This window comes from Photorhabdus tasmaniensis (assembly GCF_011189505.1).
Taxonomy (GTDB): Bacteria; Pseudomonadota; Gammaproteobacteria; order Enterobacterales; family Enterobacteriaceae; genus Photorhabdus; species Photorhabdus tasmaniensis.
In genome coordinates this window covers 1-115,343 of sequence record NZ_PUJU01000003.1, presented here as the reverse complement: position 1 = coordinate 115,343, position 115,343 = coordinate 1, and the positions used below count along the sequence as shown (strand labels likewise).

Here is a 115,343-nt window from a genome sequence, read left to right as displayed (position 1 = left end):
ATGGCCGTCATAACGAGGCTTCTCACCCTTTGCCATTTGAGTTTCACGCAATTCTTCCAGATGTTCTTTAGAACAATAGCAATGATAAGCAGTCCCTTGTTCTAGCATTTGATCAATAGCCTGATTATAGCGATCAAAACGTTTAGTCTGATAATAAGGACCTTCATCCCAATTCAGATTTAACCAGTTCATACCGTCCATAATGGCATCAATGGCTTCCTGAGTTGAGCGTTCAAGGTCAGTATCTTCAATACGCAATACAAATTCGCCTTTGTTATGGCGGCTATATAACCAGGAATAAAGTGCGGTACGTGCACCGCCAACATGGAGATAGCCCGTTGGGCTTGGTGCAAAACGGGTTTTAATTTTACTCATTGGGGATTGCCTTAATTACGTTTCACTTTTCAATGAACGTTATTGGTGATTTAAAGTAATAAAAGTGGGGGTTATTTTATCACTGGACTTTAATTCCTCAATGCTGTTAGCGGGATGTTATTGAGAAAAGTCAGCATATCTGCTTAAACCGTACCCTGAGTGATGATAATTATCTCACCTTTGTTTAATTTTGAGACGAACGATATTTTTCCCTAGAAAAAGCGTTGACTCATCCTGAACTATCCCTATAATGCGACTCCATCACGACGGGGCGTTTAGCTCAGTTGGTAGAGCATCTCCCTTACAAGGAGGGGGTCATCAGTTCGAATCTGGTATCGCCCACCACTCGTTGTGATAAAAATGAATTTATGATTGGGCGATTAGCTCAGTTGGTAGAGCATCTCCCTTACAAGGAGGGGGTCATCAGTTCGAATCTGGTATCGCCCACCAATCATAAATTCAGTGGTATAGACGCAGTGATAGTCATTGAAGTGGGCGATTAGCTCAGTTGGTAGAGCATCTCCCTTACAAGGAGGGGGTCATCAGTTCGAATCTGGTATCGCCCACCACTTCATTAGATTATTTCAGCAGTATCACACCACTTTTGGAATGGGTCGTTAGCTCAGTCGGTAGAGCAGTTGACTTTTAATCAATTGGTCGCAGGTTCGAATCCTGCACGACCCACCATTCAAAAAGACGTAGTTAGAGTAGTTCTCCTATAGATGGGTCGTTAGCTCAGTCGGTAGAGCAGTTGACTTTTAATCAATTGGTCGCAGGTTCGAATCCTGCACGACCCACCATCTTAAAGCTTCATCCAAAAACGAATTTCTAGATATATTGTTAGCTCAGTCGGTAGAGCTGTAGACTTTTAGTCAATTAGTTGCAAGGTTCTAGCCTGGCAAATCATCTTTAGTATGTGATATCCCGATGGTACAAGCTATTCGTGCCCAAACTCCCTATACCAATAATGTCAGATGAGATAAGCTTTACATAATTATTGTACTGGCTAATTATTAGGATATAAAAATGAATCTCTACGGACTAGTGGCTGATATTGGTGGTACGAATGCCAGATTAGCACTTTGCAATTTGAAAGATGGGGCTCTTGACCAGATTAAAACATATAGTGCAAAACAATACGCTGGGTTGGAGTCTATTATCAGCGACTATTTGGCGGAGCAAAAAGTAATAATAACTTATGCTTGTATCGCTATTGCCTGCCCGATAAAAGGTGATTGGGTGGAAATGACTAACCACCAATGGGCATTTTCTATTAGCGAGCTTAAACAGGCATTTGGGCTAGAAAAATTAGAGATTATTAATGACTTCACTGCCGTATCTATGGCTATCCCTATGCTGACAGAAAAACACAAAGTTCAACTGGGAGGGGGAAAAGCAGTTAAAGATAAACCAATTGCTGTTTATGGGGCGGGAACTGGCCTTGGTGTGGCTCATTTAATAAAAGCAGGCAAGCAATGGATAAGTTTACCTGGTGAAGGTGGCCATGTAGATTTTGCAGCGAATAGTGAAGAACAAGATGCAATATTAGCTGTTTTACGTCGTAAACTGGGGCATGTTTCGGTAGAAAGAATCTTGTCCGGTAGTGGATTAGTGAATCTCTATCAAGCCATTGCAATTTTGGATCAGAGTCAGCCGGAAGAGTTAGAACCCGAAATAGTGACGCAACGGGCATTGGATGAAAGTTGTCAATATTGTTATCGTGCCCTGACACTATTTTGTGAAATTATGGGGCGATTTGGTGGGAATTTAGCTTTAAATATGGCAACTTTTGGCGGTGTATATATCGCTGGTGGTATAGTGCCGCGGTTTTTTGATTTCTTTAAGCAATCGAATTTCCTTTATGGATTTGAGGATAAAGGGCGCTTTAAAACATTAGTACAACAGATTCCTGTTTATCTGATTACTCATCCGCAACCTGGATTATTAGGCTCAGGGACATATTTACGGCAACAACTCTCATTGATTGATTAAGTTATAAAGACAGATATATACATATTGAAACTAGTGATTGTATATATCTGACTAAAATCCATGAAAATATAAATATATTTGATAGATTCACATTATAAATGCAACAGCGTTAATCCAAAAGGATATGAGATGATATCAAAACATGTAACAGGATTAACCGACTGCTCAAATAAACGATTTTACATGGCAGTAAAAAGTTTACGAAAAATCAAAGAAAACCATTATAACCCGGTATAAACAATATACACCGGGTTATTAAGCCAACATTAAATTATTCTACATTTCTTAATATATCAGTATTACAGTACCTCCCCATCACAATGCATTACCAACGCCCTATTCAAAGCCTGAGCTAAAACCGTTTTATTTTCATTATCTTCCAATAAACTAAAATGGTTACCTGGAACGGCAATCAACTGTAGTGAAGAATCCGATATTATCTGCGCCCAGCCTAGCGACGGTTCTATATTTAACGACTCTGGTTTTTCATCTGTAATAAAAGCAATAGCGGGAGAAGGCTCTACCGCATAAAACTGATGCAGCGTTACCGCTAATGCCTGCGGTTCATACTCTCTGACTATTTGCGCATAACACGCTATCTGCTCCCAACGTTTGGCAATTAAATCGGAACTCAGATTGGCGGGATATAACGCCAATTCCTGTGCCGCTTCAATAAATTGCACCAAATTCAGCTCATCAATTCGCCGGTACAACGCTGCAACTTCTTCTGAGCGTTCCTCCCCTGACTGCCTGACCAGCTCAGTTAAGAACTGATGTTTGGGGTGCTCAGGTTGCTCCCCGAAATAATGAGGAGCCGGAGTATCAATCAGCCCCAGGAAGTTCACCGTCTCACCGACATGCAAAAGCCGCTGGACAATGGCGTAAGCCAATATACCGCCGGAAGAGTAACCACTTATCCGGTATGGGCCTGTCGGTTGAACCGCTTTCATCAAGCCGATCATTCTGACCGCCTGCTCTTCCATCGTTGACATCGGTTCTTCACTGATGGACGGCCAGGGCAGCGCATAAATCGGATAACCTGACCGGATATGTTGAGCCAGCCCGAAGACATAGGAATAGTCACCCATCCCACTGGGCACAAAGAACAATGGCAGACCTGTTCCGGCAGGTCGCACTGTGATGGCAACACATTGCGGCTGAGACAGCAAATCTGAGGTGATTTTCGCTGCCAATTCGGCCAGCACCGGAAATTGGAACAAGGCATTCAATGTGCAAATCAACCCCCGGCCTACGGCAAGATTGGTCATTCGCATGGCGAGCAATGAGTGCCCTCCCAGCGCGAAGAAGTTATCATGCCGGCTGACCTGCTCAACCCCCAGCAATTCACACCAAATCGCCGCCAATACGGTTTCTGTTTCTCCTTGTGGCGCTGCGTAAGCCTGACGGACAAACGCTTCTTCGTCCGGTGCGGGTAAGGCCTGACGGTCCAGTTTGCCGTTTGGCGTCAATGGAAAGGCATCCAAACGCACAAAAGCCGACGGCACCATATAGTCAGGTAAAATAGCACTTAAGTGTTCACGCAAACGGGCTGCCAATCCATCACTCTTTTCTGCCTTTTCCACCACTACATAAGCGACCAGATGCTTGTCCTGCCCATCTTCCCGCACCAGTACTGCCGCCTCTTGTACCGCCGGGTGTTCCACCAGCCGGGTTTCAATTTCCCCCAGTTCAATACGGAAACCGCGGATTTTCACCTGATGGTCATTACGGCCGAGGAATTCCAGGTTACCGTCCGGTAGATAGCGGGCCAAATCCCCCGTGCGATACATCCGCGCACCAGATACCGGACTAAAAGGATCAGGTATAAAACGCTCTGCACTCAATTCCGGCTGGTTAAGATAACCGCGTGCTACACCGACACCACCAATATACATTTCACCAATACAGCCTAATGGCACGGGTTGACCGTCTCTGTCCAACAGGTAGACGCAGGTATTTTTAACCGGCCGGCCAATAGAACTATCATCTACAGGGGATAACACCGCCTTACAGGTTGCAGTCACAGTATTTTCCGTCGGGCCATAAGCATTCAATAATCGGGGTCGATGGGTTTCCTGCGTAAACCAGTCCTGAATAGCGCTCTTTTTCACCTCCTCACCACCAATGATGATGAGCCTGAGGCAATCCGGCAGCGGTGATGGATTGTCTCTGGCAATCAATTCGGACCAAAATAACGCAGGCAGAGATATCACCGTAATCTGGTTTTGCCAGGCTAAAGTAATAAACTCCTGTGCAGAGGCCAGCCAACTGTCATCACGCATCACCAGCGTGGCGCCATTACATAATGACGAGAACAGTTCTTCCACTGAAACATCAAAAGCAAAAGAGGCGAATTGCAGCACCCGGTCTTGCGCCGTGACAGCATAGAGATCATTAAAACCCAGATGACGTTGATATACCGACTGATGTTCTACCATCACCCCTTTCGGCTGCCCAGTTGAACCAGAGGTATAGATAACATAAATCAGATGCTGTGGCGTCAACGCAGGAACCTGCGGGTTGCTGTCCGGCTGGTCAGGCAGGGTATTTGGATCAAGTACCGTCAGCCCGGCCAGCGCTTCTTCGCCCAACGCCGCCCGTCCGGTTTCATCAACCAATACCACTGCCGGAGCCGTATCATTCAGAATATACGCCAGGCGTTCTTCCGGATAGGTTGGATCCAGTGGTACATAAGCCCCGCCAGCTTTCAGCACCGCCAGCAGCGCCACCACTATCGCCGGGGAGCGAGCGACGCAAATCGCCACCCGCTGATCCGGTACGACGCCCAGCGCAATCAATTGATGGGCCAGACGGTTGGCGCGGGCATTTAATTCAGCATAACTGAGGATCTGCTGCTGATACACCAGTGCCGTCGCCTGCGGGGTTTGCTCTGCCTGTTGTTCAAACAACTGATGAATGCATAACGCGTCAGGATACGGGGTTTCCGTGGCGTTCCAGGTTTCCAGCAATAATGTACGTTCCGTTTCCGGCAGGATATTCAGTGACCGTACCGGCGTTTCCGGAGCTTGTTCAAGCGCCTCGATCAAACTTTCCAGCGCCTGCTGCATATAACCGCATATCCGGTCCGGATCAAACGGTTGCACCACCAGAGCAGTCAGCCCCAAAGTAGAGCCGTCGTCTTCCACCGACAATCCTAATGGGTAGTTAGTCCGCTCCTGTGTGTCTAGGAATTCAATCCCCTCCATCGTTTCATCCGGAGTCGCTGGCTGATAATTATGTCGATAGTTGAACAAAGTACTAAAAAGTGACGTACCGCTGGCAACCCCACTGCACCGCTGGGCCAGCGCCAGTGAAGCATGCTCATGCCCCAATAATCCGGCCAGCCGGCTATGAGCTGCCTGTACACTGTCCCGTACCGGGGTATCATCGATATCCAAGCGTAATGGCAGCGTATTGATAAACAACCCCATACCATTGTCGGCACCTTCACCTGCCTGCATCCGCCCAAACAACACGGTACCGAACACCACTTTCTCCTGCCCACTGGTGTGCGACAACACCTGCGCCCAAGCCAGATGACACAACGCCGCCAAACTGATGCCCAAACGCCGGGCCTGACTACGCAAGCGATCATTTAACCCAGTGGTCAGCATCCGATGGGCTTCCGTCATCTGAGATCCATCACGATATACCTCCGTCAGCCCGAACGGCAACGTTGGCTCATCCACCTCCGTCAACATGTCAGTAAAGAAGCGGGTATGGGCGGCTTGACTCACTCCCAGCCGGGCCTCCGCCACCAGATTGCGGAACGGCACCGGGTCAGGCAGATGGTCCTCCTGCCCGGAAAAACAGGCCTGAACCTCACGGTTCATCACTTCCATCGTTTCATGGTCGCCGATCAAGTGATGCTGCAATTCCAGTAAAAACCAGCGACCATCCGTTTCCTGAGCGATAACAACATGCAGGAGCGGAGCCTGACTCAGGTCGAGACGATGGTGACCGGGATCAAAACGCCGGGTTAACTGGTCAATGACCGGACCGTCAGCCGGGTCTAGTGTCAGTTCAGTTACCGGCAAAGTCGCCTGACGCCAAACCACTTGAGCCGGCGCAGATAATCCTTCCCAGATGAAAGCCGTACGCAGGATATCATGGCGATCAATCGCCTGTTGCACCGCCGCCAGATAACGGTCCAGCAGAGCACGGTTAGCAAAGACTACCGGATAGAGCAACAGGTACGGATCGCCTTCTTTTTCCAACAGATGGTGGAACAGAATACCGTCCTGTAACGGCGACAGCGCATAGATATCCTGAATATTAGCGATCCCGCCCGGCACCTGCCCAACAATACGATCAATCTCAGGCTGAATCAGATCAATCAGCGGCAACATCGCTGGAGTAAGTTTCGTTGTCGCTGGCGTAATGATATTGGGCGGTACCTTCATGGCCTGATGCCGCCCCAACGTTTGGACCAATTCTGACAGCACCGGCGACTGAAACAGATCACGCGCCACCAATGTCAACCCCTGGAGACGCAGACGTTCAATCATCCGCACAGCGAGCAGTGAATGTCCACCCAACGCAAAGAAGCTGTCATGCCGACTTATCTGCTCAATGCCCAATAACTCACACCAGATGGCCGCCAGAGCGATCTCAACCTCCCCTTGTGGCGCTTGGTAAACCTGACGGGCAAAATCATCCTCCCCCGGTGCCGGTAATGCCCGGCGATCCAACTTGCCATTCGGGGTCTCCGGGAAAGTATCCAGACGTACAAAGACCGCCGGTACCATATAGTCAGGTAAAATTGCGCTCAAATGCTCGCGCAAATGTGCTGCCAATCCCTCCTTTTCCTCCGCTGCCACATAGGCCACCAGCCGTTTACTTTGCCCGTCATCCAATGCCAACACTGCCGCCTCTTGCACCTCTGGATGTTCCACCAACCGGGTTTCAATTTCCCCCAGCTCAACACGAAAACCGCGGATTTTAACCTGCTGGTCGTTGCGACCCAGGAATTCCAGGTCACCGTCCGGCAAGTAGCGAGCCAAATCCCCGGTACGATACATCCGTGCACCGGATACCGGACTAAAGGGATCCGGCATAAAACGTTCTGCGCTCAGTTCTGGCCGGTTCAGATAACCCCGCGCCACACCAACGCCGCCAATATACATCTCGCCAACACAGCCTAATGGCACAGGTTGGTTATATGAGTCCAACAAGTAAATACAGGAATTTTTAGCTGGCCGGCCGATAGAACGGTCATCCTCTGGGGATAACACCTCTTTATAGGTCACCGTCACGGTATTTTCCGTCGGGCCATAACCATTCAATAACCGGGGCTGGTGGGTTTCATGGGTAAACCAGTCCTGAATGGCGTTCTTTTTGACCGCCTCACCGCCAATGATGATGAGCCGGAGGCAATCCGGCAGCGGTAACCCCGTCTCTCTGGCCGCCAGTTCAGACCAGAATAAAGTTGGCAGCGATACCACTGTAATACGATATTGCTGGGTTAAGGCAATAAATTCCGGCATCGAAGCCAGCCAGCTATCATCGCGAAGAACTAACGTCGCGCCATTGCATAATGATGAGAAAAAATCTTCCACTGAAACATCAAACGCAAAAGCGGCAAATTGCAACACCCGGTCTTGCTCCGTGACGGCATAAGTCTCATTAAAACCCAGATACCGTTGATAAATCGCCTGATGCTCTACCATCACCCCTTTCGGCTGCCCGGTTGAGCCGGAGGTGTAAATCACATACGCCAGATGCTGAGGCGTCAACGCCGGGACCTGCGGGTTGCTGTCCGGCTGGTCAGGCAGAATATTCGGGTCAAGTACTGCCAATCCCGCCAACGCCTCCTCACCCAACACCGCCCATCCGACGGCATCAGCCAGGACCACTGCCGGAGCCGTATCATTCAGGATATACGCCAAGCGTTCCCCCGGGTAGGTTGAATCCAGCGGCACATAAGCGCCACCGGCTTTCAACACGGCTAATAACGCCACCACCATCGCTGGGGAGCGAGCCACGCAAATGGCTACCGGCTGGTCGGGTATGACACCCAACGCAATCAATTGATGGGCCAAACGGTTGGCACGGGCATTTAATTCGGCATAACTCAGCGTCTGCTCTTGATACATCAGCGCCGTCGCCTGCGGGGTTTGCTCTGCCTGTTGTTCAAACAACTGATGAATGCATAACGCCTCAGGATAGATGGATTCCGTGGTGTTCCAAGTTTCCAGCAACAGCGTGCGTTCCGTTTCCGGCAAGATGTTCAGCGCCCGTACTGGTGTTTCGGGAGCTTGTTCAAGTGTCTCCACCAAACTCTCCAACGCCTGCTGCATATAACCACATATCCTTTCCGGATCAAACGGTTGCACCACATTAACCGTCAGCCCTAACGTGGTGCCCCCATCCTCCACCGACAGTGCAAATGGATAGTTGGTCTGCTCCTGTTCACCCAGGAATTCAATCCCGGCCATCGTTTCATCCAGCGGATCCGGCTGATAATTATGCCGATAGTTCAGCAGGGCACTAAAGAGCGGCGTACCACTGGCAACCCCGCTGCACCGCTGGGCCAGCGCCAGTGACGCATGTTCATGCTCCAGCAACCCGGCCAGTCGCAGATGTACCGCCCGCACGCTGTCCCGTACTGGGGTTTCATCAATATCCAAGCGTAACGGCAGGGTATTAATAAACAGCCCCATGCCACTATCAGCCCCTTCCCCCACCGCCATACGGCCAAACAGCACGGTACCAAACACCACTTTCTCCTGTCCGCTGGTACGCGACAATACCTGCGCCCAGGCCAGATGACACAACGCTGCCAGACTGACACCCAAGCGCCGGGCCAAATTGCGCAGACGGTCATTCAACTCAGTCGTCAGCATCCGATAAGAACCTACCTCTTGAGATCCATCAAGATGCACATCCGCCAACCCAAACGGCAGCGTGGGTTCATCCACCTCCGCCAACATGTCGGTAAAGAAACGGGTATGCGCTTCCTGACTCACCCCCAGCCGGGCCTCCGCTACCAGATTGCGGAATGGAACCGGGTCAGGCAGACGATCCCCCTGTCCGGAAAAATGCGCCTGCACTTCGCGGTTCATCACTTCCATTGTTTCGTGGTCGCCGATTAAGTGATGCAGCAGCTCCAATAAGAACCAGCGTCCATCGGTTTCCTGGGCGATAACAAAACGCAATAGTGGGGCCTGACTCAGGTCAAAACGGTGCTGACTTGGGTCAAAACGCTGGGTTAACTGGTCAATAACCGGGCCGTCAGCCGAGTCCAGCGTCAGTTCAGTCACTGACAACTGAGCCCGACGCCAAACCACCTGCGCCGGTATTGACAATCCTTCCCAGAGAAAAGAAGTGCGCAGGATGTCATGGCGATCAACCGCCTGTTGCACCGCGTCCAGATAGCGGTCCAACAGAGCACGGTTAGCAAAGGCCACCGGATAGAGCAATAAGTATGGATCGCCTTCCTTTGTCAACAAATGATGGAACAGGATACCGTCCTGCAATGGCGACAACCCATAGATATCCTGAATATTTTCCATCCCGCCCGGTACCTGCCCGACAATATGATCAATATCAGCCTGAGTCAGATCAATCAGCGGCAACATCTCCGGCGTGAGTATCGTCGTCGCTGGCGTAATGACATTAGCAGGTACCATCATGGCCTGGTGTCGCCCCAACTTTTGCGCCAATTCTGACAACACCGGCGACTGGAACAGATCACGCGCTGCCAGTGTCAACCCCTGATGACGTAGACGTTCAATCATCTGCACGCCAAGCAGTGAATGGCCACCCAATGCAAAGAAGCTGTCATGCCGGCTGATCTGCTCAATGCCTAATAACTCACGCCAAAGGGCGGCAAGGGTGATCTCTGCTTCCCCTTGTGGCGCTTCGTAAATCTGACGAGCAAAATCGTCCTCTCCCGGTGCCGGTAATGCCCGGCGATCCAGCTTACCACTTGGAGTCTGCGGGAAGGACTCAAGGCGCACAAAAGCCGCCGGGACCATATAGTCAGGTAAAACGGCACTCAGATGTTCACGCAAACTGGCAGCCAACCCCTCCTGCGCTTGTGCTGCCACATAGGCGACCAACCGTTTATTCTGCCCGTCATCCAATGCCAATACCGCCGCCTCTTGCACTGCCGGGTGTTCCATTAGCCGGGTTTCAATCTCTCCCGGTTCAATCCGGAAGCCACGGATTTTAACCTGCTCGTCGTTACGGCCCAAAAATTCCAGATCACCGTCCGGCAAGTAACGGGCCAAATCCCCGGTGCGATACATCCGCGCACCGGAGACTGGACTAAAGGGATCCTCTATAAAACATTCCGCGCTCAATTCCGGACGGTTAAGATAACCCCGAGCCACCCCGACGCCGCCAATATACATTTCACCAATGCAGCCTAATGGGACCGGTTGACCATATCTGTCCAGCAGGTAGACGCAGGTATTTTTAACCGGCCGGCCGATAGAATTATCATCTGCCTGGGATAATATTTCCTTACAAGTCGCCGTCACGGTATTTTCCGTCGGGCCATAAGCGTTCAATAGTTGAGGTCGATGGATTACCCGCGTAAACCAATCCTGAATAGCGCTCTTTTTGACCGCCTCACCCCCAATGATGATAAGCCGGAGGCAATCCGGCAGCGATAATTCATGGCCTCTGGCGATCAGTTCTGACCAGAACAACGCAGGCAGAGACATCACCGTGATACGGCTTTGCCGGACTAAGGCAATAAATTCCGGCACCGAAGCCAGCCAGCTATCATCTCGCATGACCAGTGTGGCACCGTTGCATAATGACGAAAATAATTCTTCTATTGAAACATCAAAAGCAAAAGAGGCAAATTGCAACACCCGGTCTTGCTCTGTGACAGCAAAGAGATCATTAAAACTCATATGCCGCAGATACATTGCCTGATGCTCTACCATCACACCTTTCGGCTGCCCGGTTGAGCCGGAAGTGTAGATGACGTAAGCCAGATGCTGAGGTGTCAACGCCGGGACCTGCGGATTACTGTCCGGCTGGTCCGGCAGGGTATTCGGGTCAAGTACCGTCAATTTTGCCAGCGCCTCTTCACCCAGTGCCGCCCGGCCAGTCGCATCAGCCAGGACCACTGGCGGCGTTGTATCATTCAGGATATACGCCAGACGTTCCCCCGGGTAGGTTGGGTCCAGCGGCACATACGCGCCTCCCGCTTTCAACACCGCCAACAATCCCACCACCATCACCGGGGAGCGAGCCACACAAATCGCCACCCGCTGATCTGGTGTTACACCTAACATAATCAGTTGATGAGCTAACCGGTTGGCATGAGCATTCAGCTCCGCATAACTGAGGGAGTATTCTTGATACACTAGCGCCGTCGCCTGCGGGGTTTGCTCTGCCTGCTGCTCAAACAACTGATGAATACATAACGGGTCAGGATACGGGGTTTCCGTAATGTTCCAGGTTTCCAGCAACAATGTACGTTCAGCCTCAGGCAGTAAATTCAGTTGCCAAACAGGGATTTCATCACCCTGCTTTTTTGACGATACCAACATCCGTAAGTGCTCACCCATTCGCTGAACCACTTCCCCGCTCAGACGGTTTGCATCGTATATCCAGCGAAAACCGCCCTGCGCATTCACCTGGAGGGTCAGCAATTCGCCAAGCGCCTCCTGATCGCCATCCCTGTCATCCTGTATCACAGAGACGGCTATCTGCCACGGCCGGCGGGTCGCCAACTCCGGAATAGCCTGTAATGAAGGAACACGGGCGAGGAGATCACGACTAAATGTCCGGTGCTGCGCCAACCGGGTAAGCTCGTCATCAACCCAGTCAGCTATCGCCCCCCACGGCTTATCAAACACCACCTCGATGATCATAGGCACCACCAATGCCAAATCTGCTGATTTACCTTTGACCTCATCCACGCACCAACCGATTTGGAATTCAGTCTGCTGAGTCAAGCGCGCAAGATAGATCACAAATGCCTGCAACAGTGTCCGCAATGAGTCCTCTTCCCCATTTTTTGGTAACGGGAGCTGCCAAAGACTCATTGCCCATCTGGGTTCCGCTTGTTCTCCTGCGGTTTCGAAAGGTAACTGGAATGGTTGCAAAACAGTAAGACGCTCATACCAGAATAATTCACTGGGTGTGAGGGTCTGGAGGATATTCTTTGTATTTTGAGTCTGTGGTGACGCATAATTTGAGTCGATTATGTTTTCTGGCTTCTGAGAAAGTAATTCAGATTTAAGAACATTTCCCACTTTAGCAAAGTTATCTTTCATCTATCATATACCTCAACGAATCTGTTAGATTTTTGAAAACTGTCATTTCTGACAGTCATCACCAATGTTTTTGCCCCCAAGAAATAGAAGCCGATATTTCTGACATTAATTCAAAACTATCAGATGCGGTATGCCATAGCCCGGCTAATAACCCTATAATCAGCAATTCTTCGACGCTAATTCCCCTGATAACGGAATAAATAATTCATCTTATGAATCGGAATAAAACATCCCATTATTGCCCCTGTTTTTAGATAAATTTGATTAATTTTATGCAATTTTTATTGTCTGACACTGAACTCCATAATTTAAAATGGAACCATCAACTACATCAACTACATCAACTACATCAATTATGCATAAATACCAAATCAATGTTATATTTCATCCATTTCCTATTAATACCAAATTAAAATAATTTCAAAAAATTAAATGCTCACAAAAACAAATCATAAAATAAATTTAATATTATCAATTAGTTAAGCAAATATCCGCCTAAAAAGCAGCTCCTTCAATCTAATAATGAACGTATATTTCAACACCAAATTAGACTTATTCAATATTTACAAAAAAATTATTCATATTAAATTATACAAAAATATAACATCAAATTAAAATAATTTATAACACATTATTTTTCAATAGTAAAAAATGCCAATAACGTAAATACCAAAAAATAGGGAAAAAATCAAAAATAACTCGATTAAATATTACCTTGTAATAATCAGAATATGATAAAATATTAATATCATTATATCACATACCGCAGCAAAACAATTTTTAATTTAAATAACTTCATTATTGATTATTTTTAAACAATAAATAATGTGATTTATCCGATATTTATGGACATTTAATTATTCATAGTGTAAATAAGCGATTCATTTAACATTTATTAATTAAAAAATACCTAAAAATATATAAACGATTATATTAACCTGTTTTTCATACTTATTAACATTCATTATCCCAATGCAAATAAGATATTATTAAATCAAGATAAATTAAATATATTACTATCAATAAATACATTTCTATTATAGATTTTAATAACATTTTCAACCGGGGGAATAAACTTTTTCATAAACCATGTGGATTCATTTAATAAAATAATCCCTAATAAGAATGATATTAATTAAATGTATTTGTAATCTCCTCATAAAGTTATTTATTTACGCCTTCTATCATTCACATTTTTAAATATCAATGCTAAAGCAGCTAAAATAGCAGGAATGGATAAAATTGCAAAAATACTGCTATGATTTAATTCAAATCTGATCAATTCTGCTCCAAATAAAGCACCGCAAATTCCACCGAATCTTCCAAATCCTAACATCCAGGCAACCCCCGTTGCCCGACAATGAGTCGGATAAAATTGTGCGGAGATGGCCCCCATTGATGCTTGAGCGCCATTCATTGTTATTCCGGCAAGAAATATAAAAATACTCAGTAATAATACATTCTCTCCCTGACCAATAAAGAAAACAAAAATACCCGCTAATATATAATTAGTTGCTACCACTTTATGAGGATTAATTCGGTCCATTAACCAACCGGAAAAAACAGCGCTTATTACGCCCCCCAAAGGAAATAATGCTGTCAGTGTTGCCGCCATGCTAATACTGAAACCAACATCGTTCATTAAAAACGGCAACCAACTTGTCAGCACATAAAAAACCAACGCTCCCATGAAATAAGTTGTCCATAACATGCTAGTCCCAAGTAAGAATCGATTAGATAAAACCGCTTTAACTGACGACTTATGTATAATTTCTTCTTCATCAAAGATAAACTTATTTATATCATTTAAAGAATTACCGGTCATTTTAGACAAAATCCGCCTTATATTACCTTCGGCTCCCCCTTTCAAAGCCAGATACCTAAGTGATTCAGGTAATAAAGAGAGGAGAAATAGAGACAGAAATAATGGCAAAATCCCCCCTAAAATCAGAACGCCCCGCCAACCAAAATATGGAATAATCCATGCGGAGACTATTCCCCCTACTGCTGCGCCAAGAGGAAAACCACAAAAAACGATATTTATTAACAAAGATCTCCGATGCTCTGGCGCATATTCAGACATTAGAGTTACCGCATTTGACATTGCGGCACCAAGACCTAACCCAGTCAAAAAACGCAAAATAGTTAATGTCTGTATTGAACCGGCTAAAGCTGTGGCAAGACTAAATAGGCCAAAAACAGTGACTGATGTCATCAGCACTGACTTTCGACCAAACCGATCTGCAAGTGGCCCAGAAAAGATCGAACCCAACGATAACCCAAAAAGTGCAGCGCTCATAGTCGGCCCAAGAATAGCACCTTCTACTTTAAAATCATTTATTACTGCTGGTGCAATATATCCCATTAATACAGTGTCAAAACCATCAATTACAACAATTAAGAAACAGAGAATTAATACTTGCCATTGAACTTTCGAAAGTTTTTGATTATTAATAATATGTTGGACATTGACTGTTTTAGTGCTATTCATATTGAATCACCAATCGTAAAGAAAACTGTTTTAATGCTTTCTGTGTTAATTTTATTTATGTTTATATTATTACTATGAAAAATATAATTGACGTTATTATTTTCAAGTTATTACTGCATCAACTAACCCGAAATATGAAACTAAAGACATTAAGGCCAATCAGTAGAAGTCTTTCAGGGTAAATATTACCACAAGATTACCGGATATATCTCGAATAAAAAGATAAGAATTAAAGAATTGCAGATAAAAAAATCGCATTGATAATAATGAAAAAATGTGATTCTAAGAGCCTATCCCACCACAGGTTCACTCTTTATTACAAAGAAGAACAAATAAAATAGCCTTAATGGGATAGGTAGTAAAAAAGCATAACAAGAAAATGAAAATCAGGGGCAAGATTACACCTGAAATTTTTATAATCCCGGAGCCTTCCATAATGAAGTTGTCAAACCATGATCGACCAAAGTTAGCTGATCGGCATATATCGCCTGCCAATTCTTTTTAGCCTTTTGATACACTTCATAATGTTCAGGGTTTGGCTGATATTCATGTTGCCAACGTACCAGCTTTTCCCCCGTCGTGCTCATGGCATCATAAAGTCCAACCCCTACTCCAGCGGCGATTGCACATCCCAAGGCAGTAGATTCTTTAACCATTGGTACCCGAACCGGCAGCCCTGTCACATCAGATAAAATCTGGCTCCACAATTTTCCTTTCGAACCACCGCCAGCAAATACCAATGAATCCGGTTTAACAGCCGAAAATGCAGAAATCAGATCCAGATTACAAGCCGAGACAATCGCCGCATTTTCTTCCAATGCGCGGAATAATACGAAATCCCATCCTTGAGATTTCAGGAATTTCTAATTAATTGTCTTAATTGTTCTTTTATGATTTTTCCACTTGCGTTTCTGGGTAAGGTTAAAAAAGTATATCCCTTAGGACGCTTATACCGTGCTACTACCGTACAAATATAATCATTTAATTCATGCTCTGTAACTGATGAATTTTCTTCAAGTTCTATAAATGCATACGGTACTTCACCCCAATGTGGATCTGGCTTTGCTACAACGGCGGCAGCTAAAACACCGGGATAGTTTGACAGTGAATTTTCCAGTTCCAGACTAGAAATATTCTCACCACCAGAAATAATAATATCTTTCTTTCTATCTATAATTCTGATATAGCCATCATCTTCAACAACAGCAAGATCCCCCGTGAAAAGCCATTTACTTGCCGCATCAAGAGTCACATACCGATCTGGATCATAGGATGCAACCATATTTCCACGAATTACGAGTTCACCAACAGTTCTCCCATCAAAAGGCACCTGTAATCCCGTATTTTCCTCAAGAACACAAACTTGACCTTGCAAATTTGAAACAATGCCTTGGCGCATTCGCTTAGATATTCTTGCAGATTCGGGGAGCTTTTCCCAATCGACCTTTTCTTCACACACAACGACAGGCCCATATGTCTCAGTCATACCATATACTTGTGTTACTGTTATTCCAATGGAATCTAATAGAGAAAACATCATCTCTGTAGGCGGCGCACCTGCAACTAATCCATTAATTTTCTCCTCAAAATGCAGCCTTTGCTTCCGAGCAATATTACCTAATGCGCAATGGACAATAGGCGCGCCACAATAGTGCGTTACCTTATGCTTCTGCATTAATAATATCGCTTCTTCTGCGTCAAACTTGCGCATACAGATGTGTGTACCTCCTCGAGCAGCAATAGCCCACGGAAAACACCACCCATTACAGTGAAACATTGGTAACGTCCATAAGAACGTCGGTCGCTTTGGTATATCCCAATCCAAAACATTAGAAATGGCATTCAGAAACACGCCACGGTGAGAATAGACAATAAGTTTAGGTTGTCCACTTGTTCCTGAAGTTACATTTATGCTGATCGCTTTTTGTTCATCTCGCAGAGAAAAAGACAACTCTCCCAATTTGTGCGTAGTTATCAGCGATTCATATTGAATAAATTCCCGGTCAGAAATCGATTTTGAAATGACTACACCGTCCACATCAACAACAATGATCTTTACTTGCTTGTCCAGGGGAATATCATCCAACAGTGAAATAAAGGTTCTATCAATGAACAATACCTTAGGATTAAGTTTTTTGAATATAAAATTTAAAGTGTTTGAGTCTGTTCGGGTACTGAGCACATTCAAGATACCACCTGCCATTGGAACCGCAAAATGTAATTCAAGCAGTTCATGTATATTAGGTAGAAAAGCGGACACAACTGTTTCTTTGCAAACACCAATTTCTTTCAGCGATATTGCGAGCCTTTCACACCGAGATGCATATTGACTCCAAGTCCAACAACATTCTCCATCTATAACAGCAATATCATTTTTATTACTCAGTACTGCTCTTCTTAGAAATGAAATAGGTGAAAGTGCGACACCATCATATTCACTTAAGAAGGAATTAGAACAAATCATATTTCTCACTCCCTTTTTTATATATTCTAAAAGCGATTGATATCATGATAAGAAGCAATATAGCATCGATAATAATTGGGGTATCGATTCCGCCAAATTGTTGAGCATATGGTGTTACAGCTTGGCCGATTGCTTGAGCTAAAAATGTACTTGTGCCTAAGAATCCATAAATTGCAGGAATTTGCTCAACAGGATAAGTCTTCGACACAAACTGATGAAAGGATGTGAAATAAATGGTACTACCAAGTCCACCCAATAATAACATTATCCAAAGGCCCAAGTGAGTTGATATTAAAAGAGCACCACTCGGTTGCAAAAACAAAAGCATAAGGGAGATGACGAATCGTGCCTTTAAAGCTGTTTTTCGCAACAGCTTACGCAACGGTAACACTAAAAAACCTCCTGCAGCCGCAATAGCGAACGAATAACCAACCTCTATTGGACTAAATCCACAAGCATATATAGCAAAGATGGGCCATGAGGCTAACCATAAACCAAGACAAATAAATTCTAGATGGTGAACCAGGAGTAATCTCCAATTCCGCCTAAGGAGTTGAACATACGTTATTCGAATCTGTTCACGATTATGATTGGCAATAGACGTAATAGCAGTTTTTTGGGGCAATATTATCAGACACAAGGAATACAGAATTGCAGAAAATAAGAAAACACTATAAAGGTCAAATTTTGCAGCGATAATCCCTCCAGCCATTGGACCCACTAAACGTCCAGCATTTTGGGAAATAACGTAGCTATCATTCACCGATTCAAAATTCGGAGCTTGGGAGAATCTATTAAGCTGTGTTCGCCAGGAGATAATGAATCCTGAAAAAAAAGCCCCTTCAAGAAGCCTGGAGCACAACAGTAAACTAACAGAGTTGCTAAAAAGAAATAAACAAATGCTACAAGACATAAGTCCAATTAATGCACCAGCATATATCTGTAAACAGTTTTTAGGTGAGATAAATTGCCCCATAATGGGCTGAAATACCACTCTTCCAATAGCAGTTCCCGATAGGAAGATTGCTGCTTGTGTTGTGGAAAAATCAGTAGCTTCCACAAGCAAAGGTATATAACCTATGGCCGCAGTAGCTGCGGCCCAAAAAAGAAAACCTCGAAAAAATGTAATAAGAGGTAGTAGATCTAATTTTTCGCTCATAACTCGGCCTCTACTCTACTTGAGCTATTGAGGAACTGTGTTTGTCTTAGAGACCTGTTCATAAACTGCAGCAAGCAACGCAACTGAATTTTCGTGAGTTGATAACTCTGAGTTTGCATCTCCACCACTTAAAAAATCGCGAAGCTGCTCTTTTCTTGCGTGAACATTCAAGCCCGCGCATAAAGGGAGGCTTGGATTTAACTGTGATAGATCTTTGCGGTTGATACGTAACACAGCCTGTTCACCCCGCCGGGTAAACATTGGATGGGTAGCAATAGTTATGCTGAAATCTTCCGGTATAATGTTACCTTCCGTCAGTTTCCGGAAAGAATTCGATACGATACTAATTGAGCAGAAGTGCCCGAGATGAATATTTACGATTTCCTGTCGTATCCGTCCATCACTTGGAATACTATTCGGCATTATCCTTCCAGATAAGGTTGTTTCCATCAAGTCCATGCTGAAAGACATTCGATGTTGAATACCTTTGGAATAATTTCCTATTACTGAGAAGTCTAATTCACCATAGTCCGACAATTGATGTGCAATTTGATCTTGACTTTTATCCTCTTTCTTAAGGGCATGTGAATAAATCGTAAATGGTAGAGCTTCCGCCAGTGTGTTTGGGCGTACTACCATTGTTTTGACATGTGGTTTCAGGAGGTCTATATCCTGTATTGTTTTATTGTAAAGTGCAAAGCGAGCAACTAGATCTAAATAATGATAGCCAGAATAAAATAATACTCCATAACCGTATTTGAGTGGATGGTTTTCCAAATGGAGCATTTCCGATGGAATTACCCACCACCCGCCACCAAAATGAACATGCATTGATGTGATAGGTATTTGGAATGAGTTCATGAATTCAGTTAGAAACTTTTCCACATATCTATATCCGAATTGCATTCGGCGTTCACAACTGATTACAAATCTACTGTTGGTTTTTCTCGAAGCAGTCAATAGTTCTGCGAAATCTACCATTAAATTTTCTGCGTTTGATGAATAAGGGGCGGTTATTGGTTTATCCATGAACACGTTCAATCCATTTTTGGCTGCCCATAGAGCATATACTTTATGAGCTTTTGGTTCAGTACTCACTATGACAGCATCAGCTTGATGGGATTCTGGAATTGCAGAAAGTAACCTATGAATTTCGTCTGAATCCGGATAATTTCTGTATTGTTCATCAAGGAACAAGTATGCTCTGGGTTTTAATCCTTTTTCATCTAATGCACAGCGAATTTTCATTTCTCGGCATTTCAAATCAACTATAAGCATAACCTCAATAGTATCGCGGTACTCCAATAGAACATCTAAGTATCTATTTAGAAAGTGAGGACCACATCCAAATACAATTAGTTTCCGTACTGGTTTATGCTTTATTTTCATAAATACAGCTCCTGTGGTCGCAGAATTGGCGCTTTACTGTCGATACTGTCATAGTAATGGGCCAACCAACCAGCAGCACGGCTGAAGCAAAGGAGAGCAGTATTCATGTGCGACTTAAAACCAGCCCTACGAAGTAGTAACCCATTAAATAAATCCGGATTGGGGTATAATCCTCGTTGCGAGAAATACGGCCTTTTCGATACTTCTGATGCAAGTTCCTGTGAAATATTTACATAGGAAGAGATAACATCGAACTTTGCTTTCTGTTTGGCAAGAATGTCGCTCATGTAAGAAGCTCGTGGGTCTGGTTGCTTATAAATTCGATGTCCGAATCCCATAAGACGTTGCTTTGTTTCTACAAGTTCATCAATAAAGGTACTAATATTTTTAGAATTATCGTGCATATCATCTATCATTAAACCAACTTCCTCACTCGCTCCCCCATGGAGAGGGCCACTGAATGCACAAATACCCGCAGCTACAGCATTGAATGGATCTGCACCGGAACTTGCTACGGCCCTAACGGTTGCAGTTGAACAATTAAGCCCATGTTCTGCATGAAGAATTAAAAACTTGTTTAGCATTTCTTCTGCTACATCGTCACATGGTTGTCCAAAGCATGTTGCTAAAAAGTTTGCAAAGAAGCTACGCTTAGTATCGAAAAAAGTTTTAAATACAGGTTCGGATGTAGCATATTTTTGAACATATATAGCAATAGCAGCAGCTATTACTGCCAAAATAGATGCAGTAATTATCAATCGTTCGTCCTCTTCTCTTACAAAACGGCCGAAAAGCCATTTACTCTGCGAAGATAGAACTGCAATTGCGAGGAAATCAGTGGGTGTAGTTCCGAATATTACTGGTGTTAACTTTTCAATATGCTTGAGTGCTGATAGGTAATTGTTATGGAACATGTCCAAAAACTCTTCACTTCCTTCTGCATTTAGTTTTCCTGTCATCAGAAGATAAACAACATCATTAAAAGAATAGTTATTTGCTAAATCTCGGACATTATGGCCTCGGTACTCAAGCTTCAACTCTTTTTCATCGATTCGGCCTATATTACTTCTACAGATGGCTGTTTGCATTAAACCTTCATCGAGGATCTTCATCTTTACTTTTCGATTTGGCTTGAGAATAGTTTGGTCTGATAATTGTTGTACTTCAAAAAATTCGTTAATCGATCTTTCTAAGATTTTAGACGCCATGCTTTATTCCTCTTAATAATATATGTGCATTAAACTGACACATTGGTATAAATAGGATTACAATAATTAAATTATTGTACTAGCTAATGACTATGTTTAGAGACGAATTAATGCCTTACTCATCGTAATATTTATAGCTGAGAGAACTATGGTCATACCGTCTATGAAATTGACTTCTCGACTTGTACCATGTTTAGTCTCTCTGCCACTATTTCACATGCATCAAGTAATGAATAGAATAAATTTTCTAATTCAGTTCGACTTCCAATAAGCAATTTCTGCTTTAGCGTGTTCTCATATTCTTTTAGGTTTTGGGTATATTTAATAATGTCGGTGAGAATTTCGTTGTCTCTGTAGTGTTCCAAAACCTGAGTCTTCTTAGTTGGATAGAAGCCACTTTTTAGTGTTTGTAAAGGGCGTAAACAACCGTGATCAGTGAGCTTCATCATCAATCCAAGCATATAATGTGCCCGATGTCCATATGTGCCAGAAACCAGATAAGCACGAGCTATTTGCCTTATCGTAAATAGGTTGTTAATAATACCATATATATCGCTTTTCAATGATGGTTTCATTTCTAAAGCGAGATTGCCATAGACACGCTTAGTTCCATTAATGAGCGCATATGCTCTGAAACTAGGATATTGGTGAACATTTGATGCACTATATACGGAGATGGATAAATCCTTGAACCTAGATTGTGTGGAGCGGATTGCTTCAAGAACAACCGTATCGACTTCATCCACGATAGCGATAGAGTCTATATCTGAACCACTTCGCATATCACCTCGGGCAGCACTACCATGGAGATAAAAGGCTAATAATCTATCTCCAATAAACTGCCTTAAGAGAATAATCACTTGATCAATAAGAGGTTTTAATGAAATAAGATCGTCTACTTTACCATGTGCTGGAACAATACGCGTCTCTGGGTACAAGTACTGCAATAACGTTGAATAGTACTCAGCGATTCCACTTAACCGCGCCGCTGCATCACGAAAAACATTAATATTGGACAAAAATTCTTCTTCGAACTTTTGCCAGGATGTATTGCAAGTGATCAACCAATTAAGGTCTTCTGTTGGTGCTTTCAAAGCATACGCGCTATCTTTGCAAATACCGGATAGTTCCGTCGATTCGAGCAAACGATATAGCCCTAATTCAGCGTAACGCATTGCCCAACCAAGCTGGCGTACTCCCCAAACGTGAGTCTTTGGCGTCAAGTTTCTGAGGTAGTAAAGACGCGCAATATGAGCAACGCTAAAGACTGTTTGTCTATATATATCAAGATTCCCTTTGGTATTCGGGAGTATTACATCGTTGACTTGTTCCGACCGTAAGAGCCAAGGATTCTTAGTAAATTGCCACATACAATGAGGCGGATAATATGATAACTCGCTAATAGTAAGGTAATTTAAGGTAAACTCAAAAAACTCCGCCTGAAGGTATCTTAGTGATGTAATGCAACTTGTGACAAAATTATCAGGTACAATCACATAGAAATGCCTCACACACCGAGAAGAATAATCGGGTTGGCGGAGATATGAATCAGTTTCCACAATACCGAGGAGATTCTCTGCAAAAACCTCTAATGCGGACTGAATAAAATAGTCAGTTCTTGCGTTCATATAAATTTACTCTGTATAAGAATATCAAATCAATAAATCATGAATCAAATCAAGATACATGTTTTAATAGGTTATAGTCGTAAACAACAGGGATTTCAATTAAAAATGGTTCATTAAGAAGATATGCTTGTTGTGACTACACCCCGCCGTAAACGGCGAGGCTTCCCACTTCTCAGGCCGCAACCGTCTGTACGACGGATTTACGCTGGCCTCCATGGGCAGAGACGACGAGACCCGCCGCCTGTAATTCCTGTATGCCCTTGCGCTGTATATTGATTGCTGCGTTGATATCGCGGTCATGTTCAACTCCACATTCAGGGCATTGCCAGATGCGTTTATGTAACGGCATCTCCGGCATCTTGTGACCGCAGCAATGACAGGTTTTTGAACTGGCGAACCCTTGATCCAGCTTCACAATATGAACCCCGGCTTCTGCTGCTTTGTACTCCAGCTTTGTGATAAAACTATGCCAACCAGCATCTCCGATAGCCCGGGCGAGTCGATGGTTTTTCATCATATTTGCCGTTTTCAGCGTCTCCACTATTACCGCTTGGCTTTCGTCAATAATTGCACGGGAGAGTTTGTGCTGGAAATCGGCGCGGGTATTGGCTACCCGTTCGTGTACACCGGCAAGATGTCTACGCGCTTTTTGGCGGTTCGCACTGCCCTTTTTCTTACGCGACAGGGCTTTCTGTTTCCGTCGCAGGTTGCGACTGGCATTGATGAGATGGCGCGGATTGGCAATTTTGTCTCCGCCTGATTTGATTGCATAGTGCGACAGTCCCATATCCAGCCCCGTTACGTGGGTTATCCGGGTCGGCTTCGCGGGCGCTTCCGGGCCGTCATCACAGAGTATCGAAGCGTAGTATTTCCCTGTTGGTGTTCTGGACAGTGTGATGCTCTTTAATTCGCCTTTAATTTCACGATGTAAGCGGGCTTCAATGGGGGGTAGCTTCGGAATTTTGATGGCACTATCGAGAATTTTGACACCGACACAATGATAGCTGGATTGCCTGCCATGCTTACTCTTGAATGTTGGGAAACAGGCTTTCAGCTTCGGATTAAAGAAGTTAGAAAAAGCGACATCAAGGTTAATCACCGACTGCTGCAAGGCGATGGAGTCGGACTCTTTAAGCCAGGCATATTTACGGGACTTCTTCGCCATGGCCAGCAAAGGCTTGAGATCTTTACGCGGACTTAAACTCACGCCGTGACGGTGATACGCCTGTTTTTTGATATGCAGCGCTTTGTTGTACGCAAAACGAACCGCCCCAAACTGGGCATTGAGAAACGTTGCCTGTTCCGGTGTCGGATAGATGCGGACTTTTGTGGCTCTTAACATCATCAGCGCTCATTGATATAGTTAAATAATTCTAGCATGCTACAGAAAGATATCAATTGAGTCATCAGCATGATTTACTGGCGGGTTTTCTCCGTAAAAGGCACAGCATGAGTAAGAGGGTTGTGCATCTCATTTTTACGCCAAAATACCGTCGCAGGCTCTTTGACGGACGTATGATAGAATACGACGGGAAGCTTTCGGTTCTGCGGCTGCGAAGCTTGAGTGCGAAATTTTTGATTATTGTCACAATAACCAGCAGAAATCAGAAAATCTTTTTTATAGATGTGCATTCAGCCAGTATCCATATATCTATTTAATCTTCGACCAACATCACACATTTTCAGGCATAAGAGAATACTTGGTGCACAAAGCGCATATCGACGCAAGCGCACCCAATAATACGGTAGATCAACTCATTGCAAGTTATAATCCCGGAGCCTTCCATAATGAAGTTGTCAAACCATGATCGACCAAAGTTAGCTGATCGGCATATATCGCCTGCCAATTCTTTTTAGCCTTTTGATACACTTCATAATGTTCAGGGTTTGGCTGATATTCATGTTGCCAACGTACCAGCTTTTCCCCCGTCGTGCTCATGGCATCATAAAGCCCAACCCCCACTCCAGCGGCGATTGCACATCCCAAGGCAGTAGATTCTTTAACCATTGGTACCCGAACCGGTAGCCCTGTCACATCAGATAAAATCTGGCTCCACAATTTTCCTTTCGAACCACCGCCAGCAAATACCAATGAATCCGGTTTAACAGCCGAAAATGCAGAAATCAGATCCAGATTACAAGCCGAGACAATCGCCGCATTTTCTTCCAATGCGCGGAATAATGTCGCTTTATTGCATTTCTCAGGATCTATCGACAGGTTAATAAAAGAAGGTGCCGCGTGATACCAGGCTTTAAACCGCATTACATCAGAAAAAATCGGCATGATGCCATAAGCGCCGGCGGGTACTCTAGCGGCCATATCTTCCAGTAAGTTATAAGTATCAACACCAAGACGCTCCGCCAATAATTTCTCTTCCGCGCAAAATGCATCCCTGAACCAACGCATTGTCAAACCGGTAAAGAAACTGATGGATTCCGCCTGAACCATACCGGGAATAACATGTGGGTTTATCCGTGTATTCATATTCGGGTCCGTAACCGGCTCTGGCAAATTGACAACCTGCTGCCAAAAAGTACCACCCAGAACCGCAGTTTGTGCCGGCTTGACAACCCCTAAGCCAAGACAACCGAGCTGTACATCACCTCCCCCCATAATGACCGGTGTTCCAATATTAAGTCCGCATTGAGACGCGGCTTTTTCAGTGATGTAACCTAACAGGGTTCCTGTCTCTTTTACCGGAGAAAGAATATCAGAACGTAAACCGGCCATCTCAAGCAGGTTGGGACGCCAGTCACGGCTTACCAAATCCAGCATTCCGGTTGTACCGGCATTAGAGGGATCGACGGCCAATTCACCACTGAGCATATTTGCCAGCCAGTCACTGATCATCGTTAGGGCGGCTGCCTGACGGTAAATATCCGGACGGTGATGCGCAAGCCATAACAGACGGGGCATCGCCCCCAGTGCTAACGTTTGCCCTGAACACTGATAAACATCATATTCAAAGGTGTTGTTATACAGCGCTTTCAATTCACTCACTTCACGGCTGGAACGCGCATCCACATTGGCACAGGCCCAAATTGGCTCACCGTTGCTGTTATAAAGCACGATCCCTTCCCGCATGGAGCAGGACGCCACCCCCTGGATAGCACTGGCGGGCAATTCCGCTTTTTTCAGTGCCTGGCGGATACACTGGCAAGCCAGTTGCCAGTTCTTCACTAAATCAAACTCCATTGAGCCCGGTACATCAGGTACAGGCTGATGTATCCATTCAGCCTGCCCTGCGGCTATCTGATTCCCTTCAAGATCAAATATTACTGCACGAACACTCCCTGTTCCTGCATCAAGCGCCATCAGATATTTTCCCGATGGATTAACACTACGGCGTTGATTCATGATGCTATCCTCAGTTTAATGACTTTTTGAACTTATAGCCTTACCTCAAATTTTTTCTGTTTATTTGCGGATAGATGGAATGCGAGTTCAGCGCAACAAATTCAGCATCGCTCTGGCGGTCTGCTCTTCCGTTACCAGCGCATTGATATATTGACCATTAAGTGCAGCAACAATGGCTTCCGCTTTATCCTCTCCTCCCGCAACCCCAATAACCGTTGGAATCGTTTTCAGTTCCAGCATAGAGATGCCAATAAGTTCTTGATGAATCTGCATATTGTCCACCAATTGACCATCCGCTTGCATAAAATAACCAAGGATATCGCCCACCGCGCCTTTCCGGCTAAACATCAGTTGTTCACCACCGCTGATATAGCCAGAACGCATAATGGTCGCCTGCTGTTTCTGATTAACCGCGCCGATACCAACGATAGCCGCATCAGCCGCGCAAGCCGCCAACAGCACATCACGGACGCTGCTCTCCTGACGGAATGTTTCGGCGACCTGAGCAGTCGAAGCACGCAGTGGTGTGGGGATAATACTGATTGGACAGGCGGCATCCAGTTGGCCGATGCCGGTCATATAAGGACCAACACCACCAGATAACGTCACTAGCCTGATTTGTTGTGATGAGATAAAACCACTGAGGTGCTGCAATGTGCACATGGTGGTTTCACCAAACCCGACTGCCAGTAATTGCTGTGGTTCAATCAACGCCATCAGCAAATGGGCCGCCCCAACCCCCAATCTGGCATTAAGATTCATATCAGCCAGCGCAGGTAAAACGCGCACTTGTTTCAAAGAGAAATGTTTTTGCAGGGTATCTTCCAGCTCCAGACACCCTTCATAACGAGAGTTAATTTGTACCCGAATCACACCTGACTGCCGCCCTTTTTCCAATAACCGGGAAACTTTTAACCGGCTCAAACCCAACAGATCGCCGATGTCCCCTTGTGTCAGGCCATCGTGATAGTAAAACCATGCAATACGCGCAAGCAGCTCTTCTTCACTCATGCTATTACCCGGATAGGTGTCCTCGGACGACACATTTTTCTCTTTAACTGCTTTTTCTTTCGCTGATTTTATTGACATAACCACTTCTTTTATCCGCACTCAACAGATAACCATTAAAACGTATAACACGCCAGAGTCTTACCGTAAAAATTTGAACATAATATTACGCAGATCTAATTTTTTCACAAAATGTGATCTAAATAGTGCCAATGTCACAATTTAACAGCTACCATGTTGAACAATTGTTTTTTAGTTACATAAATGTTCATTTTGTTTGCCTCAGCACCTGCATTAAGAGGATGCCGCGATGTTACATAACAACACCGCAGTACCACCGCTATTAGAAGTCAGTGGCATCAGTAAGCAATTTTCCGGCGTAATGGTACTGAAACATATTGATTTTACTCTGCTTCCAGGGCAGATACATGCTCTGTTAGGGGGTAATGGTGCAGGCAAATCAACACTGATGAAGATCATTGCCGGTATAGAACAACCGGATAAAGGATCTATCAAGATTGATGGCAATAATGTCAGCCATCTCAATCCCACCAAAGCACATCAACTTGGTATTTATCTGATACCACAGGAACCCTTGCTGTTTCCTAATTTGTCTGTACAGGAAAATATACTGTTCCGTTTGCCCAAGCGTCAGGCAGATAAGGCCAAAATGAAACATTTGCTGGCATTACTTGGCTGTCAATTAGATCTCAATGTCAGTGCGGGCAGTCTCAATGTTGCCGATCAGCAACTGGTCGAAATTATGCGTGGCCTGATGCGTAATTCAAACGTTTTAATTCTCGATGAACCTACCGCCTCCCTGACACCGGCAGAAACCAAACGCTTATTTACCCGGCTCCGTGAACTACAGCAGCAAAGCGTCGGCATTATTTTTATTTCTCACAAAATCCCTGAAATTCGCCAGCTGGCGGATCAAGTGAGTGTCATGCGTGATGGCAGCATTGCGCTGAGTGGTAAAACCGGTGATTACACAACCGATGACATCATTCGAGCCATTACCCCCACAGCAAAAAATAACCCCTTAACCGACACAGAAAAATTGTGGCCGGAGCTGAACAATAATCAGCAAAAGATCTCATCTGATTTACCTGTATTGACCGTGACTGACCTGAATGGTGAAGGTTTCCGCAATATCACGTTTTCCATGAAACCCGGCGAAATTCTGGGTTTGGCCGGTGTTGTCGGTGCGGGTCGTACAGAATTAGCTGAAACACTTTATGGCCTGCGTCCTGTGGTATCTGGTGAAATCAAATTAAAACAGTGTTCAATTACCAAGCTAAAAATCGTTCAACGTCTGAAACAAGGATTGGTCTATTTACCAGAGGACCGACAATCATCGGGGTTATTTCCGGATTCATCCCTAAGCTGGAATATCTGCGCGTTAACCCATAACAACAGCTCATTTTGGATACACCCGACCTATGATGCCGCCGTCGTTGAACGCTATCGCCAAGCTTTAAATATCAAATTCAGCCATATCAATCAGCCAGTCAAAACCCTGTCTGGAGGTAATCAGCAAAAAATTCTGATTGCTAAATGCCTTGAGGCTCACCCCGCAGTGCTCATTATTGATGAACCCACACGTGGCGTGGATGTCGCGGCACGCAATGATATTTACCAACTGATTCGTCATATCGCCCAGCAACAGGTGGCGATCATTTTTATTTCATCCGATCTGGATGAAATAGTTCAGACAGCGGATCGGGTATTGGTGATGCATCAGGGAGAAATTAATGGCGAATTGATTCAACCTCAGATGGATGTCGATACTATTATGCATATCGCTTTTGGTGGATATAAATCACAACAGACTGTCCCCACCATAAAAACAGATAAGGCGACATCATGTTGAGATTTATCCAGAATAACCGTGAAATAACCGCATTGATCGCCATTCTTGGCCTGTTTGGCTTACTGGGTGTTATCGATCAACAGTATTTTAGTTTGCAAACCGTTACCCTGATTTTCAGCAGTGCGCAAATCCTTATCTTGCTTGCGATGGGTGCGACACTGGTCATGCTGACCCGCAATATTGATGTTTCTGTCGGCTCCATTACCGGCTTATGCGCGGTTATTATGGGGATGTCACTAAATGCAGGATTCAGTTTGCCCGTTTCCTGTCTGTTCACTCTTCTGCTCGGTATGTGTGCCGGGTTGTTTAACGGCGTGCTGGTCACCTGGCTGAAAATTCCCGCTATTGTTGCCACCCTTGGCACGCTGGGGCTTTACCGTGGATTCATGCTCCTGCTCACCGATGGTAAATGGATTGAAGGTTTACCTGATGAACTGAAAAGTCTTTCCGCGCCGCTATGGCTGAATATTTCCCCCATCGGCTGGTTGTTAATGATTCTGATACTGGCAATGGCCTGGATACTGGCAAAAACCGCTTTCGGCCGTGGCTTTTACGCAATAGGTGACAACCTGCAAGGTGCCCGTCAGCTTGGTGTTCGTACAAATAGCATCCGAATTATCGCTTTTTCAGTTAACGGCGTGATGGCGGCTCTGGCCGGGATTGTTTTTGCTTCCCAGATTGGTTTTATCCCCAATCAAACCGGTAATGGGCTAGAAATGAAAGCGATTGCCGCTTGTGTGCTGGGCGGTATTAGTTTGCTCGGCGGGACAGGTTCGGTAATTGGTGCTATTTTAGGCGCATTTTTTCTGACCCAGATAAACAGCGGATTAATACTGCTAAAACTTCCTGCCTGGTGGAACGATTTTATTGCCGGATTTGTTCTGTTGGCCGTGTTGGTTTTTGACGGACGCCTTCGTTGTGCGATTGAAAAGAATATCCGCCAGCAGAAATATGCCCGTTTCCTCAAAAATGACAACAATGATCAGGTGACATGATGAATATCGGTCAGCGTTATGGCTGGGAATTAACCTTAACTGTATTACTGGTTATGGAAATTTTGTTATTTGGTATAGCAAACCCACGAATGCTGGATATCAATATACTGTTATTCAGTACCAGTGATTTTATCTGTATCGGCATTGTTGCCTTGCCACTGACGATGGTTATCGTCAGTGGTGGTATTGACATTTCATTCGGTTCAACAATTGGCCTGTGTGCAATATCGCTGGGTGTGATGAATCAGGCGGCGATCCCGATGGCCGCCGTCATTCCCCTGACGCTGATGGTCGGTGCAATGTGTGGAATCATCAATGCAGCGCTGATTTTATACACCGGCGTTAACCCCTTGGTTATTACGCTCGGTACGCTGTACCTGTTTGGTGGCAGTGCGCTGCTGCTTTCCGGTATTTTCGGCGCCACAGGTTATGAAGGGATTGGCGGCTTTCCACCGGCATTCACTGACTTCGTCAATCTGACTTTATTGGGTCTGCCTGTACCATTAACTCTGTTTATCATCTGTGTACTGGTTTTCTGGCTTTTCATGCATCGTACTCACAGTGGACGCAACATTTTTCTGATGGGTCAAAACAACAAAGCTGCCCACTATGCCGCCATTCCGGTTGCCCGAACCCTGTATCTTATCTATTCCCTGACAGGTATCGCCGCCGCTATCGCCGCTATTGTGCTGGTTTCCTATTTTGGATCGGCGCGCTCTGATCTTGGCTCGTCATTTCTGATGCCGGCAATCACCGCCGTGGTATTAGGTGGGGCCAATATTTACGGCGGCTCAGGTTCAATTATCGGTACAGCGCTGGCTATGCTGTTAATCGGTTATTTGCAACAGGGATTACAGATGATCGGTATACCGAACCAGATATCCAGCGCCCTTTCCGGCGCACTGCTGATTATTGCGGTAGTAGGCCGTTCAATCAGTTTACATCGCCACCAAATCCGTGGCTGGATGCAGCGCTGGCGCAATCAGAGATTACCTTCCTGATTGACAGAGGTAATGCCATGCTGAAACCTAACAATGAGGAGAAAGTAATGAAAGCACCAATCCTGAAAAAACTGGCGCTGATCAGTGTATTAAGTCTGGTTTGCACCTCTTGGGTACATGCGGCGGAAAGAATCGCTTTTATCCCTAAACTGGTCGGTGTCGGCTTTTTTACCAGTGGAGGTCAGGGGGCCGTAGCAGCCGGAAAAGCGCTCGGGGTCAATGTTACCTATGATGGACCAACAGAGCCCAGTGTTACCGGACAGGTCCAGCTTATCAATAATTTCGTCAATCAGGGTTATGACGCTATTGTGGTGTCTGCGGTTTCACCGGAAGGCTTGTGTCCTGCACTCAAACGGGCAATGCAGCGGGGAGTGAAAATTCTGACCTGGGATTCAGACACTTCACCGGAATGCCGTTCTATCTATATCAATCAGGGAACACCAAATCAACTGGGCGGAATGCTGGTAGATATGACCGCTAATCAGGTGAAAAAAGCGCAGGCCAAAGTTGCATTTTTTTACTCCAGCCCAACAGTCACCGACCAAAACCAATGGGTAAAACAAGCCAAAGATAAAATCGCCGCAGAACATCCGGGTTGGGAAATTGTTACCACTCAGTTTGGTTATAACGATGCGACAAAATCCTTACAAACTGCGGAAGGAATTTTAAAAGCTTGGGGTGATCTCGATGCGATTATTGCCCCGGATGCCAATGCGCTGCCTGCGGCTGCACAGGCTGCGGAAAATCTGAAACGACAAAACGTTGCAATAGTGGGTTTCAGCACCCCCAATGTCATGCGCCCTTATGTCGAACGCGGAACCGTGAAGCAATTCGGGCTGTGGGATGTTGTTAGTCAAGGCAAGATTTCAATCCATGTTGCCAACGAATTACTCAGGAGAGGTGATTTAAATGTCGGAGATAAACTCGATATTCCTGATATTGGCACCGTCGAAGTTGCACCAAACAGTATTCAGGGCTACAGCTATGAAGCCAAAGGAAACGGTATTGTTATTTTGCCTGAACGGGTGATTTTCACCAAAGACAATATCAATCAGTACGATTTCTAATTCTACTGTCCGGCAATCTCCGCCATTAAGGGTTGCTGGCCCAGTGTAAGCTAGTTAGGAGAGGAAAAATGGCAGATTTAGACGATATTAAAGATGGTAAAGATTTTGGTCTTGATGTCCCGCAGAAGAACCGTTTATTTGAACTGAAAGGCTGTGGTGCACTTGATTGGGGAATGCAATCACGACTATCACGTATTTTCAATCCCAAAACCAATCGAACTGTTATGCTGGCTTTCGACCACGGTTACTTTCAAGGGCCAACAACTGGCCTTGAACGCATTGATATCAATATTGCCCCGTTGTTTGCACATACTGATGTATTGATGTGTACCCGCGGTATTCTTCGCAGTCAGGTTCCGCCCGCAACCAATAAACCAGTGGTGTTACGTGCTTCCGGTGCCAACTCGATTCTGACGGAATTGTCCAATGAAGCAGTCGCTGTTGCTATGGAAGATGCTTTGCGCCTGAATGTCTGTGCGGTAGCCGCTCAGGTGTATATCGGCTCTGAACATGAGCATCAGTCGATCAAAAATATTATCAAGTTAGTCGATCAGGGAATGCGCTATGGGATGCCAACCATGGCAGTCACCGGCGTTGGTAAGGATATGGTGCGGGATCAGCGTTATTTCTCTCTGGCGACCCGTATTGCTGCTGAAATGGGCGCGCAAATTATCAAAACTTACTATGTCGATACTGGCTTTGAGCGTATTGCCAGCGGATGCCCAGTACCTATCGTGATTGCTGGTGGTAAAAAGCTGCCAGAAAAAGAGGCGCTGGCGATGTGTTATCAGGCAATTGATCAAGGCGCTGCGGGTGTCGATATGGGGCGCAATATTTTCCAATCCGAAGCACCGGTTGCGATGTTGAAAGCTGTTCACGCGGTAGTACACCAGAATGAAAATGCCAGCAAAGCTTATGAATTATTTTTAAGTGAAAAAGGGTGAGGAGAATTAAAATGCATGTCACTATGGTTGAAATTAATGTTAAACAAGACAAATTAGATAAGTTTCTTGACGTTTTCCGCTTCAATCATCTGGGTTCAATTCAGGAAGAAGGTAATCTGCGCTTTGATGTATTACGGGATGAAAATATTCCTACCCGTTTTTATATTTATGAAGCGTATGTCGATGAAGAAGCTGCCAATGCACATAAAAAAACACTTCATTATCTGAAATGTGTTGAAGAGCTTGAATCCCTGATATCTGAGCCAAGGAAGAAAACCGCTTTTATTGGTGTGATGCCAGAAGTGAAATAAGCCACAGCAATATAACGATAAGAGATAATGCTGTTTACAATTTGCTGAAAAACCCGGGGTGGAATATCCCTCCCGGGGATCCTGTTCCTGCGTTTTTCTTGCCGATCAGTAAAATCAATGAGCAATAACTCCTAACAGAATATCCAAGTACCAAAGCCAACATTGTTGAATGTCATATTAGCAATACCGATATCGCTAATGAATCATACCAAGCGAGTCATCAGGATGAAATTTTGGTTTACAGTTTAAGCCACTCAATGTTACGTAAGAAAAATGTCAATCATCAACCGGTGATAATTAAAAAGCCTGTCGATAAATCAACGCCTTTATTAGGTGTTACAATTTCCAATAATGAATTATTGGATTGCTTCATTGATCTTTATCGGACAAGTTCAAATAGAGGACTGGAATTATATTTTAAATTAAAGCTCATCGGAGCTAAGATATTGGAATACAGTATCCTCCATCCTAACTTTTTAGAACATAATGACCAACAACCTCAAGAAACATTGTTATTAATATATAAAAGCATAATATGGATCTATATTATTGTAGGGACGAGTGGTTATAGTACATGGGAAGATACGGTATATTAATACCTAATAAAATCTCCACTTCTTTGGTAGGTGGGGTTTTACAACTTTAAAACAGGCTGCGCTTTGTAAACTATTAAATAAGTCTCAATTTTCTTTATTTTCTTTATTTTCTTTATTTTCTTTATTTTCTTTATTTTCTTTATTTTCTTTATTTTCTTTATTTTCTTTATTTTCTTTATTTTCTTTATTTTCTTTATTTTCTTTATTTTCTTTATTACGATAAAATTTATTCACAGGCAAAAGACAAGAATATACAGTTAAAAAAAACAAAGCTCCATAAAAAATCGAATCGTAATCGTAATCGTAATCGTAATCGTAATCGTAATCGTAATCGTAATCGTAATCGTAATCGTAATCGTAATCGTAAATACTAAAATAATGTGGAAATATATATATCAGCACACCACCATTTACTGCAATATTATATTGAACAGTATCAACAACTATAAGAAAAATAGTAAAAAACACTGCGTGAATATGGAACTTTACGTACCTCCTAAGCTTAAAAAGCATAATAAATACGAAAATAGACATTAAGTAATAAATAATAACAAAAAAGAAATTATAATATGATAATGTCACATCATTATTCATTTTTTTCACCATTACCTTTGCTCTTCTTTTCTTTTTCCTCACGATAAAATTGACTCACAGGCATCAAACAGGAATATATAATTAGAAAGAACAAACCACCAAACCGAATTGAACTATAATCGTAAATACTAAAATAATGAGGATATATATATATCAGCACCCCACCATTTGCTAAAATATTATATTGAATAATAGTGAAAACTGAAAGAACAATAGAAAAAAACACTGCTTGAATATAATCCTTCACGTGCCATCTCAGCTTAAAAAGTATAATAAACACTAAAATAGATATTGCGTAATAAACAATAACAAAAAAGATATTGTAATATGACAATGTCACATCATTATTCATTTTTTTCACCATTAGAAATCGAATAAATACTGAAACCAGTCACAGCATCACCGATAATTTCAGCAATCAAAGGTACTTTCCCCATCTCTTGCCACCCTCTGATGTAATCAGATTTAATATATCTAAATAGACGAAAAGTCCCAAGCCTCACAATAGATCTTACCATTCCGTACCCAGACAACCCCAGATCTACATAGCCGTAAACTCTATCACCATCAGCTTCACTATAACCAAGTGTTTTAGCCACATCACGATAAACATCTCTTGCCGGATCTGAAACCTCCTTTCTTAATAACAGGTAATACCCATTCTCATAAACATTATTTCCTCCTTGCACCAATAATGGAACACCAAAACCCGTACAAGCTGCACCAAGAGAGGCCACGCACACCCCAATACCTGCAAAAATTTGAGAGCCACCACTAACAAAACCAACTTGTTTCAAAAATAACTGTAAACCCTGAATCCGTGGATGCTGATTATAGATTCCAGTGGATAACCAATATTATTAAACCACAATAAATAAACAATCAATAGGTTTTCCTGCTGACAAAATACACCAGAATGAAAATACTAGCAAAGCCTATGAGATTTTTAGGTGAAAAAGAATTAAGCAGGACAAATTCAATAGAATTCTCTATATAATACTTATTGAATTCTTCTATTAAATCATCTTAGTTCAATTCAGGAAAAAGTTAATCTACATCTTTGAAATAATTCAGAGCATCTCCTTTATCTCCAGATTATTTTATGTTCCAACAGGATATTGAACGGATCACTGAGATACGGTGCTCTGCCCTCTCCGTCTTCCGACACAAAATTAATCCTTTATGGATTGAGAAGGATCTTAGTTCCGATTCATGTTGTTCCAACTTATTTCAACCGAAATAATCACTGTTTCTAACAGTGGAAATCCTACTGAATAAAAAATAACATAACTTGATTACGGGATATTTATATCATCAAAAGATGACCTAGTGGGAGAAATAACAATGAATAACCATTATGATGTTTTGATTATTGGCGCGGGTATTGCTGGCATTGGCGTAGCATGTCATTTAACAAAGAAATGTCCTGATAAGAAATTTATTATCTTAGATCGTCGCCATACGATAGGCGGTACCTGGGATTTGTTTCGCTATCCGGGCATTCGCTCGGATTCAGATATGATGAGCTATGGCTATAAATTCAGCCCTTGGACAGACACCAGTATTTTTGCAGATGGGCCTTCAATTAAAAGTTATATCCATGCAACAGCAAAAGAGTATGAAGTTGATAAGAAAATACAGTTTGGGCTAAAAATCACTCAGACTGACTGGTCAAATGCAACTCGCCAGTGGACCGTCACCGCAATTGATGAAATCAGTGGAGAAACCCGGCAATTTACCTGTCATTTTCTCGTCGCTGCAACAGGTTATTACAACTATGATGAACCTTATTTACCTAAATTCCCCAGCATTGAAAATTTCAAAGGCCCGGTAATTCACCCTCAACACTGGCCTGAAGGATTGGATTATAAAGGAAAGCGGGTTGTTGTCATTGGTAGCGGCGCAACAGCAGTCACTTTACTCCCTGCTATGGCAAATGATACTGAACATATCACGATGTTACAGCGCTCCCCCAGTTATGTTTTTTCAATACCGGGAAGAGATAAGATAGCAGAGTACTGCAAAGGCATTATTCCACAGCGCTGGATTTACACATTGAGTAGAAATCGCAATCTCTTTCTGTACCGTTTACTTTATAAAACGAGTCGACATTTACCTAACTTGTTGAAATCGTTTTTGCTGGCGTCTGCTCGCAAACGTGTCGGTCCAGATTTTGACATGAAGCATTTTACTCCAAAATATATGCCATGGGATGAACGGCTATGTTTTATTCCCAGTAGTAACCTATTTAAAGTACTGAAAGAAGGTAAAGCCTCTATCGTTACTGACCATATTGAACGCATAACTGAAAACGGTATCTTGTTACAATCCGGCAAAGAATTACCCGCAGATATTATTGTTACAGCGACTGGGCTGAAATTACATTTTATTGGCGGGATTGAACTCTCTATTGATGGGCAAAAGCAGCAAAGTCATGATCGAATGCTCTATAAGGGGACGTTGATACAGAATATCCCTAATTTTGCCTGTCTGTTTGGTTATATCAATAACGCTTGGACGTTGAAAGTTGATCTATCTGCGGAATATATCTGCCGCTTGTTGAACGAGATGGAGCGTCGCGGTGCGACGGTTGTAACACCCTATGCTCAACCAGGTGAAATGCTGGAGGACGAAAATATTTTTGGTGCTTTGAAGTCTGGTTATATAAAACGTGCAGCGGATTCTCTTCCTCGTCAAGGACGCAGTTCAACCTGGCAGGTTCCACATGATTATAAAAAAGATAAACAGGTTTTGGAGCAGCCTATCGATGATGCTGCGTTGAAATGGACATAATCAAGCTAAATCAAAAAATCAGTGATTATATCCATTACCAGCCCGTTATCATAAACGGGCTATTAGTTGTCATTCTATTTTAAATGGTCATTTATTTATTCTTGGAACAAGAATAACCAGGTTCATTTTTTACCCATTTCTTTGACAGCCAAGAGAAAATCAATCCAGATATCGCGCCAAAGATATGTGCTTCCGTTGAAATATCTTCTTGCCACGGTAACAGGCCAAATACGATCCCACCGTAGTACACAAACACGAGAATCGCAAAGAAGAAATCTTTTGCTCTTCTCAGGAAAAAGGCGTTAGCCAGCAGTAATCCCCACAGACCAAAAATCCATCCGCTAGCACCAATATGAATAGCAGTGCGTCCAAATAACCAGACTAATATGCCTTCCACAAAGATAATAAATAAGCTAGCTAGCACATAATAACGAATGGAGTGTGTCATCAGTAACGCACTCAATACTAATAATACGGGGAGATTGCTGAACAAGTGCTCCCAGCTACCATGTAGGAATGGAGATAGTGGAATACCGATTAACCCTTGAGCATATCGGGGAATAATACCGAAATTGTTTAGTGCGCCGCCGGTTAAACTATCAAACAATTGGGTTATGATCAGTATTGCTGCTAATCCTATCAGGATACGAAGGTGTTGTTTTAGCTCTATTTTCACTGTGTTGTTGCCTTATTAACCTTATATCTTGATTATCACTTTTACAGTAGATTCAGACTTGGCCTTATCGTTTGGAATGTAAATGTGCCGCTTCTATGCGTTTCGTACATTGACTCAAGCATTTTTATGCCGATAACGTATCAACAGTAAGTTTGTTAGACACTTGTTCAAGCTCAGTCCGATGATTTTCATCACCATTTATACTTCGGTGACTGTTCTGACAGTCACCGTAACATCCTCTTTTAACACGCATCGTTGAATGCTGATTAAGCACTCTCAACACGAGTTAGTGGCGTATTTGCTTAAGCTCGTTCTCGCTCAGACCGGTGGTTTTCATCACCGTTTCACGATCGATTCCTCTGTTCAGCAATGCATGAGCAATTTTCAAAGTTGCCTCTTGGTGCCCTTCCTGGTGCCCCTCTTGGCGCCCTTCCTTGCGTCCTTCCTGACGTGCTTTATGTTCCAATCTTTGTGCTATTGTCATCAGTACCTCCTCATACTTCGGAGACTGTTCTGCCAGTCGCCGGATAAAACCCTCTGGATCGGCGGTATCTCCCGCCTGTAATAAGTAGTTTAGCACGCTTTTTAACTGTTCATCCGTATAGTAATCATACGCCAGCAGTATGACCAACTCTTGCAGCAGCTCCGCCATATCTCGCTGCCGAATATGCTTTTGCACCATTTCCAGTAGCGCGATCCGTTTATGCGTCAGGATTTCATCATCCGGTATCACCGTCACATCGACCAGCGGGAATGGACCGGAATAGATTTCCTTCGCCAGCGCCGGATCATCGAAGCAGTCGAGCCAGTTGGTACTCCAGGGATACGGCTGTATTTTCCCGTGATAGAACAACACCGGAATGACCAGCGGCAATTTTTCATGTCCCTGCTCCAGATGCCGTTGCATGGCTGAAATACTGTAACGTATCAATCGAAATGCTATCATCTTGTCCGGAGAGCTCTGGTGTTCGATCACGCAATACACGGGGTGGGAAAACACCGAATGAGTTATTTAAAGGAATACGAACTTGTTTACTTCCAGACTAACGATGTTGCACTTATCATGTGAATCCGCCGGATTTAAGTATGACAGAAAAAGCTCCACCTGCTGGGAGCTTAATTACTCAATTAAAACAGACAGCTGAATCAGTCAGTTTTTTTATTAAAAATAACTTCATCGAAATCATTATTACGAGTCAACCACAGAGAAAGCGCTTTCAACGAATCGGGGGTGAATTCGTCACAACGCGCGGTGATTTCTTCCGGTATCAGCCAGCACACATCGTCAATTTCCGCTTCCTGTAAAGCAAATGGGCCATGACTGATGCAACTGAATAATGCGCCATAGATACGGCAATTCTCTTCCTCATAATAAAAACTACCATGCTCGGCAAAAGGAACGCCTGCGATACCCAATTCTTCTTCTGCCTCGCGCCGGGCTGCATCCAACATATTTTCACCCGCCAGCGCAACTCCACCTGCGGTCGCATCCAATTTTCCCGGATAAAAATCTTTAGTTTCTGTACGATGCTGAACCAGAATTTTTCCCATACCATTATGAACTACGATATAAGTGGCACGGTGCCGTAAACACTGGGCGCGCATCTGCCGACGTGTAGCCTGAGCAATGACTTCATTGTCTTCATTGACAATATCAATCCACTCAACACCCTCTGTATTCTCTTGTTCCATCTTCAAAAAACCTTTTTTATTAGCAAGAAATTGCAAGTCTATAGAATGGTTAACCTATTCAAAATAACCAAATTGATAGAGGCTCTACGAAGTTATTCGTTTCGGACGCTTCATGCAACCCTTTAACTGAACCCGAAATAGGGCTCCTGATGAACCGTAATGCGATACGGTTTTTACCCGCAGTGATAACGGGGTTGATTATCTGCACCTTATCAACCTCAAAAACCAGAAAAGAGGGGCTAATCCATTTATGCCCCTCATTATGCCAACATTATTTTACAATGACCTACCGTTTGGCTATTAATATCAATTCACCCATTGGGGTACTCAACCCACTCATCCTTTCCACTAATTATAGCCACCTTCGGTATATTCATACGGATCTGCTTTAATCTCAATACCTTATATGACTTAATACTTGCGTAAAACCTGATATTAATGTTACTGACAAGCATTTTCCCATATTCATCACATCCAATCCTCTCCAATCAGTACAAAATTATCCGTATAGCGTTTCAAAGCCAAATTACCCCATTTATTTTGCCTAGTATAAATAAGTGCTTGTGTTAACTGATCATCCATATGTAAAAATAGGCTATTACGTTGCCGAATATCAGAAACAATATCAGACCTTTCCTCCATTGTTCTTTCAAATAATCGCGCTTTATCCCGATAAAAATGATATTTCCTCGGTTCAACCAACTCTGCAATTCGATCACCGATGTAATGAATATATTTAAACATACGGTGATCAGGCAGATTCAAAGCATCTTTTAACTTCGGGTTGTCATTACGAGGAAACCATTTAGCCCTATCAGAGTCACTTATATGTTTAAAAAATTCTTTCTGAATCTCTAATGCTTCCTTCATATTATCTTCCGTCTCATGATTCAATGACGGAATTAAATACAATTTTACGTCGACAGGTAATATATCACTCAGCCGTATAAAGTTATTTGAATCACTCTTTTTTAAAGATTCAATAATCAGATTAGCTTTATAAAAGTGAACTATTTTTCCATGATGCAAGAAAACTTCATCACCTTTTGTCAAACCCAACAATTCAATAGTGCTGAATAAATAGCCCAGCGGCCCCCAATAATCATAAAGCCAGTTATCCAGGTCTTTTTCCGGGGGAGCTGAGGGAACCAAATCATTTTCATTTAGATGACGATAATGTGTAATATCTTCCAGTTCTTTTACCGCACTACGGGTTAATGTCCGCGGCATCCCATAACTGTACAAACAAGGATGGTATTTTTTCAGTTGTGCGCTGTGCAATAATCCCAGAGCACCGCCTAAACTATGACCACAGATAAATAAATTTCGATTTTTAACTAAACTAATAATTTTATCAAACATACTTTTATCAGAGCCGGGAGCTTTTAATTTGCTAATAAGATTAAATGCTTCCCAAAAACCTCTATGGACCTTACCATTTTCAATAAAACCACTACATACGCCGCCTTGACCACAGCCCAACCTCAATGGCTGGTACATAATATCAGTGAGGGCATTATCTATACTGGCCGTCCCCCGCCAACTGACAATAATATCTTGTTGATTCGATGCATAAAATAACTCAGTGTCTCCTAATAGGTTTTGACTCGCTTTCGAATCAATAAATACAACATCAGTGTAACGTTCACGAAATGGCACATCATAAACAATCGGGGAACGCGCTATTTTTTCTATTTTATTGGGTAATTGGGATATATCCAGCATCTGTCGGTTAAAAAAATGGGTAATAGAACCTGCCACATCAACATTATTATTAGAATATGATAGCACCCCCATTAACGCCAGGTTATAAGCATTCACCAAGGAGTAATCAAGCTGATGATGTAACAATAATACCCAGGCCCGAAATGGGCACACTTCCAGAACATACCGGCAATTTATTGAGGGAATTCCAAAACCTTTCGGTACCGGGTCTGGGAAATGATAGCCTGGCGGTTTATCTTCTTTCCATTTATCAATTACAGGTAAGCCATCACTTATCTGACCAATGGTCACATAACGATATTGATGGCCTTCTGCTTTGGTTTTCGATTTGACTACCGATGCATTGATATCGCGCTTTTCTCGTAATGGGCGCTGCTCCATTTCATCGGCTAATGGTTGAGCACTGATATACAACGTTACTGGATCTGGCGACAAACTTTCTTCCCTAAGCAATCCTTGATCATTAGTTACTCCTTTACGTTCATCACACGGCTCCCTCTGGCTTATCAGGCGATAAGGCATATTAACTAATGGATTACCTTGTTCATCAACAAGTTGGAACTCCACCCAATGTTCCATAATTTTTTGACCATCAATAGAGTCTCGTGGGCATAATTCGTTCATAATTATTATTTTCCTTTTTTATTCTGAGAAAGTAATACAACGCTTATTATCAGTTCGATACACTAATAATAGTGGGAGAGAAAATTCATTCTCTCAAGCGTAATATAATAATAAAATTCAATAAATGCCAAATGAATATAATTATGAAAAACCACAGGGCAAAAAATGAGAAAGCAGGAAAAATTCAATTTATTTAATTACTTCGCCTAATAAACATTAAACCTACAAAATAAAAATCCTAGCATTAACTCACTTAACAAAAATTTATTTCCATCATAGGAAAAAACAACATATTGAATAACATGTAAAAACATTTATCACTCTAACTGTCATGATGAATAGTTAAATTTTATTTAAATGAACCAAATAATAAAAACATTCCATTTATTTAAAATCAAAATAACAATAAAAACCTAATGGTAAGATACTAACAATTTATTATTGATATAAATATCATACCAATTATTTAGAATATATTTCCATTTAAACATTATTCAAAAAATATGCAGTTCATTGGTTCTTTCAGTACCTGGCCTATTCACTCAATCTACGAGGATTTGGGGAAACCATAGCCCAACGCGGCGATAAGGTTGACCACACCACCTTATCCCGCTCCGGTTCTTCATAAAAGATGGTATTGTTTTGTTAACACAACAGAACCAATTTATCTGATTAATTTTTACAATATCATCGTCTGTTTTTGATAGACGATCCTGTACTACAACCACATAATTTGGACAATATTTTAGTCGTATTCAATTATTTTTATGAGATTTATTGATGTCCAAATTAGAAAAATTATGTGCAGATTTTGCCGCTCAAACCAACATTATGTTGAATCTTTCTACGGGCGCAGTGCAATTGAATATTGGTGATTATGGCTCTTGGTGGTTAGAGGTGGATTCAACAGGATCTATGCTGACTTTCCATCATACAATCACTTCGTTTGTGGATAATGATGCAGAATTTTGGCTCTCATTAAACAGTAATATCAATATACTTGGAGGAGCATGGATCGCATTACATCAGCCAACGCGAACTATTCGTCTCTGTTTGCTTCAAGATATAACACGAATCGATTCTACTGATTTAGTTAATATTTTGGGAAATCTTCAAAAAATAAGAGCTGAACTCCCTTTACCAGAAATTAAGCAGACCACTTCAGCTTCAACCCACGATATTTTCGTTTGACCTATTTTTTTAGAAAGTAAACTCAATGGGCTCACATAAAAAATAATGGAGAAAAAGTATGCCACACTTTTCAATACAGAGAGCTGATACCAGGATTGATATTAATCATAATGAGTTGCATCAAGCGGCTTCAACAGATAAAACTTGTCATTGCTGCGAGCCATTACTAAATAATACCATTGATAATCCACTTACAGCGCCAACCTCGGTTATCACACGATGGAATGAAAAATCCGTCGTGACCAATAAACAAGTTGAAGCTAATATTTCCCGTTTAGCCAGCGAAAGCACCGCCGCTCATAAAACGGTTGATTCTCTCTTGTCCAACTTAGTAAAACTTTTTGTTCGGGTAGAGGGTAATGAGTTAACCGCAATCACCAAAATGCTTAATGCCTATACCGGAGATAAACCCGGGTTTAGTATTTTAGGTCAGCTTGGTGCGGGTGGATTTACTCGAATCATTAGCGAAGCACAGCAAAGCGATGTTAGACCTGATAGGGCAAATACAGAACCTCTAACATTGAGGGAGAAAGCCACGGCTTACTATGATCTTACCAATTCAGCTTATTTCCGGGATACTCTGGAGAAAATTTATTCATCACCTGAATTGAAATCAGAATTCAAGGATATAATTGATATTGGTTACCTGGAAAGTAAAAACTTTGCACCTGCCCGTGGTGCCACTAAAGAAAATCCCTTACCTGATCAGTTGGCTCTCTACACATTTAAAAATGAAAATAAATTGAGTGCCTCTGAAAATCCCGAATTATATCAGGTGACAAAACAGGAAAAAGGGAAAGAAGTTACCAGTAATCCAGCGCTGGCTGGCAACAGCCTGACAAAAGTCCAAAATGATTTCAGAACACCGGCTCCTGATAAGGATAATGTCTGGTCATCTGCCGCTTCACTTGAGGCCGATAATCGTCTGACCAATCGGGAGTTGGCGTTTGCCCGTTTAAACCCTCGCAACCGGCTGGACAGAACCGACTATCAATTTGGTCGGTCAGAACCCATCAAAGCACATCAAGAATTAGCGAAGGAAAACATTATAGTACAACGTGGTAATGGTTTTGCTGTCTGGAATGTGAAAGAAAATACAGGATTTTCTAAGGATGCAGCCTTACATAATTTGCCAACTGTCGCTGCACCTTCAGGCACCACGGATCGTTTTATTACTGCGGCCAGACTATTAGGTGCGGGGCTGAAAAATGATCTCTCTTTAGGTACACCTACTCATGGAGAATCACCGGAGCAGTCAATTCAATGCGGGGAGCGGGAAATGAAAGAGCTAACCCGATGGCTGGCAACCGGTTATCTGGTTGATGATAATCATCATTCTATGATTGAAGTTAATTTAGGGGCGGCTAACCACGGTTTAGAATCTCAATGGGGATTGAATCTCTATACCGAACCCTTCTCTTCTCCTATATATGCCAAGGGATTTAGCATATCCAGCCAGGAAATATTGGCAGAATTGGAAAGTCGTGAGGATGTCCGCACAGATTACTCTACTTTCAATAAAGATCTGTACGGCGGAAGTCGGGCAGCGGTTAACGCAGATGGCAGTATAAAAACGAATTCCAGATAACTATTCTTTTTGATTGATGACCGGGGGAGTTGTTGTCGGTTAAACTCACCCCCGGTAATACGGATGATCGCCAGCCAATGCGGGTGCGGGAATTAGCAAAAAGTCTGAATTGACTATTCTTGGATAGATCTAAGGTAATGTAATATGTAATACAATTTCATGTCCCACTGGAGGTTCTATGATCGACCTGTATTATGCCCCAACACCAAATGGTCACAAAATCACGCTTTTTCTTGAAGAAGCAGGCCTTCCTTACAATATTTACCGAATTGATATTGGTGCGGGAGATCAATTTAAACCTGAATTTCTTGCAATTTCTCCTAACAATAAAATTCCGGCTATTGTTGATCAGCAACCCGCTGATAGCGGTAAACCTGTCACCATTTTTGAATCCGGTGCCATTTTGACTTATCTGGCAGAAAAAACGGGTAAGTTACTCAGCAAAGATGTGCGTGAACGTATTCAAAGCCTGCAATGGCTGTTTTGGCAAATTGGTGGCTTTGGCCCAATGCTGGGTCAAAATCACCATTTTAGTCACTTTGCGCCTGAGAAAGTCCCTTACGCAATTAATCGTTATCAAGAAGAAACAAAACGCTTGTATAAGGTTCTGAATACTCAATTGGAAAAAACACCCTATCTGGGTGGTCAGGAATACAGTATCGCTGATATCTCAACTTATCCGTGGGTTCGTGCCTATGAGCGTCAAAATATTGATCTGAGCGATTATCCGGCAGTGAAAAAATGGTTTGATACTATTAGCCAACGCCGCACTACCCAAATAGCCTACAGCAAAGCCTGATACCTGTTTGCGGGGTAACTATTTCCCCGCAAAACTTGATCCGGCTAACAGATAGTTGTATTTTAAATCATCAGTCTTGATATCCCTGCTATAGTTTCTATATGAACTTAGGTTATAGGAGTGGTTATGCATATTTTAATCACCGGAGGAACAGGCTTGATTGGTAGCCATCTGGTTTGCCAGCTTCTTTCCCTATCCCATTCCATTACCATTCTGAGCCGCTCACCGCAAAAAGTGTACTCTCTGTTCAGTAAACAAACTGAATGCTGGACCACTTTGAAAGATAAAACGGATCTCAATGATTTTGATGCTGTTATTAATCTTGCTGGCGAACCCATAGCAAATAAACCGTGGACTTCAGCGCAAAAAGAAAAGCTGTGCCAAAGCCGCTGGACACTAACAGAACAACTCAGCAAGTTAATTAATGCCAGTCAGACACCACCAGAAGTATTTATTTCCGGCTCTGCGGTGGGCTATTACGGCGATCAAAATCAGGCAGTTGTGACAGAACATGAGCCACCCAATGATGAATTTACTCATCAACTCTGTAAACGGTGGGAACAACTTGCGTTACAAGCTGCCAGTGATAAAACCCGTGTTTGTTTTTTGCGTACCGGCGTTGTATTGGCAAAAAACGGCGGAGCACTGAAAAAAATGTTACCACTTTTCCGTCTTGGGCTGGGTGGACCTATGGGTAGCGGAAAGCAGTATCTGCCCTGGATCCATATTGATGATATGGTGAATGCCATCTATTACCTGTTGATGACACCCGGTTTGAGTGGTCCTTTTAATATCACCGCCCCTTATCCGGTACACAATGATCAGTTTGCCGCAACACTCGGAGAAGTATTGAACCGCCCTGCAATTATCCGCATACCGGCTTTTGTGCTGAAATTATTCATGGGAGAAGCTGCGGCACTGGTACTAGGAGGACAGCAGGCAATACCGCATAAACTGGAACAAGCAGGTTTTGGCTTCCGCTATTTTCAGCTAAAGGAAGCTTTTGAAGACCTGCTAAACACTAAATCTCAACACCTTTAGCGCCTTGCCAACGGGTAAACAGATCATGAGGTAGCTCGATATCAAACTGATCGAGCACCCGATTAACCGTTTGGTCAATAATATCCTGAATCTGTTCAGGCCGATGATAAAATGCAGGCACTGGCGGCATAATCACCGCACCTATTTCGGCCGCCTGAGTCATCAACCTGAGATGCCCTAAATGCAATGGCGTTTCTCTCACACCAAGCACCAACTTACGGCCTTCTTTCAATACAACATCTGCCGCTCTGGTCACTAATCCATCGGTATAGCTGTGAACAATCCCTGAAAGGGTTTTCATTGAACATGGCAAAACGACCATACCCGAAGTTTTGAACGAACCGGAAGAGATAGCAGCGGCTATATCTCTGTTGTCATACACAACATCAGCCAGCGCCTGCACATCCCGTAAACTATAATCTGTTTCAAGCGCCAGTGTCTGGCGAGCGGACTGACTGATGACCAGATGTGTTTCTACGCCTTCAACTGGCTGTAAAACTTGCAGTAGCCTGACGCCATAAATAGCCCCACTTGCCCCTGTAAGCCCCACGATCAATCTTTTCATTTTTTCCTCGAGCTGACACTGGACAGCGATTTTAAATCCGAAGGTCATCAACCTTCATTATAGATATCCAGATCTTCGATTTCGTTCTGATTATTCAATGTCATTTCATCATCTTTACGCAGATTTTCCAGATAATAGAGATAAGTCTGGTCAATGTCTTTGGTAACATAAATGCCATTGAATACTGAACATTCAAACTCTTCAATATCCGGGTTTTCTTCACGAACGGCATCAATCAGATCTGTCAAATCCTGGAATATCAACGCATCTGCACCAATGAGCTGGCGAATTTCATCAACTTCACGTCCATGAGCGATCAATTCATTTGCATTTGGCATATCAATGCCATAAACATTTGGGAAACGCACTTCCGGGGCTGCTGAAGCAAAATAAACCCTCTTCGCTCCCGCTTCACGAGCCATTTCAACAATTTGTTCTGATGTTGTACCACGAACAATAGAATCATCCACCAGCAGCACATTTTTATCGCGGAACTCGGCACGATTGGCATTCAGTTTACGGCGGACTGATTTTCGGCGCTCCTGTTGACCCGGCATAATAAATGTCCGGCCAACATAACGGTTTTTCACAAACCCCTGACGGTAGGGTTTACCCAGTATACGGGCAATTTCCAGAGCAATATCGCAGGAAGTTTCAGGAATAGGAATAACCACATCAATATGCAGATCTTCCCACTCATGGGCAATTTTCGTCCCCAGCTTATGCCCCATCCGCACACGGGCGTTATAAACCGAAACTTTATCAATAAAGGAGTCTGGACGGGCAAAATAGACAAATTCAAACAAACAAGGAGTCAAAGAAGGATTTTCAGCGCACTGGCGGGTAAATAACTGGCCCTTCTCAGTGATATAAACCGCTTCACCCGATGCAACATCTCGCAGGAATTCAAAACCCAACGTATCCAATGCAACACTTTCAGAAGCGACCATATATTCATTACGGCCATCATTCAGAGTACGCTTGCCTAACACCAACGGACGAATGCCGTGCGGATCACGGAAAGCAACTAACCCATGACCGATAATCATCGCAATACAGGCATAAGCGCCACGAACCTGTTTATGCATTGCCGCTATCGCAGCAAAAATATTGTCAGGTTCCAACGGATAATACTGGAAACGATCCAATTCATTAGCAAAAACATTGAGCAAAATCTCGGAATCTGACGTGGTATTCACATGGCGACGGGCATTTTCAAACAACATTCTTTTTAATTCATGCGCATTCGTCAAATTACCATTGTGTGTCAATGTAATACCAAATGGAGAGTTAACATAAAACGGCTGGGCTTCCGATGCACTGGAGCTGCCCGCCGTCGGATAGCGAACATGACCAATCCCAATCGTTCCCTGTAAACGTAGCATATGCCGGGTTTCAAACACATCTCTCACTAAGCCGTTGGCTTTGCGTAAACGAAACCCATTGTTACCATCAATAGTAGCAATGCCAGCAGCATCTTGCCCACGGTGCTGAAGCACCGTCAACGCATCATAAATCGACTGGTTAACCGGTGTAAAACCGACGATACCAACAATACCGCACATGTAGTTTTTCCTCATCAGCCAAGCGGAGAGGTATATTTCTCCGGCAGGAAACTTGACGCATTTTGCAGGTAGTCAAAGAACCACCTGATGATATGACTGAATTGTGGGATCAATTGTGATTGCTTCCAGTCATCACTTTGCGGCAATGGTGTGAATGTATCCAGAAAAAACAGAATAGCAGCGACAATCAGCACACCACGCAATGCCCCAAAGCAGACCCCAAGTACCCGATCAGTACCAGACAATCCAGTCCGTTGCACAAGAGAACCTATCACATAGTTCACCACGGAACCGACAATCAAAGTCGCAATAAATAGAAGCGCAATGGCGATTCCGTTACGCACCAGTTCATCTTCAAAACGGGTAAAATAGACCGCTAAGTAAGAGTAGAAGTGGCTTGCTACAAAGAAAGCACATCCCCAGGTGACCAGTGACAACGCCTCACGAATAAACCCACGAATCAGGCTAACCAATGCCGAGAAGCCAATAATGGCAATAATAACGTAATCAATCCAAACCATGTTTTAATTCCAAAATAGACGCTCGGCATCCGTTTCAGGCGCATTCTAACAGAAAACGAAAACGTTTGCGTAGCAGATTTCCTATTCTACTGAAAATAGTTAGCGGCGATATAGGAAACTCATTATCGCCGCGGTCACTTAATATTTACTACTTAATTTCATCACAATTATCCTATTCGTCACATAGGCATCGTCAGCTTTATTACGGTCTATAGCTTCTTACTTGCCCTTGTAATCCTGTCAGATTTTTCAGTTCTGATAACGCCGAGTCGAGTTGTTGTTTAGAAACATTCGGACCGACATATATTCGGGTTAACTGCCCATTCACCGGAGATGAAGGTACCGTATAGACCTGATAACCCGACAACCGCAGTCTGGCAACGATTTCATCCACCTTTCCAGCGTTTTTCAAAGCACCCAGTTGTACGATATATGCTTGCCCTTGCGGCGCTTTTTCAACGGATTTAATTTCAGGCTTCGGCCCCGGTTTAATCTCTGGTTTAGTCGGTACTGGCTGCTTAACGTCCAGTTTTTGTTCAGGCTTAATCTGTGGTTGAAGTTTGACTTCTGGCTGAACAGCAGGAGGCGTTATCGGTGCGGGTGACGACGGAACTGTCATCAAGGGTATTTCCGGCTGCTCCAGTGTTTCCGGCAGCAATGCCTCTGTCTCATCTTCCAGAGGCATTGATAATATTGGCGAATTAAGGAGAGGAATAGATTCAATTTCTTGCTCATCCCCAGGCTTCGGAACCAGGGGAATTGATGCAAACTTATCTTCGTTATATTTCTTGTTGCCATCCAACAATGCTGGCAGCACAATAACACCCAGTGCGACCAATACAATTGTGCCGACCAAACGATTTTGAAATTTACTTGCCACTTCGCTTCTCCCTGTCCAGAGCCTCCATGACATGCGCCACTGTGTGGAATGAACCACAAACGACAACAATATCTTGGTCATCAGCATCTGCCATTGCCTGATACCAGGCACTTTCCACATCAGTAAATACCCGTGGCTGTTTAAGATGCTCAACCAATGCCTGTGCATCTGCACCACGCAGTTCAGTCAACGGAGCGCAATACCACTCATTAATTTGCTGTGACAGGCAAGCCAGTGTGCCGGCAATATCTTTATCACCAAGCATACCCACTACACCAAGAATTTTGCTGCCCGGTTGACGGGGCAACAGGGCTAATTTCTGTACCAGATAAGCCGCTGCATGTGGGTTATGCGCCACGTCCAGGATCAACAATGGCTTTTTTTCATGAATTATTTGGAAACGCCCAGGCAGCTGCGCATTTTTCAGCCCCTGATGGATAGCATTTTCATTAATAGCCTGACCAACTTTACCACCTTGTCGTAACAGGCAACAAATAACACCCATTGCGGTTGCGGCATTCATCAGAGGAACATTTGGCAAAGGCAGATTACTAAATAGCATATCATCAGATTGCCAGTACCAATCTTTCCCCTGTTGAGAAAATCGCCAGTCAATACCACAGCGGAACAACCTAGCCCCTAATTCATCCGCGACTTCCGCAATAGAAGATGGCATATCCGGTTCACCAACCACGGCAAAACGATCTTTGCGGAAAATACCCGCTTTCTCACGACCAATATGTTCGCGATCAGCTCCTAACCAGTCAATGTGATCGAGTGCAATACTGGTAACGGCTGCAATATCGGCATCCACAATATTAGTCGCATCCAGCCGCCCACCTAAGCCAACTTCTAAGATGACCACATCCAAGCCAGCTTGTTTAAACAATTGCAGAGCCGCTAATGTGCCATATTCAAAATAAGTCAGTGAAATACCACCACGACGGGATTCAATATCCGCAAATACACGACAGAATTCCTGTTCAGGTAACTCTTTACCCTGAATACGAACTCTTTCAGTATAACGTACAAGATGCGGAGAGCTGTAAACACCCACTCTCAGCCCAGCCGCCAGCAGAACAGATTCGATAGTGCAACAGGTGGTGCCTTTACCATTAGTGCCGGATACAGTTATCACCTTAGGTGCAGGATTAACCAGATCCAAGGTTCGAGCGAGTTTACCTACACGCTCAAGCCCCATATCAATGGCTTTAGTATGCAGGTTTTCAAGGTAGGAAAGCCACGTCGTCAGTGACGACGTGGCTTGAAGAATTTGTAAAGTATCAGACATCTTCTTTATTGGTATTTATTTGAATATCCGCCTCAACATCAGCGGGTTCTGCCACAAATTCAGCAACAACGGGTTTAGTACCGGGCTGCGGCTGATGAGTCAGTTTAGCAAGCAAACTGGCAAGTGTGTCTCGTATTTCAGGACGACGAACAATCATGTCAATCGCCCCCTTTTCCAGCAAAAACTCACTGCGTTGGAAACCTGGCGGCAATTTCTCGCGTACTGTCTGCTCAATAACACGTGGACCGGCAAAACCAATCAATGCCTTCGGTTCAGCAATATTGATATCACCTAACATTGCCAAACTCGCTGAAACACCGCCCATTGTCGGGTCAGTCATCACAGAGATATAAGGCAAACCCCGTTCCTGCATTTTTGCCAAAGCAGCACTGGTTTTCGCCATCTGCATCAGTGACATCAGCGCTTCTTGCATACGGGCACCGCCACTGGAAGAAAAACAGACCAGAGGACAATTGTCTTCCAGTGCCTGTTCTACCGAGCGAACAAAACGGGCACCAACAACCGAAGCCATTGAGCCACCCATAAACGCAAATTCAAAAGCAGCAACAACAACCGGCATACCACTCAACGTGCCTTTCATCACGATCAGTGCATCTTTCTCTTCAGTTTGCTTTTGTGCTGCCGATATACGGTCTTTATACTTTTTAGAATCACGGAATTTCAGAATATCTTTTGGCTCTAACTCCTCCCCTAATTCAGTTTTCGTCCCTTCATCAAGAAGAGTCTCCAACCGGGTACGCGCCGAAATACGCATGTGATGATCACATTTAGGGCAAACCTCAAGATTGCGCTCTAACTCAGCACGGTAGAGCACCTGACTGCAACTATCACATTTAGTCCAAACTCCCTCTGGGATATTTGCCTTACGAGTTTGGGTAATGTTGCTTTTATTAAGAATTTTTTCAATCCAGCTCATTGAATGATCTTTCCGTCTGAATCTGGCTTATGCCAGTTTTGTTATGTGTGCCATTAAACCACAATGCTATTACAGTGTGGATAAAAAACTGCTCAAACCTGTTACGGGTTATTGGTTTTCTGTTTCATCACCGCACGGCGGTGACGCCAGATTTCAATCACTCCGGGCAGGATTGAGATAAAGATGATAGCAACAATCAATAGTTTCAAATTCTGTTGTACCATTGACATATCACCGAATATATAACCAGCATAGGTGAATAATAGCACCCAAACCAGTGCGCCAATCACGTTATAAGCAGCAAAATGACGATAAGACATTTTCCCCATACCTGCAACGAATGGTGCAAATGTTCTGATAATTGGTACAAATCGCGCTAAAATAATGGCTTTCCCACCATGTTTTTCATAAAACTCATGTGTTTTATCCAGATAACTCCGGCGGAAAATTTTCGAATCCGGATTGGAAAATAATCTTTCGCCAAAGACGCGGCCAATAGCATAGTTCACCGCATCGCCAATAATGGCCGCAATAATCATCAACACCACCATGATATGCACATTCAGATCATTTGAATCCAACGCCGCTAAAGCACCCGCAACAAAGAGCAGAGAATCTCCCGGCAGAAATGGCGTAACCACTAATCCTGTTTCACAAAACAGAATCAGGAACAGAATGCCATACACCCAATGACCATATTCTGCGACAAGTTTGGCTAAATGAATGTCAACATGGAGAATAAAATCAATAATAAATTTAGCAAAATCAACGAAATGTGATAGATATTCCATAATATTCCCCGTTATACCCAACCATCCTTGTCGGCAACCAAAATGTTAAATCAGATCATCGGCCAGAAACAGAGGCCCCATAACCGGTCCCGGCAAATCAAACTGTGCAGGGTAATCAACGGCCACCAGATATAATCCTGCCGCTTTCGCCGTCGCAGCGGCTTTCGTCCGGTCTTTTACAGCAAGCAATTGAGCCATCCAGTTAATATCCTGATTCCCACAACCAATTTCCATCAAACTACCGACAATATTACGCACCATATGATGCACAAAAGCGTTGGCTTTAATATCCATCACAACATAATGCCCGTAACGGTTGACATTAATATGCATCACATTACGCCAGGGTGTTTTGGATTGGCACTGAACCGCACGGAAAGAGGTAAAATCATTTTCCCCCAGCAAACACTGCGCGGCCTGATGCATCCGTTTTTCATCCAATGGATAATGAAAATGTGTCACGCCACTTGCCAGTACTGCCGGACGATAACGATGATTAAAAATAATATAACGATACCGCCGGGCAGTCGCGCTGAAACGGGCATGGAAATCCCCATCCACGGCTTTCACCCAACGAACAGCAATATCCGGCGGTAAATGTGCGTTCACCCCCATTGTCCACGCCGCATCCTTACGTTGTGCAGACGTTTCAAAATGAACGACTTGCCCTGTTGCATGTACTCCAGCATCAGTCCGGCCGGCACAAAATACCGATATGGGTTCATTGGCGACTTTTGATAACGCTTCCTCAAGGCACCCCTGAACACTTTTCACTTCCTGCTGACGCTGCCAACCATAATACCGGCTGCCATCGTACTCAATTCCCAATGCAATTTTCATTGTTGAACCTGGCACAGATGCTGTTTGTTCTGTACCAGGCATCAGTAAAATTGCTCCTGAATCAGTTTTTCTGCTGTCTCAACCGCCATCAGCGCGCCACCAAACCGGATATTGTCGGCCACAGACCAAAATTGTAATACTTCCGGCATACCATAATCATTGCGCAGACAGCCAATACTCAACAAATCATTACCAGACGCGTCAGTCACCTGAGTCGGATAATCACTTTCATCTGAAACGTTAATATCAACCATCCGCTCTAACTCTTCGCGAGCTTCTTCCACACCAACCGGACGCAATGTTTCCAAATGGACGACCTGAGCATTCCCATAAAAAGCCGAAGACTGAACGCAACTGACTGAAATGGGTAGCCCCTCATCTTGTAAAATTTTACGCACCTGATCCACCAAACAGCGCTCTTCACGCACCGAGCCTTCCGTATCTGCCAGCAACGGTAAAAGATTAAATGCCAGTTGTTTGCTAAAACGACCGGGCTCCGGCGGGATACCGTTAAGTAAGCGGGCGCTCTGCCCGGCTAATTCATCAACTGCTGCTTTGCCGTGAACAGAAACAGAGAGCAAATTAGTCAAATGTAAGCGTGCAATTCCTGCGGCATCAACCAGCGGTTTAATCGCTGTCAGCACTTGGCTGGTCATGCAATTTGCCAAGGCGACAATATTACGGTTACGATAAGCCGCCAACGCATGAGGATTCACACCCGGGACAACCAGAGGAACATCCGGCTCCAAAGCAAACAATCCGCTGCTATCGAGCACCAGACAACCTGCTTCTGCCGCTTGTTCAGCATACTGTGCCGTGGCTTCTGTTCCGGCCACAAAAAAAGCGAGTTGTACCTGTGACCAGTCAAAGTCAGCAACATCACGGACAATTAAACTTTTACCATTAAAACGCAGGTTTTCACCGGCACTATGTTCACTGGCAAGAGGATACAGTTCACCAACGGGAAACTGACGCTCCTGTAATAACGCCAGTATCGCTCCACCTACCGCGCCTGTCGCACCCAACAGGGCAATATTCCATCCTTCCGACATGTTGGTTTTCTCCACCTTATCTTTCTGACATGCAGATATATGCCTGCACCAATTAAATCAGTTCTGTACTGAAACCAAGAGCGGCTAACAATTCAGCACTCTCTCGGTTATCACAGCACACGGTCAGGGATGACCATTCCCGACGTTCCAAATAGTTTTTACGCAGAAGATCGAATTGCCCTTTCTGACCGGCAACCTGCCGTAACGGGGTATCATCGCGGCGCACATCATACACTAAATGTATCAGTCGCTTTAGTGTGCTTTGAGTCACATTTCCATGCAAGGCGACCCGGTTGAAATCAGGCTCAGGCAACAGCTCAGATAAGGCAACTTTACGGGGTTGACCAAGGAATTCACAATAAGCCTCAAATACCTGTGTGGTGCCGCGTGCTTTACCTTCGAGGGTATAACCCGCGATGTGCGGAGTACCTATATCAACTAATTCCAGTAATGGCAGGGATAAATCAGGTTCTGGTTCCCAAACATCCAGCACAACACTGAGTTTTTTACCACGTTTCAACTCGGCAAGCAGTGCCTGATTATCAACAACTTCCCCCCGGCTGGCGTTAATCAATATGCGGTTATCCGGCAAAGCCGATAATAATTCAGCCCCCGCAAGATGAAGTGTTTTATATGGGCCTGATGTATTCAGTGGCGTATGGAATGTCAGAATATCCGCCTCTTTAGCCAGTTTTTCCAATGGCCAAAATTCGCCGGCATCACCTCTTTCAGCTCTTGGTGGATCACATAAGAGTGTCCGTATGCCAAGGGTAGATAACCGTTCTGCCAGCCGGCTACCGACATTACCGACGCCAATGATCCCGACAACTTTATCTTTGAGTTCAAAATTGTCACGTTCAGCCAGTAACATTAATGCTGAGAAAACATATTCAACCACAGCAATGGCATTGCATCCCGGTGCAGCAGAAAACCCGATTCCCACTTGAGATAACCACTGTTGATCCACATGGTCCGTACCCGCTGTTGCCGTACCGATAAATTTTACCGTGCTGCCTTTCAGCAATTCTTCATTAACTTTAGTCACCGAGCGAATCATAAACGCATCCGCGTTATCCAGTGCACCTTCCGGCACCGGACGCCCCGAAATAGCGTGTACATCCCCTAATTGCTGAAACAGTTGTTCAGCATAAGGCATATTTTCATCAACCAGAATCTTCACTTAATTCCATCCTATGGCATAAAACGGACGTAGCCGGCTATTTTGCCACTTAATCGTAACAAAACCCATCACGACAGTTTCTTTTGTTATTAACTTTTTCTGAAACGCTCCGGTGTCGTACCCGCCAGTTGCTGAAACATCGCAATAAAAGCAGAAGATGAGCTGTAACCTACATCAAAGGCGACTTCATTAACGGTTTTCCCTTGTTCCAACAAAGAAATAGCATGGATAAACCGCAACCGTTGCCGCCACTCACTAAATGACATACCTAATTCTTGCCGGCAACGCCGTGACAAAGTGCGTTCCGAGGTATAACGCTGTTTTGCCCATTGCAGCAATGACGTATTATCAGCCGGATTACGTTCAAGTTCCTGTAGTATCGGTGCCAAAAGTTTATCTTTAGAGAAAGGCAGATAGGTATGCTGAACAGGAGACTGCATTAGCTGATCAATCAACACTTGAGCCAACCGTAAATCCTGTTCTGTTTCCGGTATTTTCAATTCACGTTCAAAACAATCAGCCATAATCGTATTGAATATTGAGCTAAGTCGGATAATACAAGGCGCATCCGGCAATAATTTCCCCCATTCAGGAGAGATATCTATTGCCCTGAATCGCATTGCTTTTCTACTATATCCCGAATGCTCTATTCCTTCCGGTATCCAGACACAAAATTGCGGTGGCGCTAAAAAATGTTGTTCTCCAACATTCATTGCCATTACACCACAGACGACATAAATAAGTTGCCCGAATGGATGGGTATGACGTAAACACTCGGTGTCAGCACTAAATAATTCGCTGCGGAAAGAAATACTGGCCGGAATATCCATGACTTTCACAGGGGTATGAAATTTTTCTGTCATATTGTCTCAATTGCCTTATCCATTGTCTGATTATCGTTATATATAATAAATCAGACACCATTAGACTAAACACTCATTTTTATCTCAATGCGACTCATCTATATGAATATGATTTTCCCGCTTCTGGCAGTCCTGATTTGGTCAATTAATGCCGTGGTGAGTAAAGCCTCTGCCACAGCGATTGATCCGGCAGCAATTTCTTTTTATCGCTGGTTCCTGGCCTTTCTCACCTTAACTCCCTTTGCTGCGCTGCCTGTTATTCGCCAATGGAAAACAATCCGTCAATACTGGTGGAAGTTATTAATTCTTGGCGCACTTGGGATGGTACTTTACCAAAGCCTGGCCTATTACGCTGCACACACTATCAGTGCAACATTTATGGGAATTCTTAGCTCATTGATTCCGCTTTTGACTGTTGTCATCAGTATATTTGTTTTACGTGTTGTCCCTACTGTTGGTATTGCTCTTGGTACTGTTATATCGCTGCTTGGTTTAGTCTGGTTGATCAGTACCGGAGATCCTATATCATTGTTGCAACACGGTTTAGGCTGCGGTGAATTGATGATGTTGATTGCCTCCACCTCCTACGCACTCTATGGCGTATTAACCAAACACTGGTCTATTCCATTGCCAAACTGGCAATCCCTGTATGTGCAGATTACTTTTGGTGTCCTGCTATTACTGCCAAATTTCCTGTTGACCAACGATGTTCAATTGAATGCCAACAATATCTCGTTAGTCTTATTTGCCGGTATTCCCGCTTCTATCCTTGCCCCTTATTTATGGATACAAGGTGTCATAAAACTTGGTGCTAATACTGCGGCCATATTTATGAATTTGACGCCAATATTTACAACCATTATCGCTATTTTGGTTCTGCACGAAAAAATTCACAGTTACCATCTGATCGGGGGCGGCATAACACTATTAGGGGTCATGCTGGCACAACAATTACGTGTTCCTCTTTTTGGCCGTAAAACAGAAGAACCGCAGAAAATTAATCATTAGAAAGCTTGAAAGGGACTCTTACTAATAAGCCGCCCAGTGTTTCACTGGGCAATAATTGGGGATGAGTACCATGATAAAGACTGATATCTTTTACCAGAGCTAATCCCAGTCCAGCCCCTTCATGCCCCGCAGCATTATCAAGACGATTAAAAGCCATCAGTGACAAATTGACTTCTTCTTTAGCAATCCCCGGCCCACTGTCATCCACATCCAAATAACAATATGTCTTACAAGGGCTGAGAATAACTCTGGCAGTCACAACGCCACCTTCTGGCGTATATTTAATTGCATTGTCTAATAAGTTGGCGCACATTTCTGTTAGTAATACAGGTTCGCCTTTTATCCACTGAATATTTTCTCCTTCATAACCCAAGTCAATATACTTACTTTCAGCCTGTTGAAAGCGAGAAAAACACGCCTGTTGTAATAATTCGACTAAATTAACCGGCTTATAATCTTGAACTGCTTCCTTTTCATGTGCTTTTAAACGAGAGAGTTGTAATAAACGGTCTGTCAGAGAAATCGTATTATCCAACGTGCTATCAATAGCCCGTAAACTCTCTTTCCATTGTTCAGGATCTTGGCTGGCAAGCGCGACCGCCACCTGGGTTTTCAATACCGTTAACGGTGTTCTGAGTTGATGAGAAGCATCCGCACTGAATCTTTTCTGCCGGCTAACCATCAGTTTCAGCCGTTCTATATAGCGATTAAATGCATGTAATAACGGAGAAAGTTCTGACCACGGTAACATATCCGGTAACGGAGTAAGATCATTAGCAGGGCGACTAACCATAACACCAGAAAGTTTATGTAGTGGTTTGAGTAATTGTTTCAACAGAAAATAAGCCAGGATCAGTGTCAGACCGACAACGGCTCCCTGACTCAGCAAAGAAGATATTAATAATTGTTGAGCAAGATAATGACGGGAAGCCACTGTTTCAGCAACCAGTATTAACGCCATTCCCATCATGCCGCCTTCATTGATCGGCTGATAAAGTGCGGCAACCCGGATAGGCTGACCGTGATATTCCGCATCATAAAAATAGACCAATGCAGTGTATAAATTGGAACGCGGCGTATATTCAGGTATTAACGGCAAATCGTCATAACCAGAAATTGTTTTCCCTTCAGGAGATAACACCTGATAGAACAGACGATCATGCATATTTCGCTCAAAACTATCCAGAACCACATAAGGCACATCAACAATTAACTGCTTATTCTCAACTGTCAGCCGTTCTGCCACCGTTCGGGCTGATGCCAATAAAGTACGGTCATAAGCCAATGTGGCCGCATTTTTCGCACTGAAATAATGGGTATAAACAGATAAACTACCGAGCAAAAATAGCGGAACGCCAAAAAACAAGAGTAACTGATGAAACAATGATTTCGGCACTTTGAATAATTTCATCTGTTCTGGCACTCCAGACGATAACCTAATCCCCGTAATGTGCTGATCCCGACACTACTACCCGATAATTTTTTTCGGACCCGGTGTACATAAAGTTCAATACTTTGTGGATTTGCCTCATCTGACAGTGCAAATACCTGCTCAAAGAGTTGTTGTTTAGAAACTGGCCTTCCCCGACGATGGAACAATGTTGTCAAAACAGAGAGTTCCCGCGGTGTCAAAGCCAGTGGTTCATCGTTCAAAATAAAGTAACCTTCATCCTGATAAACCAAGGAGCCAAATGTCAGGGTCTCCTGTGAAACATTTGCACTACGCCGAAGTAATGCCCGAATACGCGCCTCCAATTCCTGTAAATCAAAAGGTTTAGTCAAATAATCATCAGCGCCGGAATTAAGCCCTTTCACCCGATCAGCAACATCGGCCTTAGCCGTTAGCAATAATACCGGCAGATTTTGTCCCCGCTTACGCAAACGAACTAACAGTGAAAGACCATCCAGCCTTGGCAAAGAAACATCCAGAATCAGCAATGCATAATTTTCTGTCTGCAATAATTGATCGGCAACGATACCATCACCAGCAACATCTACAGCAAACCCTGCACTACTCAGTGCTTTTTGCAGCCAATGCAATAATTCAGGGTGATCTTCCACTAATAGTAAGCGCATATTTTAAATATCTAATCGATTAATATAATTACAAACATAACTATTTTTCCGATTTATATTACTGCTTGTAATATTCTGAAAAATAGCCGGACATTTAGAATCTATCTGACTTAACCCATTTTATTTACCGTTCAGCGCCATTCATTCCAAAATATAGCTGCTATAATTAACATAACTCAGTCCAACGAGTGATTTGTGATTTTTTGCGATTAATCAGATCGCAAAAACCAGATTAAATTCCCTTCGAGTGATCTACTGTTTTGAAACGCGATTTAAGCCAGAAAAGCGAAATAATCCCTCATATAGGAGAAGTCACATGCCACACATTGAGCCAAATACAACCAAAGAATGTACCATTTGTCTTAAAAATAACGACAAGCCTTTTTACCAACTCAGTTGCAATCATGGCAGCCCCGAAAGCCATCCAATGCATACGGAATGTTTGAAACAAGTCTTCCAAGCTGAAGTTGACTCAAACAGAGTACTTGGAATAGCTGACGTAACATGCCCTTGCTGCCAACAAAATCCAAAACTGAGTGACATTGAAGAAATTATGCGCTCCTAGCGAAGATTTAAATTAAGTATGAAGATGTAAAGCTATTAAACAGCCGCCCATAATGCGGCTGTTTCGATTAGGCTTTTTACTCTATATCTCCATCCGCATTGGGCGCAAGTTACGGCTATTTTTGCCAAAAACCACACCACCTTCGAACAATTTCTCCTTGAGTTACCTAACACCAAACAAAGCAACATCAGCACTACGAGAAACTTACAACAAACCCAAACAAAAAAGAAAGTCTGTCGCCATTTATTGACTCATTAATGCGAAACGCTACGCAAATTAAGCGATTAAAATCACATATCAACAACTTTTCTTGTTAATGAAAGGTAAATGAAAGGTTTTGTTATTATCAATTGTGTCAACAGATCCGTTTATGGTGGCTATATCTTACACGGGTATTGATGAGAGAAAATAAATGAAAGCGATAATAATCAAAATATTAGCGGCAACCGTTTTACTATTTAGCGCAAGCAGTGTTTTTGCTGCCGACGCCCCTGGTAGAACGGAATGTATTGCCCCGGCAAAACCGGGTGGCGGTTTTGATCTGACCTGCAAGCTGGTACAGGTTTCATTACTGGATACGAAAGAGATCAGTAAACCCATGCGCGTCACTTTTATGCCTGGTGGTGTCGGTGCTGTCGCTTACAACGCTATCGTCGCACAGCGACCTGCTGAAACAGGAACCATCGTTGCCTTTTCCGGTGGCTCTCTGCTCAATTTGTCTCAGGGAAAATTTGGCCGCTACAACGTTAATGATGTTCGCTGGCTGGCAAGTGTTGGTACTGATTATGGCATGATTGCCGTTCGTGCTGATTCTCCTCATAGCACCCTGAATGATCTGATGAATGCTTTCAAAGACGATCCCACCAGCATTGTGTTTGGTGCCGGCGCTTCTATCGGCAGTCAGGACTGGATGAAAACAGCACTGCTGGCAAAAGAGGTTGGTGTTGATCCTCACAAAATGCGTTATGTCGCTTTTGAGGGGGGTGGTGAGCCAGTCACGGCTCTGCTGGGTAACCATATTCAGGCTATCTCCGGTGATCTGAGCGAGATGATGCCTTACCTGAGTGGAGACAAAATCCGTGTTCTGGCTGTTTATTCGGATAAACGGCTGGAGGGTGATTTAGCCAATATTCCTACCGCCAAAGAGCAAGGCTATGACCTGGTATGGCCGATTATCCGCGGATTTTATATGGGACCAAAAGTCTCCGATGAAGCATATCAGTGGTGGGTTGATACTTTTAATAAATTACAACAAACAGATGCTTTTAAAGAGCAGCGTGATATCCGTGGATTGTTCGAATTTAACATGACCGGCAAAGAACTGGACAGCTATGTGAAGAAACAGGTTGAACAGTATTATGAGCAAGCCAAAGCTTTCGGTTTAGCCAAATAACAGGGTAATTATCATGAGCGATCGCCTTTTCGCTGCTATCTGGTTAGTGCTCTGTGCCATCGGCATGGTTATTGGCTCGGGGATCCAGAGTGAATACACTTATGAACCCTTGGGGCCCAGACCTTTTCCGATGATTATTCTGTCTCTGATGGCTCTCTGTGCTTTATTGCTGCTTTTCAAAAAACCAGAACAGAACAACTGGCCCGATGCATCGGTTATTCGTCGCCTGATGATACTGATTGTCTCTTTGGTTATTTATGGCTGGGCATTTGAATGGCTAGGTTTTCCTCTGGCTACCGCTCTGCTGACATTCAGTGTCGCTCTATTATTTAACGCGACACTGCTTGCCGCAATCATTTCCGGGGTGTTCCTTGGCGTCACGCTCTACTTCGCCTTTGACCGCTTACTTGATGTAACCCTGCCTCTTGGCAACTGGCTCAACTGACGGAGAATTTTATGGAAACTTGGATGTATCTCAGTCAGGGTTTTGAAGTTGCAATGGTGCCGCAAAACCTGATTATTGCTTTAATTGGCTGTTTTGTCGGTACGATTGTTGGCCTGTTACCGGGGCTTGGGCCGATTAATGGTGTCGCGATTCTTTTGCCACTGGCTTTCGCGTTAAAACTGCCTGCTGAATCAGCTCTGATCTTATTAGCAACTGTTTATATCGGCTGTGAGTATGGTGGGCGTATATCATCGATTCTGCTGAATGTTCCCGGCGATGCTGCCGCTATTATGACCGCACTGGATGGTTATCCGATGGCCAAACAGGGCCGTGCGGGTGTGGCGCTGTCTATCTCCGCAGTCAGTTCTTTTTGTGGTTCTTTGCTGGCAATTTTCGGCATTATTTTATTTGCACCATTACTGGCGCAGTGGTCATTGGCTTTCGGCCCTGCTGAATATTTTGCACTAATGGTTTTTGCTATTGCCTGTCTGGGTAGCATGATGAGTCAGAATCCGCTGAAATCACTATTGGCGGCACTGATCGGATTAGGTCTGGCAACTGTCGGAGTAGACGCCAACACCGGGGTTTACCGTTTTACTTTCGACAATGTTCATCTGTCAGATGGTATTCAGTTTATCGTTGTAGTGATAGGACTGTTCTCTGTCAGCGAAATTCTGCTGATGCTAGAGAATACATCAACCGGCAAAACCATTATCCGTAAAACAGGCCGTTTGTTGTTTAATCGCAAGGAAGCGGCTGAATGCGCTATGCCAACGATCAGATCATCTTTTATCGGTTTCTTTGTCGGTATTTTGCCTGGTGCAGGGGCGACAATTGCCAGCGCAATTACCTATATGACCGAGAAAAAGATCAGTGGAAACAGCGATTCATTTGGTAAAGGTGATATTCGTGGCGTTGCGGCACCGGAAGCTGCCAACAACGCTTCGGCCTGCGGCTCCTTTATTCCAATGCTAACATTAGGAGTTCCAGGTTCAGGCACCACTGCCGTCATGATGGGTGCATTAACGCTCTATAACATTACGCCAGGGCCGGGAATGTTTACTGAGCAACCGGATATCGTTTGGGGATTAATTGCAGCATTATTGATTGCCAATATTATCCTGCTGATTATGAATATCCCAATGATAGGTCTGTTTACCCGAATGTTAACTATTCCGTTATGGTTCCTTGTCCCTGCGATTGCTACCGTTTCGGCCGTTGGTGTATATGCGGTACACAGTACGACATTCGATCTTTTGCTGATGATAGGGCTGGGCGTTTTCGGTTACATTCTAAGGAAAATGAATTTCCCCATGTCGCCATTAATTCTCGGTTTCGTATTGGGCGAAATGCTGGAACAAAATTTACGTCGCGCACTTTCTATTAGCAATGGAGAGTTTGGAATTCTGTGGAACAGCACAATTGCTCAGAGTTTATTAGTATTGGCCGTACTAGTCCTGATTATTCCGCCAGTATTACGAATCATCCGTAAACGACGTATTCAAAAAATAGTTACTGAAACTTAAAGCCTAACAGGAAAAATCTCATAATTATTATCAAGAAAAATTATGGGATTTTATTACCGGGATGATAAAAACACGCATCACATTAATATTATATTTCACAAAAAGTTAAGATTCAGCAAGATGGAATTTCATTGATATTTAACCTCAACTTTGGTAAATCGCAATATTTAATGAACCCATGATTTAAAACTCTCGATTTACCGTTAAATAATCACTAAATGATACAGAGCACTCAATATCATTAACAATTGCCGATGCAATAAAAATATTTCTATCGTCTTGTTTATTAAAGTAGGTAAATTTTAAAATTAAATTATGAGGATTATATTCTGTATAATTTTCATAATAGTCTTTATACCTGAGTCGAACTGAACTGTCTCTCGATTTATCTTTTTCCACCGCTTTTTTAGCAAATTCCGCAGCAAGAATTTTATTGATTTCGATATCAGAAAGTAATTCGATTCTTGTTTTTTTTAAATCAACATCCTGAGAATGAATATTCAAATCATTTATCATTTTTCCCCGCATGTTCATTTCAATATAGCCGCCTGTTTGAATACAAGATTCGCTGTCAGCGTATATATTAAATGGCAAAAGTAACAAAAAATAGGGTAATAAACGCATTATCATATAACTTCCAGTTCTTTATTTCAGAGCTCTACACTCTGTTCCTTGTGTTAAACCCAACGAGGATACAACCTCTTGACATCATCCGACAAGACGGTCTTCTTTTAATCCCCATATATTCTGAAGGACTCTCTTCTGAGTATGTGATTAGTAGGATCAGAAAACAAAATAATAGTAATACGGACAGCACACAGAAATAGGAGTGTACATATTAGTACACGGGGTTAACTCGTTTCGCTCACCTAGTCGCCTAAAATGCGCCAAAAGTTATTGCTTTTGCCTGAGCACTGTCCAAACCTGATGAGGAGAATTACCTCAAATACTTGCTCATCACCAGCGAAGCATTCGTACCACCAAAACCAAAGCTGTTGGACATTACCGTATTTAACTTTTGTTCGGTAGGTTTCGTAATGATATTCATGCCCGCCGCTTTATCATCAAGATCTTCAATGTTAATACTCGGTGCAATAAAACTATGTTCTAACATCAGCAGGCTATAAATCGCTTCATGTACCCCGGCAGCACCTAGTGAATGGCCTGTCATCGCTTTTGTTGCAGAAATTGCCGGTGTTGTATCACCAAATACTTCCCTGATAGCCTCCAACTCTTTCAAATCACCCGCTGGAGTAGAAGTACCATGCGTATTCACATAGTCAATAGAACCTTCTACACCTTGCAATGCCATATGCATACAACGAACTGCACCTTCACCGGATGGAACCACCATATCCGCTCCATCAGATGTTGCACCATAGCCAACAATTTCAGCGTATATGTGTGCGCCGCGTGCTAATGCATGTTCCAACTCTTCAACAACAATGATACCGCCACCGCCAGCAATAACAAAACCATCACGGTTTTTATCATAAGTACGAGAAGCTTGTTCGGGAGTTTCGTTGTATTTCGTTGAAAGTGCACCCATTGCATCAAATTCACAGCTCATTTCCCAGCACAGCTCTTCACCACCGCCGGCAAAAACAACATCCTGTTTTCCTAACTGAATAAGTTCAGCCGCATGACCAATACAATGGGCAGAGGTAGAACAAGCAGAACTGATAGAGTAGTTTACCCCTTTGATTTTAAAAGGAGTTGCAAGGCAAGCTGACACACCGGAAGCCATTGCACGAGTCACCATATAAGGCCCCACACCACGCAGACCACGAGAACGCATACCATCAGCGGCAGCCACCTGGTTATGAGGAGAACCACCACCAGAACCTACAACTAATCCACTGCGAATATTAGAAACCTGATCATCAGTCAGGCCAGAATCTTTAATTGCTTCATCCATCGCCAGATAAGCATAAACAGAAGCATCACTCATGAAACGCTGAATTTTTCGGTCTATTAGCCCTGTAGTATCCAGTTTTACATTACCCCAGACGTGACTTCTCATTTTCATCTCTTTGAATTCTTCGGAAAAAGTTATCCCGGAGCGGCCTTCTTTCAGAGATGCCAGTACTTCTTTCTGGTTATTACCAATGCTGGAGACAATACCCAATCCAGTGATCACTGCACGCTTCATTAAATACCTCATTAAATATGTTTATCTGCGGGATCTCTATCAATGCTAACAGCACTTTAGCGTACACTTGTACGCCGAACAAGTCCGATCAGGATAAAATTACGAAGAAAAATTCATCCATCGAAAGATCCCAATATATTTTCTGGTCAAAACAACAACTAACCTACATAGAACATGGCAAAAACTATTCAGATAGCAATGGATGACAATAAATTTCAGGTAAAGATTCTTCTGGTAAGTCATAACACCAGGAAACACCTGAATTTATCAAGTATCTAAATCAATGATTAAAAATTTAATTTATATAGAGAGAACTATGTTTTTTATTTTTATTACGTTTTCTTATAATTAGAAACGAGTTTAATAATAGCCGCTATAAACATAAATAGAATTTTCATGAAAAGATGCGAACCTTATGTTATCTTACTAATAGAATTACTTAAATTCTCTAAATTTACAGTAACACATGTTCTAAAATAGAAAATTTTCTGACTTTATTAGTAATGAAGTCATTATTCACACATAAAATGATTGTAATTATGTCATATCATATAAAAATGGTCGATTCATTTTAAGACCTAAGTGAGTTAGAGCACTTCCACCCACTAACTTTATGGGGGTTAATAATGAGAGGACTGGGTTATCTTCTATTAAGCGTTGGTATTGTATGGATTTTAGTAGCTTTTAATATGGATACAAATATCTCATCACAATACGGCAACAAAATTAACAATATTAGATTAGTTGTGTCACAACAGAACCATATCCTAATTGGAGCATTCATCACACTTTATGGGCTAATTATGATTATATCCAGTAAAAATCAGCGGTTATTAGAGTCTATATACCAGAGCCACGATAAGAATATTTCTGGATTAAACTCAGAGAAAACATTCATACGGGCACCTATGCCAAATTCAGATTACCTAAAGCAGGCTAATAATCACCGCCATTACGATTTTATCGATAAAGACTCAAATGTCCTTGAAAAAAGAGTAGCTAAATTTTGTAAGTTATGCTCATCTTATATTGAAGAGGTCAATTACAAGAACGGTGATAAAGCAGCAGCCAGGCGCAAAGTGATATCAATGATTGATATTATTTCCTCACACTTAAAGGAAACACAGTCAAAGGAATTTAAAAAACTGTGTGAATTTCATATTCCTTTATAGACTTAAATCCCATTTTACTAAACTGCACCCCAAAAGTTGGATACTAACTGATTAAGGTGCAGTTTTTCAGATAATATTCTTTTTCTCGGCGATTTTCATCAGCACCAGCGTTCTGGTTTATAGGTTTCCCATCTTTTCTCCTGTCAGGTGGTACATCAAGCCTAATATCGCTAAAATCACGTTATTATCAGTAACATTGCAGGCATTACCGTGAAAAACTCTGCCATCTGTACCGCAACCCTGAACTGGAATGATCAAGGCACTCCGGTTTCAGCACAATTCGACGACGTTTATTTTTCAAATCAGGATGGATTGGAAGAAACCCGTTATGTATTCCTTAACGGTAATCACTTTCCCCAACGATTCAGTACTCATTCTCGTACCAACTGTGTCATAGCAGAAACTGGCTTCGGAACAGGTTTGAATTTTCTGACTCTATGGCAATCATTTGCTGCATTTCGGCAGCAAAATCCTGATGCCCCGTTGAAACGTCTGCATTTCATTAGTTTCGAAAAATACCCACTGAAAACCTGTGACTTACGGGCTGCTCATCAACGCTGGCCTGAGCTTGGCCTTTTTTCACAACAGCTCTGCCAGCAGTGGCCTCAACCGTTGGCAGGCTGCCACCGGCTAATTATGGCAAATGGAACGGTCACCTTGGATTTATGGTTTGGTGATGTCAATGATCTGTTGCCAACAATGGATTCCAACCTTTACGGTAAAATAGACGCCTGGTTTTTAGATGGATTTGCGCCTGCAAAAAACCCACAAATGTGGAGCGAACAACTGTTTGCCGCAATGGCGCAATTTGCCCGCCCAGACGGCACCTTTGCAACCTTCACTTCTGCCGGTATCGTCCGTCGTGGTTTACAACAAGCAGGTTTTAGTGTCAGTAAAGTAAAAGGATTTGGTCGCAAAAGAGAAATGCTGACTGGGGTTCTGGCCGCACAGAAATCTCAGTCATTGCCCACACCGTGGTTTGCTCGTCCAGCGGCAAGCCACACAGATGATATCGCGATTATTGGCGGAGGTATTGCCGGTATTCTCACCGCTCTTGCACTACTGCGTCGTGGCACGCAAGTTACTCTTTATTGTCAGGATGAATTTCCGGCACAAGGTGCGTCCGGTAATCGTCAGGGAGCGCTCTACCCGTTACTTAACGGTAATAATAGTGGACTCGAAAAATTCTTTATATCTGCATTTACTTTTGCCCGTCGTCAGTATGATCAACTATCAGCTCAGGGAATTCATTTCGACCATCAATGGTGTGGTGTCAGCCAACTTGCTTATGATGAAAAAAGTAGCAGGAAAATTGAAAAAATTCTGGCAACAGAATGGCCGGATGAAATCGCTGTTGGTATGAGTCACCACCAATTAAGTAAAGAATGTGGACTGGATATTAATCACCACGGCATTCACTATCCACAAGGCGGGTGGCTATGTCCGGCCGAATTGACCAAAGCGGCAACAGAATTAGCACAACAGCAAGGAATGCTCTGTTTCTTCAATCATGAAATTACCGATCTTGACCATAGCGAAAAGGGTTGGCAGCTGCATTTGATGCATCAAGGGCAACGCTTAAACACACATCATAAAACGGTAGTGATTGCCAATGGCTATCAACTGCCCCAATTTAGACAAACCGAAAAATTGCCGGTTACCGCCGTTCGTGGTCAAGTCAGCCATATTCCAACGACAACAGAGCTGAGTAAATTGAAAAATGTGCTTTGCTATGATGGCTATATGACACCTGCTAATCCAAGCAATCAGTACCACTGCATCGGGGCCAGTTATCAGCGCCATCAGCTTGATAGCGAATATTCTGCAACAGAACAACAAGAGAATCGTGATCGATTACTGAAATGTTTACCTGATGCCGGATGGATAAGTCAGGTTGATGTTTCTGCCGGAAAATCTCGCCAGGGCATTCGCTGCGTTATTCGTGACCATATGCCAATGGTGGGAAATGTGCCGAATCTCAATGAAATAATGGAAAATTATCAGGATCTATCAGAACAAATCCGCACAGGAAACCCTGTCACAGATGCCGCCTGTTATTCCAATCTGTTTGTTATCGGAGCATTAGGTTCCCGTGGATTATGCTCTGCACCACTCAGTGCGGAAATACTTGCAGGGCAGATCTTTGGTGAACCCTTGCCACTGGATAATGAAACACTGGCAGCCCTTCATCCAAACCGTTTTTGGATCAGAAAACTACTGAAAGGCCGCGAAGTTAAAACCGAAAAACCATAAGAAACGGCACCGCCCAAGAAGTGAAATGTTTGTGTCACTTTTGGGAGGTGCAGCTCAATACATCTCAATCTTCTTGCAGATAGATCTCAAATGAGATACATAATAAAGCCTGATAAAACGGAGGACACAAAATGGCTGCTCAAACATCAATGCTGCACGTCCGTGTAGACGACAAACTCAAGGCCGATGCGACGGAAAAACTCGCAAATCTAGGCCTGACTATATCGGATGCCGTGCGTATCCTGCTAACCCGTGTCGCCAAAGATGGAGCGTTACCTGCTGGCTTCACTGCCGATCCGGAAACTTACGACGCCTGGTTTCGTGCTAAAGTACAAGAAGCGCTCGACGATACGCGTCCACCTATCCCACATCAGCAGATGATGGATGAAGCCCAAGAATTGATTAACAGGAAACTTCGTGCTCGTTCTTGAATGGAAGAAAACAGCCTGGGCCGCCATCAAACAGCTAAAATGGAAATCACCATCAAGTCTTCGCTTCAATGCACTGCACCGCCAGATATCAGAAACTTATATGGTTTTTTGGGTGCAGTTTGTCTTTTCTATTGTTTTAATCAATTTATTGAGTTTTAGCGTTATCCAGCAGGCGCTGCCAAGTATGGAGAACCAGAATCTGATCCGGTGGTGCCAATTCTCCTGCTTTAATCGCATTTTGGATACTTTCTTCAACACGATCATGAAGCTGTTCAGCAGTATGAGCACCTTCTTGTTCCAATTCCGCCACCGCCAAAGTGAGATGCCCGCGGAGATAGCCACCAGCAAATAATTCATCATCACTGGCATGATCTACCATGTCATCAATTTGCGCCAAAATACGCGTTTCAAACTCAGCGAGCATCATCTTTCCTTAAATTCAGTTTCAATCTGCGAATATATCTTCCGGCTAAGGAAAATGTTCCGCTTTCAATGGGGGCGTATTGTAGAACGATTGTAGTCTCTGAATAAAGCACTCTGCTCTTGCCGGTATTCCCTGCGCTAAATAGCCCATGATCTGAGCACGAACTTTACGTTGAAAAGCCAGCCTGTCAGGTTCAAAATCCCCGTCAAGGTTGTCACAACTGATATTGAACGGAAAACCTGCGGCGGTACAAAACATCCAATCCAGTGCCTGGGGTTTAATTTCTACTTTCTCGAATTCACTTTGCGTCTGTGCGTCACGCCCATCAGGGCAATACCAATAGCCAAAATCCACTAGTTTCCGACGCTTTTCACCCGCAATGCACCAATGGGCAATTTCATGTAACGCACTGGCATAGAAACCATGAGCAAATACAATCTGGTTATAAGAAACGTCTTCATCTGCCGGCAGGTAAATAGGTTCGTTATCACCTTTTACCAGACGTGTATTGTATTCGTCGCCAAAACAGCGATTAAAAATATCTATAATTTGTTGATAGTTATGCGTTGTCATGAATTAAAAACAAAATCCTGAATCAGAAATAATATGCCAGCCAGGTACGGATCGTATCTCCGTGATTATCATTCAATAATTTGATACTCATTAAAAAAGAGATAGTCACGATCATAGGGCGAATAAGTTTTTGACCATGTGTTAAAACCAAACGTGCGCCCAGCCGTGCACCGATTACCTGCCCTGCCAGCATAACAAGGCCCAGTACCCACAAAACCTGACCGCCAAGGATAAACAGCACCAGTGAACCCATGTTGGAAGCGAAGTTCAGTACCTTGGCATGAGCGGTGGATTTCGCCAGGTTATAGCCACACAGGGTAACATAAGCTAACGCATAAAATGAGCCAACACCGGGACCAAATACGCCATCGTATAAGCCCAATCCACCCCCGATAAGACAGGCAAATGCCACCGGAGCCAGACGACGATGGCGATCTTCCCTGCCTATCGTTGGGGTCAACAGGAAGTAAAGGCCAATAATAATAACCAGAACCGGTAATAGCTGGCTGAGAAAATCGGGTTTGATAAACTGGACAATCCTGGCTCCAGCCATTGAACCAAACAATGTCATCAGTATGGCAAAGCGCTGAGACTTGAGATCAACCGCGCCATAACGGACAAAATAGAGACTGGCAGAGAAGGAACCACCCACTGCCTGCAACTTGTTTGTCGCCAACGCCTGCACAGGCGAGACGCCGACTGACAGTAACGCAGGGATGGTCAGTAAACCACCACCGCCAGAAATCGAGTCGATAAATCCAGCGATTATCGCAACCAGAAAGAGCAGACCATAAATTTCCGCTCCTGATAATAACCAGTCCATATTTTATCCCATCAAAAGAAACCGCTTATCCGTATTCAGCTACCCATTTCAATATCCGGGATTTCAAGGCTAGCTTCATCTTCCTAATCACCAACGGGGAAGACGGGATTCAACATCCGCGCACTGTGCCCTCTGACGTAACAGGTGATCCATCAGAACAATAGCCATCATGGCTTCTGCAATCGGTACCGCCCGGATACCAACACAAGGATCATGGCGACCACGAGTTACCATTTCCATCTCTTCACCCTGACGGTTAACCGTTTTACCCGGCACCATGATGCTGGAAGTGGGTTTCAACGCAATATGAGCAATAATTGGCTGGCTGCTGCTGATCCCCCCCAGAATTCCACCTGCATGATTACTGGTGAAACCCTGAGTCGTCATTTCATCCCGGTTTTCACTGCCACGCAGATTAATAACGCCAAAACCTTCACCAATTTCAACGCCTTTTACTGCGTTAATACTCATCAACGCATGAGCGATATCAGCATCAAGGCGGTCGAAAACAGGTTCTCCCAATCCGGCTGGCACATTCTCTGCTACAACCGTCACTTTCGCGCCAATAGAATCACCCGCTTTTTTCAACTCACGCATCAGAGCATCAAGTTGTTCAAGTTTGGTTTCATCAGGGCTGAAAAAGGGGTTTTGTTCCACCTGTTCCCAATTTTTTAATTCGCAATGAATATTACCCATCTGACTCAAACAGGCACGGATACGAATACCATGCTTATCCAGCAAATATTTTTTCGCTATCGCACCTGCCGCAACTCGCATTGCCGTTTCACGGGCAGAAGAACGGCCACCACCACGATAGTCACGGATACCATATTTCTGTTCATAAGTGTAATCAGCATGTCCCGGACGGAACACGTCTTTAATCGCACTGTAATCTTGAGAACGTTGATCCGTATTTTCAATCAGTAAACCGATACTGGTACCGGTCGTTACCCCTTCAAATACACCGGAAAGAATGCGAACCTGATCCGGCTCACGGCGCTGCGTTGTATAACGGGAAGTTCCCGGACGGCGCCTGTCTAAATCAATTTGCAAATCCGCTTCGGTGATTGTGATACCCGGCGGTACACCATCGACGATGCATCCCAACGCCAAACCGTGAGATTCACCAAAGGTGGTAACCCGGAAAAACTGCCCGATACTATTTCCAGCCATCTCAGTTCCTTCCTGTTAATTGTTCTTTTATTTAACTCTTTTAATTCTATATTTAACTCTGCAAGTTCTGCATTAATGACCGCAGCAACTACCCACGCAACTATCAGTCTTTGAATAAACGAAAATGTTCGTGATGTTCGATAAGCTGTTGACGTGTCATCATAAATACACCGTCTCCACCATATTCAAATTCCAGCCAGGTAAATGGCACATCAGGATATTGCTCAATCAAATGCACCATGCTGTTGCCAACTTCACAAATCAACATACCTTGTTCTGTAAGAAAATCGGGAGCGGTTGCAAGAATGCGGCGTGCCAGTTTTAAACCATCTGAACCCGCAGCCAACCCCAATTCAGGCTCACGGCGGAACTCTTCCGGCAAATCACTCATATCCTCAGCATCGACATAAGGCGGATTAGTGACGATAAGATCGTACTTAACAGGTGGCATATCGCGGAACAGATCGGAACGAATAGGAATGACCCGATGCTCAAGGTTGTGATTCTGAATATTCTGTTCAGTCACTGCCAATACATCAGCGGAAATATCCACCGCATCGATCTCCGCTTCCGGGAAAGCATATGCACAGGCGATGGCAATACAACCACTACCTGTACAGAGATCAAGGACATTGGCTGGCTCATCAGAAATCAGCCCTGAAAATTCATTATTAATCAGTTCACCAATCGGTGAGCGTGGAACCAGAACCCGTTCATCAACATAAAATTCATGACCACAAAACCAGGCTCTGTTAGTCAAGTAAGCAACAGGAATCCGATCATTAATACGGCGAAGAACCCGCTCGATAATACGATGACGTTCAGTTGATGTCAGCCGTGCGGTCATCATTTCCTGTGGAATATCCAGCGGCAGAAACAGCGATGGAAGAACCAGTTGCAGAGCTTCATCCCAAGGATTGTCTGTACCGTGTCCGTAATAAATATTCGCCGCATTAAACCGGCTGACAGACCAGCGCAACATATCCTGAATGGTATATAATTCAGCCACTGCCTCATCGATAAAAATCTTGTCCAAAAGCCCCTCCAGCCCCGTAAATTCATTGACCCGTTAGTTTGCCACGATCACTGAGACAAATCAGCTTTCATGTCAGGCTAATGACAATAAAAGGATGGTGCCGGTGTTTTATTACAGATTTTTGACCAATTTTCTGCGGAAACCGTCTTATTCAGTCAGCAACAAGACGGTTTCTATAATATTTATATTATATTTTCTCGTTAGCAGACTGAACGTTAACAATGATGACATTATTATTTCGAATCCATAAATAATAGGCTGCGGTTAACAGCAGGATCCATACTCCTCCCACATAGAACGCGATTCGTGTCGCTGGGAAGTAACTTAGAACAGCAATAATAAATATCATAAACACGATAGTCAGAATCGGTGCAACAGGCCACACCGGCACTGGAAATTTTAACTTTTGTGCTTCTTCCGGTGACATCTTTCTACGCATAGCAAACTGAGAAAACAAAATCATTAACCAAACCCATACCGTGGCAAAAGTGGCAATCGAAGCAATGATGACAAACACCTGTTTAGGGAGTAAGTAATTAAGGACAACAGCACACAGCAATGCCAATGTCATCACCATAATAGTCACCCAAGGCACGCCGTTACGGCTTAGTTGCATAAATTTTTTATGCGCTAATCCTTTCTCAGCCATACCGTACATCATCCGGCCTGCACCAAAAATATCGCTGTTAATAGCCGAAATTGCCGCTGTGATCACGATAATATTCAGAATATTTGCCGCCGAACTAATTCCCAGTCCCTGAAATATTGCGACAAATGGACTGCCTTCCTGACCAATGCTGCTCCAGGGGTAAATTGCCATTAATACAAAAATAGTCAGTACATAAAATAGCAGGATACGGACCGGAATAGAGTTGATTGCTTGCGGGATCATTTTCGCCGGATTTTTAGCTTCACTGGATGTAATACCAATGATTTCAATACCACCGAAAGCAAACATAACGACGGCCAGAGATTCAATAATGCCGCCAAATCCATTAGGCATAAATCCGCCGTGTTGCCACAAATTTTGAACGCCTGTTGCCTGAAAATGGCCACTGAAACCAAACAGAATAATGCCGACCCCAGCAATAATCATGGCACTGATCGCCGCAACTTTCAGAATCGATAGCCAGAACTCCATTTCACCAAATACTTTGACTTTACAAAGATTCAGCGCGCCAATAATGAAAATAATGCTGAGTACCCATATCCAACGCGGCACTTCCGGATACCATAGCCCCATATAAATACCGAAAGCCGTTACATCAGCCAGACAGACTATTATCATTTCGAAAGTATAAGTCCAGCCGGTAATAAACCCCGGTAACGGGCCTAAATATTGATGGGCGTAACTGGCAAAAGAACCGGCATCCGGTTTGTGGACCGCCATTTCTCCCAGAGCGCGCATGACCATAAAGACAGCGGCACCGCCGACTAAATAAGCTAATAATACCGCCGGACCTGCCATTTTTATGGCTTCAGCCGAACCATAAAAAAGACCGGTGCCAATTGCAGAGCCCAACGCCATAAACCGAATATGGCGAGCGTTGAGTCCCCGTTCTAGGTGTAATGTGGCTTGCATGATTTACCCTCTTATCTTTTATTATTGGGTTTTATGAAAGATAATTGCAACAATCAGGCCGGACAGAAGCCGGCCCTCGGTTTATTTAACGGTTATTTTTAGTCTGTAATATCTGTCCAGCAGGAAGTAATGAGGAAAGGTGTTGCTCAATCAATAGTTGTACCGCAGCAGCAATATCTGGCGCAAAAAAACGATCCTGATCGTAATAATCTACCTTTTCCCGCAAAATATGACGCGCTTTTTCCAGAATCGGACTGCTTTTCAGGCCATTTCGGAAGTCTATTCCCTGACAGGCCGATAACCATTCAATTGCCAGAATACCCCGGGTATTTTCTGCCATCTCCCACAAACGACGCCCGGCAGCCGGTGCCATTGATACATGATCTTCCTGATTAGCCGAAGTCGGTAAACTGTCAACACTCGCGGGATGGGCTAACGCTTTATTTTCACTGGCAAGAGCCGCTGCCGTCACTTGTGCAATCATAAAACCAGAATTCACACCACCGTTCTCAACCAGGAAAGGCGGAAGCTGTGACATATGTGAATCCATCAACAATGCAATACGTCGTTCTGACAATGCACCGATTTCCGCTAATGCCAGCGCCAAGTTATCAGACGCCATTGCAACGGGTTCAGCATGAAAATTACCGCCGGAAATCACCTCACCCTGTTCAGCAAATACCAATGGATTATCAGATACAGCATTAGATTCAGTCAGAATAACATCGGCAGCATGGCGGAGCTGGGTCAGGCAAGCCCCCATGACCTGTGGCTGACAACGCAATGAATAGGGATCCTGCACCTTGGGACAGTCTATATGAGAATCCGATAGTTCACTGCTCTCTTCCAATACATGACGATACAATGCAGCTACGTCAATCTGCCCCTGTTGCCCACGAACCTCATGCACGCGGGCATCAAATGGTTTGCGGGAACCCAATGCCGCTTCTACGGATAAAGAGCCGCAAACTATTGCTGCCGCCAACAGATCTTCTGCCTCAAATAATCCACGTAACGCAAAAGCAGTGGAGACTTGAGTGCCATTAAGCAACGCTAAACCCTCTTTGGCCGCCAATGTAATAGGTTGTAAATTGGCTTTTGCCAGAGCTTCTTTGGCTGGCAACCATTCGCCCTGATAACGCGCCTGTCCTTCCCCAAGTAATAACAGACTCATATGTGCCAACGGTGCTAAATCACCAGATGCGCCGACAGATCCTTTACAGGGAATACAGGGATAAACCTCCGCATTCACTAAAGTGATCAACGCCTGAATGACGTCCAGACGAATGCCTGAGTAACCACGGGAGAGGCTGTTGATTTTCAATACCATGATCAACCGGGTCATGTTATCGTCCAGCGCTTCACCTATTCCAGCGGCATGAGACACGACCAGAGAATGTTGCAGTTTTTCTAAGTTATTTTCCTCAATCCGGGTACTGGCTAGTAGTCCGAATCCGGTATTAATTCCATACGCGATGCGTTTTTCAGCAAGAATAGCATTAACACATGCCACGCTGTGCTCAATAGCCGGAAAAGTCTGGCTATCCAGAGTCACTTTTATGGGTTGCAGATAAACCTGACGCAGTTCATCAAGGGTCAATTTGCCTGGGTAGATAGTTAATTGTTTCATAATGTTCCTTACTTTGTATTGAGCATAGGCAAATCTAATCCGTGCTCTTTGGCACAATGAATAGCGATTTCGTAACCTGCATCGGCATGACGCATCACTCCGGTAGCCGGATCGTTGTGCAGTACTCGGGCTATACGTTCTGCGGCTTCATCGGTTCCATCACACACGATCACCATACCTGCATGTTGTGAGAAGCCCATGCCGACGCCGCCGCCATGATGCAGAGAAACCCAGGTAGCACCACTGGCGGTGTTAAGTAAGGCATTCAACAACGGCCAATCCGAAACAGCGTCAGAACCATCACGCATGGATTCGGTTTCCCGGTTCGGGCTGGCGACAGAACCGGAATCCAGATGGTCACGACCAATAACAATCGGCGCAGAAAGCTCTCCACTGCGCACCATTTCGTTAAAAGCTAGTCCGAGTTTGGCGCGTTCACCTAAACCAACCCAGCAGATACGGGCAGGTAATCCCTGAAAACTGATGCGTTCTCTGGCCATATCCAGCCAGTGATGCAAATGTTTATCATCGGGCAGCAATTCTTTAATTTTGGCGTCAGTTTTGTAGATATCCTGTGGATCGCCGGAAAGTGCTACCCAACGGAAAGGCCCGATACCACGGCAAAATAACGGGCGAATATAGGCAGGAACAAAACCAGGGAAATCAAAAGCATTTTCTACACCGACTTCATATGCCATTTGACGAATATTGTTGCCGTAATCAAAAACAGGAATTCCCTGTCTCTGAAAAGACAACATCGCCTTAACATGCTCCGCCATTGAAGATTTTGCTGCTTGGATAACCTCCGCCGGCTCTGAAATGGCACGCAGGCGGTACTCTTCCCAGCGCCAGTTTTTCGGCAGATAACCGTTGAGAGGATCATGTGCGCTGGTCTGATCAGTGACCAAATCCGGGCGCACACCTCGACGAATTAATTCCGGTAAAATTTCAGCGGCATTACCGCACAGTGCGATAGAGATAGCTTTGCCTTCCTGAGTGTACTTTTCGATCCGGGCCAGTGCGTCGTCCAGATCCTTAGCTTGTTCATCGATATAACGAGTGCGCAGGCGGAAATCGATCCTGCTTTGCTGACATTCAATATTCAGAGAACATGCTCCGGCCAATGTTGCAGCCAGCGGTTGCGCTCCCCCCATACCCCCTAAACCGGCGGTTAACACCCAACGCCCCTGTAAATTACCGTTATAATGCTGACGGCCAGCTTCCACGAACGTTTCATAGGTGCCTTGGACAATTCCCTGGCTACCAATGTAGATCCAGCTACCCGCCGTCATCTGACCGTACATAGCCAGCCCTTTGGCATCCAACTCGTTGAAATGTTCCCAGGTAGCCCAATGCGGTATCAGATTCGAATTCGCAATGAGTACCCGTGGTGCATTTTTATGCGTTTTAAACACCCCAACCGGTTTACCCGATTGGATTAACAACGTTTCATCGTCTTCCAACCTTTTCAGTGTTTCGACAATCTTGTCATAACATTCCCAATTTCGGGCAGCCCGACCAATGCCCCCATATACCACCAGTTCATGCGAGTTTTCAGCAACTTCTGGATCAAGATTATTCATTAGCATGCGCAGAGGCGCTTCGGTTAACCAGCTTTTGGCTGTGAGTTGCGTCCCTCTGGGTGCCCGGATATCGACATTACGAAATTTATTATTCTGGGCGGTCACGGTCTGACTCCTTTTGCTCTTTGGATATTTGTTAAATGTATAGTTGTATATACATGTATATTCAATAGACCAAACCGTTAGCCAAAATAATATATTTATGAATTTATTATCTTTATTTTCTTACAAATCAATTTGTTAACATTATTTCTTTCTGATTATCAAGGCGTAATGTTTTTGTTATTTTTGTGTTTATAATCACAAATTATTTACATTAATTTTACAAAAATACAGTTTATGTCAGGAAATATTTTGTCTGAATGTGGACCAAATTCGCTCTTGATTATAAAGAACAGCAAATAAAATTAACTCTAATAGATTAAAAAATCAGCCCTTAAATAGAACATCTATATTCCCCAAGAGATTTTCCTGCCTGATATTTCACCCACAAATTAAAATACCTATATTTATATATTGACAAACAAAATAAGAAAGGCAAATTTAAACCCTCTAATTTCGATACTAATGGTTTCGTATTTAAGAAAGGTAATCGAAATAGAACGCTACTTTATAGTAACAAAACAGGATGTACTCTGTAGAAGAACAGTAACAATAATTCAGTGCTCAACTCATAGAAAATGTTCTCAGGAACATCAATCCTGCTATAAAGAATGGAGGAGAGAAATGCCTGTATATGATGTTGCCATTGTTGGCGCTGGCCCCGCAGGGTTAGCTGCGGTGCAGAAATTGAAAGGAAAAGGTTTACGAGTTGTATTAATTGATAACGGCAAAGCCATTCATGAACGTGATAAAGATAATCTGGTTGAAATAACCGAAGGGCACGGTGGTGCAGGGTTGTTTTCTGACGGAAAATTCTCATTTTTTCCTTCTGCCAGTGCACTTTGGGAACTGCCAAACGGACGAGAATTACGGCAAGCTTATGAATGGACCTGTACTACTCTGAATGAATATGGCCTAGATACACCGCCATTCCCCACAAATCCCAAAGAATTTACTATAGGTTCTGGGGAATGGGTATTAAAAGATTATCCATCCAATTATATGTCTCTCGAAAGTAGGATTAATCTTGTTGAAAATATGGTGCAAACGGCAGATGCAGATATCATTACACAAACTAAATTCCTCTCTTATAAACATAATAGAGAAAAAAATTCTATTATTATGAGCTTAAGAGATGAAAATGCCACAACCTATCACATTGAATGCCGGCGAATCATTTTAGCTAGTGGAAGATTTGGTCCATTAGAAATGACTGACCAAATTGAAAAACAATCATTTAATCGACTGGAAGTTGGCTTCCGCATTGAACAGCAAGAAGATTTAGCATTCTTTAGAAATATGAAACAACTCGATCCGAAGCTAAAACTTCAGTCAGATGATGGCATTGTTGAATGGCGTACTTTCTGTGCTTGCCGGGATGGCGAAACAGTATTAACAAAAACCCAAGATTTATGGACTGTTTCCGGTCATTCTGACGGCCCCTCTACAGGACGATCCAATGTTGGGTTTAATACGCGTATTCTTAATAAAGATATCGCTGACCGAGCACTTAGCAATGTTGTTTCAGCCATGAAGCAAAAAGATTCTTACTTTAGAATCAAAGTACAAGATGTATTAGCAAGAAATGCTCACATAATTGCACAACTTGTATCCCTTTATGGTGAAGAGTTATTCGATAAGATGTTGCAAGGACTGCGTAATATCATCAAGCGATTTCCCGAAATCGATCACGAGAATACATATATCGTCGGCCCCACACTGGAAGGGGTCGGTTGGTATCCCAGTCTTGATGGCGATTTGAGCCTGGAAACATCCCCTTCACCCGTATGGGTTGCAGGCGACGCTTGTGGAATCTTCAGAGGTATTGTTGCAGCGATGATTAGTGGTCACTACGCCGCCTCTTCGGTCCTTAAGACCTTGGAAGCAGAGACTGCTTAATCAGTGAGCCAGCTGAATAAACAGGGGATTACCAAGATGGGTAATCCCTATATATTTACTATGCCGAACAAACCTAACCTATTTCTATAACGAAAAATTTATTTAGATTTATTATGAAAATATTACATGTTTTTGATATGGACGGCACTCTTCTAAGAGGAACCACTGCAAGTCTGGAAATTGCCCGTACCATGAATTGCCTGACAGAACTTCACCTGCTGGAAAAACAGTTTTCTGAAGGAAAGATAGATACCAAAAGGTTTGCAGCTGAATTACAACTCTTATGGTCGAACTTACAGGACGCTGATGTTGAGGAAGTTTTTCATGCTTCACCGTGGATTGAGGGAATAAAAGAAGTTTTTGACGATATCAGAGCCAAAGGTGAAATATCGATGGTCATTACCCTATCACCTGATTTTTTTGCCCAGCATCTGAGAAAATTTGGGGTTGATACTGTGGTTGCATCAAATTTTCCTGCTTTGCCTTTTCGTGAGCCAATTAATCTACAGCAGATACTAACGCCTGAAAGTAAATTACAGATAGTTAAAAAATATGTGCAGGAATATGGGCTGAATTTGGAAATGTGTATCGCCTATGGTGATGCTGGCTCTGACATCCCCTTGTTTAATGCTCTTACCAATACAGTTGCTATCAATGGGACAGATAAAATACGTGAAATCGCATTAATGCATTATGAAGGTAACGATCTATGGGAACCCTATCAGCTGATTCGGAAAAAAATCAGTTGTCAGTAAGGAAACAACCCGAAGTTTCGATAAACCATATAAATACGTCGATAGGTTTTAACTATCTATCAGAGATAAACTGCCACAATAGTTTTCTTTTAAAAACAGTGATTATGAGTTGAAACGCCCTTTCAATTTATACCGATTACCGGGAAATAATAGCCTGGCACTGGAAACGGTGTAATGAGTTGACCAGGTTCGACGGCTGATTAATAAACAAGGGGCACCCGATTCAATTTGCAGTAACTTGCAGGATCGGGGATCGCCAGCGATAGCTTCCACAACGTGTTCACCTTCTGTTAACGGTGCAATGATTGACAAATAATCGTGTGGCGTAAGTTTTGTGAAGTCTTGTTGTAAATAATCGGGAACCGCTTGAGCATTGACGTAACGATCTTCTATCTGAACAGGAATATCGTTTTCATAGTGGACAATAATCGACTGGTAAATCGGCGTACCCGCGATAATATCCAATTCAACAGCCTGTTTTACGTCAGCATTCAGCTCTGATAACTTGACTATTTTACAGCGATGCTGATGAGAACGAGCTGAGATCTCATCAGCAATACTGTGAATCTCAAACAGCGCGGATTGCCCTTTTGGTTCAGCAACAAACGATCCCACCCCTTGTAACCGCACTAATAGCCCTTCAGCGGTCAACTCACGTAATGCACGGTTGGCAGTCATACGGCTACAGTTAAACTGTTTAACTAACTCAGCTTCTGATGGAACACGATCATTTGATTTCCATTCACCGGTATAGATTTTTTCGATGATGGACTGTTTCACTTTGGCATACAAAGGGGCAGGTTTGGCAAATGGTCCTGATAAGTGTGTCGTCACAATAAATTCCTTGCTGCTATAAAAATGTTAAGTGATTAATTATGTTCACTTTATCAGGCTATTTTCGCCAAATAAAACCGCACAATAGTATTGTTATTTTGGATAATCAATACCACCAATGTGCTAATTGCCAGGCAAGGCGTGCTGCTGCTTTTCCACCGATTCCTTGAATATCAAATGTTGGATTGAGTTCCACCAAATCAGCCGCCTGTAATTTACCACTCTGGCAGATTGGCTGAATCAATTGCAGAAGACGCTCCAATGGCAGCCCCAGTGCCGCCGGCGCAGAGACTGCTGGCATCTGATAAGCAGGCAATACATCGAGATCGATTGTCATATAAATCAAATCAACTTGCTGGAGTGTATCTTGTATCTGCCGCTGCACTTTGTCCAGCATGGTTTCGCTGCATTGATTATCCCAGATGATCGTAACGTTTAAGCCGTTGGCTTCATCTACCAATGCCTGGGTATTAGACGCCAAACTTGCGCCAATACAAGTATAGTGAAACTGGCGTTGGTGTTGCTGACAATATTCAGCAAGCTGAAGGAAAGGTGTACCGGAAGTCGGCTGCGGTGATCGCCGTAAGTCGAGATGAGCATCGAAGTTAATAATACCTATGCGTTGATGTGGGAAAGCATCATAAATTCCAACACCATGAGCAAAAGCGGTTTCATGTCCACCACCCAACACCAGGGTACGCACATTCTGATGTTGGCATTGAGTAATTGCATCAGCCAGAGTTTGTTGAGCCTCACTCAATTGATTGAGATTAGCGCGAATACTTCCCAAGTCCACCAATCTGTCATGCCCTTTATGGCTGGCCATATTGGCCAATGCCTTACGCAAATAATCAGGGCCTTGATTAGCACCGGGTCTACCCTGGTTAAGTTTTACCCCTTCATCACATTCAAACCCCAACAGAGCAATAGCGTGAGGAAATTCTTCCGGCGTAAAATACGGGGACAATTTGACTGTTTGAAAAAGGCGCAGTGCATTATCCGCTTCTGCCAAATCATTTCGTCCTTGCCAAATAGTCGGTGAAGTGGCATGCCATAAATTCATTTTCTGCTCCTTATCTGCTGTATGCTGGAATGTGTAATAGTGCCACGAAATACCCGGGCATTCAGTGGGTTATGGCCCAATTCATAGAAAATATCAACAGGATTTTCTGCATCCCAGACAATAAAATCGGCGTAAGCGCCTGCGCGCAGCTGTCCATGACTCTTTTCCCGGCCTAATGCACGAGCTGCATGTCGGGTTACACCTAACCACGCCTCTTCCGGAGTCAATCCAAATTGGACGCATGCCATATTCATCGCCATACGCAGGGACGCAAACGGGCTGGTTCCAGGATTAAAATCAGTAGATATAGCTATCGGCACATTAAATTGCCGTAATAAATCGATAGGTGGGTGCTGTGTTTCCTGCAAAAAGTAGAAAGCACCTGGGAGCAGAACAGCTACTGTACGACTGCGGCTGAGAGCCTCCACGTCTGCCTGATCCAGATATTCAATGTGATCAACGGAAAGACCATGATAACGAGCGACCAATTTACTCCCGCCTAAATTGGACAGCTGTTCCACATGTCCTTTTATTGGAATATTCCAGCGTTCGGCCTCCTGAAAGAGCCGTTCGGTTTGTACCAGATTAAACCCCACGCTTTCACAAAAAACATCTACGGCTTCGAACAGCTTTTTCTTCCAAAGCTGCGGCAGGATAACTTCACAAATCAGATTCATATAGGCATCAGGATTGTGCTTATATTCAGGCGGGCAAGTATGAGCGGCAAGCAATGTCGGGCTAATTTCTATCGGATTATGCTGCGCCAAGTTTTGTGCAACCTGCAACAGCTTTTCTTCGTTTTCCAGATTTAATCCATAACCCGATTTAATCTCAATCGTCGTTACGCCTTCGGCCATAAATGCAGCAAGACGCTGCTGTGCAGAGTGTTCAAGTTGCTCAAGAGAGCTGGCTCGAGTCGCAGAAACTGTCGCATTAATCCCCCCTCCCTGAGCACTGAGTTCAGCATAAGACATACCGTTTAAACGCTGCTCCCATTCATACGCCCGGTTACCACCAAAAACCAAGTGGGTGTGGCAATCGATTAAACCTGGGGTAATCAGACGTTGTTGTGCATCAATTACCTGACAGCGGTTTGTCTGTAATGTTGCTGTGGGCAAAATCGCTAAAATCTTGTCATTACGTACCAGAAGATCATGTTCTTTTAATAATCCGTAAGCTGCATTGATAGACGAGTCCATTGTCGCCAATCTTGCATTACGCCAGATGACATCAGTATCACTCAGTTCTATTGCCATGATTAGCATCCTATATTTGTCAATACTTGATAAGTCAGGTTCTTAGTTGTATATACATTTATTTTCCAACTAACAATAATTGTCAAATTATTTTGCTGACTTCCCGAATACACTTTCTTATCGGTGTTTTTAGACCACAAACCAAGTAAAATCAGGTTTCATTTAATATAATCAGGTTCAATCGTTAAAAAGATGCAGTACACTTGTCACAAAATAGTTTGATTAACTGAGCAATGATGAAGAATAAATATTCCCTGAACGAGGAAGAGATTAGTTTGTTTAAAGAATCGGTAGCAGGCACCAAACGCATGAATCAGGATACCGTCTTACATCCTCCCAGAAGAAAAAAGACCAGCCATATTGTCCCTGAGCGAATACAACAAGAGCAAATTAATGCAAGCTACTATTTTTCTGATGAATTTCAGCCCAACCTTGATACAGAAGGCCCTACCCGCTACGTACGGGAAGGCGTAAGCCATTATGAACTGAAAAAACTACGCCGGGGCGACTATTCACCAGAACTGTTCCTTGATTTACACGGACTCACTCAAATGCAGGCCAAGCAGGAAATTGGGGCGTTGATCGCGGCTTGCCGCCGTGAACATGTCTATTGTGCTTGCGTCATGCACGGCCACGGGAAACACATTCTCAAACAGCAAACCCCGCTATGGCTGGCCCAGCATCCAGATATCATCGCCTTCCACCAAGCACCGAAAGAATGGGGTGGCAACGCCGCATTATTGATACTTGTCGAACTTGATGATCTCAGATATCGCTGAATTATCAGGCCTTTGCTGCCAATTGTGACGGACTGACCTGCCAGATAAGAGTTCCTTTGCCCGTTTGGTTGTCTAAATCCACACATGTGATTGCAGAAGTTGCAAACATCGGTGGTGTTTCTGCCGGACATAATTCGGCAACCAAATAGCCGACTAACGGTAAGTGGGAGACAACCAAAACAGCGTTATATCCTTGTTCAGCAAGAACCTGTAGATAACTGCTAACCGTAGCAGCATCACCTGATGGCGTTAATCCTGGCAACACTTCTTCACCATCCGGTAATGATAAGGATTTGCGAACAACCTGTAACGTCTGTTCAGCGCGAATATAAGGACTCACCAATACGAGACCAATCTGAGGCTCCTGCTGTGCCAACCAACGAGCCATTTCTTGTGATTCATGACAACCGCGAGGAGTGAGTTGCCGGGCTGTGTCGCTGGTTGCATCCAAAGCTGCGTCGCCATGACGCATAATAAAAACTTGCATAATCCACCGTATGAATGAGTTAATGATTGAACAACAACCCAATGGGTATTACTTGAAATTAAAAGAGATCTTTTTTATGCAAAAATACTAAAGATGATTCCGGTACCTCAGCGACACCGGAATCAATTTTTTCATAAATATAGTAATAGGTTACTACGGATAGAAATTTTTATTCTGTTCAGCCATTTTCACTAAGTGATCACAAGGGATAAATCTATCTCCATGCTGACTTTCCAGCCTGCGTAAAATCTCCACCACTCTGGCACAACCCAGACTATCGATATAGCGGAATGGACCACCAAAAAATGGTGGAAAACCAATGCCAAATACCGCACCAATATCACCATCACGCGGGCTTCTGATAATCCCTTCATCCAGGCAACGAACTGCTTCATTAAGCATCAACATCACACAACGTTGAGCAATTTCTGAAGAGATCATACGCGACTCAGGGGTAATATTCAGTAAAGTATAAACTGAACTATCAACCTTTTTGCTTCGCTTACCAAACGGCCAGAATTTTCTGCCCTCTGATGTATACAAATAGAAGCCACGACCATTTTTCCTGCCCTTACGACCATCTTTCAGTACAGCATCAAGAGATTCAGGTGCAGCAAAACGCGGCCCTAGCTGCTCTACCAGAATCGGCATAATTTTGGTGCCAACATCAATGCCAACTTCATCTAATAAATTGATCGGCCCAACCGGAAAACCAAAATTAACCAGTGCCTTATCTATATGATCAATCGGTTCTCCTTCTACCAGGCAATTCGCTGCTTCACTGATATAAGGAACAAGGATCCGATTCACATAAAACCCAGCTTTATCACCGACCACGATAGCGGTTTTACCCTGTTTCTTTGCCAAAGCAACCGCAGTAGCAATCGTTTTTTCACTGGTTCCTTGATGTGGGATCACTTCCACCAAAGGCATTTTATCCACTGGGCTAAAATAATGCAGACCAATAACCTGCTCTGGTCGTTGCGCTTTTTCTGCAATCTGATGGATAGGCAGTGAAGAGGTATTGGATGCAAACACGGTTTCTGGTTTAGCATTTGCTTCAATTTCCGCTACCATTTGCTGTTTCAGTGACAAATCCTCAAATACCGCCTCAACAACAATATCTGTCTGTTCGAAACCGCGATAATCCGTCGTTCCCGAAATCAGCATCATTTGTTGAGCACGCTCTGCCGGACGTAATCGTTTTTGCTTCACCCGTTTAGATAATAAATCCCACGTGTACTTTAGTACCTGACTAATACCCTTTTCATTAATATCTTTGATACGCACCGGCAGTTTGCCACGGAGGGTTGTTACATTAGCAATTCCCCCGCCCATCAAACCACCACCTAATATACCAACACGTTCGATTTTCGCGGGCTTCTCTGATGAACCCGTTTCATTTTTCAGTGAAGTTGCAGCAAAAAACAGATTACGTAAAGCGGCAGATTCCCGTGTCATTGCCAGCTCACCGAATGCTATTGCCTCGGCCCGTAAACCTTGGGTCATACCTTTCTCAAGACCTTCTTTGACAACCGCAATAATTCGCTCAGGAGCCGGATAATGCCCACGAGTTTTCGCCAACGTCTTTTTGCGAACGATATTAAACAAAAAATATCGTCCCACCGGCCCAACTAACAATCGCTGTTGCCATGGCAAAGGTTTACGCACCGGAATGCCTTTTTTAACTTTTTCAACCGCGACTTCCAGCAAAATATCTAACGGCACCGCGTCATCCACCACACCGAGCCGCAATGCCTGTTTCGCCCGTAACTGCTTGCCTGTCAGAATTATATCCAGAGCTGAACTGACACCAATTAATCTTGGCAGCCGCTGAGTACCACCTGAACCCGGTAATAACCCAAGTTGAACTTCAGGTAATCCAAGACGGGTTTTATCATCCAGTGAACAAATACGCCAATGACATGCAAGCGCCAGTTCCAGACCGCCCCCTAAACAAGCGCCATGAATCGCTGCTACAACAGGCAAAGGATAATTGGCTATTTGAGAAAATAATTTTTGGCCCTTTTCAGCCAGATCTTGTGCCTCTTCTTTGGTTTGACACTCGGCAATCATGGAGATATCAGCACCGGCAATAAAGGTATCCGGCTTACCGGAAATCAAAATTAATCCTTTAAGGCCGGAAGATTGTTGAGCTTGTTTGAAAACATGCAGAAATTGATCAACAAATTCTGCTTTCAGCGTATTTACCTTTTCTCCCGGTATATCAATAGTGATAACGCCGATTTTGTCCGGCCTTATATCAAAACTGAAAACGGAAGCTGTCTGTTTTGTATCCGCAGTGATGGTTGCAGCGTCATGCTGAGATTGAGCCATTATTCCACCTCCAATACCATAGCTGTGCCCAACCCGCCAGCAGCACAGGCAGTCGTTAACCCCAATCCGCCGCCACGACGACGCAACTCATTCAATACCTGCGTCACCATACGAGCCCCGGTTGCTGCAAATGGGTGTCCATAAGCAATTGACCCACCCAAGACATTAAATTTATCCATGTCGACTTCACCAATTGCCTGAGCACGCCCTAATTTGTTACGGGCAAATTCATCACTGGCGAACATTTTCAGGTTTGCCAGTGTCTGAGCAGCAAAGGCTTCATGCATATCAATTAAAGTCAGATCTTTTAGCATAATACCTGCACGATCGAGCGCTATTGGCGTCGCGTATGACGGCCCCAGTAGCATATCCTGCCAAACATCAATTGCTGAGAATGCATAACTACGCAGATAACCAAGCGGTTTCATTCCCAACGCTTTTGCTACAGATTCACGCATCAATATGACTGCCGCTGCGCCATCTGTCAGCGGTGTACTGTTTGCGGCAGTGACAGTGCCGTGCTTGCGGTCAAATGCCGGACGTAGCTTCTCATAGGAAGTTAATACGGAATTTGTACGAATATTATTATCTTCAAGCAAGGCTTCACGGTATGGCGGGAAATGAGCAGTCATAACTTCATCAACCAGCAGCCCCTGTTCCCAGGCTTTTGCCGCCAGAACATGGGATCGGTGTGCCAATGCATCCTGAGCTTCCCGGCTGATACGGTAAGTCTTCGCCATTTGTTCTGCGGTATCTCCCATACGCAGACCTGTCGAATATTCCGCTACTGCCGGAGATACAGGCAATAAATCCCGAAATTTAAGGCGGCTAAGTAATTTAAGACGCTGTGATAAGGTTTTCGCCTTATTCATATCCACAAGAGTACGGGCCAAAGATTTAGTCACACCAATAGGCAGTACAGAAGAGGAATCTGCTCCGCCAGCAATCCCGATATTCACCGTACCGGCCATAATGCTTTCAGCCACATTGGCAATCGCCTGAAAGCTGGTCGCACATGCACGGGATACACTGTAAGCATCAGTATTGACACTCAATCCAGCACCAAGAACGATTTCACGGGCAATATTTGGTGCTTCAGGCATTTGCACCACTTGCCCAAACACCAGTTGATCAATCTTTTCAGGGGGTAAACCACTCCTGGCCACCAATTCGCTGACAACTGATTTACCCAAATCCACAGCCGGTATGCCATGATACGATGTTGCCTGTTTAGCAAATGGAATTCGTAGCCCGCTGACAATAGCGATACGATCACCTTGCTGTGTCACTTTTGTTAAAGGACGACTCATAACGGCTCCTGAAAGATTATCGTTAACTCAATCAAATTACTGAAAAAAATTTTTAAGCGGCCTGAACAGGTCCGACCTGATAGATCATTGTTAGCGTAATGTTTATAAATAGCAAACCTGAATAAACTAAAAATGAGAGGGAGCGCAACTTTAATTTATTTAATGGCGAAATAATTTCAATACTTCTTAGATAGTGTCGTCATAAAATGCTTAACCAAAGTACGCCTTTGTCACTCCAGGGGGTGCCTGCCCGTAAAATCCAGAATACCGCATGAATAAACAGTCGATTATCATAAGCGATACGTCCTCAGACGCCCTGATAAGTGAGGACAATAAGAATTCAAGCGGGATAATTTCGCAATTTTGTTAAATATTCTTTATATCAGCCAATACTTTGATTTTATATGCAAATATTTCATCGCTTAATCTATTCAGACATCCGACCACGGTCAGCAAATACCGGCTATCTATCAAGATCCCAATGTTTATCGAGGGTGGCCTTTGATCTGCCTGTTACCACCCCCAAAGTTAAATTAGCTAAATCGCCTCTTCGTCCTGTTCACCGGTACGAATACGCACAACACGGGCAACATCAAATACAAAGATTTTACCATCACCGATTTTTCCGGTTTGCGCGGTCTGCATAATGGTTTCAACACAGGTATCGACAATATCATCTGGCACAACAATTTCGATTTTTACTTTCGGCAGAAAATCCACCATATATTCCGCACCACGATACAGTTCTGTATGCCCTTTCTGACGTCCAAAACCTTTCACTTCTGTCACAGTCATACCGGTGATACCCACTTCCGCCAGCGCTTCACGCACATCATCCAGCTTGAAGGGTTTGATAATCGCATCAATCTTTTTCATGAAGTTTTCCTGTTGTTACCAGTTTTTACGACCGAAACCAGAGGTAATCGGGTAGCGTCTGTCTTTACCAAAATTGCGTGGGGTAATACGCGGGCCAACCGGTGCCTGACGACGTTTATATTCGTTGATATCAACCAGACGAATCACTTTACGTACAACTTGTTCATCAAAACCCGCTGCTACCAGTTCCTCAACTGATTTATCTTGTTCCACATAACCCTCCAGAATATCATCCAGAATGTCATATGGCGGTAAACTGTCCTGATCAAGTTGTCCCGGTGCCAATTCTGCCGATGGCGGCCGATCAATCACTCTTTGAGGTATCGCCGGAGAAACAGTATTACGGTATTTTGCCAATTCAAATACCAATGTTTTCGGTACATCTTTCAGCGCATTAAAACCACCCGCCATATCACCGTATAATGTGGAATATCCCACAGCCGATTCACTCTTATTACTGGTCGTCAGTACCAGACGATGGCGTTTATTGGACATCGCCATCAGAATAACCGCACGGCAACGCGCCTGTAAGTTCTCTTCTGTAGTATCTTTGGCAGTACCGGCAAACAGAGGTTCAAATTGTGTCATAAACGCATCAAATACCGGCTCGATCGATACCACATTAAACTCAACACCCAACATATTGGCCTGTTCTTTGGCATCTTCTATACTCATTTCAGATGTATAGCGGAACGGCATCATCACCGCCTGAACATAATCTTTACCCAATGCATCAACCGCAATTGCCAACGTCAGGCCAGAATCAATACCACCAGATAAGCCTAACAGAACACCTTTAAAGCCATTTTTGCGGACATAGTCATGCACTGAAAGGACTAACGCCTGATATATCTGTTGCAATGGCGGTAATTGAGGTGCCGGATTAACCATAGGTTCGATATTCAATTCATTAAAACAGCACTGCTGGATTTGTTCATTAAATGCGGCTAACCGGTGAGTTATTTCACCACTGGCATTGAAGACTTTGGAACAGCCATCGAAAATCAGTTCGTCCTGACCACCAATCTGATTAAGGTAAATCATCGGTAAATCTGTACGCTGGCAATGCTCTTTAATTAATTCATAACGGATATAGGGCTTTTCACGATTATATGGAGAAGCATTGATAGAAAGAATTAAATCCGCACCAGCCAGTTTCAAAGCATCAACCGGCTCATCAAACCATAAATCTTCACAAATCAGCAGACCAAGGTTATATCCCTTGAATGGCACCACACAGCTTTGATCGCTAGCTTTGAAATAGCGTTTTTCATCAAAAACACCATAATTCGGCAACCGCTGTTTAAAATAACGGGCCAAGACTTCCCCTTGCCAGAATAAGGAAAGTGCGTTGTAAATTTCCCCGTCCTGCTCCCAGGGATGCCCAACCAAAATAGCGGTTAGGCAACTGGCAGCCTGTAAACGTGTAAGCTGCTCGCGGCAACGCTGATGAAAATCAGCGCGAAATAATAGATCTTCTGGAGAATAACCGGATAGCGCCAGTTCAGAAAACATCACCAAATCAGCGTCTTGTTGCTGTTGTTCCTGCACTGTTTGCAACATACGTTCGCAGTTGCCTTCAATGTCACCAATCACCCAATTAAGCTGTGCGAGGGCAATATTAAGAGTACGGCTCATACAATTTGGCTCTCCCGGGCCATCAATCTATTTATATATCAATTTTCAGTGTAAAAACTTCCTGAGTAGCAGAAAAGTTATTCTTTAAAATCATTCGCATCTAATTCATGACGCGCCAGTAATTTGTAGAATTCAGTCCGGTTGCGCCCCGCCATACGCGCAGCATGAGTCACATTACCTTTGGTCATTTGCAGTAACTTACGCAGGTAATTCAGCTCAAACTGATTTCGGGCTTCGGCAAAAGTGGGTAACGCCGTGTTTTCCCCTTCCAGCGCCTGTGTAACCAGCGCTTCACTAATAACCGGGGCGGTAGTTAACGCAACACATTGTTCAATGACGTTCACAAGCTGGCGCACATTTCCCGGCCAACTTGCCGCCATCAAACACTTCATTGCATCGGCAGAGAAGCTACGGACAAAAGGTTTATGGCGCTTCGCTGATCCACGCAACAGATGATTCGCCAGTAAAGGAATATCTTCAACCCTGCCATTCAAAGTAGGAATTTTCAAATTAACGACATTCAGCCGGTAGTAAAGATCTTCACGGAATTCATTCTTTGCCATTGCTTTCGGCAAATCACGGTGAGTCGCTGAGATAATCCGCACATCAATATCCAGATCACGGTTACTTCCTAACGGGCGTATTTTACGCTCCTGCAATACCCGCAATAATTTAACCTGCAAAGCCAGCGGCATATCACCAATTTCATCGAGAAACAGCGTCCCGCCCTGTGCCGCAAGAAACAACCCTTCACGACTGCTGACCGCACCGGTAAATGCCCCTTTGGCATGCCCAAACAGTTCTGACTCAAGTAGTTGTTCCGGCAACGCGCCACAGTTAATCGCAATAAATGGCTTTTTCGCCCGTGGACTGGCGCGGTGAATGGCCTGGGCTAACACTTCTTTCCCCGTACCACTCTGGCCGTTTATCAGCACACTCACATCGGATTGAGCGACCATTCGTGCTTGTTCCAACAAGCGCAACATAACGGGACTACGGGTGACTATCTGCTCCCGCCATTGTTCATCACCAGCAGGAGTGGATAACGCCAATGCGCCATCAATCGCTTTATAAAGCGCATCCCGGTCAACAGGTTTGGTCAGAAAACTAAAGACGCCTTGCTGAGTTGCCGCTACTGCGTCCGGAATGGAGCCATGAGCGGTCAGAATAATGACCGGCATACCGGGTTGCTGTTTCTGGATTTCAGCAAACAACGCCATACCATCCATTTCATCCATACGCAAATCGCTGATCACCAAATCGATCTTTTCTTTCGCTAACAATTTCAGTGCTTCACAGCCGCTTTCTGCGGTTGTGACACGAAAACCTTCGCTGGTAAGACGCATTCCCAATAATTTCAACAAACCCGGATCGTCATCAACCAGAAGAAGATGGGCTGGCTTACGCGCTGTCATTGTGCTGCTCCTTTATCTGATTCAGATGTATTACCTGGCTTACTATTTTCGCTAGGTGATGCTATTGCTGGCGTCTCAGTATGTCCATTTGAGCTGCCTGAACCAGTACTACCCTGATTTTGCTTACGGGAAGAGAGCTGACGCTCAATATCTGTCAGGTTTTCCAATTTACGGGACGTTTCCTGTAGTTCAAATTCCAGCTGTGCACGGCTTTCGCGCAGGCGATCAATTTTATTATCCGTATCCGCCTGTAATTTTTGGAATTTTGCCCGCTCCTCCGCAACTGCAATTTGCTGAATCTGCTGTTCGCGCCACAATTTTAATAATGGTCTCAATGGTTCTGGGAATTTCAGTCGGTATTTATTCAGATTTTCAACCATTTTCCGACGTTCAGCCAACGTTGGCCCGGCACTGTTAAGTAAAATACTTTGCCTGAAAGTCAGATCCCAAGTAACCGGAATGATGTATTTCGCTATATTACGGGCTCTGGCTGACGTCAGGAGATCTGAACAGTCGATCAATCGCAGCCAGTAAAGCGCGTTCTCAACCGACTGTGGCGTCTCTATATCCCACATCAAATCACAATCTGCGGCACGATAATCTGTCACCCGCTGTTCTGGGATTACCATCTGGGCAACTGTGGTTAAATCGTGATTAACCGGAGCCTTGACGCAACCCGTCAACAAAAAAGGGGCAAAGATCAGCGGAATTATTCTGAAACCCCAAACTGAAACTCGCGGTAACAAGAGTCTGGCGATAAAAGCGTTTTTCCCAGGCTGCACTGCAATATTCTGCCGATCCGTCTTTTGTACAAAACGGTAAGTAGACCTGTTATGCATTATTTATTCATTCTCAGCAGTTAATGGCAATTCAATACGAAAACAGACGTCAGCAAATTCGCTCTGAATTAATAACAGTTCGCCCCCCATACGCTTAATACAATCCTGCGCAATACTGAGCCCAAGACCGCTGCCTTTCACTGCGCCTTTGCGCTGGAGCGTTCCCTGGTAGAACGGTTCAAAAATCATACTACGTTCTGATTCAGGAATTGGTGTACCTGTATTGGCAACATCAATTTGAACACATTTGCCAATCTGACGACCTGAAACCCAGATGTTACCGGATTCAGCGCCATAGTGCACCGCATTGGAGTAGAGATTATCAATAACCCGCATTAATAGCGTCGGCTCTGCCCAACAAATATCAATATTAAGCTGAATTCCTGTCTGAATATTCTTTGATCTCGCCGGTAAACTGTGTGATAAAACCACTTCATCAACAATTTCCCGTAAAGAAACCTGCTGTTGTTCCGTCGGGCTATCTGCCAGTTTACGGTTATAATCCAGTAATTGCTCGATCAATTGCTGTAAATGTTTACTACTATTATCAAGAATCGCAACCACTTCTTGCTGATCAGCCGTTAATGGGCCTGCAACTTCATCCGCCAATAATTCTGTCCCTTCCCGCATACTTGCCAGCGGCGTTTTCAGCTCATGAGAGATATGACGTAAAAACTCATGGCGCTGTGATTCCAGCCAGGCCAAGCGTTCACTGAGCCAGACAATCCGCTGCGCCAGGGAACGAAGCTCTCTTGGCCCAGGAAAAGAATCTATACGAACCCCCAATGATTGCCCTTCGCCCAGTCGGTTAATCATTCGTTCAATACCTTTAACCGGCCCGATAATCATGCGGGTAAATAACGCAACCAGTAACGCGCTAAGTAGAAACAAAATGAGGCTCTGCCAGCCAAAAAATTGGCCTTTATCAGCAATATCTCTCTGTAGCTGTTCTCCCCGGCTGAAAATAACATCACGGGTGGCCTGTACCATCTGACTATTGGCATCAGAGAATTGTTCAAGCAGCTGGGCGGCGGGTTCGGTGGGTTCACTATTGAGACAAGTGATTTTTGTTAATTGCAGCAGTAAGTTGTCAAGCGTCTTGATATGTTGCTGATCATCAAGTATCGCCATCTGCTCTTTCAACATCTTAGCGTATTGCCGATATTGCCTTTGGTAGAGATTTTCCAGCGTTTTATCCCCCAACACACAATATTGACGGTAACTGCGTTCCATCTCCAGCGCAATCCCCGTCATCGCCTCACTGCGGCGGGCATCTGCCAACGTGGTACGGTTTATATCAGCCGCTTTTTCACTGAGCTGATCAAGACTTTGGTAAGCCTGATAAGCCAAAACCAATAGCGGCAATAACACCAGCCAGAAGGCCATGACAACTAATTGGCGCAATGAGCGCGGAAACAAACGCCATTTTTTCAAGGAAATCATCTCACAACCTGCCAGTACACTTATGCTAACCGACAAAGGGCAGATAGAAAAACCCATCGGCGGGTAAATTTTGCTGCTACTGATAAATAGTTAAGATGCAAACGATCAACAATGGCGCAGGCAGAAACCTGGAATTATGATGGCGGGATAGTCGTTTTTGCTACTACCCCGCCAGTGAGGATAACGCATGCCTGCTGTTTATCTACAGTCAAACATAGGTTGGTGCCTCACTCCACGTGTCGCCCGATGTTTGATAAGGCCCGAAAGCGATATCACTGAGTTGGACGGTAGGCACCTTACTCTGGCATCATTCGATAGTTTATGTGGATATCTCCACCTTGTTGTGGACCGACATAAGAAGTTGAATGAGCAACTGCGCTAACCTAATGCAGTCTCCGTGCCAACATTAAAATTAAAATCATAATAAATTGATTTTATTATTAAAAATAAAAAACTTAACGTTTCAGCTACAAAATACCTTGTTTCTGGCATAAATAAAATTTGTTTTCTGTCGCCAATTACAGACACCTGAAATCATGAAAATAAAAATAGATATAAATCATATAATTAAATGTCTCCTTTTTGAGACGCTCATAATGGGCGTTTGTCGGCTAATTGAGACAATGGCGAAACAGGGCCTGAATTCCTAAGAATTTCCGGTACAAGACTTTCACATTTGAATAATTAGCACTAGTATCATGTCATTGCGGACAAAAACAAAAAAGTCTCTATATCGGAAGAAAATATGTATCAAATTCAAAATTCGCGGATTACAACAATTCCTGCGTTTAAAAAAAAGTTTGAAATGCAGCAAGAACAAATGGCATTGCTGCGCTTGCTATCCTTTGCTGAAAAAGACGTGAAAGCTGGGCGGATAGTGTCATCTAATGAGCTGCGAGATGGTCTGCAAAGCTTGGCAAAAAGCTAAGATTTATGGCGGTTTTTGTTAAAAACCGCCGGACACAATTTACTTACACAGCAATACTACCCTAACTGCTTACGGGCATTACGGAAAATCCGCATCCACGGACCATCTTCGCTCCACTCCTCTGGATGCCAAGAGTTATTCACAGTGCGGGATACCCTTTCTGGATGCGGCATCATCACAGTTGCCCGCCCATCAACGCTGGTGACTGCGGTAATACCATTCACTGAACCATTTGGGTTAGCTGGATAATTTTCCGTGACCTGACCATAGTTATTCACGTAACGCAAAGCCACTAACCGGTTACTTTCAAGCATCTTAAGATGCTGGCTATCGCGGAATTCCACTTGCCCTTCACCATGAGAAACAGCAATCGGCATACGTGAACCCACCATATCTTTCAGGAAGAGTGACGGACTGTCCGTAATTTCCACCAAACTGAAACGAGCCTCAAAACGTTCTGAGCGGTTACGGACAAAACGCGGCCAATGTTCCGCACCTGGGATTAACTCCCGCAGGTTAGACATCATCTGGCAACCATTACAAACACCAAGCGCCAGAGTATCAGGCCGTGTAAAGAAAGCCGCAAACTTATCACGAACACGTTCATTGAACAGAATTGATTTCGCCCAACCTTCACCAGCACCCAGCACGTCACCATAAGAGAAGCCGCCACAAGCGACCAATGTCTGGAACTGTTCCAATCCGATACGTCCAGACAGCAAATCACTCATATGTACATCAATAGCTGCAAAACCCGCCCGGTGGAAGGCAGCGGCCATTTCAACATGGGAGTTAACACCCTGCTCACGCAGAACAGCCACTTTCGGCCTTACCCGCTGCAAAATGTAAGGCGCGGCAATATCTTCTGAAATATCAAAAGTCAGTTTTATATTCAGTCCAGGATCTTGATTATCCCGTTTAGCCTGATGCTCCTGATCTGCACACTCCGGATTATCACGCAGACGCTGCATTTGCCATGTAGTTTCGGCCCACCATAGACGCAGAGTACTGCGATTCTGACGATATACTTCGGTATTGCCGCTAAAGATGACAAAATCATCACCCACTTTGGCCTTACCCAAATAATGCACGCAATCAGCCAATCCATGTTCTGCCAGCAGGTTTTCAACAAATGCTCTATCAGATGAACGGATCTGAACTACAGCACCCAACTCTTCCGTAAACAGTGCAGCCAGAATATCTTCATCAAACACACTGATATCAGCTTCAATGCCACAATGACCGGCAAAAGCCATTTCAGCTAGGGTTACCAGCAAGCCACCATCAGAACGGTCGTGATAGGCCAGTAATTTCTGTTCTGCAATCAGTTGCTGAACCGCATTGAAAAATCCAGCCAATTGTTCGGCACTACGTACATCAGCAGTCTTGTTACCAAGCTGGCGGTAAACCTGTGCCAACGCGGTGCCACCCAAGGTGTTCTTCCCTTGTCCCAAATCGATTAACAACAACGCATTATCGTCATCAGTGGCAAGCTCTGGCGTGACTGTACGACGCACATCTTCCACTCTGGCGAAGGCGGTAATCACCAGCGACAAAGGTGACGTCATTTCATGCTCTTCACCTTGATCATTCCAGCAGGTTTTCATCGACATGGAATCTTTACCCACTGGAATAGTCAACCCCAGAGCAGGACACAGCTCTTCACCCACAGCTTTAACTGCCGCATACAAACCGGCATCCTCGCCAGGATGACCCGCAGCAGACATCCAGTTAGCTGAAAGCTTGATACGTTTCAAATCCTGAACATAAGCAGAAGCGATATTCGTTAGCGCTTCACCAACAGCCATACGGGCAGAAGCGGAAAAATCCAGCAGAGCGATTGGCGCTCGTTCACCCATAGACATTGCTTCGCCATAGTAGCTATCAAGGCTGGCAGTAGTAACAGCACAATCTGCCACCGGGATCTGCCACGGACCAACCATCTGATCACGGGAAACCATGCCAGTCACTGTGCGATCGCCTATCGTTATCAGGAATGTTTTTTCCGCCACAGCTGGCAAGTGCATAATGCGCTTAACAGCTTCCGCCAGATTGATATCCCGGCGCTCAAGGTTTTCACCACTGGCTTTTAATGTACTGACATTACGCAACATTTTTGGCGTTTTACCCAGCAGCACATCCAGCGGCATATTAATTGGCTGGTTATCAAAGTGTTCATCATTCAGCAGTAAATGACGCTCTTCTGTTGCCTCGCCGATAACGGCATAAGGTGCCCGCTCACGCCGGCAAATCTCTTCAAACAGAGGAAGCTGTTCTGGCGCAACAGCCAGTACATAACGCTCCTGAGATTCATTACACCAAACTTCCAGTGGACTCATTCCCGGTTCATCATTAAGAATTTTACGTAGTTCAAACCGTCCACCGCGACCCCCATCACTGACCAGCTCAGGCATAGCATTAGAGAGCCCACCCGCACCGACATCATGAATGAACAGAATCGGATTGTTTTCACCCAATTGCCAACAGCGATCAATCACCTCCTGACAACGACGTTCCATTTCCGGGTTATCGCGTTGAACAGAAGCAAAATCCAGATCAGCATCAGATTGACCAGATGCCATAGAAGATGCCGCACCACCGCCCAAACCAATATTCATAGACGGGCCGCCAAGTACAATTAATTTAGCGCCAACAGAAATTTCACCCTTTTTGACGTGCTCATCACGGATATTCCCCATCCCACCCGCCAGCATGATGGGTTTGTGGTAGCCACGTAATTCACTGCCGTTATGGCTGCTTACTTTTTCTTCATAGGTACGAAAATAACCCAACAGCGCCGGACGGCCAAATTCGTTATTAAATGCAGCGCCGCCCAGAGGGCCTTCAGTCATGATATCCAAAGCGCTGACGATACGATCCGGTTTACCGAAATCCTCTTCCCACGGCTGTTCAAAACCCGGTATCCGCAGATTAGATACCGAAAATCCTACCAGCCCGGCTTTTGGCTTGGCCCCACGACCCGTCGCGCCTTCATCACGGATTTCTCCACCAGAACCTGTCGATGCCCCCGGCCACGGGGAAATTGCAGTTGGGTGATTATGAGTTTCAACTTTCATCAGAATATGGGCCTGCTCCTGATGATAATCATATGAACCGTCTTCCGCACGGGGAAAGAAACGGCCAACAGCAGACCCTTCCATGACAGCGGCGTTATCTTTATAAGCTGACAGGACATAATCAGGTGTCTGCTCATAGGTATTTTTAATCATTTTGAACAGTGATTTTGGCTGCTCCTGACCATCAATAATCCAGTCAGCATTAAATATTTTATGGCGACAATGCTCTGAATTAGCCTGAGCAAACATATAAAGCTCAATATCGGTTGGATTACGCTCCAGTTTCTGGAAAGCCTCCATCAGATAATCAATCTCATCCGGGGCCAACGCCAACCCAAGTTCAATATTGGCTTTCTCTAACGCACTACGCCCTGTTTGCAGAATATCAATGCGTTTTAACGGAGCGGGTTGCTGATGAGAAAATAATTTCTCCGCCTGTTGCAGTTGCGTAAAAACCGCTTCCATCATCCGGTCATGCAACAACGCCGATAACGTTTGCCATTGTGCCTCACTCATTTCATCACACTGAACGTAGTAAGCTAGACCACGCTCCAAACGTACAACCTGAGACAGACCACAATTGTGAGCAATATCGGTTGCTTTCGAAGACCACGGGGAAATGGTTCCCGGACGAGGAGTCACTAACAGTAATGTACCTTGTGGTTCGTGTTCAGCCAGAGAAGGTCCATATTTTAATAATCGTTGTAATTTTGCTAAATCAACATCACTCAAAGTTGCATTAATTTCTGCGAAATGAACATATTCCGCATAAATATCATTGATCGGAAGTTGCTGTTCCTGACACACAGAAAGGAGCTTGGTGATACGAAATACCGATAAAGCGGGTGAACCACGCAGAATTTCCATAGTAATACATTCTCTCATCTTAGAAGCAAAGCCTGACTGATGCCTCAGGGGGAAACGGGCACATTATAGAGGATTGCGACCAGTGACGAAACCGTTTGCGTGACGATTATTAATGCTAATTATTTTAGCGCCAGGTTATGCAAATGGTATCAATTAAGTTGCGTCGCAAGTTTTTGTTCCGCAAAATGCTCAATCACTGGAAATTTAGCCATGATAATATAACGCGTTTTTACATCGCACCACACCGCGCTATACAGAGATAACCATTTGAATAATATAAAAATAAATTATTTCGTTATCATTGTTATCGCTCTTTTTTCTGCCGCAATTATCAGTCTGAACATCAGTTGGCCGAATAAACAGCAGGAGCAGATTAACAGGATCGTGACCAGGGGAGAGCTACGGATCAGCACAATCAGCTCACCTCTGATTCATCTTACAAGTAAAAAAGAACCAAATGGATTTGATTACGAGTTGGCGAAACGCTTTGCTGATTATCTTGGCGTTAAATTGGAAATCAAATTCAGAAAAAATTTCAACCAGTTATTTGACGATCTGGAAAAGGGTGACGCTGATTTTTTGGCTGCCGGTCTTACCTATAATGAGGAGAGACTGGAGCAAACCCGCACTGGTCCAGCTTACTATTCTGTTTCTCAACAACTGATTTACCGCAAAGGGACTCCACGTCCCCGCTCTTTTAAGGACTTGAAAGGAAAATTGCTGGTCACTTCCGGTTCAGCTCATGTCAATACGCTGAAAAAGATAAAAGAAGAGTCTTACCCAGAACTTGAATGGGATGAGACACAGCAATACAACACTCGGGAATTACTGGAACTGGTATCAGAAGGCAAACTGGATTACACCTTGGGCGACTCTATCAATGTCGCGTTGCAACAGCGTACTCACCCTAATTTAGCTATTGCTTTTGATATCAGTGAAGATAATCCTCTGACGTGGTATTTAAAGCGTATTGATGATTACAGCCTTTATGCCGCCATGCTGGATTTTTTCAGCCAGATGACGGAAGAAGATGTGATGCCACGGTTGGAAGAGAAATATTTTGGTCATGTCGGCTCATTTGATTATTTCGATACACTCTCTTTTCTCAGTGCAATTGATCATATTCTGCCTACTTATCAACCTCTGTTTGAGAAATACTCCGGCGAAATCAGCTGGCAACTCCTGGCTGCCATTGCCTGGCAAGAGTCTCATTGGGACCCGCAGGCAACCTCTCCCACCGGGGTTCGTGGCCTGATGATGTTAACCAGCCCGACGGCTAAAGGATTAGGTGTTATTGACCGCCTTGATCCAGAAGAAAGTATTAGGGGAGGCGCAATCTATTTGCAAAACCTAATGAAACGACTGCCTGAAAATATCCCTAAAGATGAGCGAATCTGGTTTGCACTGGCTGCTTATAATATGGGCTATGGTCATATGCTGGATGCCCGTAAACTAACGGCATCACAGAAAGGGAATCCCAATAGCTGGCTTGATGTCAAAGCCCGAATCCCCCTGTTAAGCCAGAAAAAATACTACACCAATACCACCTATGGATACGCCCGTGGGCATGAGGCTTATCGCTATGTCGAAAATATCCGCCGTTATCAGCTTAGTTTAGTCGGCTATTTACAGGCCAAAGAAAACCGGAAGAAATTAATTTCTCAGGAAGAAAAAACAAAAATAAACAATTAACTGCTATCCCAATAGACTCTTAATCAACAATTTTTGTTGATTTTCTTCCTGCTGTTTTCTGGCGGCTTTTAACGCTTTATGTTGTTCCCGACGTTGTTTGAAAAAAGCACTCAACATCGTGGAACACTCTTCAACAAGTACGCCGCTTGTAATTTCAATCTGATGATTCATACCCGGATGACGCAATATATCGATCAAAGAACCGGCAGCACCCGTTTTCATATCGCTGGCACCATAAACCAGTCGCTGGATACGGCTATGTACCATAGCGCCAGCACACATAATACAAGGCTCAAGGGTGACATATAAGGTAGTATTCAACAGACGATAATTTTGTAACTTCCCTCCCCCTTTTCGTAATGCAATAATTTCTGCATGAGCAATAGGATCATGCGCAATAATAGATTGATTCCAACCTTCCGCAAGGATTTGATTATCAGCGACCAATACAGCGCCAACAGGTATTTCCCCCTGCTCCCATGCTTTTATTGCTCGTTCCATAGCCTTCCGCATCCAATATTCATCACTATATATTTCAGTCACTGCCGTATCTCACTTGATTACATCAGGGATAATTATAACGATTTATTTTACCTATTTTCCAGATATATTTTCTTATCATTATACAGGTAACATATACCCGAAACTATTTGATATATTCGCCATAGCTGCATCTTATATTATCTTTAAATAACATTTGGCGGATTCGACTATTAAGAACATTATTCACGCAGAAATATCGAAGTGCAAAATTAACACAATCATATAAACACTCAATAAAGTAATTTTAATAATAATGCTATTAAAAAACACAATAGAAAATTATACTTACTTAAAGAAATTAATTTATCTGATTGGGAACAAAAATATCCTCACCCAAGATCACACACCTAAAATAGCTAAAACACATTTGTCAAAATAAACAACTTGTCACAACACTAAAACATAAAATTATTCATAACATAATGATAATATTTAATTTAGATATATTTTTAATTTAAAAACATTAAAATACTTATCACTACAAATCACACATAAATAGTTAACCTCCTAAGCCAAAAGAATATTTCATCATTTACCCCAAACCAGACTATAATTGACATTAGTGGTGAGAAATTATTTCCACAATAATTTAATATGTTTCTTATGAAGTACATTACTTAATTTAAGGAGTATATATGAGCCCAAAAAATGATTTTAAAGCTTTCTCTACTGGTAATAATGCGAATGTAGTGAGTCAAGAAAGATATGAAGATAGTCTGAGTTTGTATAATGGATTTCCACCAGAAGGCATTATCATTCATGTTTTAAATAAGGCGCTACGTCAATCATCAACCATATCCTCTGTTGTGGCTAATTTTATTGCGACACAATCTGGCGATGATGTTCTGGATGATGGTGATATAGCAAAACTCACGGCTCAATTAAATAGAGCATTAGAACAAAAATTTATAACTAAAATTTCCAATTACGCATTGGAAAAGGCACAAAACGGTGCAGATATTCCTGATAAAAATGTATTTTTGAAAAATATAGGCTTAAAAGAAGCAGCGAAACGGGAGGTGGGAACTGGGGTTAATCAAATTCCAGATATGTCGTCTTTCAGCGTAAACCTGAAACAGACCGGTTGGCAAAAATTACCTTCGGGTTTAATTGAAATGTGGGGATTTGTACTAGTTGACGGCAATGGCTCTATCGAGGCTGGGTATCTAAATAATTTCCCAATACCATTTCCGAACGAATGTTTTAATATTACGTTAACTCACGCTGGTTATAATCCCCAAGATGCCGGAATATGTTCAGTACATGTCGTAAATCAAAGTCAGTTCCGATGTTATAGAAGTCCTACTAATCATGTTCCACCTATTGGAGCATATTTTAAGGCCATAGGATATTAATTTGAAAAAATCGAAACATTGTGATTGTTTAATTATATATTTGGTGAATAATTATGAATGACAAAAACTATATATTTAGTGCATTAAATAAAGCATTTTATCCTATAGCTTAAAGAATGGAAAAAATACCGAGTAATACTTAACCGGGTTGATATTTCAAAAGCGCCGGAAATTGATTGACCGATTCTACCATCATCGTAACTAATAACGAGACCGGGGTTAGCATAACACCCGGTCTTAATCGTTGGATTTATATATATTTATAAAAAAAACATTAAAATAATTATAGCTATAGATTTGCATAAAAGTAATGCAATACCCCATCAATTTAGATTGATAAAAATTCAACCAACCAACACCACCAATTATATAAAAATAGTTAACCTTATAAGTCAGAATAGTATTTCATTATTATTTTTCCAAATTAAACTATGACTGACGTTAATAGCCCTAAACTTTAAGGATAATACATGAGTCAAAAAAATGATTTTAAGGCTTTTTCTATTAATGATAATGCAAATGTAGTAAATCAAGAAAAATATGAAAAAGAGCAAAATTTGCAAACTGAGTTTCCAGCAGGGGATATAGACAAACTCACCACCCAATTCAAGGAAGCCTTGGAACAAAATAACACAACAGAAGTTCCCGATGCCTCATTAACACAAAAAGGCATTATTCAACTCACTGACCAAACAGGCGAAAGTAATACACTCGCAGCAACTCAGAAACTGGTTTCCGATGTAAATAATAATGCCAATAATCGACTGGCAAAAGACCAAAACGGCGCAGACATTCCAGATAAGGCTGCGTTTGTAAAGAACCTTGGTTTAACAGATACCACAAAAATAACGGTAGGAAATAAAGAAAATCAGGTACCTGATATGTCGTTTTTCACCGCCAGCCTGGATCAGGTCGGCTGGCAAAAATTGCCTTCAGGTTTAATTGAGATGTGGGGAATAGCATCAGTTAAAGGCAATGCTTATGCTGAACCCGGTGCTTTAAATAACTTTCCAATCCCATTTCCGAATAAATGTCTCAACGTCACATTAACTCACGTTGGTAACGCCCCTCAGCATGCTGGCACATTTTCAATAATGACGGTCAATAATGCCCAATTCCAATGTTTTAGCAGTATTGCAAATTTACAAATTCCTGTAGCAGCATTTTATAGAGCAATAGGGTATTAATATGAATGATAAAAACTATGTATTTAGTGCATTAAATAAAGCATTTTATCCAATATCATTACAACAGGATTACCGTGAAGCAGACTCATGGCCAACCGATCCTATCTTCGTTACTGATAACACATTTAGTCAATTTTCTAGAACACCACCAGAAGGAAAAATACTTTCCGCTGGTGAAGATAACCTTCCTTGCTGGGCAGATATTCCCCCAGCAACGAAAAAGGAGTTAATATCTATAGCGGAAATCCAAAAAACTCAATTGTTATCTCTTGCAAATGAAAAAATAGCGCCGCTTGTTGATGCGGTAGAGCTTGATATGGCAACAAATGAAGAAATATTCTTACTTAAAGAATGGAAAAAATATCGGGTGATACTTAGCCGGGTTGATACATCAAATGCATCCGAAATTGACTGGCCGATTTTGCCATTAGCGTAACTAATAAAAAGACTGGGATTAATGTAACGCCCAGTCTTAATCACTTTATTTATTCTGGCATTTTTTATCCACTCAACATCAAGAATCACTAAAATATCAATAGTGCATTATATTATTCTTATTAAACAAGAATAAAAATAAAAATATTGTCAAATGGCTTAGATATATTTTCAATTCTAAAATATTAAACTACCCATTCGCCCTAATCATATAAAAAGAGTTAACCTTATAAGCCAGAATAATATTTCCTTATTCTCCTTACGAACTAAACTATGATTGATTTGAATTTCCAAAAATCATTTTTACAATAATCCAATGTGTTGATCATAAAATACTATTATTTAAGGGAAATATATGAGCTCCAAGAATGATTTTAAAGCGTTTTCTATTAGTAATAATGCGAATATAGTGAGTCAACAACTATACGAAGTAAGTCCAAGTTTACAAACTGGATTTCCACCAGAGGGTATTACCACTCATGTGTTAAATAAAGCATTACGTCAGTCGTCCACAATATCCTCTGTCGTCGCTGATTTCATTGCGACACAATCTGGTAATGATGTTTTGGATGATGGAGATATAGCCAAGCTCACCGCCCAATTCAATAGAGCATTAGAACAAAAAATTAAAACAAAAAATCCCGATGCCTCATTAACACAAAAAGGTGTCGTTCAGCTTACGGATGTAGTTGGCAATAGTAATACACTGGCTGCAACTCAGAAACTTGTCTCAGATATAAATAATAACATTAACAATAGAATTAACCAGCTGCCAGATATGTCATTTTTCACCGCAAGCTTAAATCAGTCCGGCTGGCAAAAATTGCCTTCGGGTTTAATTGAAATGTGGGGAATAGCAATGGTTTCTTTAGGTGGAAATCCTAATGGAGGATACCTGAATAACTTTCCAATACCATTCCCAAATAAATGTTTTAATATCACGTTAACTCACAATGATTGGGACCCTCAAGCGGCAGGAATATTTGGGGCATCCGTAGTAAATCAGAGCCAGTTCAAATGTTACAGAAGTTCTACCCATCATGCTCCTAATGTTTATACATATTTTAGGGCAATAGGATATTAATTTAAGAAAATATTTTAATTATAAAATTACAATTGGCAGGTTATTATGAATGATAAAAACTATGTATTTAGCGCATTAAATAAAACATTTTATCCAATACTATTACAACAGGATTACATTGAAGCAGGTTCATGGCCAACCGATCCTATCTTTGTCACTGATAACACATTTAGTCAATTTTCTGGAACACCACCAGAAGGAAAAATACTTTCCGCTGGGGAAGATGGCCTTCCTTGCTGGGCAGATATTCCTCCAGCAACGAAAGAAGAATTAATATCTATAGCGGAAATCCAAAAAACTCAATTGTTATCCCTTGCAAATGAAAAAATAGCGCCGCTTGTTGATGCGGTAGAGCTTGATATGGCAACAAATGAAGAAATGTTCTTACTTAAAGAATGGAAAAAATATCGGGTGATACTTAGCCGGGTTGATACATTAAAAGCATCGGAAATTGACTGGCCAATGTTGCCATCATCGTAACTAATAAAAAGACCGGGGTTAGATCACTGGGCCAAGACATACAAGAAAAATGTATTTATTTACATACTGTAAATCCAGGTATTTCTTTGCCTTTACAAATATCTCCGATTGATAATGTTGCGGCTAGTGCTGAGGATATAGATTAAAAGGATGGCTCATTGTGCATTCGTCAGATGGAGGATTAAAGTTATCTATAAGTAAAGGAGATTGATCTAACATTACAGCAATCTATATTTATGATTAGAATTATGGGCTGCATGGCAGCCCTTTTTTTTCATTTTACTTTTTTATGAAATAATTTCCGACTCTATTTTATAGAGATATTTATATATATTTATGGAAAAATATGAAACGAATATAGTAATAGAGATACATAAAAAGAACACGATACATCCATCAATTGGTATTGTAGGTAATCATTATCTAATGATTTCTGTGATCATTAGATAATATACCACCACTATCCGTGAGGTCATGAAAAAAACCAACCTCATTATTCTGAATGAGGTTGGTCGGCGGTCTGAGCCTGCCAAATTGGAAAGCTTTTTTAAATCACTAATCACTGATTGACATTATTCTTCACTGGTTTTGATGTAGATGCTCTTAACCTGAGTGTAAGAATCCAGCATCATTTTGTGTGTCTCTCTTCCAAGACCCGATTTTTTGTAGCCGCCAAATGGCGCATGAGCTGGCAGCTCATGGTAAGTATTCACCCACATACGACCCGTTCTGACAGCTTTGGCTACACGTAATGCGCGGTCGATATCCTGTGTCCAGACAGCGCCAGCCAAGCCATAATCAGAATCATTTGCCATTCTGATCACCTCTTCTTCTTCACTGAATGGAATGACGGTCAATACAGGGCCAAAAATTTCTTCGCGTGCTACCTGCATTTCATTAGCCACATCGGTAATGATAGTTGGTTGAATAAAGAAACCATCATCATAACCTTCGCCAGTAATCCGTTTGCCACCCGTCAGGATAGTTGCACCCTCTTTTTTCGCAATATCGACATAGCTGAGAATTTTTTCCATTTGTTCCTGGCTGACCTGGCTTCCCATCTGTGTTTCTTTTTCCAGTGGGTCACCAACCCGGACAGATTCAAATTCTGCTTTTAGGGAGTTGAGGAATTCATCATGAATATCTTTATGCAGGAATAACCGGGAACCTGATTCACACGCTTGCCCTTGATTTAGCAAAATAGCTTTGGCCGCATATTTTACGGCTTTTTTCATATTGGCATCAGGGAAAATAATATTGGCTGATTTACCACCAAGTTCCAATGTGGCAGGGATAAGCTTTTTGGCCGCAGCTTCGGCTACGGTATAACCTACTCTGGTGGAACCCGTGAATGCCACTTTTTCGACATCTTCATGGTCCAGAATAGCTTGACCGACGACAGATCCCCGACCGGTAACAATATTGACCACCCCAGCTGGCAGGACTTTATTCAGTATCCGACCCAGTTCAAGCAGTGTGATGGGGGTCATTGTTGCTGGATTAATCACAATGGTGTTACCCGACGCAAGAGCCGGAGCCAGTTTCCATGCTGCCATCAATAACGGGAAATTCCAGGGAATGACCTGTCCGACAACACCAATGGGTTCACGGATCACCAGGCTGAGTGTATTACTATCGAGAACTGAAGCTTCATCGGTATGGGCACGGATCACACCGGCAAAATAGCGGAAATGGTCAATGGAGGCAGGGATATCCATATTCCGGGACTCATTTAGTGGCTTGCCGGTATCTAGCGATTCAAGAATAGCAAAACGTTCTTGTTCTGCTTCCAGCAAGTCAGCTATTTTCAGTAAAACGGATTGTCTTTCGATTGCGGAGGTTTGACTCCAAGTGGGAAACGCTTTTTTCGCGGCACTGACAGCAAGATCAACATCCTCGGCATTACCGGATACATATTTAGCCAACAATTCTCCTGTTGACGGGTTAAAACTTTTAGCTGTTTCTTTGGATACACTATCGACCCATTGCCCATCGATAAGCATTTTATAGGATTCAACAGGCCACATCTCTTTCTCAATATCATGTAATCGTTTCATTAACATACTCCGGTTACTTTGGTTTAAGAATATAGTGATAATTAGAATCTATTTCATTAGGTTATTTTATTTACCATGATTATTAATAACGCTATTAAGATAGCCTCTTAATATGGTTTCAGTGTGTGAATATTCGTGTACTTTATATTTATTGTCTAACCAAGTTTATCTTGTCATATTTTATATTTCTAGCACCAGTATAGTAGAGTACAAAATAATGGATGTCTATTAGCATGTTATATAAAATATCATGCATATTCACGAACGGAAATTATAAATAAACAGTGAAATTAAATATCCGCTGGAATACTCCAACGGATTGAAAGGAAATCTTATTTTGCTGTGACCCAGAATACTCCGCTACCATCAAGGGCGGTAAAGGTTTTATGCAGATATAAACTGTCGGCTTGTGGATCGATATCTTCGAATAGATTCGGGTGCAGGAATTTCGCTATAACTTCAACGGCAATAATGTTAAACGGCGTATCGTAATATTGGTGATACAGTGCGATTACCCGCTTTTCGCGGAATGCTCTTAATACGTTCAGTTTTGGTCGTATCAGCAGTTTTTCCAGCCGTTCCTGTGACTGTTTTAGATTGCCGGTATAACCCAATGGCACTGAAAGGCTTTCAGGGCGAACTTGGTCCCAATCTGCGGCGGTCATCAGATAAAATTCAGGATTGCTGACGATTAATTGTTCTTCGTTTACCTCTCCACCCATAGCTGGGAACCAACGGGCACCGAGATTATCACCCCCTGCGGCAGTAACAAATTCACCAAAATTGCCATTACCGAAAGTTTTACAGCAATGCTCCGCGCCAAACATTCCTGCATGGCGTTCGATAAACACAGGAGGCCGCTGTTCTTTGCCCAGCGTACCAATTCGTTCATTAATTGTTTTCATCCTCTCCTGATAGAAAGCAATAAATTTTTGTGCGTTTTCTTCCTCGCCGAATACTTTCCCAAGTAACGTCATACTGGGAACAGTATTTGCCAGTGGATATTGCCGGAAATCGATAAAGATAACGGGAACACCGGCTTTCTCAAGTAAAGTAATGGTTCTGCTATCATTGAGTTTGGCTTGGAGGCCAATATCAAAAATAACCAGATCGGGTTTATAAGTCAGAGCTTTTTCAACACTGAAATCGCTTTGATAAGGGTTAGGAAAGACGGGAATATTTCGTAACTGCGGGAAGTCTTTCTCATAAGCGGTTGCCAAGTCTGGCGATTTGATTTCTAGTGCATTATCCCAAGCGATAATACCTTTAAGCGGATTATCAGGATGAAGAATATTCAAAGCAATCAATACCCGACTGTCAGCCAGCATAACCCGACTGACCGGTGCATCAACCTTAACCTCCCGGCCGGCGACATCCTTGACGATAATTTCTTTTGCCTGAGCAAAAAAAGGCAATAGTATCAATATGGCCGTCAGAAAATATTTTGCAGTACGGTGGATGACTGACATTATTTCTCCTTTGATTAGAATAGTTAAGTAAGGCAATAAACGCAGGTATGATCTCATCTGATTGGTCCAAATCTGTTAATGTTAAACCCGGAATGATAATGATAACAATTTATATTAATCAAATGGTTTTAGTATCTATGGTAAACAATATTTTATTTTTGCAATAATAACAATCAATTAAGTGATATTTTCTATCCGGTCAACTTATGCTCCTGCCTTAAAATACCTCTGCTTTTCGACGTTGCGCCAGATCAAACAAAGGTTAAGTTGTAGCGAACTCCTGCGGGTAATGGGTGTGCTTACGCGCAAGGGATGTGTGGTAAAACAGCTGAAGCCGCTGACTTACAAGATATTTTGACAGCTTGATAAATCGTTGTCAGGGAGTTCTGGCAAGGAGAAATTGTTTTGGAATAGAATAAATAAAAATTTTCATTTTATTCCTATTCTTTATCCGTTTAGCTAATTATAAACGGTTTATTGTTTCGGCTTCTGTTATTATTCCCTTGTTTGATATTCTGCGGGGGTGAATATGAAAAAGTTGTTAGCAATTTGTTTGTTCGGATTTGTATTAGCGGGCTGTGATAACCAACCTAGAATTGATGCTTCTAATGAAATTGCGTTGAAAATGTCCATTGAGAAGGTAAGAGATGCGCTGCCAGGTGATAAAAAAGCTAAGTTTGATGAATCAATTCAGGCAGCTATGTTTAATAGCATTGATTTTAATGACTTGGCGAAATCAGGGGCTAATGGCGACATAAAAGAATTGAAACGAAAATTTTATAAATCCTTGGATGGTAAAACGGCTGACCAACTGATTACTGAAGCTGAAGGAATTGAAGCTAAGAAATCAAAATCAGAAAATAAATAATTCCTTCATGGGATTATTTGTATTAAACGGCAAAAGGTGAAAATCTATGCCGTTTTTTATTATCGCCAGTGAATTAAATGAAACCTAAACAAGCTAACTATCAATCTTGAATTATTTTGATTTTTACTTATAATCTGTGCCGCATTCTAAGTGCAGTATCTCGTTAGGCGAGGCTCCTATACAAACACAGGTTGCTGATCTGACGACGTCGAGAGACGCCCAAGATTAGGACAGGATATATCGAACCAAGGTGTATCCCCATGTAACTTTCTGAGAATTCAGGATACGTTGTATAGTGCTAAAACTGAGACGTGGAGATAGCTGTTGCATTCTCTCATCTGGTTTCGCCCCTATGTGAGTACTGTTTGAAGTTCACAACAGTAATAGGGACTAACATCATGAAAGTCACATCCCATGAAAAAGTGGATGTATTAGCTATAGCTAATCATTCCATTAATGAAAAAAACGCTGATCAACAGCAGAAACATCAATTGAAAAATGAAGATGCAACTGTCAGTGCATATATGAGCCAATGTTTTATTTCTGTATCTGTTGCTGACTCTGTTTTATCGGTAAAAAGCAATCTGATTGATCAGCTTGAAGGAGAACAGATCCCAACCTATTTATATGTTATTGATGATGAAGGTTATCTGAATGGCATATTACCGGTGAAGGTGTTATTGACGGTAGCCGATGATTTATTTGTATCAGATATTATGAGGCAAAGTTATTTTTCCGTATCACCGGAACAGCCGCGTCATGATGTTCATAGTTTGATAAATCACAGTGGCATGGATAGTGTACCGGTTATTCATTTTGGCAAATTAGTGGGAGTACTGCGACCACAGGATATTGCTGAATTGATCGAAGATGAAAATACATTAGATGCTCATTTGCAAGGGGCAACCTTACCTTTGGATGAACCTTATCTCAGCACCAGCCCGATAACATTATGGCGTAAGCGGGTTGGTTGGTTATTGCTGTTATTTGTTGCGGAAGCTTACACCAGCGCGGTACTTAAAGCTTTTGAAGATCAACTGGAAGCAGCAATTTCTCTGGCATTTTTCATTCCGTTATTAATCGGAACCGGGGGCAACAGTGGTACACAGATTACCTCAACATTAATCAGAGCGATGGCATTGGGGGAAGTGAGTTTACGTAATTTATGGGCAGTGTTACGTAAAGAGGTTTCCGCTTCATTTTTAGTGGCTGTAACAATTGGTTTTGCCGCGCTTATCCGTGCCTGGATATTAGGTGTAGGCATTGAGGTAACAATTGTTGTCAGTTTGACCATCATTGCGATTACCGTCTGGAGTGCTATTGTTTCTTCCATTATTCCGATGGTATTGAAAAGGCTTTCTATTGATCCGGCTGTTGTATCTGCGCCTTTTATTGCCACGTTTATTGATGGTACCGGTCTGATTATTTATTTCGAAATAGCTAAGTTAGTGATGACAGAGCTGGCTTAATATTATCAATAAGGTGCCCATAATAATTGGGCATCTTATTGGCTGGATGTGAGTTATTTCCATAATTCTTGGCAGTGAAAGTAGTTAATTTCTTTATTTTTAAGATTATTATGGTATATTTTAAATGATTGTAAATAAACTAAGTTAAGATTAAAAAATACATTTCACATCTACTCGATTCTATTGTTCAAGAAGTATTGCTAGTTTTACATACTCAAAGCCGATGGATTCAGGATCTTTTAAATCTGGGAAAACGCAATAAGTTTCATTTTCCCCACATCCTGTTTTATTTAAAAAAATATAGCCATATTTTTCCATCAACATTGCTATCCAGATAACATATTGTTGTTTACCTTTTTCGAGATCAAAAAAAGTCACACGTTCATCAAGAGACGTTAATGTTCTACTATTTAATAACGCGCGTAAAACATCCTTACCAATACATTTATCATCGGCATCAAGAGACAATATATAAAGATTATAAATTGGGTCTCTACGAGTTTTACCAAGACCGGAGTAAGTCTCAATAAGTAAAAATTCATTAGTGCTGTAGCAACTAGCCCAATAATCTTGATCTTTGTTAAACATCATCGTTTCACCTGTGTCACTATTACCTTAACACCTTGATTCTTTCCGTATTCAATGGCCCTGTTTATTTCAGTCCATTGTACTTTCGTTGTATTGGCTAGCAACTCAGTAGTATCACACAATAAAGTTAAATATTTTTTTAGCCTTTCATCTAGGTGGTCATTGTAATTAACTGATAAATCGTCCGTATCCATCGTGCCAAGAGACTTTTGGTTAAGAATGAGTAAACCGGCAGATTCTACCGCTTCTTTGGCTATCAGGGCACCTTTTTCCCTGGCGGGCAGGGCGTTATATAACCAAGATTGAGAGTAAGTGCTAAAGAGTTCCCTATCTTGTGATAGGGAATCTGTATTAGGAAGATAGGCACTATAATAGCGGTCACTCAATAGCAATTGAGTGACCGGCTAGTCCTTAATACATCAGGCTATTACACTTAATCTTAATAAAAATCTTCGCGTTTAAATTTCTTTCCTGTTGGTTCAAGTTCATCAGGCTCAAAACATACAACATATTCGTAGCCATCAACTCTGGCAGCATAACCATAAAGTATACCGTCTTCTTCGCTTATTCCAACAATAACACCATTCCTACCAATGAATTCTGGGCGACCTTTAGAAGATACTATTTTAACTTCTTGAAAAAAATCTATTTTATTTATCATTTATGTGTAATTTTCCCATCAAGTGAAACATTTAAGTGTTTACCATCTCTACTCGCCCAGCCTAGTTGAGCTTTACCTTGTGATGAAAGTTGGACATCCCATTCAAAAGGTTGTCCTTGAGTTCTGGAAGGCCCTTTTGTCCATTCGTTACCAAACTTATCTATATAGCCTTTATTTATACCTCTACGTAAAGGCGAATTAGGAATATAATCTTCTGGTGGAACAAATCTAATTTTACCTTCTGTTGGCAATTGGACATATTTCAGCCGCCCCTTAATAGACCACAGTTGCCCTGCACCCATTGAGCTATAAGGATTAAATGTTGGTTCTTTTATATATTCAAGTGGGGCTTTTACCGCTACTTTAGCAAACTTATCGGCAGCATGGGTAGTAACCC

The 115,343-nt window shown here is 43.2% G+C and carries 92 protein-coding genes, 5 tRNA genes, 5 pseudogenes and 1 riboswitch (1 of these 103 running past the window's edge); of the genes and pseudogenes, 41 read left to right on the top strand and 61 right to left on the bottom strand.

The annotated features are described in order from the left end of the window. Positions 1–375: the start of a glutamate--tRNA ligase gene (gltX, locus tag C5471_RS01960; protein ID WP_133814932.1), read on the bottom strand. 1,044 nt of this gene lie to the left of the window's left edge; the window shows 375 of its 1,419 coding nt (coding positions 1–375); its start codon is at positions 373–375; its stop codon lies beyond the left edge, outside the window. Positions 376–644: 269 nt separating this feature from the next. Here gltX and C5471_RS01955 point away from each other — a divergent pair. The 6 genes from C5471_RS01955 (at position 645) to glk (ending at position 2,367) form a co-directional block, all read left to right on the top strand. Then, a tRNA-Val gene (locus C5471_RS01955) sits at positions 645–720 on the top strand. A gap of 29 nt (positions 721–749) precedes the next feature. Continuing rightward, positions 750–825 (top strand) — tRNA-Val (locus tag C5471_RS01950). 43 nt (positions 826–868) lie between these two features. After that, positions 869–944: transfer RNA gene (locus C5471_RS01945), tRNA-Val, on the top strand. A gap of 42 nt (positions 945–986) precedes the next feature. Beyond that, positions 987–1,062, top strand: a tRNA-Lys gene (locus C5471_RS01940). Positions 1,063–1,099: 37 nt separating this feature from the next. Further along, a tRNA-Lys gene (locus C5471_RS01935) sits at positions 1,100–1,175 on the top strand. A 226-nt stretch (positions 1,176–1,401) separates the two neighbouring features. Continuing rightward, entirely contained in the window at positions 1,402–2,367 is a 966-nt protein-coding gene (glk, locus tag C5471_RS01930) for a glucokinase (RefSeq protein ID WP_133814931.1), read from the top strand. A 299-nt stretch (positions 2,368–2,666) separates the two neighbouring features. Here the strand turns inward: glk and C5471_RS01925 are convergent, their stop codons facing one another. The 9 genes and pseudogenes from C5471_RS01925 to C5471_RS01885 form a co-directional block, all read right to left on the bottom strand. Next, the gene (locus tag C5471_RS01925; RefSeq protein WP_166295572.1) at positions 2,667–12,608 is read right to left on the bottom strand and encodes a non-ribosomal peptide synthetase; all 9,942 of its coding nucleotides are present in this window, start codon (positions 12,606–12,608) and stop codon (positions 2,667–2,669) included. Positions 12,609–13,776: 1,168 nt separating this feature from the next. Next, on the bottom strand, positions 13,777–15,099 hold the full coding sequence (locus C5471_RS01920) for an MFS transporter (RefSeq protein WP_133814930.1): 1,323 nt from the start codon (positions 15,097–15,099) through the stop codon (positions 13,777–13,779). A gap of 413 nt (positions 15,100–15,512) precedes the next feature. Next, positions 15,513–15,929: pseudogene (locus C5471_RS01915) on the bottom strand (FGGY-family carbohydrate kinase); the annotation flags it as partial. A 23-nt stretch (positions 15,930–15,952) separates the two neighbouring features. Further along, on the bottom strand, positions 15,953–17,563 hold the full coding sequence (locus tag C5471_RS01910; protein ID WP_133814929.1) for an AMP-binding protein: 1,611 nt from the start codon (positions 17,561–17,563) through the stop codon (positions 15,953–15,955). Next, entirely contained in the window at positions 17,550–18,722 is a 1,173-nt protein-coding gene (locus C5471_RS01905) for an MFS transporter (RefSeq protein ID WP_133814928.1), read from the bottom strand. Before C5471_RS01905 ends, C5471_RS01910 begins: the two co-directional genes overlap by 14 nt. Before the next feature lie 24 nt (positions 18,723–18,746). Next, positions 18,747–20,111, bottom strand: a complete 1,365-nt coding sequence (locus tag C5471_RS01900; protein WP_133814927.1) for a Gfo/Idh/MocA family oxidoreductase — start codon at positions 20,109–20,111, stop codon at positions 18,747–18,749. Next, positions 20,108–21,319: a citrate/2-methylcitrate synthase gene (locus C5471_RS01895; RefSeq protein ID WP_133814926.1), complete on the bottom strand. Its 1,212-nt coding sequence runs from the start codon at positions 21,317–21,319 to the stop codon at positions 20,108–20,110. Before C5471_RS01895 ends, C5471_RS01900 begins: the two co-directional genes overlap by 4 nt. Positions 21,320–21,480: 161 nt before the next feature. Next, positions 21,481–22,947: a nucleotidyltransferase domain-containing protein gene (locus C5471_RS01890; protein ID WP_133814925.1), complete on the bottom strand. Its 1,467-nt coding sequence runs from the start codon at positions 22,945–22,947 to the stop codon at positions 21,481–21,483. A gap of 172 nt (positions 22,948–23,119) precedes the next feature. After that, the gene (locus C5471_RS01885; RefSeq protein WP_133815012.1) at positions 23,120–24,289 is read right to left on the bottom strand and encodes an RNA-guided endonuclease InsQ/TnpB family protein; all 1,170 of its coding nucleotides are present in this window, start codon (positions 24,287–24,289) and stop codon (positions 23,120–23,122) included. A 56-nt stretch (positions 24,290–24,345) separates the two neighbouring features. Here C5471_RS01885 and C5471_RS01880 point away from each other — a divergent pair. Continuing rightward, positions 24,346–24,527 (top strand): annotated as a pseudogene (locus tag C5471_RS01880) (transposase); the annotation flags it as partial. Positions 24,528–24,712: 185 nt separating this feature from the next. Here the strand turns inward: C5471_RS01880 and lsrK are convergent. Next, positions 24,713–26,305: an autoinducer-2 kinase gene (gene lsrK, locus C5471_RS01875; RefSeq protein WP_133814924.1), complete on the bottom strand. Its 1,593-nt coding sequence runs from the start codon at positions 26,303–26,305 to the stop codon at positions 24,713–24,715. Positions 26,306–26,392: 87 nt separating this feature from the next. Continuing rightward, positions 26,393–27,394: a transcriptional regulator LsrR gene (gene lsrR / locus C5471_RS01870; protein WP_207627112.1), complete on the bottom strand. Its 1,002-nt coding sequence runs from the start codon at positions 27,392–27,394 to the stop codon at positions 26,393–26,395. Positions 27,395–27,623: 229 nt separating this feature from the next. Between lsrR and lsrA the strand changes: the two genes are divergently transcribed. The 7 genes from lsrA to tssD all read left to right on the top strand — a co-directional run bounded on the left by lsrA (position 27,624) and on the right by tssD (position 34,100). Beyond that, a complete protein-coding gene (gene lsrA, locus C5471_RS01865; RefSeq protein WP_133814922.1) occupies positions 27,624–29,186 on the top strand; it encodes an autoinducer 2 ABC transporter ATP-binding protein LsrA in 1,563 nt (520 codons plus the stop codon). Beyond that, positions 29,180–30,181 (top strand): autoinducer 2 ABC transporter permease LsrC, encoded by a 1,002-nt coding sequence (gene lsrC, locus C5471_RS01860; RefSeq protein ID WP_133814921.1) that lies wholly within the window; start codon positions 29,180–29,182, stop codon positions 30,179–30,181. The genes lsrA and lsrC overlap by 7 nt, the downstream gene beginning before the upstream one ends. After that, positions 30,181–31,182, top strand: a complete 1,002-nt coding sequence (gene lsrD, locus C5471_RS01855; protein ID WP_133815011.1) for an autoinducer 2 ABC transporter permease LsrD — start codon at positions 30,181–30,183, stop codon at positions 31,180–31,182. The genes lsrC and lsrD overlap by 1 nt, the downstream gene beginning before the upstream one ends. A gap of 47 nt (positions 31,183–31,229) precedes the next feature. Beyond that, positions 31,230–32,249 (top strand): autoinducer 2 ABC transporter substrate-binding protein LsrB, encoded by a 1,020-nt coding sequence (gene lsrB, locus C5471_RS01850; RefSeq protein WP_133814920.1) that lies wholly within the window; start codon positions 31,230–31,232, stop codon positions 32,247–32,249. A gap of 68 nt (positions 32,250–32,317) precedes the next feature. Further along, positions 32,318–33,193 (top strand): 3-hydroxy-5-phosphonooxypentane-2,4-dione thiolase, encoded by an 876-nt coding sequence (lsrF, locus tag C5471_RS01845; RefSeq protein ID WP_133814919.1) that lies wholly within the window; start codon positions 32,318–32,320, stop codon positions 33,191–33,193. Between the two features lie 11 nt (positions 33,194–33,204). Continuing rightward, the gene (lsrG, locus tag C5471_RS01840) at positions 33,205–33,504 is read left to right on the top strand and encodes a (4S)-4-hydroxy-5-phosphonooxypentane-2,3-dione isomerase (RefSeq protein ID WP_133814918.1); all 300 of its coding nucleotides are present in this window, start codon (positions 33,205–33,207) and stop codon (positions 33,502–33,504) included. Positions 33,505–33,665: 161 nt separating this feature from the next. Next, the gene (tssD, locus tag C5471_RS01835; RefSeq protein WP_339959155.1) at positions 33,666–34,100 is read left to right on the top strand and encodes a type VI secretion system tube protein TssD; all 435 of its coding nucleotides are present in this window, start codon (positions 33,666–33,668) and stop codon (positions 34,098–34,100) included. Between the two features lie 84 nt (positions 34,101–34,184). Here tssD and C5471_RS23875 read toward each other — a convergent pair whose 3' ends face one another. The 3 genes from C5471_RS23875 to C5471_RS01820 all read right to left on the bottom strand — a co-directional run bounded on the left by C5471_RS23875 (position 34,185) and on the right by C5471_RS01820 (position 35,491). Continuing rightward, complete coding sequence (locus tag C5471_RS23875) at positions 34,185–34,694, bottom strand: hypothetical protein (RefSeq protein WP_207627111.1); 510 nt, start codon at positions 34,692–34,694, stop codon at positions 34,185–34,187. Beyond that, the gene (locus tag C5471_RS01825) at positions 34,687–34,941 is read right to left on the bottom strand and encodes a hypothetical protein (protein ID WP_133814916.1); all 255 of its coding nucleotides are present in this window, start codon (positions 34,939–34,941) and stop codon (positions 34,687–34,689) included. The genes C5471_RS23875 and C5471_RS01825 overlap by 8 nt, the downstream gene beginning before the upstream one ends. A 97-nt stretch (positions 34,942–35,038) precedes the next feature. Continuing rightward, on the bottom strand, positions 35,039–35,491 hold the full coding sequence (locus C5471_RS01820) for a DUF4225 domain-containing protein (RefSeq protein ID WP_133814915.1): 453 nt from the start codon (positions 35,489–35,491) through the stop codon (positions 35,039–35,041). A 547-nt stretch (positions 35,492–36,038) separates the two neighbouring features. Between C5471_RS01820 and C5471_RS01815 the strand changes: the two genes are divergently transcribed. Next, a complete protein-coding gene (locus C5471_RS01815) occupies positions 36,039–37,487 on the top strand; it encodes a flavin-containing monooxygenase (RefSeq protein WP_133814914.1) in 1,449 nt (482 codons plus the stop codon). 91 nt (positions 37,488–37,578) lie between these two features. Here C5471_RS01815 and C5471_RS01810 read toward each other — a convergent pair whose 3' ends face one another. From C5471_RS01810 to C5471_RS01795, 4 genes and pseudogenes are all read right to left on the bottom strand, one after another. Then, positions 37,579–38,163, bottom strand: a complete 585-nt coding sequence (locus tag C5471_RS01810; RefSeq protein ID WP_133814913.1) for a rhomboid family intramembrane serine protease — start codon at positions 38,161–38,163, stop codon at positions 37,579–37,581. A 286-nt stretch (positions 38,164–38,449) separates the two neighbouring features. Next, a pseudogene (locus C5471_RS01805) lies at positions 38,450–39,148 on the bottom strand (Rpn family recombination-promoting nuclease/putative transposase); the annotation flags it as partial. A gap of 161 nt (positions 39,149–39,309) precedes the next feature. After that, positions 39,310–39,855: an NUDIX hydrolase YfcD gene (gene yfcD, locus C5471_RS01800; RefSeq protein ID WP_166295570.1), complete on the bottom strand. Its 546-nt coding sequence runs from the start codon at positions 39,853–39,855 to the stop codon at positions 39,310–39,312. A 468-nt stretch (positions 39,856–40,323) separates the two neighbouring features. After that, entirely contained in the window at positions 40,324–42,204 is a 1,881-nt protein-coding gene (locus C5471_RS01795) for a lipase family protein (protein ID WP_133814912.1), read from the bottom strand. 780 nt (positions 42,205–42,984) lie between these two features. Here C5471_RS01795 and C5471_RS01790 point away from each other — a divergent pair. From C5471_RS01790 to C5471_RS01775, 4 genes are all read left to right on the top strand, one after another. Beyond that, positions 42,985–43,395, top strand: coding sequence for a type III secretion system chaperone (locus C5471_RS01790; RefSeq protein ID WP_133814911.1), 411 nt, complete (start codon positions 42,985–42,987; stop codon positions 43,393–43,395). A gap of 58 nt (positions 43,396–43,453) precedes the next feature. Then, positions 43,454–44,983: a type III effector gene (locus tag C5471_RS01785; RefSeq protein WP_133814910.1), complete on the top strand. Its 1,530-nt coding sequence runs from the start codon at positions 43,454–43,456 to the stop codon at positions 44,981–44,983. Between the two features lie 178 nt (positions 44,984–45,161). Continuing rightward, the gene (locus C5471_RS01780; RefSeq protein WP_133814909.1) at positions 45,162–45,782 is read left to right on the top strand and encodes a glutathione binding-like protein; all 621 of its coding nucleotides are present in this window, start codon (positions 45,162–45,164) and stop codon (positions 45,780–45,782) included. Between the two features lie 126 nt (positions 45,783–45,908). Then, the gene (locus tag C5471_RS01775; protein WP_133814908.1) at positions 45,909–46,823 is read left to right on the top strand and encodes a TIGR01777 family oxidoreductase; all 915 of its coding nucleotides are present in this window, start codon (positions 45,909–45,911) and stop codon (positions 46,821–46,823) included. Here the strand turns inward: C5471_RS01775 and C5471_RS01770 are convergent. From C5471_RS01770 to C5471_RS01720, 11 genes are all read right to left on the bottom strand, one after another. Next, a complete protein-coding gene (locus C5471_RS01770; protein ID WP_133814907.1) occupies positions 46,804–47,388 on the bottom strand; it encodes a UbiX family flavin prenyltransferase in 585 nt (194 codons plus the stop codon). The two genes, C5471_RS01775 and C5471_RS01770, sit on opposite strands and share 20 nt — an antisense overlap. Before the next feature lie 47 nt (positions 47,389–47,435). Next, the gene (gene purF, locus C5471_RS01765; protein WP_133814906.1) at positions 47,436–48,953 is read right to left on the bottom strand and encodes an amidophosphoribosyltransferase; all 1,518 of its coding nucleotides are present in this window, start codon (positions 48,951–48,953) and stop codon (positions 47,436–47,438) included. 14 nt (positions 48,954–48,967) lie between these two features. After that, on the bottom strand, positions 48,968–49,474 hold the full coding sequence (gene cvpA, locus C5471_RS01760; protein ID WP_133814905.1) for a colicin V production protein: 507 nt from the start codon (positions 49,472–49,474) through the stop codon (positions 48,968–48,970). 202 nt (positions 49,475–49,676) lie between these two features. Beyond that, entirely contained in the window at positions 49,677–50,354 is a 678-nt protein-coding gene (gene dedD, locus C5471_RS01755; RefSeq protein WP_133814904.1) for a cell division protein DedD, read from the bottom strand. Continuing rightward, positions 50,344–51,645, bottom strand: a complete 1,302-nt coding sequence (folC, locus tag C5471_RS01750; RefSeq protein ID WP_133814903.1) for a bifunctional tetrahydrofolate synthase/dihydrofolate synthase — start codon at positions 51,643–51,645, stop codon at positions 50,344–50,346. Before folC ends, dedD begins: the two co-directional genes overlap by 11 nt. Next, positions 51,638–52,582 carry an acetyl-CoA carboxylase, carboxyltransferase subunit beta gene (gene accD, locus C5471_RS01745; protein WP_133814902.1) on the bottom strand — a complete coding sequence of 315 codons (945 nt, stop codon included), beginning with the start codon at positions 52,580–52,582 and terminating at the stop codon, positions 51,638–51,640. The genes folC and accD overlap by 8 nt, the downstream gene beginning before the upstream one ends. Positions 52,583–52,683: 101 nt before the next feature. Further along, on the bottom strand, positions 52,684–53,373 hold the full coding sequence (locus C5471_RS01740; protein ID WP_133814901.1) for a DedA family protein: 690 nt from the start codon (positions 53,371–53,373) through the stop codon (positions 52,684–52,686). A gap of 45 nt (positions 53,374–53,418) precedes the next feature. Continuing rightward, positions 53,419–54,213, bottom strand: coding sequence for a tRNA pseudouridine(38-40) synthase TruA (gene truA / locus C5471_RS01735; RefSeq protein ID WP_133815010.1), 795 nt, complete (start codon positions 54,211–54,213; stop codon positions 53,419–53,421). A gap of 41 nt (positions 54,214–54,254) precedes the next feature. After that, on the bottom strand, positions 54,255–55,265 hold the full coding sequence (locus C5471_RS01730; RefSeq protein ID WP_133814900.1) for an aspartate-semialdehyde dehydrogenase: 1,011 nt from the start codon (positions 55,263–55,265) through the stop codon (positions 54,255–54,257). A gap of 52 nt (positions 55,266–55,317) precedes the next feature. Continuing rightward, a complete protein-coding gene (gene pdxB / locus C5471_RS01725; protein WP_133814899.1) occupies positions 55,318–56,445 on the bottom strand; it encodes a 4-phosphoerythronate dehydrogenase PdxB in 1,128 nt (375 codons plus the stop codon). 89 nt (positions 56,446–56,534) lie between these two features. Next, positions 56,535–57,308 (bottom strand): AraC family transcriptional regulator, encoded by a 774-nt coding sequence (locus tag C5471_RS01720; RefSeq protein WP_133814898.1) that lies wholly within the window; start codon positions 57,306–57,308, stop codon positions 56,535–56,537. Positions 57,309–57,410: 102 nt separating this feature from the next. Between C5471_RS01720 and C5471_RS01715 the strand changes: the two genes are divergently transcribed. After that, complete coding sequence (locus tag C5471_RS01715; protein WP_133814897.1) at positions 57,411–58,316, top strand: DMT family transporter; 906 nt, start codon at positions 57,411–57,413, stop codon at positions 58,314–58,316. On the opposite strand, the gene C5471_RS01710 is transcribed toward C5471_RS01715, so the two are convergent. Both C5471_RS01710 and tctD read right to left on the bottom strand, forming a co-directional pair. Then, a complete protein-coding gene (locus C5471_RS01710; RefSeq protein WP_133814896.1) occupies positions 58,306–59,727 on the bottom strand; it encodes a sensor histidine kinase in 1,422 nt (473 codons plus the stop codon). The two genes, C5471_RS01715 and C5471_RS01710, sit on opposite strands and share 11 nt — an antisense overlap. Continuing rightward, positions 59,724–60,392 carry a transcriptional regulator TctD gene (tctD, locus tag C5471_RS01705; RefSeq protein ID WP_133814895.1) on the bottom strand — a complete coding sequence of 223 codons (669 nt, stop codon included), beginning with the start codon at positions 60,390–60,392 and terminating at the stop codon, positions 59,724–59,726. Before tctD ends, C5471_RS01710 begins: the two co-directional genes overlap by 4 nt. A 316-nt stretch (positions 60,393–60,708) precedes the next feature. On the opposite strand from tctD, the gene C5471_RS01700 reads away from it, so the two are divergent. The 4 genes from C5471_RS01700 (at position 60,709) to C5471_RS01685 (ending at position 64,321) form a co-directional block, all read left to right on the top strand. Then, a complete protein-coding gene (locus C5471_RS01700) occupies positions 60,709–60,957 on the top strand; it encodes a hypothetical protein (protein WP_133814894.1) in 249 nt (82 codons plus the stop codon). Positions 60,958–61,369: 412 nt separating this feature from the next. Beyond that, positions 61,370–62,350 carry a Bug family tripartite tricarboxylate transporter substrate binding protein gene (locus C5471_RS01695; protein ID WP_133814893.1) on the top strand — a complete coding sequence of 327 codons (981 nt, stop codon included), beginning with the start codon at positions 61,370–61,372 and terminating at the stop codon, positions 62,348–62,350. Positions 62,351–62,363: 13 nt separating this feature from the next. Beyond that, positions 62,364–62,795: a tripartite tricarboxylate transporter TctB family protein gene (locus tag C5471_RS01690; protein ID WP_133814892.1), complete on the top strand. Its 432-nt coding sequence runs from the start codon at positions 62,364–62,366 to the stop codon at positions 62,793–62,795. An 11-nt stretch (positions 62,796–62,806) separates the two neighbouring features. Further along, entirely contained in the window at positions 62,807–64,321 is a 1,515-nt protein-coding gene (locus tag C5471_RS01685) for a tripartite tricarboxylate transporter permease (protein ID WP_133814891.1), read from the top strand. Positions 64,322–64,504: 183 nt separating this feature from the next. Here C5471_RS01685 and C5471_RS01680 read toward each other — a convergent pair whose 3' ends face one another. Continuing rightward, on the bottom strand, positions 64,505–64,951 hold the full coding sequence (locus tag C5471_RS01680) for a hypothetical protein (protein WP_133814890.1): 447 nt from the start codon (positions 64,949–64,951) through the stop codon (positions 64,505–64,507). A 307-nt stretch (positions 64,952–65,258) separates the two neighbouring features. Next, a complete protein-coding gene (gene fabB, locus C5471_RS01675) occupies positions 65,259–66,473 on the bottom strand; it encodes a beta-ketoacyl-ACP synthase I (protein WP_133814889.1) in 1,215 nt (404 codons plus the stop codon). A gap of 626 nt (positions 66,474–67,099) precedes the next feature. Here fabB and C5471_RS01670 point away from each other — a divergent pair. The 3 genes from C5471_RS01670 (at position 67,100) to relB (ending at position 70,329) form a co-directional block, all read left to right on the top strand. After that, entirely contained in the window at positions 67,100–67,645 is a 546-nt protein-coding gene (locus C5471_RS01670) for a hypothetical protein (protein ID WP_133814888.1), read from the top strand. A 210-nt stretch (positions 67,646–67,855) separates the two neighbouring features. Next, complete coding sequence (gene mnmC, locus C5471_RS01665; RefSeq protein ID WP_133814887.1) at positions 67,856–69,898, top strand: bifunctional tRNA (5-methylaminomethyl-2-thiouridine)(34)-methyltransferase MnmC2/FAD-dependent 5-carboxymethylaminomethyl-2-thiouridine(34) oxidoreductase MnmC1; 2,043 nt, start codon at positions 67,856–67,858, stop codon at positions 69,896–69,898. Between the two features lie 131 nt (positions 69,899–70,029). Continuing rightward, positions 70,030–70,329, top strand: a complete 300-nt coding sequence (gene relB / locus C5471_RS01660) for a type II toxin-antitoxin system RelB family antitoxin (RefSeq protein ID WP_133814886.1) — start codon at positions 70,030–70,032, stop codon at positions 70,327–70,329. 145 nt (positions 70,330–70,474) lie between these two features. Here the strand turns inward: relB and C5471_RS01655 are convergent, their stop codons facing one another. From C5471_RS01655 to hutU, 8 genes are all read right to left on the bottom strand, one after another. Continuing rightward, positions 70,475–70,753 carry a YfcL family protein gene (locus tag C5471_RS01655; protein ID WP_036838273.1) on the bottom strand — a complete coding sequence of 93 codons (279 nt, stop codon included), beginning with the start codon at positions 70,751–70,753 and terminating at the stop codon, positions 70,475–70,477. A 45-nt stretch (positions 70,754–70,798) separates the two neighbouring features. Then, positions 70,799–71,326 (bottom strand): elongation factor P hydroxylase, encoded by a 528-nt coding sequence (locus C5471_RS01650; protein ID WP_133814885.1) that lies wholly within the window; start codon positions 71,324–71,326, stop codon positions 70,799–70,801. Positions 71,327–71,348: 22 nt separating this feature from the next. After that, complete coding sequence (locus C5471_RS01645; RefSeq protein WP_133814884.1) at positions 71,349–72,149, bottom strand: sulfite exporter TauE/SafE family protein; 801 nt, start codon at positions 72,147–72,149, stop codon at positions 71,349–71,351. A gap of 87 nt (positions 72,150–72,236) precedes the next feature. Continuing rightward, on the bottom strand, positions 72,237–73,322 hold the full coding sequence (aroC, locus tag C5471_RS01640; RefSeq protein ID WP_133814883.1) for a chorismate synthase: 1,086 nt from the start codon (positions 73,320–73,322) through the stop codon (positions 72,237–72,239). 103 nt (positions 73,323–73,425) lie between these two features. Then, positions 73,426–74,358 carry a 50S ribosomal protein L3 N(5)-glutamine methyltransferase gene (prmB, locus tag C5471_RS01635; protein ID WP_133814882.1) on the bottom strand — a complete coding sequence of 311 codons (933 nt, stop codon included), beginning with the start codon at positions 74,356–74,358 and terminating at the stop codon, positions 73,426–73,428. Positions 74,359–74,545: 187 nt separating this feature from the next. Then, a complete protein-coding gene (locus C5471_RS01630; RefSeq protein WP_133814881.1) occupies positions 74,546–75,940 on the bottom strand; it encodes an amino acid permease in 1,395 nt (464 codons plus the stop codon). 85 nt (positions 75,941–76,025) lie between these two features. Beyond that, positions 76,026–77,570 carry a histidine ammonia-lyase gene (gene hutH, locus C5471_RS01625; RefSeq protein WP_133814880.1) on the bottom strand — a complete coding sequence of 515 codons (1,545 nt, stop codon included), beginning with the start codon at positions 77,568–77,570 and terminating at the stop codon, positions 76,026–76,028. Between the two features lie 8 nt (positions 77,571–77,578). Then, positions 77,579–79,258 carry a urocanate hydratase gene (gene hutU, locus C5471_RS01620; protein WP_133814879.1) on the bottom strand — a complete coding sequence of 560 codons (1,680 nt, stop codon included), beginning with the start codon at positions 79,256–79,258 and terminating at the stop codon, positions 77,579–77,581. Between the two features lie 621 nt (positions 79,259–79,879). On the opposite strand from hutU, the gene C5471_RS01615 reads away from it, so the two are divergent. Both C5471_RS01615 and C5471_RS01610 read left to right on the top strand, forming a co-directional pair. Continuing rightward, positions 79,880–81,154 (top strand): FAD-dependent oxidoreductase, encoded by a 1,275-nt coding sequence (locus tag C5471_RS01615; protein ID WP_166295568.1) that lies wholly within the window; start codon positions 79,880–79,882, stop codon positions 81,152–81,154. A 113-nt stretch (positions 81,155–81,267) separates the two neighbouring features. Next, the gene (locus C5471_RS01610) at positions 81,268–81,909 is read left to right on the top strand and encodes an HAD family hydrolase (RefSeq protein ID WP_133814877.1); all 642 of its coding nucleotides are present in this window, start codon (positions 81,268–81,270) and stop codon (positions 81,907–81,909) included. Between the two features lie 102 nt (positions 81,910–82,011). Here C5471_RS01610 and hutC read toward each other — a convergent pair whose 3' ends face one another. The 3 genes from hutC to hutI all read right to left on the bottom strand — a co-directional run bounded on the left by hutC (position 82,012) and on the right by hutI (position 85,062). Then, complete coding sequence (gene hutC, locus C5471_RS01605) at positions 82,012–82,743, bottom strand: histidine utilization repressor (RefSeq protein WP_208862184.1); 732 nt, start codon at positions 82,741–82,743, stop codon at positions 82,012–82,014. A gap of 106 nt (positions 82,744–82,849) precedes the next feature. Beyond that, the gene (gene hutG, locus C5471_RS01600; protein ID WP_133814875.1) at positions 82,850–83,806 is read right to left on the bottom strand and encodes a formimidoylglutamase; all 957 of its coding nucleotides are present in this window, start codon (positions 83,804–83,806) and stop codon (positions 82,850–82,852) included. Then, complete coding sequence (gene hutI, locus C5471_RS01595; protein ID WP_133814874.1) at positions 83,803–85,062, bottom strand: imidazolonepropionase; 1,260 nt, start codon at positions 85,060–85,062, stop codon at positions 83,803–83,805. Before hutI ends, hutG begins: the two co-directional genes overlap by 4 nt. A 236-nt stretch (positions 85,063–85,298) precedes the next feature. On the opposite strand from hutI, the gene smrB reads away from it, so the two are divergent. Beyond that, positions 85,299–85,841: an endonuclease SmrB gene (smrB, locus tag C5471_RS01590; RefSeq protein ID WP_133815009.1), complete on the top strand. Its 543-nt coding sequence runs from the start codon at positions 85,299–85,301 to the stop codon at positions 85,839–85,841. A gap of 4 nt (positions 85,842–85,845) precedes the next feature. Here the strand turns inward: smrB and sixA are convergent, their stop codons facing one another. The 8 genes from sixA to C5471_RS01545 all read right to left on the bottom strand — a co-directional run bounded on the left by sixA (position 85,846) and on the right by C5471_RS01545 (position 96,186). Beyond that, on the bottom strand, positions 85,846–86,328 hold the full coding sequence (gene sixA, locus C5471_RS01585) for a phosphohistidine phosphatase SixA (RefSeq protein ID WP_133814873.1): 483 nt from the start codon (positions 86,326–86,328) through the stop codon (positions 85,846–85,848). A 153-nt stretch (positions 86,329–86,481) separates the two neighbouring features. Next, complete coding sequence (gene fadJ, locus C5471_RS01580) at positions 86,482–88,665, bottom strand: fatty acid oxidation complex subunit alpha FadJ (protein WP_133814872.1); 2,184 nt, start codon at positions 88,663–88,665, stop codon at positions 86,482–86,484. Further along, positions 88,665–89,975 (bottom strand): acetyl-CoA C-acyltransferase FadI, encoded by a 1,311-nt coding sequence (gene fadI, locus C5471_RS01575; RefSeq protein WP_133814871.1) that lies wholly within the window; start codon positions 89,973–89,975, stop codon positions 88,665–88,667. Before fadI ends, fadJ begins: the two co-directional genes overlap by 1 nt. 537 nt (positions 89,976–90,512) lie before the next feature. Next, a complete protein-coding gene (gene glnB, locus C5471_RS01565; RefSeq protein WP_011147501.1) occupies positions 90,513–90,851 on the bottom strand; it encodes a nitrogen regulatory protein P-II in 339 nt (112 codons plus the stop codon). A gap of 15 nt (positions 90,852–90,866) precedes the next feature. Continuing rightward, entirely contained in the window at positions 90,867–92,489 is a 1,623-nt protein-coding gene (locus C5471_RS01560) for an NAD+ synthase (RefSeq protein WP_133814870.1), read from the bottom strand. Positions 92,490–92,566: 77 nt separating this feature from the next. Continuing rightward, positions 92,567–93,904, bottom strand: a complete 1,338-nt coding sequence (gene glrR, locus C5471_RS01555; RefSeq protein ID WP_133814869.1) for a two-component system response regulator GlrR — start codon at positions 93,902–93,904, stop codon at positions 92,567–92,569. After that, entirely contained in the window at positions 93,901–94,743 is an 843-nt protein-coding gene (gene qseG, locus C5471_RS01550; protein ID WP_133814868.1) for a two-component system QseEF-associated lipoprotein QseG, read from the bottom strand. The genes glrR and qseG overlap by 4 nt, the downstream gene beginning before the upstream one ends. Before the next feature lie 3 nt (positions 94,744–94,746). Then, positions 94,747–96,186: a sensor histidine kinase gene (locus C5471_RS01545; protein WP_166295566.1), complete on the bottom strand. Its 1,440-nt coding sequence runs from the start codon at positions 96,184–96,186 to the stop codon at positions 94,747–94,749. Between the two features lie 745 nt (positions 96,187–96,931). Here C5471_RS01545 and C5471_RS01540 point away from each other — a divergent pair. Further along, a complete protein-coding gene (locus C5471_RS01540; RefSeq protein ID WP_133814867.1) occupies positions 96,932–97,114 on the top strand; it encodes a hypothetical protein in 183 nt (60 codons plus the stop codon). Positions 97,115–97,170: 56 nt separating this feature from the next. On the opposite strand, the gene purL is transcribed toward C5471_RS01540, so the two are convergent. Beyond that, positions 97,171–101,058: a phosphoribosylformylglycinamidine synthase gene (gene purL / locus C5471_RS01535; protein ID WP_133815007.1), complete on the bottom strand. Its 3,888-nt coding sequence runs from the start codon at positions 101,056–101,058 to the stop codon at positions 97,171–97,173. Between the two features lie 267 nt (positions 101,059–101,325). Between purL and mltF the strand changes: the two genes are divergently transcribed. Next, entirely contained in the window at positions 101,326–102,750 is a 1,425-nt protein-coding gene (gene mltF / locus C5471_RS01530; protein WP_133814866.1) for a membrane-bound lytic murein transglycosylase MltF, read from the top strand. 3 nt (positions 102,751–102,753) lie between these two features. Here mltF and tadA read toward each other — a convergent pair whose 3' ends face one another. Next, positions 102,754–103,293 (bottom strand): tRNA adenosine(34) deaminase TadA, encoded by a 540-nt coding sequence (tadA, locus tag C5471_RS01525; protein ID WP_133814865.1) that lies wholly within the window; start codon positions 103,291–103,293, stop codon positions 102,754–102,756. Between the two features lie 635 nt (positions 103,294–103,928). Between tadA and C5471_RS01520 the strand changes: the two genes are divergently transcribed. The 6 genes and pseudogenes from C5471_RS01520 (at position 103,929) to C5471_RS01495 (ending at position 107,834) form a co-directional block, all read left to right on the top strand. Then, positions 103,929–104,648: a gp53-like domain-containing protein gene (locus tag C5471_RS01520; RefSeq protein WP_133814864.1), complete on the top strand. Its 720-nt coding sequence runs from the start codon at positions 103,929–103,931 to the stop codon at positions 104,646–104,648. Positions 104,649–104,762: 114 nt separating this feature from the next. Next, positions 104,763–104,828 (top strand): annotated as a pseudogene (locus C5471_RS25195) (tail fiber assembly protein); the annotation flags it as partial. 290 nt (positions 104,829–105,118) lie between these two features. Continuing rightward, positions 105,119–105,835: a phage tail protein gene (locus C5471_RS01510; RefSeq protein WP_133814863.1), complete on the top strand. Its 717-nt coding sequence runs from the start codon at positions 105,119–105,121 to the stop codon at positions 105,833–105,835. A 1-nt stretch (position 105,836) separates the two neighbouring features. Continuing rightward, positions 105,837–106,271 carry a tail fiber assembly protein gene (locus C5471_RS01505; RefSeq protein ID WP_133814862.1) on the top strand — a complete coding sequence of 145 codons (435 nt, stop codon included), beginning with the start codon at positions 105,837–105,839 and terminating at the stop codon, positions 106,269–106,271. A gap of 354 nt (positions 106,272–106,625) precedes the next feature. Then, the gene (locus C5471_RS01500) at positions 106,626–107,354 is read left to right on the top strand and encodes a phage tail protein (RefSeq protein WP_133814861.1); all 729 of its coding nucleotides are present in this window, start codon (positions 106,626–106,628) and stop codon (positions 107,352–107,354) included. A 45-nt stretch (positions 107,355–107,399) separates the two neighbouring features. Next, positions 107,400–107,834 carry a tail fiber assembly protein gene (locus C5471_RS01495; RefSeq protein WP_133814860.1) on the top strand — a complete coding sequence of 145 codons (435 nt, stop codon included), beginning with the start codon at positions 107,400–107,402 and terminating at the stop codon, positions 107,832–107,834. 572 nt (positions 107,835–108,406) lie between these two features. On the opposite strand, the gene C5471_RS01490 is transcribed toward C5471_RS01495, so the two are convergent. Continuing rightward, entirely contained in the window at positions 108,407–109,891 is a 1,485-nt protein-coding gene (locus tag C5471_RS01490) for an aldehyde dehydrogenase family protein (protein WP_133814859.1), read from the bottom strand. 332 nt (positions 109,892–110,223) lie between these two features. Next, the gene (locus C5471_RS01485) at positions 110,224–111,360 is read right to left on the bottom strand and encodes an ABC transporter substrate-binding protein (RefSeq protein WP_133814858.1); all 1,137 of its coding nucleotides are present in this window, start codon (positions 111,358–111,360) and stop codon (positions 110,224–110,226) included. Positions 111,361–111,633: 273 nt separating this feature from the next. On the opposite strand from C5471_RS01485, the pseudogene C5471_RS24150 reads away from it, so the two are divergent. The 3 genes and pseudogenes from C5471_RS24150 to C5471_RS01475 all read left to right on the top strand — a co-directional run. Beyond that, positions 111,634–111,723: pseudogene (locus C5471_RS24150) on the top strand (hypothetical protein); the annotation flags it as partial. Positions 111,724–111,889: 166 nt separating this feature from the next. Continuing rightward, positions 111,890–112,228, top strand: a complete 339-nt coding sequence (locus C5471_RS01480) for a DUF6694 family lipoprotein (protein ID WP_133814857.1) — start codon at positions 111,890–111,892, stop codon at positions 112,226–112,228. Positions 112,229–112,380: 152 nt separating this feature from the next. Continuing rightward, a riboswitch (M-box (ykoK) riboswitch) is annotated at positions 112,381–112,552 on the top strand. 74 nt (positions 112,553–112,626) lie between these two features. Then, positions 112,627–113,697: a magnesium transporter gene (locus C5471_RS01475; protein WP_133814856.1), complete on the top strand. Its 1,071-nt coding sequence runs from the start codon at positions 112,627–112,629 to the stop codon at positions 113,695–113,697. Between the two features lie 180 nt (positions 113,698–113,877). Here C5471_RS01475 and C5471_RS01470 read toward each other — a convergent pair whose 3' ends face one another. The 4 genes from C5471_RS01470 to C5471_RS01455 form a co-directional block, all read right to left on the bottom strand. Next, the gene (locus C5471_RS01470) at positions 113,878–114,288 is read right to left on the bottom strand and encodes a contact-dependent growth inhibition system immunity protein (RefSeq protein WP_133814855.1); all 411 of its coding nucleotides are present in this window, start codon (positions 114,286–114,288) and stop codon (positions 113,878–113,880) included. Then, complete coding sequence (locus C5471_RS01465; RefSeq protein ID WP_133814854.1) at positions 114,285–114,671, bottom strand: endonuclease toxin domain-containing protein; 387 nt, start codon at positions 114,669–114,671, stop codon at positions 114,285–114,287. Before C5471_RS01465 ends, C5471_RS01470 begins: the two co-directional genes overlap by 4 nt. 53 nt (positions 114,672–114,724) lie before the next feature. Further along, on the bottom strand, positions 114,725–114,946 hold the full coding sequence (locus C5471_RS01460) for an Imm31 family immunity protein (RefSeq protein WP_133814853.1): 222 nt from the start codon (positions 114,944–114,946) through the stop codon (positions 114,725–114,727). Next, the coding region (locus C5471_RS01455; protein ID WP_207627109.1) for a polymorphic toxin type 17 domain-containing protein at positions 114,943–115,343 on the bottom strand (401 nt) is incomplete at its 5' end. The genes C5471_RS01460 and C5471_RS01455, both read right to left, overlap by 4 nt.

Bases quoted from the DNA above. Each gene is read 5' to 3' on its own strand.
- yfcD (WP_166295570.1), bottom strand. From the start codon at position 39,855: ATGGAACAAGAGAATACAGAGGGTGTTGAGTGGATTGATATTGTCAAT.
- glnB (WP_011147501.1), bottom strand. From the start codon at position 90,851: ATGAAAAAGATTGATGCGATTATCAAACCCTTCAAGCTGGATGATGTG.
- C5471_RS01645 (WP_133814884.1), bottom strand. From the start codon at position 72,149: ATGGACTGGTTATTATCAGGAGCGGAAATTTATGGTCTGCTCTTTCTG.
- sixA (WP_133814873.1), bottom strand. From the start codon at position 86,328: ATGCAAGTTTTTATTATGCGTCATGGCGACGCAGCTTTGGATGCAACC.
- C5471_RS01730 (WP_133814900.1), bottom strand. From the start codon at position 55,265: ATGTCGGAAGGATGGAATATTGCCCTGTTGGGTGCGACAGGCGCGGTA.
- glrR (WP_133814869.1), bottom strand. From the start codon at position 93,904: ATGACAGCGCGTAAGCCAGCCCATCTTCTTCTGGTTGATGACGATCCG.
- C5471_RS01475 (WP_133814856.1), top strand. From the start codon at position 112,627: ATGAAAGTCACATCCCATGAAAAAGTGGATGTATTAGCTATAGCTAAT.
- C5471_RS01630 (WP_133814881.1), bottom strand. From the start codon at position 75,940: ATGCAAGCCACATTACACCTAGAACGGGGACTCAACGCTCGCCATATT.
- C5471_RS01905 (WP_133814928.1), bottom strand. From the start codon at position 18,722: ATGAGCGAAAAATTAGATCTACTACCTCTTATTACATTTTTTCGAGGT.
- C5471_RS01505 (WP_133814862.1), top strand. From the start codon at position 105,837: ATGAATGATAAAAACTATGTATTTAGTGCATTAAATAAAGCATTTTAT.
- fabB (WP_133814889.1), bottom strand. From the start codon at position 66,473: ATGAAGCGTGCAGTGATCACTGGATTGGGTATTGTCTCCAGCATTGGT.
- smrB (WP_133815009.1), top strand. From the start codon at position 85,299: ATGAAGAATAAATATTCCCTGAACGAGGAAGAGATTAGTTTGTTTAAA.
- lsrA (WP_133814922.1), top strand. From the start codon at position 27,624: ATGTTACATAACAACACCGCAGTACCACCGCTATTAGAAGTCAGTGGC.
- C5471_RS01470 (WP_133814855.1), bottom strand. From the start codon at position 114,288: ATGATGTTTAACAAAGATCAAGATTATTGGGCTAGTTGCTACAGCACT.
- C5471_RS01490 (WP_133814859.1), bottom strand. From the start codon at position 109,891: ATGAAACGATTACATGATATTGAGAAAGAGATGTGGCCTGTTGAATCC.
- relB (WP_133814886.1), top strand. From the start codon at position 70,030: ATGGCTGCTCAAACATCAATGCTGCACGTCCGTGTAGACGACAAACTC.
- truA (WP_133815010.1), bottom strand. From the start codon at position 54,213: ATGAAAATTGCATTGGGAATTGAGTACGATGGCAGCCGGTATTATGGT.
- C5471_RS01460 (WP_133814853.1), bottom strand. From the start codon at position 114,946: ATGATAAATAAAATAGATTTTTTTCAAGAAGTTAAAATAGTATCTTCT.
- C5471_RS01885 (WP_133815012.1), bottom strand. From the start codon at position 24,289: ATGTTAAGAGCCACAAAAGTCCGCATCTATCCGACACCGGAACAGGCA.
- C5471_RS01710 (WP_133814896.1), bottom strand. From the start codon at position 59,727: ATGAAATTATTCAAAGTGCCGAAATCATTGTTTCATCAGTTACTCTTG.
- hutH (WP_133814880.1), bottom strand. From the start codon at position 77,570: ATGAAACAATTAACTATCTACCCAGGCAAATTGACCCTTGATGAACTG.
- C5471_RS01780 (WP_133814909.1), top strand. From the start codon at position 45,162: ATGATCGACCTGTATTATGCCCCAACACCAAATGGTCACAAAATCACG.
- purL (WP_133815007.1), bottom strand. From the start codon at position 101,058: ATGGAAATTCTGCGTGGTTCACCCGCTTTATCGGTATTTCGTATCACC.
- hutG (WP_133814875.1), bottom strand. From the start codon at position 83,806: ATGAATTTATGGCATGCCACTTCACCGACTATTTGGCAAGGACGAAAT.
- C5471_RS01900 (WP_133814927.1), bottom strand. From the start codon at position 20,111: ATGAAAATAAAGCATAAACCAGTACGGAAACTAATTGTATTTGGATGT.
- folC (WP_133814903.1), bottom strand. From the start codon at position 51,645: ATGTCTGATACTTTACAAATTCTTCAAGCCACGTCGTCACTGACGACG.
- C5471_RS01615 (WP_166295568.1), top strand. From the start codon at position 79,880: ATGCCTGTATATGATGTTGCCATTGTTGGCGCTGGCCCCGCAGGGTTA.
- C5471_RS23875 (WP_207627111.1), bottom strand. From the start codon at position 34,694: ATGAATAATGATGTGACATTATCATATTATAATTTCTTTTTTGTTATT.
- C5471_RS01485 (WP_133814858.1), bottom strand. From the start codon at position 111,360: ATGTCAGTCATCCACCGTACTGCAAAATATTTTCTGACGGCCATATTG.
- C5471_RS01740 (WP_133814901.1), bottom strand. From the start codon at position 53,373: ATGGAATATCTATCACATTTCGTTGATTTTGCTAAATTTATTATTGAT.
- lsrC (WP_133814921.1), top strand. From the start codon at position 29,180: ATGTTGAGATTTATCCAGAATAACCGTGAAATAACCGCATTGATCGCC.
- C5471_RS01560 (WP_133814870.1), bottom strand. From the start codon at position 92,489: ATGAGCCGTACTCTTAATATTGCCCTCGCACAGCTTAATTGGGTGATT.
- C5471_RS01670 (WP_133814888.1), top strand. From the start codon at position 67,100: ATGAGAGGACTGGGTTATCTTCTATTAAGCGTTGGTATTGTATGGATT.
- C5471_RS01720 (WP_133814898.1), bottom strand. From the start codon at position 57,308: ATGACAGAAAAATTTCATACCCCTGTGAAAGTCATGGATATTCCGGCC.
- C5471_RS01495 (WP_133814860.1), top strand. From the start codon at position 107,400: ATGAATGATAAAAACTATGTATTTAGCGCATTAAATAAAACATTTTAT.
- purF (WP_133814906.1), bottom strand. From the start codon at position 48,953: ATGTGCGGTATTGTTGGTATCGTCGGTTTTACACCGGTTAACCAGTCG.
- C5471_RS01540 (WP_133814867.1), top strand. From the start codon at position 96,932: ATGTATCAAATTCAAAATTCGCGGATTACAACAATTCCTGCGTTTAAA.
- accD (WP_133814902.1), bottom strand. From the start codon at position 52,582: ATGAGCTGGATTGAAAAAATTCTTAATAAAAGCAACATTACCCAAACT.
- tctD (WP_133814895.1), bottom strand. From the start codon at position 60,392: ATGCGCTTACTATTAGTGGAAGATCACCCTGAATTATTGCATTGGCTG.
- fadJ (WP_133814872.1), bottom strand. From the start codon at position 88,665: ATGGCTCAATCTCAGCATGACGCTGCAACCATCACTGCGGATACAAAA.
- C5471_RS01895 (WP_133814926.1), bottom strand. From the start codon at position 21,319: ATGGCGTCTAAAATCTTAGAAAGATCGATTAACGAATTTTTTGAAGTA.
- C5471_RS01690 (WP_133814892.1), top strand. From the start codon at position 62,364: ATGAGCGATCGCCTTTTCGCTGCTATCTGGTTAGTGCTCTGTGCCATC.
- C5471_RS01520 (WP_133814864.1), top strand. From the start codon at position 103,929: ATGAGCCCAAAAAATGATTTTAAAGCTTTCTCTACTGGTAATAATGCG.
- lsrG (WP_133814918.1), top strand. From the start codon at position 33,205: ATGCATGTCACTATGGTTGAAATTAATGTTAAACAAGACAAATTAGAT.
- C5471_RS01715 (WP_133814897.1), top strand. From the start codon at position 57,411: ATGAATATGATTTTCCCGCTTCTGGCAGTCCTGATTTGGTCAATTAAT.
- C5471_RS01920 (WP_133814930.1), bottom strand. From the start codon at position 15,099: ATGAATAGCACTAAAACAGTCAATGTCCAACATATTATTAATAATCAA.
- C5471_RS01925 (WP_166295572.1), bottom strand. From the start codon at position 12,608: ATGAAAGATAACTTTGCTAAAGTGGGAAATGTTCTTAAATCTGAATTA.
- C5471_RS01790 (WP_133814911.1), top strand. From the start codon at position 42,985: ATGTCCAAATTAGAAAAATTATGTGCAGATTTTGCCGCTCAAACCAAC.
- C5471_RS01655 (WP_036838273.1), bottom strand. From the start codon at position 70,753: ATGCTCGCTGAGTTTGAAACGCGTATTTTGGCGCAAATTGATGACATG.
- C5471_RS01785 (WP_133814910.1), top strand. From the start codon at position 43,454: ATGCCACACTTTTCAATACAGAGAGCTGATACCAGGATTGATATTAAT.
- lsrD (WP_133815011.1), top strand. From the start codon at position 30,181: ATGAATATCGGTCAGCGTTATGGCTGGGAATTAACCTTAACTGTATTA.
- C5471_RS01795 (WP_133814912.1), bottom strand. From the start codon at position 42,204: ATGAACGAATTATGCCCACGAGACTCTATTGATGGTCAAAAAATTATG.
- lsrB (WP_133814920.1), top strand. From the start codon at position 31,230: ATGAAAGCACCAATCCTGAAAAAACTGGCGCTGATCAGTGTATTAAGT.
- C5471_RS01480 (WP_133814857.1), top strand. From the start codon at position 111,890: ATGAAAAAGTTGTTAGCAATTTGTTTGTTCGGATTTGTATTAGCGGGC.
- cvpA (WP_133814905.1), bottom strand. From the start codon at position 49,474: ATGGTTTGGATTGATTACGTTATTATTGCCATTATTGGCTTCTCGGCA.
- C5471_RS01890 (WP_133814925.1), bottom strand. From the start codon at position 22,947: ATGAACGCAAGAACTGACTATTTTATTCAGTCCGCATTAGAGGTTTTT.
- lsrF (WP_133814919.1), top strand. From the start codon at position 32,318: ATGGCAGATTTAGACGATATTAAAGATGGTAAAGATTTTGGTCTTGAT.
- fadI (WP_133814871.1), bottom strand. From the start codon at position 89,975: ATGAGTCGTCCTTTAACAAAAGTGACACAGCAAGGTGATCGTATCGCT.
- C5471_RS01680 (WP_133814890.1), bottom strand. From the start codon at position 64,951: ATGATAATGCGTTTATTACCCTATTTTTTGTTACTTTTGCCATTTAAT.
- qseG (WP_133814868.1), bottom strand. From the start codon at position 94,743: ATGCATAACAGGTCTACTTACCGTTTTGTACAAAAGACGGATCGGCAG.
- C5471_RS01910 (WP_133814929.1), bottom strand. From the start codon at position 17,563: ATGATTTGTTCTAATTCCTTCTTAAGTGAATATGATGGTGTCGCACTT.
- C5471_RS01695 (WP_133814893.1), top strand. From the start codon at position 61,370: ATGAAAGCGATAATAATCAAAATATTAGCGGCAACCGTTTTACTATTT.
- C5471_RS01770 (WP_133814907.1), bottom strand. From the start codon at position 47,388: ATGAAAAGATTGATCGTGGGGCTTACAGGGGCAAGTGGGGCTATTTAT.
- C5471_RS01545 (WP_166295566.1), bottom strand. From the start codon at position 96,186: ATGATTTCCTTGAAAAAATGGCGTTTGTTTCCGCGCTCATTGCGCCAA.
- hutI (WP_133814874.1), bottom strand. From the start codon at position 85,062: ATGGCAATAGAACTGAGTGATACTGATGTCATCTGGCGTAATGCAAGA.
- C5471_RS01685 (WP_133814891.1), top strand. From the start codon at position 62,807: ATGGAAACTTGGATGTATCTCAGTCAGGGTTTTGAAGTTGCAATGGTG.
- lsrK (WP_133814924.1), bottom strand. From the start codon at position 26,305: ATGAATCAACGCCGTAGTGTTAATCCATCGGGAAAATATCTGATGGCG.
- C5471_RS01610 (WP_133814877.1), top strand. From the start codon at position 81,268: ATGAAAATATTACATGTTTTTGATATGGACGGCACTCTTCTAAGAGGA.
- C5471_RS01650 (WP_133814885.1), bottom strand. From the start codon at position 71,326: ATGACAACGCATAACTATCAACAAATTATAGATATTTTTAATCGCTGT.
- C5471_RS01815 (WP_133814914.1), top strand. From the start codon at position 36,039: ATGAATAACCATTATGATGTTTTGATTATTGGCGCGGGTATTGCTGGC.
- aroC (WP_133814883.1), bottom strand. From the start codon at position 73,322: ATGGCTGGAAATAGTATCGGGCAGTTTTTCCGGGTTACCACCTTTGGT.
- C5471_RS01775 (WP_133814908.1), top strand. From the start codon at position 45,909: ATGCATATTTTAATCACCGGAGGAACAGGCTTGATTGGTAGCCATCTG.
- lsrR (WP_207627112.1), bottom strand. From the start codon at position 27,394: ATGTCAATAAAATCAGCGAAAGAAAAAGCAGTTAAAGAGAAAAATGTG.
- C5471_RS01510 (WP_133814863.1), top strand. From the start codon at position 105,119: ATGAGTCAAAAAAATGATTTTAAGGCTTTTTCTATTAATGATAATGCA.
- glk (WP_133814931.1), top strand. From the start codon at position 1,402: ATGAATCTCTACGGACTAGTGGCTGATATTGGTGGTACGAATGCCAGA.
- C5471_RS01700 (WP_133814894.1), top strand. From the start codon at position 60,709: ATGCCACACATTGAGCCAAATACAACCAAAGAATGTACCATTTGTCTT.
- C5471_RS01500 (WP_133814861.1), top strand. From the start codon at position 106,626: ATGAGCTCCAAGAATGATTTTAAAGCGTTTTCTATTAGTAATAATGCG.